This window comes from Paenibacillus tritici (assembly GCF_018207515.1).
GTDB lineage: Bacteria > Bacillota > Bacilli > Paenibacillales > Paenibacillaceae > Paenibacillus_AQ > Paenibacillus_AQ tritici.
Window position 1 is genome coordinate 2075847 of the sequence record NZ_CP073365.1, and the last position, 115343, is coordinate 2191189.

The 115343-nt window shown below is 52.7% G+C and carries 97 protein-coding genes, 2 pseudogenes and 2 riboswitches (1 of these 101 only partly in view); of the genes and pseudogenes, 75 read left to right on the forward strand and 24 right to left on the reverse strand.

Annotated elements, in window-relative coordinates; all coding sequences use genetic code 11:
- From KDC22_RS08745 to KDC22_RS08765, 5 genes are all read left to right on the forward strand, one after another.
- A protein-coding gene (locus KDC22_RS08745; RefSeq protein ID WP_211722752.1) for a flavocytochrome c crosses the window boundary here: on the forward strand, positions 1–1231 show its 3' portion. 200 nt of this gene lie to the left of the window's left edge; only the last 1231 of its 1431 coding nucleotides appear in the window; its start codon lies off the left edge, out of view; the stop codon is at positions 1229–1231.
- Between the two features lie 22 nt (positions 1232–1253).
- Positions 1254–1610 (forward strand): FMN-binding protein, encoded by a 357-nt coding sequence (locus KDC22_RS08750; RefSeq protein ID WP_173138060.1) that lies wholly within the window; start codon positions 1254–1256, stop codon positions 1608–1610.
- 189 nt (positions 1611–1799) lie between these two features.
- Positions 1800–3410 carry a DcuS/MalK family sensor histidine kinase gene (gene dcuS / locus KDC22_RS08755; protein WP_211722753.1) on the forward strand — a complete coding sequence of 537 codons (1611 nt, stop codon included), beginning with the start codon at positions 1800–1802 and terminating at the stop codon, positions 3408–3410.
- Positions 3411–3535: 125 nt separating this feature from the next.
- Positions 3536–5095: a flavocytochrome c gene (locus KDC22_RS08760; RefSeq protein WP_211722754.1), complete on the forward strand. Its 1560-nt coding sequence runs from the start codon at positions 3536–3538 to the stop codon at positions 5093–5095.
- A 287-nt stretch (positions 5096–5382) separates the two neighbouring features.
- Positions 5383–6576, forward strand: a complete 1194-nt coding sequence (locus tag KDC22_RS08765; protein ID WP_211722755.1) for a YncE family protein — start codon at positions 5383–5385, stop codon at positions 6574–6576.
- Positions 6577–6651: 75 nt separating this feature from the next.
- On the opposite strand, the gene KDC22_RS08770 is transcribed toward KDC22_RS08765, so the two are convergent.
- The gene (locus tag KDC22_RS08770; protein WP_211722756.1) at positions 6652–7887 is read right to left on the reverse strand and encodes an NAD(P)/FAD-dependent oxidoreductase; all 1236 of its coding nucleotides are present in this window, start codon (positions 7885–7887) and stop codon (positions 6652–6654) included.
- A 181-nt stretch (positions 7888–8068) separates the two neighbouring features.
- Here KDC22_RS08770 and KDC22_RS08775 point away from each other — a divergent pair, with 181 nt between their 5' ends.
- The 6 genes from KDC22_RS08775 to KDC22_RS08800 all read left to right on the forward strand — a co-directional run bounded on the left by KDC22_RS08775 (position 8069) and on the right by KDC22_RS08800 (position 12555).
- Complete coding sequence (locus KDC22_RS08775) at positions 8069–8302, forward strand: hypothetical protein (protein WP_173138051.1); 234 nt, start codon at positions 8069–8071, stop codon at positions 8300–8302.
- Between the two features lie 55 nt (positions 8303–8357).
- A complete protein-coding gene (locus KDC22_RS08780) occupies positions 8358–8756 on the forward strand; it encodes a spore coat protein (RefSeq protein WP_425517007.1) in 399 nt (132 codons plus the stop codon).
- 133 nt (positions 8757–8889) lie between these two features.
- On the forward strand, positions 8890–9384 hold the full coding sequence (locus KDC22_RS08785) for an Lrp/AsnC family transcriptional regulator (RefSeq protein ID WP_173138049.1): 495 nt from the start codon (positions 8890–8892) through the stop codon (positions 9382–9384).
- A 13-nt stretch (positions 9385–9397) separates the two neighbouring features.
- On the forward strand, positions 9398–10615 hold the full coding sequence (locus KDC22_RS08790) for an aminotransferase class I/II-fold pyridoxal phosphate-dependent enzyme (RefSeq protein ID WP_173138047.1): 1218 nt from the start codon (positions 9398–9400) through the stop codon (positions 10613–10615).
- Positions 10616–10813: 198 nt separating this feature from the next.
- Positions 10814–11068 carry an aspartyl-phosphate phosphatase Spo0E family protein gene (locus tag KDC22_RS33380; protein WP_425517052.1) on the forward strand — a complete coding sequence of 85 codons (255 nt, stop codon included), beginning with the start codon at positions 10814–10816 and terminating at the stop codon, positions 11066–11068.
- 590 nt (positions 11069–11658) lie between these two features.
- Positions 11659–12555, forward strand: coding sequence for an alpha/beta fold hydrolase (locus tag KDC22_RS08800; RefSeq protein ID WP_173138045.1), 897 nt, complete (start codon positions 11659–11661; stop codon positions 12553–12555).
- A gap of 46 nt (positions 12556–12601) precedes the next feature.
- Here the strand turns inward: KDC22_RS08800 and KDC22_RS08805 are convergent, their stop codons facing one another.
- Entirely contained in the window at positions 12602–14623 is a 2022-nt protein-coding gene (locus KDC22_RS08805; RefSeq protein WP_246553407.1) for a methyl-accepting chemotaxis protein, read from the reverse strand.
- Between the two features lie 305 nt (positions 14624–14928).
- Between KDC22_RS08805 and KDC22_RS08810 the strand changes: the two genes are divergently transcribed.
- The 5 genes from KDC22_RS08810 to KDC22_RS08830 all read left to right on the forward strand — a co-directional run bounded on the left by KDC22_RS08810 (position 14929) and on the right by KDC22_RS08830 (position 19238).
- A complete protein-coding gene (locus KDC22_RS08810) occupies positions 14929–15693 on the forward strand; it encodes a class I SAM-dependent methyltransferase (RefSeq protein WP_246553411.1) in 765 nt (254 codons plus the stop codon).
- 79 nt (positions 15694–15772) lie between these two features.
- Positions 15773–16339, forward strand: a complete 567-nt coding sequence (locus tag KDC22_RS08815) for a cob(I)yrinic acid a,c-diamide adenosyltransferase (protein ID WP_173138041.1) — start codon at positions 15773–15775, stop codon at positions 16337–16339.
- The gene (locus KDC22_RS08820; RefSeq protein WP_211722759.1) at positions 16336–17466 is read left to right on the forward strand and encodes an RluA family pseudouridine synthase; all 1131 of its coding nucleotides are present in this window, start codon (positions 16336–16338) and stop codon (positions 17464–17466) included. The genes KDC22_RS08815 and KDC22_RS08820 overlap by 4 nt, the downstream gene beginning before the upstream one ends.
- 437 nt (positions 17467–17903) lie before the next feature.
- Positions 17904–18269 (forward strand): arsenate reductase family protein, encoded by a 366-nt coding sequence (locus tag KDC22_RS08825; protein ID WP_211722760.1) that lies wholly within the window; start codon positions 17904–17906, stop codon positions 18267–18269.
- Between the two features lie 27 nt (positions 18270–18296).
- Positions 18297–19238: a 5'-3' exonuclease gene (locus KDC22_RS08830; protein WP_211722761.1), complete on the forward strand. Its 942-nt coding sequence runs from the start codon at positions 18297–18299 to the stop codon at positions 19236–19238.
- A gap of 161 nt (positions 19239–19399) precedes the next feature.
- On the opposite strand, the gene KDC22_RS08835 is transcribed toward KDC22_RS08830, so the two are convergent.
- Positions 19400–20338: a hypothetical protein gene (locus KDC22_RS08835; RefSeq protein WP_211722762.1), complete on the reverse strand. Its 939-nt coding sequence runs from the start codon at positions 20336–20338 to the stop codon at positions 19400–19402.
- A gap of 14 nt (positions 20339–20352) precedes the next feature.
- Entirely contained in the window at positions 20353–20769 is a 417-nt protein-coding gene (locus tag KDC22_RS08840; protein WP_211722763.1) for a peptide deformylase, read from the reverse strand.
- Between the two features lie 184 nt (positions 20770–20953).
- Between KDC22_RS08840 and KDC22_RS08845 the strand changes: the two genes are divergently transcribed.
- From KDC22_RS08845 to KDC22_RS08855, 3 genes are all read left to right on the forward strand, one after another.
- Positions 20954–22450 (forward strand): alpha-N-arabinofuranosidase, encoded by a 1497-nt coding sequence (locus tag KDC22_RS08845; RefSeq protein ID WP_211722764.1) that lies wholly within the window; start codon positions 20954–20956, stop codon positions 22448–22450.
- 13 nt (positions 22451–22463) lie between these two features.
- On the forward strand, positions 22464–22739 hold the full coding sequence (locus tag KDC22_RS08850; RefSeq protein WP_211722765.1) for a DUF6171 family protein: 276 nt from the start codon (positions 22464–22466) through the stop codon (positions 22737–22739).
- 513 nt (positions 22740–23252) lie between these two features.
- The gene (locus tag KDC22_RS08855; protein WP_211722766.1) at positions 23253–23675 is read left to right on the forward strand and encodes a hypothetical protein; all 423 of its coding nucleotides are present in this window, start codon (positions 23253–23255) and stop codon (positions 23673–23675) included.
- A gap of 563 nt (positions 23676–24238) precedes the next feature.
- Here KDC22_RS08855 and KDC22_RS08860 read toward each other — a convergent pair.
- Positions 24239–25171, reverse strand: coding sequence for an ArsR/SmtB family transcription factor (locus KDC22_RS08860; protein WP_211722767.1), 933 nt, complete (start codon positions 25169–25171; stop codon positions 24239–24241).
- A 150-nt stretch (positions 25172–25321) separates the two neighbouring features.
- A riboswitch (cobalamin riboswitch) is annotated at positions 25322–25514 on the forward strand.
- Positions 25515–25898: 384 nt separating this feature from the next.
- Here KDC22_RS08860 and KDC22_RS08865 point away from each other — a divergent pair.
- From KDC22_RS08865 to KDC22_RS08940, 16 genes and pseudogenes are all read left to right on the forward strand, one after another.
- Positions 25899–26663, forward strand: coding sequence for an energy-coupling factor ABC transporter permease (locus KDC22_RS08865; protein WP_211722768.1), 765 nt, complete (start codon positions 25899–25901; stop codon positions 26661–26663).
- Positions 26663–26956, forward strand: a complete 294-nt coding sequence (locus tag KDC22_RS08870) for an energy-coupling factor ABC transporter substrate-binding protein (RefSeq protein ID WP_173138021.1) — start codon at positions 26663–26665, stop codon at positions 26954–26956. Before KDC22_RS08865 ends, KDC22_RS08870 begins: the two co-directional genes overlap by 1 nt.
- A complete protein-coding gene (gene cbiQ, locus KDC22_RS08875; RefSeq protein WP_211722769.1) occupies positions 26953–27741 on the forward strand; it encodes a cobalt ECF transporter T component CbiQ in 789 nt (262 codons plus the stop codon). The genes KDC22_RS08870 and cbiQ overlap by 4 nt, the downstream gene beginning before the upstream one ends.
- A 32-nt stretch (positions 27742–27773) precedes the next feature.
- On the forward strand, positions 27774–28634 hold the full coding sequence (locus KDC22_RS08880) for an energy-coupling factor ABC transporter ATP-binding protein (protein ID WP_211722770.1): 861 nt from the start codon (positions 27774–27776) through the stop codon (positions 28632–28634).
- A 14-nt stretch (positions 28635–28648) separates the two neighbouring features.
- Positions 28649–30148 (forward strand): annotated as a pseudogene (gene cobJ / locus KDC22_RS33985) (precorrin-3B C(17)-methyltransferase); the annotation flags it as partial.
- 69 nt (positions 30149–30217) lie between these two features.
- Positions 30218–31510: pseudogene (locus tag KDC22_RS33990) on the forward strand (sirohydrochlorin chelatase); the annotation flags it as partial.
- A complete protein-coding gene (gene cobK / locus KDC22_RS08895; protein WP_211722771.1) occupies positions 31507–32301 on the forward strand; it encodes a precorrin-6A reductase in 795 nt (264 codons plus the stop codon). The pseudogene KDC22_RS33990 and the gene cobK, both read left to right, overlap by 4 nt.
- A 2-nt stretch (positions 32302–32303) precedes the next feature.
- The gene (locus KDC22_RS08900; RefSeq protein WP_211722772.1) at positions 32304–32978 is read left to right on the forward strand and encodes a precorrin-8X methylmutase; all 675 of its coding nucleotides are present in this window, start codon (positions 32304–32306) and stop codon (positions 32976–32978) included.
- A gap of 782 nt (positions 32979–33760) precedes the next feature.
- Positions 33761–34885, forward strand: coding sequence for a cobalt-precorrin-5B (C(1))-methyltransferase (locus KDC22_RS08905; protein WP_211723956.1), 1125 nt, complete (start codon positions 33761–33763; stop codon positions 34883–34885).
- Entirely contained in the window at positions 34878–36101 is a 1224-nt protein-coding gene (gene cbiE, locus KDC22_RS08910) for a precorrin-6y C5,15-methyltransferase (decarboxylating) subunit CbiE (RefSeq protein ID WP_211722773.1), read from the forward strand. The genes KDC22_RS08905 and cbiE overlap by 8 nt, the downstream gene beginning before the upstream one ends.
- A 145-nt stretch (positions 36102–36246) precedes the next feature.
- Positions 36247–37122, forward strand: a complete 876-nt coding sequence (cobI, locus tag KDC22_RS08915; protein WP_425517008.1) for a precorrin-2 C(20)-methyltransferase — start codon at positions 36247–36249, stop codon at positions 37120–37122.
- Between the two features lie 5 nt (positions 37123–37127).
- Positions 37128–37922 (forward strand): precorrin-4 C(11)-methyltransferase, encoded by a 795-nt coding sequence (gene cobM / locus KDC22_RS08920; RefSeq protein WP_211723957.1) that lies wholly within the window; start codon positions 37128–37130, stop codon positions 37920–37922.
- The gene (locus tag KDC22_RS08925; RefSeq protein ID WP_211722774.1) at positions 37915–39069 is read left to right on the forward strand and encodes a cobalt-precorrin 5A hydrolase; all 1155 of its coding nucleotides are present in this window, start codon (positions 37915–37917) and stop codon (positions 39067–39069) included. The genes cobM and KDC22_RS08925 overlap by 8 nt, the downstream gene beginning before the upstream one ends.
- On the forward strand, positions 39069–40751 hold the full coding sequence (locus KDC22_RS08930; protein WP_246553413.1) for a cobyrinic acid a,c-diamide synthase CobB: 1683 nt from the start codon (positions 39069–39071) through the stop codon (positions 40749–40751). The genes KDC22_RS08925 and KDC22_RS08930 overlap by 1 nt, the downstream gene beginning before the upstream one ends.
- Positions 40752–41392: 641 nt before the next feature.
- Positions 41393–42274: an ROK family protein gene (locus tag KDC22_RS08935; protein WP_281424970.1), complete on the forward strand. Its 882-nt coding sequence runs from the start codon at positions 41393–41395 to the stop codon at positions 42272–42274.
- A 204-nt stretch (positions 42275–42478) separates the two neighbouring features.
- The gene (locus tag KDC22_RS08940; RefSeq protein ID WP_211722775.1) at positions 42479–43489 is read left to right on the forward strand and encodes an HRDC domain-containing protein; all 1011 of its coding nucleotides are present in this window, start codon (positions 42479–42481) and stop codon (positions 43487–43489) included.
- Positions 43490–43686: 197 nt separating this feature from the next.
- Here the strand turns inward: KDC22_RS08940 and corA are convergent, their stop codons facing one another.
- Entirely contained in the window at positions 43687–44622 is a 936-nt protein-coding gene (gene corA / locus KDC22_RS08945) for a magnesium/cobalt transporter CorA (RefSeq protein WP_173138211.1), read from the reverse strand.
- A 424-nt stretch (positions 44623–45046) separates the two neighbouring features.
- A riboswitch (SAM riboswitch) is annotated at positions 45047–45179 on the forward strand.
- 118 nt (positions 45180–45297) lie between these two features.
- Between corA and metA the strand changes: the two genes are divergently transcribed.
- The 3 genes from metA to mqnC all read left to right on the forward strand — a co-directional run bounded on the left by metA (position 45298) and on the right by mqnC (position 48803).
- Positions 45298–46215 (forward strand): homoserine O-acetyltransferase MetA, encoded by a 918-nt coding sequence (gene metA / locus KDC22_RS08950; RefSeq protein WP_211722776.1) that lies wholly within the window; start codon positions 45298–45300, stop codon positions 46213–46215.
- A gap of 68 nt (positions 46216–46283) precedes the next feature.
- Positions 46284–47450, forward strand: a complete 1167-nt coding sequence (locus tag KDC22_RS08955) for a PLP-dependent transferase (protein WP_173138003.1) — start codon at positions 46284–46286, stop codon at positions 47448–47450.
- A 216-nt stretch (positions 47451–47666) separates the two neighbouring features.
- On the forward strand, positions 47667–48803 hold the full coding sequence (gene mqnC / locus KDC22_RS08960) for a cyclic dehypoxanthinyl futalosine synthase (RefSeq protein ID WP_173138001.1): 1137 nt from the start codon (positions 47667–47669) through the stop codon (positions 48801–48803).
- 189 nt (positions 48804–48992) lie between these two features.
- Here mqnC and KDC22_RS08965 read toward each other — a convergent pair whose 3' ends face one another.
- Together KDC22_RS08965 and KDC22_RS08970 are read right to left on the reverse strand one after the other, a co-directional pair.
- Positions 48993–49529: an HAD family hydrolase gene (locus KDC22_RS08965; RefSeq protein ID WP_211722777.1), complete on the reverse strand. Its 537-nt coding sequence runs from the start codon at positions 49527–49529 to the stop codon at positions 48993–48995.
- Positions 49517–49843: a hypothetical protein gene (locus KDC22_RS08970; RefSeq protein WP_211722778.1), complete on the reverse strand. Its 327-nt coding sequence runs from the start codon at positions 49841–49843 to the stop codon at positions 49517–49519. Before KDC22_RS08970 ends, KDC22_RS08965 begins: the two co-directional genes overlap by 13 nt.
- Before the next feature lie 210 nt (positions 49844–50053).
- Here KDC22_RS08970 and KDC22_RS08975 point away from each other — a divergent pair, with 210 nt between their 5' ends.
- The 3 genes from KDC22_RS08975 (at position 50054) to KDC22_RS08985 (ending at position 55673) form a co-directional block, all read left to right on the forward strand.
- Positions 50054–54517 carry a bifunctional 2',3'-cyclic-nucleotide 2'-phosphodiesterase/3'-nucleotidase gene (locus tag KDC22_RS08975; RefSeq protein WP_211722779.1) on the forward strand — a complete coding sequence of 1488 codons (4464 nt, stop codon included), beginning with the start codon at positions 50054–50056 and terminating at the stop codon, positions 54515–54517.
- A 126-nt stretch (positions 54518–54643) separates the two neighbouring features.
- Entirely contained in the window at positions 54644–55486 is an 843-nt protein-coding gene (locus tag KDC22_RS08980) for an SPFH domain-containing protein (RefSeq protein ID WP_173137993.1), read from the forward strand.
- A 13-nt stretch (positions 55487–55499) separates the two neighbouring features.
- Positions 55500–55673 carry a type II toxin-antitoxin system antitoxin gene (locus KDC22_RS08985; protein ID WP_211722780.1) on the forward strand — a complete coding sequence of 58 codons (174 nt, stop codon included), beginning with the start codon at positions 55500–55502 and terminating at the stop codon, positions 55671–55673.
- Positions 55674–55881: 208 nt separating this feature from the next.
- Here KDC22_RS08985 and KDC22_RS33760 read toward each other — a convergent pair whose 3' ends face one another.
- Positions 55882–56007, reverse strand: a complete 126-nt coding sequence (locus tag KDC22_RS33760) for a hypothetical protein (protein ID WP_281424971.1) — start codon at positions 56005–56007, stop codon at positions 55882–55884.
- Positions 56008–56146: 139 nt separating this feature from the next.
- On the opposite strand from KDC22_RS33760, the gene thrS reads away from it, so the two are divergent.
- From thrS to KDC22_RS09085, 20 genes are all read left to right on the forward strand, one after another.
- Positions 56147–58084, forward strand: coding sequence for a threonine--tRNA ligase (gene thrS / locus KDC22_RS08990; RefSeq protein WP_211722781.1), 1938 nt, complete (start codon positions 56147–56149; stop codon positions 58082–58084).
- Between the two features lie 83 nt (positions 58085–58167).
- Positions 58168–58893 carry a 3D domain-containing protein gene (locus tag KDC22_RS08995; protein ID WP_211722782.1) on the forward strand — a complete coding sequence of 242 codons (726 nt, stop codon included), beginning with the start codon at positions 58168–58170 and terminating at the stop codon, positions 58891–58893.
- 130 nt (positions 58894–59023) lie between these two features.
- Positions 59024–59170, forward strand: a complete 147-nt coding sequence (locus tag KDC22_RS09000) for a hypothetical protein (RefSeq protein WP_211724293.1) — start codon at positions 59024–59026, stop codon at positions 59168–59170.
- 241 nt (positions 59171–59411) lie between these two features.
- Positions 59412–60491, forward strand: coding sequence for a cell wall-active antibiotics response protein LiaF (gene liaF, locus KDC22_RS09005; RefSeq protein WP_211722783.1), 1080 nt, complete (start codon positions 59412–59414; stop codon positions 60489–60491).
- Entirely contained in the window at positions 60492–61559 is a 1068-nt protein-coding gene (locus tag KDC22_RS09010) for a HAMP domain-containing sensor histidine kinase (RefSeq protein ID WP_211722784.1), read from the forward strand.
- 51 nt (positions 61560–61610) lie between these two features.
- Positions 61611–62285 carry a response regulator gene (locus KDC22_RS09015; RefSeq protein ID WP_211722785.1) on the forward strand — a complete coding sequence of 225 codons (675 nt, stop codon included), beginning with the start codon at positions 61611–61613 and terminating at the stop codon, positions 62283–62285.
- Positions 62266–63261, forward strand: a complete 996-nt coding sequence (locus KDC22_RS09020) for an ROK family protein (protein WP_173138209.1) — start codon at positions 62266–62268, stop codon at positions 63259–63261. The genes KDC22_RS09015 and KDC22_RS09020 overlap by 20 nt, the downstream gene beginning before the upstream one ends.
- 160 nt (positions 63262–63421) lie before the next feature.
- On the forward strand, positions 63422–64633 hold the full coding sequence (locus tag KDC22_RS09025; RefSeq protein ID WP_211722786.1) for an MFS transporter: 1212 nt from the start codon (positions 63422–63424) through the stop codon (positions 64631–64633).
- Positions 64634–64893: 260 nt separating this feature from the next.
- The gene (locus tag KDC22_RS09030; RefSeq protein ID WP_211722787.1) at positions 64894–66561 is read left to right on the forward strand and encodes a S1C family serine protease; all 1668 of its coding nucleotides are present in this window, start codon (positions 64894–64896) and stop codon (positions 66559–66561) included.
- A gap of 129 nt (positions 66562–66690) precedes the next feature.
- Complete coding sequence (locus KDC22_RS09035) at positions 66691–67377, forward strand: response regulator transcription factor (RefSeq protein ID WP_173137982.1); 687 nt, start codon at positions 66691–66693, stop codon at positions 67375–67377.
- 1 nt (position 67378) lies between these two features.
- Positions 67379–68827, forward strand: coding sequence for a sensor histidine kinase (locus tag KDC22_RS09040; RefSeq protein WP_211722788.1), 1449 nt, complete (start codon positions 67379–67381; stop codon positions 68825–68827).
- A 58-nt stretch (positions 68828–68885) separates the two neighbouring features.
- The gene (locus KDC22_RS09045; protein ID WP_211723961.1) at positions 68886–69842 is read left to right on the forward strand and encodes a 4-hydroxy-3-methylbut-2-enyl diphosphate reductase; all 957 of its coding nucleotides are present in this window, start codon (positions 68886–68888) and stop codon (positions 69840–69842) included.
- Positions 69843–70128: 286 nt separating this feature from the next.
- The gene (aroF, locus tag KDC22_RS09050; protein WP_173137979.1) at positions 70129–71175 is read left to right on the forward strand and encodes a 3-deoxy-7-phosphoheptulonate synthase; all 1047 of its coding nucleotides are present in this window, start codon (positions 70129–70131) and stop codon (positions 71173–71175) included.
- Positions 71176–71189: 14 nt separating this feature from the next.
- Positions 71190–71468 (forward strand): hypothetical protein, encoded by a 279-nt coding sequence (locus KDC22_RS09055; protein ID WP_173137977.1) that lies wholly within the window; start codon positions 71190–71192, stop codon positions 71466–71468.
- Complete coding sequence (gene glnA / locus KDC22_RS09060) at positions 71458–72882, forward strand: type I glutamate--ammonia ligase (protein ID WP_173137975.1); 1425 nt, start codon at positions 71458–71460, stop codon at positions 72880–72882. Before KDC22_RS09055 ends, glnA begins: the two co-directional genes overlap by 11 nt.
- A gap of 755 nt (positions 72883–73637) precedes the next feature.
- Positions 73638–76385, forward strand: coding sequence for a GH36-type glycosyl hydrolase domain-containing protein (locus KDC22_RS09065; protein ID WP_246553415.1), 2748 nt, complete (start codon positions 73638–73640; stop codon positions 76383–76385).
- 144 nt (positions 76386–76529) lie between these two features.
- Positions 76530–77414, forward strand: a complete 885-nt coding sequence (locus KDC22_RS09070) for a hypothetical protein (RefSeq protein WP_211722789.1) — start codon at positions 76530–76532, stop codon at positions 77412–77414.
- A gap of 106 nt (positions 77415–77520) precedes the next feature.
- Complete coding sequence (gene serC, locus KDC22_RS09075; RefSeq protein ID WP_211723963.1) at positions 77521–78612, forward strand: 3-phosphoserine/phosphohydroxythreonine transaminase; 1092 nt, start codon at positions 77521–77523, stop codon at positions 78610–78612.
- A gap of 100 nt (positions 78613–78712) precedes the next feature.
- Entirely contained in the window at positions 78713–79177 is a 465-nt protein-coding gene (gene trmL, locus KDC22_RS09080; RefSeq protein WP_173137970.1) for a tRNA (uridine(34)/cytosine(34)/5-carboxymethylaminomethyluridine(34)-2'-O)-methyltransferase TrmL, read from the forward strand.
- Positions 79178–79332: 155 nt separating this feature from the next.
- On the forward strand, positions 79333–79587 hold the full coding sequence (locus KDC22_RS09085) for an AbrB/MazE/SpoVT family DNA-binding domain-containing protein (protein ID WP_173137968.1): 255 nt from the start codon (positions 79333–79335) through the stop codon (positions 79585–79587).
- A 451-nt stretch (positions 79588–80038) separates the two neighbouring features.
- Here the strand turns inward: KDC22_RS09085 and KDC22_RS09090 are convergent, their stop codons facing one another.
- Positions 80039–81106: a phosphodiester glycosidase family protein gene (locus tag KDC22_RS09090; protein WP_211722790.1), complete on the reverse strand. Its 1068-nt coding sequence runs from the start codon at positions 81104–81106 to the stop codon at positions 80039–80041.
- Entirely contained in the window at positions 81103–81510 is a 408-nt protein-coding gene (locus tag KDC22_RS09095) for a hypothetical protein (RefSeq protein ID WP_211722791.1), read from the reverse strand. Before KDC22_RS09095 ends, KDC22_RS09090 begins: the two co-directional genes overlap by 4 nt.
- Before the next feature lie 281 nt (positions 81511–81791).
- Here KDC22_RS09095 and KDC22_RS09100 point away from each other — a divergent pair, with 281 nt between their 5' ends.
- The 4 genes from KDC22_RS09100 (at position 81792) to KDC22_RS09115 (ending at position 85415) form a co-directional block, all read left to right on the forward strand.
- Positions 81792–82448 carry a response regulator transcription factor gene (locus tag KDC22_RS09100; protein ID WP_211722792.1) on the forward strand — a complete coding sequence of 219 codons (657 nt, stop codon included), beginning with the start codon at positions 81792–81794 and terminating at the stop codon, positions 82446–82448.
- 66 nt (positions 82449–82514) lie between these two features.
- A complete protein-coding gene (locus KDC22_RS09105) occupies positions 82515–83732 on the forward strand; it encodes an aminotransferase-like domain-containing protein (RefSeq protein ID WP_173137960.1) in 1218 nt (405 codons plus the stop codon).
- Between the two features lie 190 nt (positions 83733–83922).
- Positions 83923–84615, forward strand: a complete 693-nt coding sequence (locus KDC22_RS09110) for an ABC transporter ATP-binding protein (RefSeq protein WP_211722793.1) — start codon at positions 83923–83925, stop codon at positions 84613–84615.
- A gap of 26 nt (positions 84616–84641) precedes the next feature.
- Positions 84642–85415, forward strand: coding sequence for a hypothetical protein (locus KDC22_RS09115; RefSeq protein WP_211722794.1), 774 nt, complete (start codon positions 84642–84644; stop codon positions 85413–85415).
- An 804-nt stretch (positions 85416–86219) separates the two neighbouring features.
- Here the strand turns inward: KDC22_RS09115 and KDC22_RS09120 are convergent.
- Positions 86220–86396, reverse strand: a complete 177-nt coding sequence (locus KDC22_RS09120) for a hypothetical protein (RefSeq protein WP_211722795.1) — start codon at positions 86394–86396, stop codon at positions 86220–86222.
- A gap of 229 nt (positions 86397–86625) precedes the next feature.
- On the reverse strand, positions 86626–87516 hold the full coding sequence (locus KDC22_RS09125; RefSeq protein WP_211722796.1) for a DUF2161 family putative PD-(D/E)XK-type phosphodiesterase: 891 nt from the start codon (positions 87514–87516) through the stop codon (positions 86626–86628).
- Between the two features lie 170 nt (positions 87517–87686).
- Between KDC22_RS09125 and KDC22_RS09130 the strand changes: the two genes are divergently transcribed.
- Positions 87687–89582, forward strand: coding sequence for a PrkA family serine protein kinase (locus KDC22_RS09130; protein WP_173137952.1), 1896 nt, complete (start codon positions 87687–87689; stop codon positions 89580–89582).
- Between the two features lie 177 nt (positions 89583–89759).
- On the opposite strand, the gene KDC22_RS09135 is transcribed toward KDC22_RS09130, so the two are convergent.
- On the reverse strand, positions 89760–90488 hold the full coding sequence (locus tag KDC22_RS09135) for a hypothetical protein (RefSeq protein WP_211722797.1): 729 nt from the start codon (positions 90486–90488) through the stop codon (positions 89760–89762).
- 183 nt (positions 90489–90671) lie between these two features.
- Between KDC22_RS09135 and KDC22_RS09140 the strand changes: the two genes are divergently transcribed.
- The gene (locus tag KDC22_RS09140; RefSeq protein ID WP_211722798.1) at positions 90672–90818 is read left to right on the forward strand and encodes a hypothetical protein; all 147 of its coding nucleotides are present in this window, start codon (positions 90672–90674) and stop codon (positions 90816–90818) included.
- Here KDC22_RS09140 and KDC22_RS09145 read toward each other — a convergent pair.
- The 6 genes from KDC22_RS09145 to KDC22_RS09170 form a co-directional block, all read right to left on the reverse strand.
- Positions 90815–95014, reverse strand: a complete 4200-nt coding sequence (locus KDC22_RS09145) for a sugar-binding protein (protein WP_211722799.1) — start codon at positions 95012–95014, stop codon at positions 90815–90817. The two genes, KDC22_RS09140 and KDC22_RS09145, sit on opposite strands and share 4 nt — an antisense overlap.
- A gap of 143 nt (positions 95015–95157) precedes the next feature.
- Positions 95158–96744, reverse strand: a complete 1587-nt coding sequence (locus tag KDC22_RS09150) for an extracellular solute-binding protein (RefSeq protein ID WP_425517010.1) — start codon at positions 96742–96744, stop codon at positions 95158–95160.
- Between the two features lie 72 nt (positions 96745–96816).
- On the reverse strand, positions 96817–97716 hold the full coding sequence (locus KDC22_RS09155; RefSeq protein ID WP_246553418.1) for a carbohydrate ABC transporter permease: 900 nt from the start codon (positions 97714–97716) through the stop codon (positions 96817–96819).
- A gap of 2 nt (positions 97717–97718) precedes the next feature.
- Positions 97719–98708 (reverse strand): ABC transporter permease, encoded by a 990-nt coding sequence (locus tag KDC22_RS09160; RefSeq protein WP_425517011.1) that lies wholly within the window; start codon positions 98706–98708, stop codon positions 97719–97721.
- A 255-nt stretch (positions 98709–98963) separates the two neighbouring features.
- A complete protein-coding gene (locus KDC22_RS09165; protein WP_211722801.1) occupies positions 98964–101261 on the reverse strand; it encodes a helix-turn-helix domain-containing protein in 2298 nt (765 codons plus the stop codon).
- A 244-nt stretch (positions 101262–101505) separates the two neighbouring features.
- Complete coding sequence (locus KDC22_RS09170) at positions 101506–101649, reverse strand: hypothetical protein (protein ID WP_211722802.1); 144 nt, start codon at positions 101647–101649, stop codon at positions 101506–101508.
- Positions 101650–101834: 185 nt separating this feature from the next.
- On the opposite strand from KDC22_RS09170, the gene KDC22_RS09175 reads away from it, so the two are divergent.
- The 7 genes from KDC22_RS09175 (at position 101835) to KDC22_RS09205 (ending at position 108588) form a co-directional block, all read left to right on the forward strand.
- Positions 101835–102533: a response regulator transcription factor gene (locus KDC22_RS09175; protein ID WP_211722803.1), complete on the forward strand. Its 699-nt coding sequence runs from the start codon at positions 101835–101837 to the stop codon at positions 102531–102533.
- Positions 102530–103525 carry a sensor histidine kinase gene (locus KDC22_RS09180; protein WP_211722804.1) on the forward strand — a complete coding sequence of 332 codons (996 nt, stop codon included), beginning with the start codon at positions 102530–102532 and terminating at the stop codon, positions 103523–103525. Before KDC22_RS09175 ends, KDC22_RS09180 begins: the two co-directional genes overlap by 4 nt.
- Before the next feature lie 140 nt (positions 103526–103665).
- Positions 103666–104436, forward strand: a complete 771-nt coding sequence (locus KDC22_RS09185; protein WP_173137945.1) for an ABC transporter ATP-binding protein — start codon at positions 103666–103668, stop codon at positions 104434–104436.
- Positions 104411–106363 carry an ABC transporter permease gene (locus tag KDC22_RS09190; RefSeq protein ID WP_211722805.1) on the forward strand — a complete coding sequence of 651 codons (1953 nt, stop codon included), beginning with the start codon at positions 104411–104413 and terminating at the stop codon, positions 106361–106363. The genes KDC22_RS09185 and KDC22_RS09190 overlap by 26 nt, the downstream gene beginning before the upstream one ends.
- A gap of 168 nt (positions 106364–106531) precedes the next feature.
- Positions 106532–107125, forward strand: coding sequence for a TetR/AcrR family transcriptional regulator (locus tag KDC22_RS09195; RefSeq protein WP_211722806.1), 594 nt, complete (start codon positions 106532–106534; stop codon positions 107123–107125).
- 88 nt (positions 107126–107213) lie between these two features.
- The gene (locus tag KDC22_RS09200; protein WP_211722807.1) at positions 107214–107840 is read left to right on the forward strand and encodes a hypothetical protein; all 627 of its coding nucleotides are present in this window, start codon (positions 107214–107216) and stop codon (positions 107838–107840) included.
- A gap of 115 nt (positions 107841–107955) precedes the next feature.
- Complete coding sequence (locus tag KDC22_RS09205) at positions 107956–108588, forward strand: VanZ family protein (RefSeq protein WP_343221966.1); 633 nt, start codon at positions 107956–107958, stop codon at positions 108586–108588.
- 348 nt (positions 108589–108936) lie between these two features.
- On the opposite strand, the gene KDC22_RS09210 is transcribed toward KDC22_RS09205, so the two are convergent.
- The gene (locus tag KDC22_RS09210) at positions 108937–111342 is read right to left on the reverse strand and encodes a transglutaminase domain-containing protein (protein ID WP_211722808.1); all 2406 of its coding nucleotides are present in this window, start codon (positions 111340–111342) and stop codon (positions 108937–108939) included.
- Positions 111343–111584: 242 nt separating this feature from the next.
- Here KDC22_RS09210 and KDC22_RS09215 point away from each other — a divergent pair, with 242 nt between their 5' ends.
- A complete protein-coding gene (locus tag KDC22_RS09215) occupies positions 111585–112154 on the forward strand; it encodes a Uma2 family endonuclease (protein WP_211722809.1) in 570 nt (189 codons plus the stop codon).
- Positions 112155–112278: 124 nt separating this feature from the next.
- Here KDC22_RS09215 and KDC22_RS09220 read toward each other — a convergent pair whose 3' ends face one another.
- The 3 genes from KDC22_RS09220 to KDC22_RS09230 form a co-directional block, all read right to left on the reverse strand.
- Positions 112279–113676 carry a SpoVR family protein gene (locus KDC22_RS09220; protein WP_173137933.1) on the reverse strand — a complete coding sequence of 466 codons (1398 nt, stop codon included), beginning with the start codon at positions 113674–113676 and terminating at the stop codon, positions 112279–112281.
- A gap of 157 nt (positions 113677–113833) precedes the next feature.
- A complete protein-coding gene (locus KDC22_RS09225; RefSeq protein ID WP_211722810.1) occupies positions 113834–114193 on the reverse strand; it encodes a hypothetical protein in 360 nt (119 codons plus the stop codon).
- A 178-nt stretch (positions 114194–114371) separates the two neighbouring features.
- Positions 114372–115289, reverse strand: coding sequence for an ArsR/SmtB family transcription factor (locus KDC22_RS09230; RefSeq protein WP_211722811.1), 918 nt, complete (start codon positions 115287–115289; stop codon positions 114372–114374).
- Between the last annotated feature and the right edge of the window lie 54 nt (positions 115290–115343).

The following is a 115343-nucleotide window of genomic DNA, read 5'->3' on the forward strand; positions in this document are numbered from 1 at the left end:
CGGAGGCAACACCGTCCGCGCGGAAGGCGGGCTGAATGCCGCAGGCACACCTTATCAGGCTGCGGCGGGCATCACCGACAGTCCTGAGCTGCATTATGAGGACACCATGAAGGGCGGCAAGAACCTGAACAACCCGGAGCTGGTCAGAACGCTTACGAATGGCGCGGCCGCTTCAGTAGAATGGCTGAAGGAGAACGGAGCCGAGCTGTCTGAGGTAGGCCGCGCAGGCGGGGCAAGTGTGAACCGGATTCACCGTCCGGCGGGCGGAGAGGCGGCAGGTAATTTCATAGTGGTTGCACTGAAGAAGAAGCTGGAAGAAGACAAGATTGATGTGCGGCTGCAGACGACTGCGGATGAGATCGTCAAGAACAAGGACGGCGTGGTTACCGGAGTGAAGGTGACGGATAAGGAAGGCAAGCATTATACGATCAGCGCGAATTCCGTGATTCTGGCGGCCGGCGGTTTTGGAGCCAATATGGATATGATCAAGGGCTACCAGCCGCAGCTTGAGGGGTTCTCCACTACCAACCATCCGGGCGCGACGGGCGATGGAACAACAATGGCCGAGAAGATCGGGGCCAAGCTGGTAGATATGAAGGAGATTCAGATTCATCCGACTACCATTCCGGGTCAAGGCGTGCTGATCACCGAAGGCGTGCGCGGAGACGGTGCGATTCTGGTGAATAGCGAAGGTAAACGATTCACGAATGAACTGCTGACCCGCGATGTCGTGTCCCGGAACATTCTGGCCCAGTCCGGCAAGGTGGCCTACATTATTTTCAATGATGAGCTGCGTGCCAACCTGAAGGCGACTGAAGTTTATTTTGGAATGGATCTGGTACAAGAAGGGGCGACCCCAGCGGAATTGGCTGAACAGATTGGCGTAGATGCTGCAGCGTTGACCGATACGATGGACCGTTACAATGGATTCGTCGCTTCCGGCAAGGATACAGAGTTTGAACGGCCGGATCTTAAGCTGTCTTTTGAGCAAGGCAAATATTACGCTATTCAGGTAACACCGGGAATTCACCATACGATGGGAGGAGTAGCCATTAACAGTCACGCGCAAGTGCTGGATACCCAGGATCAGGTGATTGCCGGGCTGTATGCTGCGGGCGAAGTGACCGGCGGGGTGCATGGCGCTAACCGGCTTGGCGGAAATGCGCTGGCGGACATCACCACCTTCGGCCGGATTGCAGCAGACGAAGCCGTGAAGTCGCTTAAGAAATAGATCATAGAAGGAGGAATTATCCATGCAAAAGCGGACAAAAACCATGCTGTTATCAGCGATCGCCGCTGTGACTGTACTTGTGACGGGATGCTCTTCTTCCGGCAAGTATGTGGACGGGACGTATGACGGTACAGGCAAAGGCGTAAAGAGCGATATTAAAGTCGCAGTAGAAATCAAGGATGAGAAAATTGAGGGCATTACCGTTAAGGAGCATAAGGAAACCGAAGCTATGATTGATGCGGCGGTGGAGAATACGATTCCCGAAATTATCGAAAAGCAGACCACCGAAGGCGTCGACGCCCTCTCCGGTGCTTCCGGCTCCAGCGGTGGGATTATCGAAGCGGTGGCTCAGGCACTGGAGCAAGCCAAGAAGAAGTAAGCTAGCTATTCTATTATTTTAGGTGAAAAGGTTGTACACAAGCCATACAAGCCCAGCCCTCCTGTCTCCGGCAGCAGGACTGGGCTTGCTTCATTCCCTCGAACCGTTCCTAAGGAGGAGCTTTACAAATTCAAGTTCAACAAATATAGTTCGATATTGTATAGAGGGTTGGAAGGAGGGCTTGTGCCCATGGGCAAAACAAAAAGCCTCAGTCTCAGGACAATGGTAGCCGTCATGGTCTCTGCCGTTGTGCTGCTGGTATTGCTGATCTTATACTTTATCTTCCGCAATCAGATTATTCCCCAGACCCGGCAGGCACTGGAGGATAAGGCGATTACGATTGCCCGTACGATTGCCCTGATCCCGCTGGTCTCAGAGGGGCTTAGCGAAGGAAACAGCAAGGAGATCCAGGACTACACCTCCAGGATCGCCCGCCGCAATGACATTATGTTTGTAGTGGTGACCGATATGAAGGGTATCCGCTATTCCCATCCGGATGATTCTCTGGTCGGTCTGCCTTTTGCCGGAGGAGGGCAGGAAATCTCCCTGCGCGGGGGCGAGAGCATCTCGGAAGGAGCAGGGCCGCTGGGCAGGTCGCTGCGGGGCTTCGTTCCGGTCTATAACAACCGGGGACATCAGGTAGGAGTGGTCATCGCCGGTCTGTCACTAGAGAGGGTCGAGCGGCTGGTCCGTCTGAATGAATGGACGATTATCGTGATCCTGGTCTCGGGAGCCTTGCTTGGAGCTGGCGGCTCGTTCATTCTGGCGGCACGGATCAAGCGGATGGTCTTCGGCATGGAGCCGGCGGATATCTCCAAGCTGCTGCAGGAGCGCAGCGCTATGCTGGAGTCTACGCGTGAGGGAATTATCGCGGTAGACCAGGAAGCACGGATTACGATCCTTAATATGGAGGCCCAGCGGCTCTTGAAGGCAGCGGGGATTGGAGGAAGCGCCATCAACCGGCAGATAGCCGATTATTGGCCGGAGCTGCGCCTGGAGCGGGTGCTGGTGAACGGTGAGGGGATACAGGACCGGGAACTGGAGCTAGGGGACAGCTCTCTGCTTGTGAACAGTTTGCCGGTCCGGGTCAACGGTACAATCGTTGGAGCCATTGCCACCTTCCGGGATGAGACTGAGCTTGCGGTGCTGGCTGAGAAGCTGTCGGGAGTCTCCGTCTATGCAGAAGCCCTGCGCTCCGGTGCCCATGAGTTCATGAATAAGCTGCATGTGATTATGGGCATGACGCATATGGGTCTGTATGATGAGCTGCAGCAATATATTCTGGGCACCGTAAGCAACTACCAGAAGGAGATCGGGTCGATTACGAGACAGATCAAAGATCCGGTAATGGCCGGTTTCCTGCTGGGTAAGCTGAGCCGGGCGCGCGAAGCGGGGATTGAACTGCTGCTGACAGAGGACAGCTATCTGCCGGAGCCGGCAGATCCGCAGGTGATTCATGAGCTGATCACCATTGCCGGCAATCTGCTGGATAATGCGCTGGAGGTACTCGGAGCATTCCGGGGTCAAGCCGGTAAGCGGGTTGAACTTGCTTTTCAATATGAAGAGGGGCGGCTGTTATGTGAGGTAAGCGACAACGGTCCGGGAATACCAGTGAACCAGCAGGAGCAGATATTTGTCCAGGGCTTCTCCTCCAAGGGAGAGCAGCGGGGGATCGGGTTGTATCTGGTCAGGAAAAGTGTGGATAAACTGAACGGCCATGTTCAGCTTGCCGCGGGCAGCGGTCCGGGAGCCCATTTTATCGTGGATGTGCCCTATGCGGTCAAGGAAGAGGAGATGTAGACTTTGTGACGGTTATTCACTTACTTTAGTTACAAAACTCTTTAATAAGTTACGGAAGCTTCCAAAACCTCCTCTATTGCCTCTATGATAATTGTGAAAATATGCACAAGGGGGCAAGTCTTACAATGAATAAGAGATTAACAGCGACGCTCATCCTCGTTCTGTCTGTGATGCTGGTTATCGCGGGCTGCGGAAGCAACAATGCAGGCAGCAGCACCAAGGAGAGCAAAGGAACCAACAGTGCGGCCACAGAGCCTGCAGCAACCGCTGCACCTAAAGAGACAGCCGAAGCCTTATCGGGAGCATCCGAAGCGAGCTATACACCGTACGATCAATTACAAGATAAATATGATATCGTCATTGTCGGTGCAGGCGGAGCAGGAATGTCTGCGGCGTTGGAAGCCAAGGCAAACGGCATGAATCCGGTCATTCTGGAGAAGATGCCTGTAGCCGGCGGCAATACTACGAAATCGTCCTCCGGGATGAATGCTTCGCAGACGAAGTTCCAGAAGGAACAGGGAATCGAAGACAGCAATGAGCTGTTCTATGAAGAGACACTCAAGGGCGGTCACGATACGAACAACAAGGAATTACTTCATTTCTTCGTGGATAGCTCCGCAAGTGCTATTGACTGGCTCGATTCGATTGGCATCCGCTTGAACAACATTACGATTACCGGCGGAATGAAGGAGAAGCGTACCCACCGTCCGGAAGACGGCTCTGCAGTCGGACAATATCTGGTTGCGGGGCTCGTAAGAAATGTTCAGGAGCAAGGGATTCCGCTGTTCGTTAATGCGGATGTGAAGGAGCTTACAGTGCAGGACGGTAAGGTGAACGGCGTCAAGGTTCTGTTCAACCAGGCTGATGAGAAAGTCATCAGTGCAGCAGCGGTTATCGTGACCACCGGCGGTTTCGGTGCGAACAAGGAGCTGATCTCCAAAGTTAGACCTGACCTGGAAGGGCTGGTAACCACCAATCAGATCGGCAGCACCGGCGATGGCATCACCATGATTGAGAAAGTCGGCGGAACCACCGTCGATATGGATCAGATTCAGGTTCACCCGACAGTACAGCAGGAGAAATCCTACCTGATCGGCGAGGCTGTCCGTGGGGAAGGGGCTATCCTCGTATCCAGTGCAGGCAAACGTTTCGGCAACGAAATGAATACCCGCGACAAGGTGACCGCTTCGATTAATACTCTCCCTGAGAAAACAGCTTATCTTGTCTTTGATTCCGGAGTGAAATCCCGCGTCAAAGCAGTGGAGCAATACATCAAGATGGGCGTGGTCCTGACAGCAGATACTCCTGAGGCGCTGGCGGAACAAATGAAGATTCCTGCCGCTGAATTGAAGACTACAGTGGATACCTGGAACAATGCGGTGAAGAGTAAATCGGATGCAGAATTCGGCAGAACTACCGGCATGGACCATGATCTGTCCGGGGCCCCCTATTACGCGATTCAAATCGGCCCTGGGATTCACTACACTATGGGCGGTGTGGTCATCAACACCAATACTGAAGTCCTGAACAAAGACGGCAAAGCCATCACAGGCCTGTTCGCAGCAGGTGAAGTGGTCGGCGGGCTGCATGGTGAGAACCGCATCGGCGGCAACTCGGTAGCCGAGATTATTATCTTCGGCCGCCAGGCAGGGATCAAGTCAGCTGAATTTGTCAAAGCGCAATAAGCTATTATTCCAAATGGGTACTATCTATTCTTAGAGTGAAAAAAGGATGCTCCACAGCCGTCAGGCTTGTGCGGGCATCCTTTTTGCGTCTATCATCTCTTGGCTATCAAATGCCCTTTTTGCGTCCCGGCAGGACATTTTGATGGTCAGGCTGGAAAATTAATGCATATCCTACTTCAGACAACCTGATGCAGAATCCGGAACAACTGGCGCGCCTGCATCAGCTTGTCGGTCTGCTGGAACCAGTGAGTCCATAAGGTCCAGCTACAAGAAAGGGGATTTTACAAATGAATCAGAACGAGATCAGCAACAGCGGTACTTTAGCAGGTTCGATTCCTTACCTTTATGCTTCCTATGAGGTTGGAGTAAGATTTGGGAGAGTTGCCGTCATTGATCCCACGGATGATAGCATCGTCACCCATATTCCGGTTGGTTCTCAGCCTGGCGCTATGTGCATGGACCCTCTGGGAAACAAGGTCTATGTGGTTAACACGGGCGAGAGCAGTGTCTCCATCATTAATACCGAGAACAATAAAGTAATGGCTACTTTACCTGTCGGCCGTGGAGTAACGGCTTTAGCTCCTGCCGCTCCTACGGCGGTCATCGTTCATCCCTTTGGTCAAAAAGCCTACGTCGCCAATTCCAATAATCACTCCATCACGGTCATCGATAACCGTACCAATAAGGTATTGACAACCCTCCCTACTGGAGTTGGCCAGCCCTTTGCCTTCGCCGTCTCCGACAACAACCCGCTTGTCTTTGTTGCTTGTAAATATAAGGATAACAAGGATTATATCTTAACCATTTCGGTTGATAATAACTCGATTTCGACATTTGGAATGAATTCTGAGCTTACCTTTGATCCTCCCCATAACCCCCTTGTGATTCATCCTGATGGGCATACTGTGGGAGTGCTGGGACCGAACGGCTTCCTGAAATATTTTAACGGTGCAACTCCGGGTGAAGAGAAAAACACAAGTGTGCTGGATAATACGGTCTCCGGAGTTTACTTTGGCAGCGCACCGGCTAAATTGTTCACTACCTCGCCACCCAATAAGGCCTACCTTAAATATTTTGAGGATCTCTCTATAAAAGCTAGCGGAGAGATTACTCCCGTAAAACTTAGGGATATTAAAAGCTATAGAGGTCAGGACCAGATTCGCGTATGCCCCAACCCGGAATTCGTGTGTATCACGGTTCAAGCTACAGCCAATACGCCGTGTGGCTTACAAATTTATAACGAGGTGGGAACGGTATCTCAGTTCATTGAACTCTATTACGCAGGCGATCTGACGATTACTCAGGATAGCACCAAGGCTTACGTGGAACAGAGATCGGTTATTGTTCCGATTGATCTGGCCACCGCAACTGCCGGGGCAGCCATTGACATTAGCTCTGGCTCCAGTGATTCTAATGTCATTATCAAGAATATTGTCGCCTCTTACGAAACGCAGAATTCGGGTACAGTGGTCAGTTCATAATCCCAGATTCAGTGGTTCTTAGGAGATAAAAGATGAGCTGCCCGGAAGCCGAATCGGCTTCCGGGCAGCTCATTTCTACATAACAGCCGGAGAGGGCGCCGGCTTGGCAGGGCGGGTCAACGAGAACAGGTCCAGCTCCGGGCGGATCTTGCCGGCCAGCGTATCTGCCAGCAGCTCGGCGGCGATCATACTGTAGACGGTCCCGTTCCCGCCATAGCCCTCAATGAAATAACAATTCGGATACTCCGGATGTTCTCCGATATAAGGCAGTCCGTCATGGGTAGTGCCGAATACGGCTCCCCATGAATATTCGGCCTGGACGCCTTGGAGTTCAGGGAACAAGGCCACCAGCTCTTCTATGAGACGCTGGCCCTGGGAGAGCACCCGGACATCCCGCCGCTCGGGACTGGTAAGCGCCTCATCCTTGCCTCCGGCAATAATCCGGCCGTCCGGAGTGGTCCGGAAGTATAAATAAGGCCGCGCCGTTTCCCAGAGAAGACTTTGTTCATGCCATTTAGGGAGACTGCGGAGAGGCTCGGTCATAATGGCATAGGTATTGATCAGCTCAGCGCCCCGGTCCTTCTTCATCTCCTGGGTTTCATACCCCATGGCAAACACCACCTTCTTCGCGAAGATCCGGCCATTCTCTGTATGGCAGATTACACCGTCAGCATTGTATTCGTAATGAAGGGCTTCGGTGTGCTCATAGACCCGGACCCCGCCGGAGTGCGCTGTTTGAATCAGGCTGTGCGCGGTCCGCAGCGGATTGGTCTCCGCATCGCCTTTGGAGAATAATGCACCGGGCTTGGAGAAGGAATAATGCGAGCGGATAGTATCCTCATCCCAGAACTCCGAGTCGAAGCCGTGCTTGATCAGATTCTCATTCTCCTGCTTCAGAACAGGTACGTCTTCCGGCACGCTGGCGTACAGCAAGCTGCTGCGCTCCATAATCTGAGGATCTATATCCAGCTTGCCGGGCAGCTCAAGAATAGCACGCATAGCCTGCTGACAGAGCTTATAGAACAGCACGCCGTTCTCTTCACCGAAGGTATTCATGCAAGAGGTAAGCGATTTGTCATTGGCGATCTGAATCAGCCCCGTATTGGCGTGGGAGCTTCCGGTGACGACTGTTTTTTTGTCGATGAGGACGGTGTCTGCTCCGCTATGGGACATCCGGTAGGACATCATGGCTCCGCCCATACCGCCGCCCACAATAAGACAGTCGCAGGTGATGTCTTCAGTAAGTACCGGATACACCGGAGGATGAAGCAGGGTATGCTCCCAGGGCAGATGCCCGCTGATAAGTCTCATGGTTTGGTCGCTCCTTTGAATATCCAGAGTTATATTGTTTGCAATTGTACAAATTCTAATGCGTAGAGCACGGGTTAATCCATAATTGGTTAGCTATCATTGTGCCAGAAGGCACATAAAGATTTTCCCTCTGAGGCATACTAAGCAACGCTTGAACATCCAGAAGGAGGGAATACCGAACATGCAATCTAACCAAATGCAGGCACTTAGCGGAAAAGAATTGGAATACATCGCCGATTCCATTTCCAACGAGGATTTGCTGATTAAGCAGCTGGCTGCTACAGCCGGAACCACCCAGAATTCCACGGTTCAGGGAATCTGCATCCAGCAGATCCAGAGTCATACCCACCATATGGATATGCTGGTACAGCTGCTGCATCAGCATCAGCAGTATGCGCCGACCCAGCCGCAATAAGTAGGGTCTGTAGCAACCGGAAGCAGATGCTCACAAACTTTAAGGAGGTATTACGGTGAACGTACACAATGGAACGCCATTTATGGCGGATGAGGATTTACTCTACACGATTCTGGCTGATTTGAAGCGGACAGTCCGTGAGTATACAACAGCAGCCACAGAATCGAATTGTCCGGCAGTAAGACGGGTGTTCAATGAATTAACGATGGATACCCTCAGAATTCAGGGAGATCTGTACATGCAGATGTCTCAGTTGAACATGTATGCCCCTCCCGGTAAAGCACTGCGCCAGGATGTGGACAAACAGATTCAGAGTGCCCAGCAGACTCAGCAGAAACTGCAGCAGTTCGTACGCGAGAAAACGGGCGGAGCAGGTGCCTACAACCACGGCTCCAATGTTCCGCAGCATCAGGCTAACGTGCAGCAGCATAATAACGGTTCCTATTATATGTAACCCTGACGCCTGACTGGTGAAGCATAAGAGCGCTTCATCTATTATAACCCCGCCCCGGCGGGGTTATTTTGTTTGCAGAACGGTTATTTTCATGTCATATTAATACTAAACTCTTTTCGCAGGAGGCTAGGAAATGAATGAAGAATTGAAGAGGAAAGTGCTGGAACTGCTCAAGGAGGATGCGCGAAGCTCAACAGCCTTAATGGCGACCCTGCTTGGTGCGGAAGAAGAAGATGTTAAATCCGTGATTGCACAAATGGAACAGGATCATGTTATTGTGAAATATGCGACGGTTGTCAATTGGGATAAAGTGGATGATGAACGGGTGACTGCCCTGATCGAGGTGCAGATCACGCCGGAACGGGGCCGCGGCTTCGAAGGTATTGCCGAACGGATCTATCTGTATCCGCAGGTGAAGTCAGTCTATCTGATGTCGGGGGCTTACGATCTGCTGGTTGAAGTGGAAGGCCGCAATCTGCGCGAGGTCGCCAATTTTGTCTCAGAGAAGCTGTCGCCGATTGATGCCGTGCTATCAACCAAGACCAATTTTACGCTCAAAAAATACAAACAGGACGGTATCATCTTTGAAGAGCATGAGGAAGACAACCGTCTGATGATATCTCCGTGAAGGATGTAATGTCATGATCATTAATAACAGTCAGCATACAGGAGATACAAGCAAGTCCATGAACTCCTATTTGGCCCCGCTGGTCCAGCAGATTCAGCCGTCGGGCATCCGCAAGTTTTTCGACCTGGCAGCAGGCAGCAAGGATATTATCTCGCTGGGTGTCGGTGAACCGGATTTCAAGACCCCGTGGCATGTAAGGGAGGCTTGCGTCTATTCGTTGGAGCGCGGCTTCACCGGCTACACCTCAAATGCAGGAATGCCGGAGCTTCGTGAGGGCATTGCCGAGTATTTGCATACCCGCTTCGCGGTGCAATATGATCCTGCGAACCAGATTATCGCCACGGTCGGCGGCAGCGAAGCCATAGATCTGGCGCTCCGGGCTCTGATCGCCCCGGGAGATGAGATTCTGATTCCCGAGCCTTGTTATATCTCTTATTCTCCGATTACAGCGATTGGCGGCGGGATTCCGGTTGGCATTGAGACGTTCGGGGAGAATAACTTCAAGTTGACTGCTGAGGATCTGGAAGCCAAGATCACCCCGCGCTCCAAGATTCTGATTCTCTGTTATCCGAGCAATCCGACCGGCGCAATCATGAGCCGTGAGGATTGGGAGCCGATTGCCAAGGTAGTGGAGAAGCATGATCTCATTGTCATTTCGGATGAGATCTATGCTGAACTGACCTATGGGAGCAATCATGTCAGCTTCGCCTCCCTTCCGGGGATGCTGGACCGGACCATCCTGGTCAGCGGATTCTCCAAAGCCTTCGCCATGACCGGATGGCGGATGGGTTATGCCTGCGGTCACCCGGACCTGATCTCCGCCATGCTGAAGATTCACCAGTACACTGTTATGTGTGCGCCTTCGATGGGCCAGGTGGCTGCACTGGAGGCACTGACCAACGGGATGGAAGAGAAAGACCGCATGGCAGACTCTTATAACCAGCGCCGCAGACTGATTGTCAAAGGGCTGCGGGAGGCGGGACTGGATTGTCATGAGCCGCAAGGCGCATTTTATGCGTTCCCGAGTATTCAGCGCACAGGACTCACCTCAGACCAATTTGCCCAGCGCCTGCTGCTGGAATATAAGGTTGCAGCGGTCCCGGGCAGTGTATTCGGTCTGGGCGGTGAAGGCTACCTGCGCTGCTCTTATGCTACCTCAGTGTCCCAGTTGAATGAAGCGGTTGAACGAATTGGGGCATTTGTCTCAGAACTCGCCCGGGAAGGGGCATAGAAGGCATCCAGAAAGAAGTAAATCGGACTATAGCCGATCACCTTTTGACATGGTATTATTTAACTATAAGGACAAGAAACACCTGTAATACACTTACATGGACCTCTTATTCCGGGAATAGGGCGCACAAGGCCGGACGAACAGAACCACATGTTCTCTGTCCGGGTGCCGCGCAATAATACATCAGGAAGGGTGATTGTGCTGAGCGCAGATTATTACTTACCTTCCTATGGCGGGAAATGTGGTTCCGGAAGCGGGATACATCCTGCCAGAGGGGATGCTGATGCACGCAGGCTCTCGCTGGAAGATGAAATTCAGATGCTCCGCAGCAGAATGGAACAGCTCTTTATGCAGGAGAATTCCTTTACCTCGGATAACGTCATTGCAATCAGCAGCTTGCTCGATCTTAAGATTAATGAGTATATGCGAGGCCGCCACCGCAAGCGGGATTAGCGCGGCGTCGCAGCGTAATGATAGTATAACGGATGTCTCCTTGGCGGGAGATGTCCTTTTTTTGTGACCGGATTTTGTGGCCGGAAGCAGTTGGATTTTCAGCACTTGCTACTGAACGAAGGAGACCTTGCAAGGTAACAGTTGGAACAACAACACTTAATAGACCGCAAATTAATCAGAGTAGAGGAAACGTACGAAATTAAATGACGTTACTCCAACTAATTACCTCAGACGCTCGAAATCATCTCAACTAAGATACGTTTATCCAATTGCTTGTGCAGTGGCGGAGGAGATAGCCGCCCTTCAAGGACGATATCCGTTGCTTTTGACAATACAATCATCCAGAGGATAAATTAATACCTTACCCAGGTTAAAATAGTGCGTCTTCCAGGCTGAATTCCCCCATTCAAATTAGGAGGTGCATAGAATTGCATTCATGAGGAATTCGTCTTTTGTTCATTTACTTATTTATCCATAAAATAGTATTATAACTACGGCTACTGTTCCTGTTCCATCAATAGAGCTGGTTCTGCACTTCATGACAATAGAATCAATAGCACCCATCCCAAATCCAAAAGGTGGAAAGATCCATGATCAAGGTATTTAAAAGCGCTTCCGGTAAAGAACGGGTTCATAGCTCCTATAACGAACTGCTATCGCAGTGGGGAACAGAGCACCGGGAATCAACTATTACTACAAAATACGGTCTGACCCATTGTATATCATCGGGCAATCCGTTGAATCCGCCCTTGCTTTTGTTCCACGGGGTAGGTGATAATTCGGCCGTGATGTGGCTGCTCAATATGAAGGAGCTGTCACGGCATTTTTATTGTATTGCAGTAGATACGCTGGGAGGACCGGGTAAGAGTATTCCAGGTGAGAGGTTCAATAAACGGACTTTTGATCAGGTAGATTGGATGAACGGGGTTGCAGATGGTCTGAACCTTGAGCACTTTTATGTGGCAGGGGTATCGAACGGAGCGTACATGGCCTTCAACTATACAGTTCACGAGCCGCGAAGAGTATTGAAGACTGTCTGCATGGAAGGAGGAATGGTCACTGCCCCGTTAAAAAGCATGCTACATACGCTGTTGATGATGTTCCCGGAAATTCTTGTTCCCACACATAGCAATCTGCTGAAAGTAGCCAGGAAGCTCAGTTCGCCTGCGTCCGGCTTTTTTGACAAGCACCCGGAAGTCGGAGAGCATCTGGTGTTATTGATGAAAAATCATAATCAGCAGGCCATGTTTCCCCATAAGCTTCAGCCATACGATAAAGAGAAAGCGATTGCGGTAAGGGATAAGCTTTATTTTCTGCTGGGTGATTATAAGCTGCGTCATAAGAAGGAATTCTTAGGGATACTTGAGGACGGCGGGTTTCGTTACTCAGTCATACCGGATGCCGGGCATGGCCTAAATCATGAGCAACCAGAGCGAGTTAACCGTGAGCTGATAGATTACCTGAAGGGACGGGACGTCCACATCTAAAAAAGCCCCCTGTGTCCGTCCGAGGACAGCCCAGGGGGTTGTTGCTCTAGCTCACCTTGAACGTTGCCACTGCCTGCTGCAGCCCGTCCGCCATCTTCGCAAGCTCAGTAGAGGCAGCGGCGACCTCTTCCATGGAAGCCAGCTGCTCCTCGGAGGAAGCAGCCACACTCTGCGAACGCTCCACGGCTTGCCGTGCGATTTCGGCCATCTGTTCTACTGAGGAGGTCAGCTCCTCCGTTCCGGCCAGGAGCTGCTCGGAAGAGGAGGACATCTCATGAACCTGGGAGTTAATCTCGCCGATGCCGCCGAGGATGTCCGTGAACAGGCGCCCCGCTTCCCCAACCATCCGTGAGCCTTCCTGAACGGCGTTAGCATTGGCAAGCACGGCATCCGACGCAGCCAGATTTCCCTGCTGAATCTCGAGAATCAGGCTGCTGATATGACCGGCAGCCTCTGCCGTCTGCTCGGACAGCTTCTTCACCTCACTGGCAACGACCGAGAAGCCCCGTCCATACTCACCCGCTCTAGCCGCCTCAATCGCCGCATTCAAGGCCAGCATACCGGTCTGATCGCTGATGCCTTTAATCAGTCCGACAATATTTCCGATCTGCTTGGACTGGGAGTTCAGGGACTCAATCAAGCCGGAGGTATCTGCTGCGGCCCGTTCCATCTCCTCCATCTGTTCCACGGCCTCCATAATCACCGAATGCCCATTCTGCGCCTGGCTGGCAGCCCGTCCGGCTGCCTGGGCCGTGTCCATCGAAGCTTCCGCAATCCGCTGGACTCCGGCGGCCATCTCCTCCATGGCTCTTGCAGACTCGCGGGTAGACTGAAGCTGAGTATCCGCCCCGCCCGCCAGATCCTGAATGTTCTCCACAATGACCTCTGTCGTAAGATTGGTCTGATTGGCGCTCGACATTAATTCCTCCGAGGTGGAAGCCACCTGAAGCGAGTGGTCGGCGATGCTTCCCAGCAGTCCGCTTAGATTGTCAATCATCCGGTTCATATGTCCGGCCATATCGCCGAGCTCATCCTGGCTGTCCACACTGAGCTTCCCCGTGAAGTCCCCTGCCGCCATCCGCTGGGACATCTCACTGACGCGGGCCAGCTTCCGGGTAATATATCGGCTGTACAGATACACCGCCGCGAACGTCAGCACAAGACCGATAAGACTAACCAGCACAATCGACCGGAGCAGCCCCTTCAGCGGCGCGTACAGCTCCTTCTCCGGAATAGCGAGGGCAAGAGTCCAGCCGGTATCCGGCAGCTTCTCATAATACATCTGAATGGGTTCGCCGGAAGCAGGGTATGTAACCATCCCGCGGTCCTGCTTAAGCATTGCTGTTCCCGCTGCGGCCAGCTCTGCATCCGGTTCGGCGGTGATCTGCAGCTGCATATTCTTCTCTTGATCAGGTCCGGCAATGTAATTGCCCTGCTTGTCCAGCAGGAAGGCCCAGCCCGTATTCCCGACCTTGGTCTGTTCAATCCGGTTCTGCAGCGTCTGCAGATCTATATCACCAGCCATCACACCCAGCAATTGATGGGCCTCATCATAAAAAGGCACGCTGAACGTACTCATCGTCGTCTTGGTAACCGTATCATAGAACGGATCAGTAATGCCGGCGTGCTCCCTGCCGGCCGTATACCAATTCTGCTTAAGATAATCATATTCCGGGTCATTGTACTGCTCTGTAGTCACAATCTTGGCACCGTCGCGGTAAGCATAGGTAGAGAAGTACTTCAGCTTACGGTCATACCGTCCCGGTTCAAAATAAATACCGGCCCCAAAAGTGTCTGTATTCGCTGTCAGCGCATGGCTGATCATGGTTCTGTATTGATCCAGCGTGAATGCAGTAGCACGGCTCTCCAGCGTCCGTGCAAGCACCTCGGGAACCTTACTGTGTTCATTTAGATTTGCATTAATTTCGCCTGAAAGTTCCGATATTTGCAAATCCATTTTTTGTCTGACCTCATCCCGGATCATATTCTTGGAATACAGGTACGACAATAAGGCGACCAGCAGAAGCGTGATCAGGAAGATAGGCAGGATGAATGCAAATGTTCTCATACGTATGCTTTTGAACCGGAGTCTTGAACTTCCCTTGTGAACAACATTTGCCATGTGAATCCCCCCATTATGATAGTGAAACTTTTAAACAAGTATATTGAATATCATCGGCTGGAGATCTCATTTAGTTGTTATCTTTTGTCGAAAAAAATAAAAAAATGTCGTATCTTATACGACCTGAGGCTGAGTCTGCGGCAGACCCGGGGACGGATGGAGGCTTCGGACTGCGGGTATATAATGAATACTCAAGAACATTTCAGAGTAAGCGGCTGAACTGTACGATGTCAGGAAAGAGGATGATAGAGATGCTGCAAGCACAAATGCTGAGGGACCCGAGTACATACGGTGAGCTTAAGCTGGAGGAGACGGGGGCCGTCAACCCGGAGAACGGGCGGCAATATCCGTGGAAGCACGGGTTTTTGGCCTTTTTGGAAGAAGAGGATGCCGAAGGCAGCAATAAAAAGTACCTGGAGCTGTACAACCGGATTGCCCGCTTTTACCGGCTGTCCAACAAGGCCTACTTCGCCCTGAAGTTCGGCGGGGAACGCAGCTACAGAGAGCAGTTCCTGTCATCGCTTGAGCTGCGTGACGGTCAGCGTGTGCTGGAGACCTCGGTGGGCAGCGGCGATAACTTCCCGTATCTTAGCGCGAAGGCGGAGCTGTACGGGCTGGATATTTCCAGCGGAATGCTGAAGCAGGCGGTGCGCAATGTGAAGCGCTGGAAGCTGCAGGCTCATCTGTTCCAGGGGACGGCAGAGAGACTGCCTTTCCGGGACAACAGCTTCGACTGCGTCTACCATGTCGGCGGAATCAACTATTTCAGTGATCCGCTTGCTGCGGTGCTGGAGATGATCCGGGTGGCGAAGCCGGGCACAAGGCTGATGATTGCCGATGAGACGGAGAAGCTGGTGAAGGGGACGTACGGGAAGGTGCCGGTGGTTAAGGGGTATTTTCAGCAGGGGGAAGAGATGCCCGGGATACTTGGTCTTATTCCGCCTAATATGCTGGAGATCGAATACAAGGAAGTATGCAAGGGCCTGATGTATTGTATAACGTTCCGCAAGCCGTAAATGTTGAACTTTGTTTGCCACCATACCTAAGAACGATTACACTATTACTATGTGATTTGCAACTTAGGAGGGAATTTCGATGGCGATCTATACGCGCACGGGCGATAAAGGCGAGACCTCAGTCATCGGTGGCCGGGTGGGCAAGGACGATGTCCGCGTTGAGGCTTACGGCACCATAGATGAGCTCAACTGCTTCGTCGGCCAGGCCCGGAGCCTGATGGAAGACGAGCGGTTCGCGGATGTCCGCGAGCAATTGCTGGAGATTCAGCATGAGCTGTTTGATTGTGGTTCGGACCTGGCGTTCGTGAAGCTGAGCGAGAACAAATATAAAGTCAAAAGCGAGATGGCCGTACGTCTGGAGGGCTGGATTGATGTGCTGCAGGCCGAGAATCCGGTGCTGGAGCGCTTCATTCTGCCCGGCGGAAGCCAGCTGTCTTCCGTGCTGCATGTCTGCCGGACCGTCTGCCGCCGTGCCGAACGCCGGGCTGTGACGCTGGGACGGAGTGCGGATATCAACCCGGAGGCTGTGATCTATCTGAACCGGTTATCCGATTATTTCTTCGCGCTGGCCCGTGCCGCCAATACCCGGCTCGAGATTGCTGACGTAGAGTATGTGCGCAGCAAAAAGGTGTTCCGGAACCAATGACCAGCTATTATCCGCCAATCTCCTATAATGTACCGCCGTCCGAAGACGGATGGCTGCTCAAAACCATCCTCCAGAAGCGGATGGATGTCTCCCGTAAGCTGCTGTCCCGGCTCAAAATGACGGACCTTGGCATTACACTGAACGGAGAGCGTGTCTATATCAGTGTCAAGGTAAGCAGCGGAGACCTGGTGCAGATCCGGATGGAGGAGGAGACCTCGGAAGATATTCTGCCGCAGCCGATCCCGTTCGAGATTCTGTATGAGGACGGGCATCTGCTCGTTGTGAACAAGGCTGCGGGGATGATCGTCCATCCGACTCATGGTCATTATACCGAGACCCTTGCGAACGGAGTGGTCCATTACTGGGCGGAGAAGGGGGAGCGGGTCCGCTTCCGCCCTGTCCACCGGCTGGACCGGGAGACCTCCGGTGTGCTGGTCATTGCCAAGAATCCTTACAGCCATCAGCATATCTCCGAGCAGATGATCGCCGGAACGGTGGACAAGCGGTATGCCGCTTGTGTGCACGGTGTTCCGGCGCCGCGCAGCGGCGATATCGACGGTCCGATCGACCGCGACCCGCTGGAGCCGCACCGGCGGATCGTGACGCCGGATGGTTATCCCTCCTTGACCCGGTACGAGGTCAAGGAGGTCTATGGCCGTGCAGCTTCACTCGTAGAGCTGAAGCTGGAGAGCGGGCGCACCCATCAGATCCGGGTGCATATGAGCTCTATAGGCTGCCCGCTGATCGGTGACGGCATGTACCGTCACCCGTTATACGGGCGGCTGCCGGAAGGCGTGCAGCTCGGGACGGAGCTGATTCAGCCTAGCGGTGCACAGCTGGAGGAGAAGAAGCGGGAGGCCGGGCTGGTGCCGCCTTACGGCGAGACGCAAGGAGTCAGGCTAACGCTGCCAGGCGGCGAGACGCAAGAGGCGAAGCTGTCGCCCGCGGAAGCGGCGCAGCTCACGCAGATCGCCGAGCTGGACGCATCCATTCCACGGCAGGCGCTGCATGCGGTGCGGCTGTCCTTCCGGCATCCGGTCACGCATGACGATCTGGTCTTCGAAGCGCCGCTGCCGCCGGATATGGTGCTGCTGCAGGAGAAGCTCCGGCAGTCGGCAATCCGTTGAACCGGATATTTGCTGATATCCGAAGGTATCTGGAGCCTGGGAACCTGTGTGCTGGCGGAATAATAGAGGAATGCTGCGGCCGGTGATGTACGTCCCGGATAGGCCGGATGCAGCTGCTGCTGAAGTGCCGGGCTTAAGAGTAAATAAGTGCGAGACAGCACTTAATCACAGTCATATAGCGGCTGAGAGGTAAGCAAGTGGAAAAAGTACAGCTAAAATTACCCAATGGACTGCAAAGTAACGATAACAGCTGATTTAAGTGTCGTTAATCCATCTAATTCCTTCAGTCGTGCAGTTTGAGGAGCAGCAGGTGTACTTTTTCCACTTATTATTATTTCGAAGCATGATCAACTACTACCACTAGCCTCCGCACTCGTATGATGCTGATCTGGCAGCATAGATTGCGGGGTTTCTGACAGGGAACGAAGGAGAATTCGATGAGTGACTTGAAGGTATATCAATATCCCAAATGCAGCACCTGCCGCAGCGCAGTGAAATGGCTGAAGGAGCAGGGGCATGAGCTTAACATCCAGCATATTGCCGAGCAGCCGCCTACCGTAGAGGAGCTGCGCGTGCTGGTGAAGAACAGTGGACTGCCGCTGAAGAAGTTTTTTAATACGAGCGGTGAAGTATATAGAGAGCTTGGCCTGAAGGACAAACTGGCTGATCTTAGCGAAGACGAGCAGCTTGCGCTGCTGTCCGCCCACGGGATGCTGATTAAACGGCCGGTCGTCACGGACGGCAAGCAGGTTACGGTCGGCTACAAAGAGGATCAGTACGCTGAAGCCTGGAGCAACGCCTAAATTACAGAATACAAGGAGAGGTTACACATGAGCACAGAAACAGAAATGAAGGGCCGGGTAATGATCGTTGATGGAATGGCTCTGCTGTTCCGGGCTTTTTATGCTACCTCTTATGGAGGATATATCCGCAAGACCAGCGCCGGGCTTCCGACGAATGCGGTGTATGGATTTTTGCAGTATTTTTTCGACGCGGTAAGTACGTTTGAGCCTTCACATGTGGTCTGCTGCTGGGATATGGGCAAGGGCACGTTCCGCTCGGAGAAGTATGACGGCTATAAGTCCAACCGCATTGACGCCCCGCTGGAGCTGATTCCGCAGTTCGATCTGGTGAAGGAAGTGGTGGCTGAGCTGGGCGTGCCGAATATCGGTCTGGTGGGTTATGAGGCAGATGACTGCATCGGTACACTGGCTTCGTGCTATAGCGGGGAGTCGGAGGTCTATATTCTCACGGGTGACCACGATATGCTGCAGCTGGTGAATGACAGTGTCAAGGTCGTGATTATGAAAAAAGGCCGCTCCAACTACAAAGTGTATGATCCGGCGGAACTTTTGGCTGAACGGGGACTTACTCCTGCGCAGGTGATCGACCTGAAGGGCTTCATGGGCGACACCAGCGATAATTATCCCGGTGTGAAGGGCATAGGCGAGAAGACCGCAACCAAGCTGCTGACCGAATACGGTACGGTGGAAGGTGTGATCGAGAACCTGCATCTGCTGCCCAAAGGCGTACGGGCCAAAATCGAAGCTGACCTCGACATGCTGCATCTCTCGCGGGAGCTGGCGGAAATCCGCTGCGATGTACCGGTGGTCTGTGAACTGGCGGACTGTCTGTGGTCGCTGCAGCGGGATAACGCGGCACGCAAGTTCAACGAGCTGGAGTTCGGCAGCCTGATGCATCTGATCGGCGGGATCGCCGAGGTCCGGGATGACCGGGGAATCGTACAGATTGAACTCGGAGATTTGGGCTGAAGCAGCACGATAGAATTAGTACAAAAGACAGTAATGCTCACCTATTTGGGAGCAATACTGTCTTTTTTAAATAGAAGAATTTATATGTTTCACATGATAGATTATCCTTCAATTTCTCGCTGAAACGAATGCCGTCCTTTAAGAGGACGGCGAAGCCTTGTCTACTTGCGGGTGAAGATGTATACAGCGTTGTCCTCGGACGGCGGCAAGATGAGGCGGGATAATTCCTCATTCAGCTCCATGTCAAAATCTTTGGCATTGTAGTAGGAATCAAAATCACCGGTTATCGCAGGGTCACGGGTACCAATAACGATGTACATCTCCACAGAACCGGAGTGAAAGACATGCTTCTCGTAAGGGTTGCCGGGGACCGGCCATGAACAGATGACAACCTTGGGAGCATAGCGGTTCAATGCGGTTTTGGCGTCTGCTCGTACTACATGAGCGGGATAAGAGATATAGTGTGCCCAGCTATAATCATCGGTTGCTGTGCATGGCGTACCGTTATCGTTCAAGAATCCGGTTAATGTGCCGTCACCCGCAGCGATCTCCAGACACTCGCGATCACCAATCAAAGCGGACAGCTGCTTGATTAAAGGCTTGGAATAGAAACAATATATCCCTTGTTTATTAACAAGCGGCATTAGAATTTTGGGGTTGATGATCAGTTTCCAGAATACCCGGAACAGGATGAGAGATACGGGCTTGCGAACAAGCTTTTCCCGGAACAGCAGTCTTTGCAGAATGAAACCATCCCATAGATTGAAGCGCACGGGTCCGGTAGAGGTCTCCGAAGAAACTGCAAATTGCAGCTGTTCAATCAGATAAATCGCAAAGCGGGCCTTGATAATATGGGGAAGAAAGGTGTTGATGGTGGTTTGATTGAAGCCACTTTTGACAATTTTATTCTTAGCAATGGTTGCACTGCTTGTATATTTCCGGAGTGAATGCTGAATGAGGTTGGATCGTCCACGGCTGGATAAGGCATTGATCTCAAGCAGCACCTCGTCTTTGTATTCAGGGTATTCTGACAAAAGCGTGCGGGTATCAACTTCATTCCTCAGAATCTGCTCGGCAACAGTTTTATTGAATGTCTGCATGGTTGTCTCCTAGTTCAAATGACAATGCCGTCGCAATGATCCACCTCATGCTGGATGACCTGCGCCGCAAATCCTGTGAACTTCTCATAATGCTTCTTGAAATTATAGTCGAAATATTCTACCTCAATATAGTCGTATCGTTTCGTTGTGCGTACACCTTCAAGCGACAGACAGCTTTCCTCGGCTTCATAAGGACGGGCGCGCTTCTTGATCACCGGATTGATCATTGGGATGGTCAGCTGATGCTCGATGCGGATGGCGATGATGCGCTTGTTGACACCGATCATATTAGCAGCCATGCCGACACATCGGTCTGAATTGGCGCGCAGGGTTTCCACAAGATCCATTAACACCATCAAATCCTTGTCCGTCGCCGGAGTGGACCGCTGGCTTAGTATCGTTACATCTTTACAAATAGGTCTGATCATCATACTCTCCATTTGTGCGTTATTTGTGTGTTAATAATATCATTTTTTGCCGGGAAGTGAAATGCGGGGGGCACTGTGTGCTGTGCAAGATAAAGATTGACGAACCGGAGGAAGCTTGACTATAATATTAATATAAGTGTTAAATGATTAACAAATATATTAACCTAAAGAGGAGCGTTAACTTCCCATGGCAGAACGCATTGTACTGAACACCGACATCCGCAAAGGTAAGATTGACCGCAACATCTACGGACATTTCGCTGAGCATCTTGGACGCTGTATCTATGAAGGCATCTGGGTGGGCGAAGATTCCCCAATTCCGAACACTAAGGGTATCCGCAACGACGTAGTGGAAGCGCTTAAGGAAATGAAGATTCCGGTACTTCGCTGGCCGGGCGGCTGCTTCGCCGATGAATACCACTGGAAGGACGGTATCGGCCCGAGCGAAGAGCGCAAGCGTATGATTAACACACACTGGGGCGGCGCGGTAGAGAACAACCATTTCGGTACGCATGAATTCATGCTCCTCTGCGCGATGCTGGAATGTGAGCCGTACATCAACGGTAATGTAGGTAGCGGAACCGTGCAGGAGATGTCCGAATGGGTGGAGTATTTGACCTTTAACGGCGTATCCCCGATGGCTGAGCTGCGCCAGAAGAACGGCCAGGAAGAGGCCTGGAGTGTAACTTACTTCGGCGTGGGCAATGAGAACTGGGGCTGCGGCGGCAATATGCGTCCTGAATATTATGCTGATCTGTACCGCCAATATCAGACGTATGTACGTAACTATGGAGACAATAAGATTCACCGGATCGCCTGCGGGGCGAATGCGGATGATTATAACTGGACGGAAGTATTGATGCGCGAAGCTACCCGCTTCATGGATTCCCTTACTCTGCACTACTACACCCTGCCGACTTCCGATTGGGCGAATAAAGGTGCGGCTACCGGCTATGGAACGGATGAATATTTCAACACCTTGAAGAAGGCGCTGTTCATGGATGAGCTGGTGACCCGTCACAGTGTCATTATGGACAAATACGATCCTGAGAAAAGAGTAGGCCTGATCGTCGATGAATGGGGCACCTGGTATGATGTAGAGCCGGGTACGAACCCGGGCTTCCTCTACCAGCAGAACACGATCCGCGATGCGCTGGTGGCCGGCTTGACGCTGAATATTTTCCACAAGCACAGTGACCGTGTGCGGATGGCAAACATTGCACAGACCGTTAACGTGCTGCAGGCTGTCATTCTGACCGAGGGCGAGAAAATGCTCCTGACTCCAACCTATCATGTATTCAACATGTACAAGGTGCATCAGGATGCAGAATTGCTGGAGCTGACTGTAGACAGCCCGGTATACAGCTATGAAGGCGTAGAGATTCCTGAAGTATCGGCTTCGGCTTCAGTCAATGCTGAGGGCATCATTCATGTCAGCCTGTGTAACCTGAATCACGCTGCACCGGCAGTATTGCCGCTGGAGCTGCGCGGACTGGCTGGACAATCAGCAACCGTAAGCGGTACTACACTTGCCGGATCTTCCATTGATGCTCACAATACCTTTGAGCAGCCGGAAGCTGTAAAGCCGCAGGCGTTCAACGCCTTCAAGCTTGAAGGCGACACGTTGACTGTAGAGCTGCCGCCAATGTCGGTAACTGTACTGGAAATTACTCCGAAAGCGTAAGGAGAGTATCAGCATGACAACCACTTCAGCCTGCAAGGGATGCCGGGAGGAGTACAAGGTAACGGACGCGCAGATTGCCCGGATTCTGGCCTCGTCCATGTTCAACCCCGGCAATTCCGCTTCAGACGAGGTTTACGCCGAGCGGCTTGCCCTTTGCGGGACTTGCCCCAAGCTGCAGGATGGCGTGACCTGCACCGCCTGCGGCTGTATTATACCTGTCGTGGCCCGGCTGAAGGCCCGCAGCTGTCCGTTGCCGGGCGGCGGGATGTGGCAGCCGGTCAAGGAATGACGGCTGGGGTAAGCGGCTGAGCGGGTAGAAGATAGCGGATAGAAGATAGCGGATAGAAGATAGAGGCAATGCCATATGAACACCTCCAACCTGCATAATTGCAGCGGGTTGGAGGTGTTTTTGGTTTGCAATGGGAAGTCTGATAGCCTTCCATTGAAGATAGGGGGCGAAATCAGAAGGATATAGGATTCGGGAGCTGCCGGAGGCAGGCTGGGAGGAGACGGTAGTTGGCTGATAGGGTCGGAAGGGGACGGTAGAGAGAGCTGAAGGAGAAGCAGAAAAGAGACAAGGGAGAAACCAAGGAGTAAACAAAGAAAATAAGGGGGAATAAGGCGAGAAGCCGAGGAGAATCAAAGGAGAAACCAAGGGGAAATAAAGTGAGAAACCAAGGAGAAACCAAGGAGAAATAAAGTGAGAAACCAAGGAGAAACCAAGAGGAAATAAAGTGAGAATCCAAGGAGAATCAAAGGGAGAAATCCCTCTGGTATAGCGGAAAGTGGACTGGATGAGGAAATGAGAGGGAGAAATCCCTCTGGTTCAGCGGAAAGTGGGCCGGATGAGGAAATTAGAGGTATAAATCCCTCTGGTCCAGCGAAAAGTGGACCGGATGAGGAAATGAGAGGGAAAAATCCCTTTGGTTCAGCGGAAAGTGGGTCGGATGAGGAAATGAGAGGGAAAAATCCCTCTGGTTCAGCGGAAAGTGGGCCGGATGAGGAAATGAGAGGGAGAAATCCCTTTGATCCAGCTGTAAGTGGGCTGGAGGAGGAAAAGAGAGGGAAAAATCCCTCTGGTATTGCGGAAAGTGGGCTGGAGGAGGAAATGAGAAATGAAAATCCCATTGGTTCAGCCGAGTGTGGCGTAAGGAGAGTAATAAGGAGCACAAGTGCACCCGAATTCCCCGGACGCGGGCCAAATGAGCAAAATAAGGAGCACTAGTGCACCCGAATTCACTGGACGCTGCCCTAATGAGCCAATGAGGAGCACAAGTGCACCAGAATTCACCGGACGCGGGCCAGATGAGCCAATGAGGAGCACAAGTGCACCAGAATTCACCGGACGCGGCCCAAATGAGCCAATAAGGAGCACAAGTGCACCAGAATTCACCGGATGGCGGCCAAATGAGCCAATGAGGAGCACTAGTGCACCAGAATTCCCCGGACGCTGCCCAAATGAGCCAATAAGGAGCACAAGTGCACCAGAATTCACCGGACGCTGCCCAAATGAGCGAATAAGGAGCACAAGTGCACCTCAATTCACCGGACGCTGCCCAAATGAGCCAATGAGGAGCACTAGTGCACCAGAATTCCCCGGATGCGCGCCAAATGAGCAAATAAAGTGCACAAGTGCACCAGAATTCACTGGACGCAGGCCAAATGAGCCAATGAGGAGCACAAGTGCACCTCAATTCACCGGACGCTGCCTAAATAAGCCAATAAGTAGCACAAGTGCACCTTATTACGCCCCATGCCACCAGATGCAGGCGAATGGAGAAGCAACTTCTAGATGGAAGCGGGCAGGTCGGCAGCAGTGTCCGTATAAAAAAGTTCAAAAACTAGATCCTCGTTATAATTACCGAATCCCTTGCCGAACAGCGTAAGACCGCCGATATGCTCGGCATTCTCCTCAACCGAGAGTCTGAAGGTCCACTGTTTATTACGGATACCTACCTGATCCAGAGTAACCTCGGACAGCTTCTGTCCATCCATGAAGGTGCCAGCCTTGGTAATCCGCAGCTGCTTGAGCAGCCCGTATTGGTTCGTAAGCGCTGGCCACCAGGCCGGGGTATATTTACCCGGATTATCCCCGTAGTCGCCGGGGCTTGTCCAGAAGCCGAGAGACTGCCCGTTCAGGGTGAAGGTAATGTCCGAGGGCCAGTTATTGTTGACGGACGGGGCTTCGGAAGCAATCTCCATGGTGATCGCAAGCTCCTCCGGCATCTGGCTCGACAGCAGGAAATTCGGAATTTTGTATTCCACGAACCCCTTGCCGAACCACAGGATACCGGCATTCACCCGCTCCTGATCCCAGAAATAACGGGGATCGTCGAAGTGGCCGATGACCCGCTCCGTTGTAGACAGTCCGCAGGTAGGTTCAATCTGGAAGTCCGAATAATGTCCCACCGGAATCTCCTTGCGGTACCCCCTGCGCGGGGTCCGGGCTTGTCCGGGAAACACAATCTCCGCTCCGTCGGCGGCGAGCGTACAGATCTTCTGCAGGCCGCTTTTGCCGGGAGCCATATGGCTGCGGATAAGCCCTGCCGCTTCCAGCTTGCGTACATGCATCGTCATAATGGCGCTGCTAAGCTTAAGGGCTCCGGCCAGCTCCTTCACGTTCATGGGGGTATCGGACAGCAGCCGCAGCATGTGCAGGCGCACCGTGCTGGATAAAGCTTCGTATACGGGCAGTGATTGTTCGGTTAGATCAAGTTTCATCGGATGCCTCCACGCTCAGGTTATATAGTTAATAATTATATTACTCAAACAAACTTTCTACAAGCAAATGAATGCAATGGATAGCTTATTGGGCTGCCTTTCCAATTTATATCACAGACAGGCTAATCTCTGTCCGCTATGATGTAGGATGAATTAGCGATGAAACAAGGTGCTCTTGCCCCGACGGGCAAGGGATAACAGGGAATCGGGTGCAAATCCCGAGCGGTCCCGCCACTGTAAGGAAGAGCTGAACTTCATGAGGTCACTCGGGAATCCCGGGGAAGACGAAGTCCACAGCGCCGGTATTCCAAGCCAGGAGACCTACCTTGTCGACGCACACCACGACTCTACGCGGATAGGAGCGGTGTACGGATAGGTTAATGAGATGAAGCGTTCTGCCCTGAAGGACCGGAGGAATCTTGAGTTTAGAGAGGACACCCGGTTTATAGCTGCTGGCTACAAGGACACGGCCCAAGTGATGGGACGATGAAAAGCACCTTGTTCCGTTTAGCTACGGACTGCGCGCTCTATCAACTTGCCTGCGTACATACACTTCCCACCCATCAGGGTGGGTTTTTTTTGGGAAGATAAGAATGTATATGCTCCGCGCATGAACATTCCTTATCTTTCCCGCTGAAACGGATTGCGTTCTCTTGAAGGATGGCGCAGCCGGTTCTGTTTGAACTTGCAAGGATGTACAGAAACTCAAAAACATGGAGGCTGACAAATGAAGAAGCGTAGTTTTTGGAGCTTTGCGGCACTGGTTGCCGGATTTACCATGTACTTTATGTTGAATGAGCCGGGTACGGCCCGGGCCATGCACATTATGGAAGGGTTCCTGCCGGTAGGCTGGGCCGTGTTCTGGTGGGCGGCGTTCATACCGTTCTTCGTGCTGGGGATCATCAGGCTCAGAGCCATGACCCGGGAGAATCCGGAACTGAAGCTGCTGCTGGGTCTGGCAGGGGCGTTTACCTTTGTACTGTCTGCGCTCAAAATGCCTTCCGTAACTGGAAGCAGCTCCCATCCCACCGGTACCGGACTTGGTGCTGTGATGCTGGGGCCGCTCCCGATGGGCGTGATCGGCTCTATTGTCCTGCTGTTTCAGGCGGTGCTTTTGGCGCATGGGGGGATCACTACGCTGGGTGCCAATGCGTTCTCGATGGCGGTGGCGGGTCCTTTTGCCGGATATGCCGCGTATAAGCTGATGATGAAGCTGCCGGAACGGGAGAAGCTGGCCTTGTTCTGTGCCGCAGCCGTAGCGGATCTGAGTACGTATGTCGTGACTTCCTTTCAGCTTGCGGTGGCTTTTCCGGCGGCGGATGGCGGTGTTCTGGCCTCTTTTCTCAAATTCGGGGGAATCTTCGCCGTCACGCAAATCCCGCTGGCTGTCAGTGAGGGGCTGTTGACCGTATTGCTGTGGAACTGGCTGAAATCGTATAGCCCGAATGAATTGTCGCTTCTGAAGCGCAAGGTGAACGGAGGAAGAGCCTGATGAGCAATAAGTGGAAAAACGGATTGATGCTGCTGGCCGTTGTCCTGCTGTGTGTGCTGCCGCTGCTGCTCGTGGAGGGGGAATTCGGCGGGGCCGATGATGCAGCCGAGGGAGTAATTACGGAGCTCAATCCTGACTATAAGCCCTGGTTCAAGCCGCTTGCCGAGCTGCCGGGGGAGACGGAGAGTATGCTGTTCGCCTTGCAGGCAGCAATCGGTGCCGGAGTGATCGGTTATACCCTGGGGCTGCTGAAAGGAAAGCAAGGCGGGACGAAGCAGAATAGCAGCAAGTGATCAGACGGATTGACGTTCTGTCCTATAATAACGCGCTCAGGCTGCTGTCTCCCATGTGGAAAAGCGCATTCGCAGCCCTGATGTTCCTGCTCTCCTATACCGTGCATCCATTGCTGCAAATGGCAATCACCTTATGGATGATGTCGTGGTGTATTCTGCAGGCCAAAATTCCCTTCCGTGCCTACGGACTGCTGTTTGGTACAGCGCTGCTGTTCTACGGCCTGAGCATCCCGGCCCTGCTGGTGGAATTCGGGCATCCGGCAGCGGGGCAGGCGGGTGTATTCCAGCTTCCGGGCCTGCCTCTGCCGGTATATATCACAGCGGCAGGACTACAGCGGGCCGGAGAACTGCTGGCCAGGATCTCGGCCTGTATGAGCTGCTTCTTCTTCCTGATGTTCACTACGCCGTTCAGTGAACTTCTACAGGTACTCCGCAGGCTGCGGATGCCGCAGATTGTGCTGGAGCTGATGCTGATTATGTACCGGTTCCTGTTCCTGCTGACAGATGCGGCGCACGGGCTATTGCTGGCCCGGAGGCTGCGTGGAGGCCGTAGGGGGTACAAGGCGAAGCTGCGGGAGACTGCGGCTATGGCGGGAGCGCTTTTTGGCAACACCATGCACCGTTATTATGGATTATCGCAGGGGCTGCTGGCCCGCGGATTCACTGATGAGATTATTCTGCCGCCCTATAGCGCGCCCCCTGTGCCGCGGCGTTATGCTGTCCAGGCGTATGCCGGGATAGCAGTGCTGGTGCTGGCGCAGCTCTGGCTGTGGGTGCGGGGGTGAAATTTGGCCAAATCACATTAGAGGAGTAAGTAATGGATATGGAATATAGTCTGGCTTTTGACGGGGTGATGTTCCATTACCCTGACACGAAGGAGCTCGCGCTGCATGAACTGACACTCTCCATTCCCAAAGGCAGCAAGACGGCGGTGCTTGGTCATAACGGCTCGGGCAAATCAACGTTATTCCTCCATGCCGTAGGCATACTGCGTCCCCAGAGCGGCAAGGTTCTACAGGGAGGCAAGGAGTTATCCTACGCCAAAAAGGAGCTGGCTGCGCTGCGGCGGAGGGTGGGCCTGGTCTTTCAGGACCCGGAGCAGCAGCTGATCCTGAGTACACCGCTGGAGGATGTGTCGTTCGGACTGCGCGGGAGCGGCATGGATGAACCGGCTATCGCTGCACGCTGCCGGGAGGTCATGGAGCTGCTGAATCTGGCTGAGCTGGGTCATAAACCGATTCACCAGCTGAGCCTGGGCCAGAAGAAGCGCACCGCCCTCGCCGGTATAATGGCCATGGAGCCGGAGCTGATTCTGCTGGATGAGCCGACCTCGTATCTGGACCCTTTATCGGAGCTGCAGATGCTGAAGGGTCTTGAAGCTATACATGCTAAAGGTACAACTGTGGTTATGGCTACACATGACATGGATCTGGCTTACCGCTGGGCGGACTGGATTATTGTACTGGATCACGGAATGTGCCGGGCAGAGGGAACACCGGAGGAGATTTTTGCCGGAAGGGAGAAGCTGGAGGCGATCGGGTTGAGACTGCCGCTGCTGGCTGACTTATGGTACAGCCTGCCTGCAAGTCTGACCGGTGGGCAAAGCGCCCCCCGCACAGCCGGGGAATTCAAAGCACGGCTCCATCCACTGCTGAAGCTTGAACACAGTTATTTATGAACGGGGGAAGAAGGATGAAGAACCAAGGGAAACTGCTGATTATCGGCTTCGGCCCCGGAGCGCTGGAGCATATTACCGGCCGGGCACTGGCTGCCCTCGAAGAGAGTGAAGCGGTAATCGGCTATAACACTTATGTGGAGCTGATCCGGCCGCTGCTGCGGCACCAGGAGATCGTGGGCACGGGGATGACTGAGGAGGTCAGCCGGGCCCAGGAGGCCGTGCGCAGAGCCGAAGCCGGACAGAAGATTGCGGTAATCTCCAGCGGCGATGCCGGTGTCTATGGAATGGCCGGTCTCGTCTATGAGGTACTCATGGAACGGGGCTGGAACCGCAAGGAGGGTGTGGAGGTGGAGGTGATTCCGGGAATATCGGCGATTCAGTCTTGCTCGTCTCTGCTTGGGGCGCCGATTATGCATGATTCCTGTATGATCAGCCTGAGTGATCATCTAACTCCCTGGGAGAGCATTGCTGCACGTGTGGAAGCGGCGGGGGCTGCGGATTTCGTCATCGCCTTCTACAATCCCAGCAGCGGCAGACGGACGCGGCAGATCGAAGAAGCGCGCAACATCCTGCTGCGCTACCGTGATCCGGCTACACCGGTCGGCATTGTCAAAAGCGCCTACCGTGACCGTCAGCAGACGATCGTAACGACGCTGCAGGATATGCTGGAGCATGAGATCGGCATGCTCTCGACAGTTGTGGTCGGCAATTCTGCGACCCTTGTCTATGAGGGGCTCATGGTTACGCCGCGCGGCTATGAACGCAAGTATAGTCTTGGCGCGCAGACGCAGACGCTGAAGCCGCATGAGCGGCTGCGCACGGCAGCAGAGCCTTGGTCGCTGGCTGCGGCGGAGTCCGGCCGGGCGGAGGAAGCGGCTGCTGCGGGAGGGATTGAAGGAGCAGAGGTAGGAAGCATGGCTGCTGCGCGCGGACTGGAGATTGCTCCCCCCATCGGCAGCCGCAGCTTCAGCGGCATCCAGTTGAAGCTGCTGGCGGAGCTGGCAGGGGATGAGGGGCAGCTGAGCTATACGAAGGACGGATGGTTTTGGCTGCACGGAAGCCGGTGTGAAGAGGCTGAGGCAGGAGCAAGGCTGATAGAGGCTGGATTGAATGTAAGTCTCCCTGGAGATTACATAAAAGTGAAGACCTGCGGGTTCTGCGAGCTGCGCAAAAGCGGGGCGTTAAGCGCAGCCGCACGCCTGCACACCCAACTGCACGGACTCGCTGCGCCCAGAGAGCTGCACATCAGTGTGGCTGGCTGTGGTATGGCCTGCAGCTCGGCTGTTCTGGATGACATCGGTCTCGTGCTGTCACGAGGCAGCTATGAGCTCTATCTGGGCGGGAAGAAGTCCGGCCGGGCAGCCCATGCCGGTGTTCTGGTCCGTGAAGGGATGAACGAAGAGGAAGCAGTTACAGCTGTCGCTGCGGCCCTGGAAGACTACAGAATCCATGGACGGGAGAAGGAACGGTATCATGCTTTTTGGGAACGGATGAACAGCACAAGAGGAGCTATCAATGAACAGGACAGCTTAGAAGGAGCGCAAACGATGAGAACTGTACTGCTGGTCGGACACGGAAGCCGGATTCAAGCGGGAAATGATGAGCTGCTGGAGTTCACCCGTCTGCTTGCGGCGCGCAGGCCGGAGCTTAAGGTTGAGACCTGCTTCATAGAGTTGGCCTCACCTTCCATAGCTGGCGGGATTGCCAGATGTGTGGAGAGCGGTGCGAAGCAGATATATATTGTACCGATTATTTTATTCGCGGCAGGTCATTCCAAGCTGGACATTCCGATGGCGATTGACGAGGCCAAGCTGAAGTATCCCGGTGTGGAGTTCATCTACGGGCGTCCGCTTGGAGTACAGGACCGTGCTGTAGATATATTGCTGGAGCGGATTCGGGAAGCAGATACGCTGTCGCTTCCATTGGTGCAGGAGAAGACGGCTGGCGGAATGGGCCTGGACCTGCACCTGCACGGGAAAAGTCCATCCACAATAGAGAATAAGGATACCATCGTGCTGCTGATGGGACGCGGGGGAAGTGACCCGGATGCCAACAGCGATCTCTATAAGCTGAGCAGAATGCTCTGGGAGAGAACCGGCTACCGCAGCGTGGAGAGCTGCTTCATTGCCATTGCTAAGCCATCGCTGCCGGATGGACTCGAACGCTGCCTTGCGCTGGGAGCGCGCAAGATTATAGTTATCCCCTATCTGCTGTTCACCGGAGTGCTGATGAAGCAGTTTGCAGAGCGGGTCTCGCAGTTTGCAGCAGAGCATCCCGAGCTTGAAGTGGAGATTGGCGGCACGCTGGGCGCACATCCGCTGCTTGTTGATATGCTGGCAGAACGGATCGACGAGACGCTGGAGGGACGGTCCTTCAGCAATTGCGATAACTGCAAGTTCCGCGATGAAGCTTCGCTCCATCACCACCATCACCACGGTGAGGATGGGCATGGGCACGGACATCACGGGCACGGGGATCACGGGCATGACGGGCATGGGCATCACGGGCACGGGCATCACGGGCATGGGCATCACAGTCATGAGGAGCACGGGCACCACAGCTATGGGGAGCATGAGCACCATAGCCATGGGGAGCAAGGGGATCATGGGCACGGAGATCACGGACATGGTCACGGGCATCACAGTCATGAGGAGCACGGGCATCACAGCTATGGAGAGCATGAGCACCATAGCCATGGGGAGCAAGGGGATCATGGGCACGGAGATCATGGGCATGGGCACGAACATCACGGGCACGAACATCACGGGCACGAACATCACGGTCACGGGGATCATGGTCACGGGCATCATGGGCGGCATGATGTAACGGAGACGGCGGCTCCGGCGGACAGCCCGGGGCTTCGCCAGCCGCGATGATCTTCATGTTATGCGGTACCAGCGACGCCCGGGAGCTGGCGCTGAACCTGTCGCGCCAAGGCCTGGAGCTACAGGCCAGTGTCGTGACGCCCAGTGCGGCTGAACGTCTGGAGGACGCAGCGATCCGCACCCGGGTCGGCAGGCTGGATAAGGCAGCCATGATCTCGCTCCTTCAAGGTGGCGGGTATCGTGCCGTGGTCGATGGCAGTCATCCTTTTGCGCTGGAAGCCCATGCCAATGCTAGGGGAGCCGCTGCTGAGGCGGGCTTGCCGTACTTCCGCTACGAGCGGCAGAGTCTTATCTATGACAGCCATCCCCGGCTGATTCTAGTGCATTCCTATGAAGAGGCTGCGCACAAGGCCAAGGAGCTGAAGGGCTCCATTATGCTGACCACCGGCGGCAAGACCCTGGGGGTTTTTGCAGAGGAGCTGCTGGGAGATCCGGATATCCGGCTGACGGTCAGGCTGCTGCCTTGTCTGGAGAATCTGGAGAAGTGCCTGAGGCTTGGCATTGAGCAGCGGAATATTATAGCGCTTCAGGGCCCTTTTAGCAGAGAAATGAACGAAGCGCTCTATCGGCAGTACGGTACGCAGGTGATGATTACCAAGGAGAGCGGGGCCGAAGGCTCGGTGGATGAGAAGCTGTATGCCGCGCTGGATATGGGTTTGTATGTGATTCTGATTATGCGGCCGGGAGTGTGCTTTGGAGACAGCGGGAAGGTATTTGATTCTTTTGACGAGATTACAGCTGCCGTGAAGACTGCGCTTCTAATGACAAGGGAAGAGGGATGAATGTGGATTTCGGTACGGATTTCAAGCCGGTGACAGTACAGCCGCAGGAAATAGAAGGTCTGAGCTTTCAGATGATAACGGCGGAGCTTGGGGAACATTCCTTCAGCAGCCTCGAGTACCCGATTGTACAGCGGATCATTCATGCTTCGGCTGATTTTGAGCTGGGGCGCAGCCTTGTTTTTCACCCACGGGCGATTGAGGCCGGGATTAACGCCATTCTGCAGGGGAAGCCGATTATAGCGGATGTGCGGATGGTGGAGGCGGGTATTGCCAAGGAACGGATTCAGCGGTACGGCGGCGAGGTTAGAGTGCATATCTCCGATCCTGATGTGATGGAGGAGGCCAATGCGCTGGGAACGACCCGGGCGATTATCGCCACGCGTAAGGCCTGTGCACAAGCACCGGGAGGAATCTATGTCATCGGCAATGCGCCGACTGCCTTGCTTGAGCTGATCCGTCTGGTAAAAGAGGGCAAAGCACAGCCGGGTCTTGTCATCGGTATGCCGGTTGGCTTCGTCTCGGCGGCGGAATCCAAAGAGGAGCTGCGCAAGCTGGACATCCCCTACATCCCCTACATTACCAATATCGGCCGCAAAGGCGGAAGTACCATCGTGGTTGCTGCGGTCAACGCTCTAAGTCTGCTTGCGGTCCGCCGGGCTGCGGGCGAGCTGGTGTAAGGCTGGCGTATAGCAGGAGGAGTATTAGCGTAGTAACAGATGTTGGATTGCTGAACTGGTGGATTACCGGGTAAATCGGGCATTTCTCCAAAGAATCAGGATAAAGCGACTGTACGTATTAGCTTAGCTGTAGCTAGATATAGATTAGTTGACTCACTAATTGTATTTACTGCAATAGAATTCGAAGTTTTATGCGGGAAATCCGATTCTGTTGCAGTTCGTACACTTGATTTCTGGAATTAGGCTTTAAAACACCTCCCTCTCCAAATTCTAATGTACGTAGTGCAGCAGATCCAATTATTCGGCGGATATTGGGTTCAACTAGTGTATAAAGTGCAGTAGAACTAGATTTCCCCATCGGCTTGTAAATCAGACATTGTGAAAACACGCAAATTTAATAGATTGGCCCGATAATGGGGCGTGAACTGGCTCCTGGTAATGATTTTAACAATATTTGGTTAATGGAGAGTGAGAGAAGGTTGCCTGCCAAGGGTGAACGCTCAGAGCGTATGCTTCAGTTATTATCAGATTGTGCAGATTCATTCTTATATCATCAGCAAAGAGGGATTGCCATGACCAAAGAGAGACCACATCATCCCGCCAGGCAGAACAGGACCGAAGGGGGGATGAAGGCTGGTGCCGAGCAGGCGGAGCAAGCCGCCGAGCCCGGATTCGAGCAGGTAGCTACACAGGCGGAGCAAGCCGCCGAGCCCGGATTCGGGCAGGCAGCTAAGCAGACGGAGCGAGCCGCCGAGCCCGGATACGAGCAGGCAGCTAAGCAGATGGAGCAAGCCGCCGTCCTGGAATCCGGGCAGGCACCCCCTGCTCCGCCGCTGCGCAGAGGGTACACGACAGGTGCCTGTGCCGCCGCAGCAGCCAAAGGCGCAGCCCTCCTGCTCATTACAGGGGAGCGCCTCCCTGCTGTTGAGATTGATTTGCCGGCCGGCTTCCGTCATACCTTTGAGCTGACCGGGTGGCAGTGTACAGGAACTCACACGGCAAGCTGTGCAACGGTTAAGGATGCCGGAGATGATCCGGATGCGACACATCTGGCCTGGATTGAGGCAGCGGTGAGCTGGCTGGACCGGCCGGGGGTGGAGATCGACGGAAGCCGTGGAGTGGGCCGGGTGACGAAGCCGGGCCTGCCGGTGGCCGTCGGAGAAGCGGCGATTAATCCGGTGCCGCGGCGGATGATTCAGGAGGCCGTAGCCGCCGTACTGGAGGAGCATGGTGCTGCGCGGGGGCTGCGCGTAGTCATCAGCGTGCCGGAAGGCGAGGCTATCGCCCTTAGGACCCTTAATCCCCGGCTGGGCATCCTCGGCGGTATTTCCATCCTGGGCACCCGTGGCGTGGTTACGCCGTTCTCCACCGAAGCCTATAAGGCAAGTGTGGTGCAGGCCATCTCGGTTGCGGCTGCGGCGGGGAACCGGCAGGTGGTTCTGACTACAGGCGGGAGCAGTGAGAAATACGCTATCGCTATGTTTGTGGAGCTTCCGGAGGAAGCTTTTATCCAGATGGGGGAATATGTGGGCTTCTCGCTGGAGCATGCCAAGGCTTACGGGCTCAGCAAGGTCACCTTCGTCGGGATGGCCGGCAAATTCTCCAAGGTCGCACAGGGGGCCATGCTGATCCACTCCAAAAACGCGCCCGTAGACTTCGGATTTCTGGCGTCCGTTGCAGCTGTTGCGGGAGCGTCCGGTGAGCAGGTGCAGGAGATTGCTGCCGCCAACACAGCCTCACAGGTAGTGGATATGATGACGGAGGCGGGGAATTCCGCTTTTTTCGAGCTGCTGTGCCATCATGCCTGTGAACAGAGTCTGAAACACATGAACGGAGGCATGATTGTGGAAATGGTGCTGATTACAATGAAGGGCCGAGTGCTGGGAAGGGCGGAGATTCATGGATAACCTGATTTACGTGATCGGGATCGGTGAGGATGGCGCCGGCGGTCTGACCCCGGATAGCTTAAGCATAGTGAACAACAGTGAGGTGCTGCTCGGCGGGGAGCGGCAGTTGAATTTTTTCGGCAGGTACAGTGGTGAGAAAATCGTTCTGCAAGGCGGGCTGAAGCCCTTCACAGACAAGCTGGAGGAGGTATGGCGCGAGCGGCGGACGGTGGTGCTGGCCTCGGGGGATCCGTTCTTTTTTGGCATTGCCGGTTATCTTGTCCGCAGGTTCGGGCCGGAGCATGTGGAGGTGATTCCCCACTACAGCAGCGTGCAGCTTGCGTTCGCCCGGCTGGGGGACAGCTGGCAGGATGCCGAGCTGATCAGTCTGCATGGGCGCCCCATTCAGGGACTGGCCCAGCGCATAGACGGCAAGCACAAAATCGCACTGCTGACCGATGAGAACAACACACCTGCGGTCATTGCCGCTTATTTGCGGGAGTTCGGGATGACGGAATATGAGGCTTTTGTCTGCGAGCGGCTCGGAGGGGCTGAGGAAATTTGCCGGTTCTGGACGCTGGAGGAGATGGAGACCAGTGAGTTCGCTGCACTGAATGTCGTGATTTTGCGTATACAGCAGGGCATCTCTGCCCCGGTGCGGCGCGGGTTTGCTTACCCGGACGGGGAATTCCAGCAGCGCAAGCCGGAGAAAGGCCTGATTACGAAGCGTGAGGTCCGTGCGCTGGTGCTGTCGGAGCTGAACCTGAGCGAGAATGCGGTGGTGTGGGATATCGGCTCCGGCTCGGGAGCGGTAGCGGCGGAATGTGCACGGATTGCCCGGCTCGGGAAGGTCTACGCTTTGGAGAAAAGTGCGGAGAATCTGCCGAATATGGCAGCGAACCGCTTGAAATTCCGGGCGGATTTCCAGATCATTCAGGACAAGGCACCGCAGGGATTAGCGGCTCTGCCTGACCCGGATGCTGTCTTCATCGGCGGTAGCGGCGGGGAGCTGGCGAATATTATTGCGCAGAGTGCCGCAAGGCTGCGGCCCGGGGGCCGGATTGTGGTGGGAGCGATCACGGTGGAGACGCTGCATGGCAGCATGGAGGCCCTGAAGTCAGCCGGGCTTGCCTGCGAGGTCACTATGCTCCAGGCGTCGCGCGGCAAGCCGATTCTCGGCATGACCCGTTTTGACGGAATGAATCCCGTCTATGTGGTCTGCGGCCGTAAGGACTGATCCGCAAGCGTGAGCCGCAGGACATGCAGCTTCAGCACCGAATCATTCGTAGTAGCAGAAGATTACTGGAGAGTTGTCCGGACGAGGACGGCGGCAGATCAGATACAAGGAACCTGAAGGAACAGAAACGAGGGAGGAACCCGCAATGAAGAGCGATGTAATGGAGCCGCGCCAGCAGGCTGCGGACGGACAGGAAGTATCCGGGGAGGCTGCTGCCGGAACGCAGTGGGCAGAAGCGGCGATGCAGGCGGCAAGTGAGCTGCTCGGCACCTTGGATGAAGAAGAGCTGAAGCTGGAGGAGAGACTGACGCCCCGGGCTATAGGGACGTTATACGGTGTTGGGGTCGGCCCCGGTGATCCCGAGCTTATCACGCTCAAGGCTTGCCGTCTGCTGCGGGAATGTCCGGTGATTGCTTATCCGGCCACCACCAAGGGCGGTAAATCCTACGCCTACGAAATCATCGGAATGCATGTTAATCCGCAGGATAAAATAATGCTCGGCCTGGTCTTTCCGATGACGAAAGATCCCGAGCTGCTGGCCAGCGGCTGGACCCGCACAGTGGAGCTGTGCTGGGCGGAGCTGAGGCAGGGCCGGGATGTGGCTTTTGTGACAGAGGGTGATCCTAATCTCTATAGTACGTTCATTCATCTGGCCCGGCTGATGCAGGAGCTGCATCCCGGTGTGCCGGTTGTGTCGGTTCCGGGAATTTCTTCGGTGCTGGGCGCGGCGGCTGCGCTGGAGCAGCCCTTGGCGGATGGCAATCAGCGGGTGGGAATTATCCCGGCCACGGCTGATAAGGAGGCGCTTAGAGAAGCGCTGCTGCATCACGATACGGTGGTGTTCCTGAAGGTGGCTAAGGTGCTGGATCTGGTGCTGGATGTGCTGGATGAGCTGGGCTTGTCCGGCCGGGCTTCGGTGGTCACCAAGGTAACCTCCCCCTATGAAACGGTCTGGCGGGATGCGCGGGATCTGCGGGGCAAGGAAGTGGAGTACTTAAGTCTGATGGTGGTGAGCAAATGACGGATATGGTGCTGGAGCCGAAGGTATATATCGTAGGTGCCGGACCGGGCGACCCCGAGCTGATCACGGTAAAAGGAAGCAGAATTCTTCGCTCGGCAGATCTGGTGCTCTACGCCGACTCACTGGTCAGCGAGGAGCTGATCCGTAGTGCCAAGCCCGGTGCTCAGGTGCTCCAAAGCTCGGGTATGGATCTGGAGCAACAGGTGGAGCTGATGACGGCAGCCGTGCAGTCCGGTAAAAGCGTAGCCCGCGTGCACACCGGCGACCCTGCCATGTACGGTGCGATTCTGGAACAGATGTCGCTGCTGAAGCTGAGCGGCGTCCGCTATGAGATCGTGCCGGGCGTAAGCTCGGTATTTGCTTCTGCTGCGGCGCTGGGCGCAGAGCTGACCGTGCCGGAGCTGACGCAGACGGTGATCCTGACCCGTGCGGAAGGACGCACACCGGTGCCGGAGCGCGAGCAGCTGCGCAAGCTGGCGGAGCATCACTGTACGGTGGCGCTTTTTCTTAGCGCTTCATTGGCCGGGCATGTGAGCGGGGAATTTCTGGCCGCCGGCTGGAGCCCCGAGACACCGGTGGCTGTGGTGAAGCGGGCGACTTGGCCGGATCAGCAGATTCTGCGGACAACGGTCGAGAAGCTGGAGGCGGACCTGCGGGATGCCGGCATCACCATGCATGCCATGATCCTGGCCGGCTGGGCGCTGGACCCGGGGCTGACGGACCGTGACACGCACCGCTCCAAGCTGTACGACAAGACATTCACCCACGGCTGCCGGGAAGGAATCGGCTCCGGTGAGTAAGCGGTATGCGGCAGTTGCGATTACACGCAGCGGAATAAGGCTGGCCCTGAAGCTGGGGGCGCGGCTGGACGAGACGGAAGTCTTTGTCTATGCCAAGTATAGTGGCGGGCTGGAGGGGCGGAGCGGTGAGATCACGGTTTTTGACGGACCGGTTCAAGCATTGCTCCTTAAGCTATTCGGGGATTATGAGGGGATTATTCTGTTCTTCTCGCTGGGGGCGGCTGTCCGGCTGACGGCTCCGCTGCTGCGGGATAAAAGAACGGACCCGGCGGTCATCGTCATCGACGAGCGCGGTGAACATGTGATCAGTATGCTCTCCGGCCATCTTGGGGGAGCCAACCGGCTGACCCTGCAGATTGCCGAACTGCTCGGCAGCCATCCGGTGATCACCACAGCCTCGGATGTGCAGGGCACCTTCGCTGTGGACCTGCTGGGCCGGGAGTATGGCTGGCGTGCGGACAGCTTCATTCCCATGAAAGCGGTAAGCGCCGCGCTCGTTAACGGGGAAGCGGTAGCTCTGGTCCAGGAGAGCGGGGAGCGCAGCTGGCTGCCTCCCGGAGCAGAGCTGCCGGGGCATGTCCGCTTATTCGCAAGCAGAGCAGAGCTCCAGGAAAGCGGACTTAGCTTCAGCGCAGCGATCTTTGTAAGCGACAGGCTGGCGGAAGGACCGGGGGAAGTGCCGGGTGAAAATCAGGGTGAAAAGCAGGACATAGCAGTCCCTGCGGAATGCACAGTAGTGTACCGCCCGCGCAGTCTGGTGCTTGGACTCGGCTGCAACCGCGGGACGAGTGCGGAAGAGCTGGAAGCCGTGGTGCGGCATACGTTAAATAAGCTTAGGCTGTCATTCAACAGTGTGCGGAATGTAGCTACAGCTGGGATCAAGGGCGATGAAGCCGGGCTGCTGGCCCTGTGTGCCAAGTACAGCTGGGACCTGGTTTTATACACGCCAGAGCAATTGAATACAGTAGAGCTGGACAGTCCTTCCGAGGTGGTGTTCAGGGCAACGGGTGCTTACGGTGTCTGTGAACCTGCTGCACTGCTGTCTTCAGGTGCGCCTACCCTCCTGCAGCCTAAGCTCAAAAGCGGCAACGTAACCATCGCTGTAGCCCGGGTTGTCTATTCTGAAGAGATGGAGGGGAGCGTCTGATGGACGGGTGCAGCAATGAAGTGAAACATGAGACGGGAAATAAACTGAAGGGTGAAATGAAGCTTAATAGCCGCAGGAGTGAAATGAAGATTAGTAGCTGCAGGAGTGAGAGGTATGAGGCTGAGGTTGGGACTGGGGCTGAGGCGACCTTCCGGCAGCCGCAGGAGCGTCCCCGCTTCGTAATCGCAGGCACAGGCAGCGGCTCCGGCAAAACAACGGTCACGCTGGGTCTGATGCGCGCTTTTGCCCGGCGGGGCCTGAAGGTCCAGGGCTTCAAATGCGGTCCCGATTATATTGATCCCGCGTATCACAGTGCAGTCACGGGCCGTGCTTCCCGTAACCTGGATTCCTGGATGACTTCAAGCGCCTATCTGCAGGAGTATTTCCTGCGCTCCTCGGCGGAGGCGGATATCTCCGTAATTGAAGGTGTGATGGGGCTGTATGACGGCAAAGAGGACACTGCGCTCACCGGATCGACGGCGGAAATCGCCATCCTGACGGACAGTCCGGTCCTGCTTGTGGTGGATGTCCGCAGCATGGGACGCAGTGCTGCGGCTATTGTGCTGGGCTTCCGGCAGCTGGAGCCGCAGGTGCGGATTGCAGCCGTTATAGTGAACCGCTGCGGCAGCGAGGGTCACTACCGGATGGTTAAGGCTGCCATTGAGGCAGCCTGCGATATCCCCGTGATCGGTTGGCTGCCCCGCGACAGCGGCCTGGACATCCCGGAACGGCATCTGGGCCTGCTGCCCGCTGTGGAGCGCGGGGAGCTGGAGCCCTTGTTCGACCATGCCGCCGATGTACTGGCGCAAGGCTCGGATCTGGAGCGGCTGCTGGAGCTAGCCGCTGCCGCACCGGCTATGCAGGTTCCGCTGGAGGCAGCGGCTACGCTCAACTCCACTTTGACCTCTGGTGAAGCCTCACAGAGGTCTCCCCTGGCGGAGGAGGGGAATAAGGAGGGCGACCTTTCTTCTCCGGGTGCGCTGACAGCACTTGAGGAGACAGAAGGCCTTGCGCAGCCTTCCCCGGTTATCGCCGTTGCCCGGGATGCGGCGTTCAATTTCTATTACGCCGACAATCTGGAGCTGCTCGCCCGTGCCGGTGCCCGGCTGGTTCACTTCAGCCCGCTCAGTGGCAAGGGGATTCCGCCGGAAGCTGACGGCATCTATATCGGGGGCGGGTTCCCGGAGGAATTCGCGGCAGAGATTGCCGCGAATTCGCTCTTCCTGAGCGGGCTCAGGTCCGCTGCAGCCGCCGGAATGCCGCTATATGCGGAATGCGGCGGCTATATGGTTCTGGCCCGCAGTTTGACTGACCGCTCCGGCGCGGTACATGAGATGGCCGGAATCATTCCGGCACATACCGGGATGCAGGAGCGCCGGGCGGCACTAGGGTATCGTGAAGTAACAGCACTTCACGATTGCCTCCTGCTCAATCGGGGTGAGCGTCTGCGCGGCCATGAATTCCATTATTCCGTCATGAGCTATCCTGACGGCGAGGCCCGGACCTATGCCTACGAGAGCAAAGGCAGAGGGGGCAGCCAGCCTGAGGGATACATCAGCGGGAACATCATGGCTGCTTATGCGCATATTCATCTGGCTTCGTATTTCCCGGCAGCGGAGCGGCTTGTAGCAGCCTGCCGGACTTACCGGGAGGAGAAGCTGGCCAAGTTGCAGCAGATCTAGAGTTCCAAACCGGAAGCGCAGCAGAAATTGAACTAGTGACAGCTAACTCACTGTATAGATTGAACTTGAAAATATACAGACAGGGAAAAGTGGCGTAGGGGAATTTTGGCACTGTAGGAGCGGTAGCGTCCGCTTTGTCACCGGATTTCTACCGTGATTAGCGGCTTGAATTAAAGAAATCGGGTGACAACAGCGGCCGGAGGGCCAAACATTCTCTGGAGTCACGGCAAACCCAGTTCATAAAACTTACAAGTTCAATCTATATAGCAGCTAACTCAGCAGTAACTGAACTCAACACAAATCCTGCACGAAATACAACATTCCCCACATCATATGGCCCCCTGAACGGGGAGTGTTGTACATAAGGCAGCATTTCACTTCGAAGCAAGCCGATTAGTGGAACAATTCTTGCATTTTCTGCAACAATGCCTGCATTTACCCAAGTAGCTTCCCTATATGTCAACCGCTTGTCATACATCGGTGAGCCACGTATAATAGGAGCGAGAGAACGCTTTATTATCCCGCTGGCCGGCGACCGGCTTGTCTTTTTTCAAGGGGAATAGTTGGTATTATATGCTGAGGAATTGCAAATTCCGGAAGCTGTCACCTAATGATGTGTATGGAGAAGGGAGAACGCTGCAGTGAAATTGTTGGGAGCGATTGAAGCAGGAGGAACAAAGTTTGTATGCGGAATCGGGAATGAGGACGGGACGATTATCGACCGGGTGAGTTTTCCGACGGAGACCCCTCAAGAAACAATGGGCCAGGTGATCAATTATTTTGCGGGCAAAGAAGTGGAAGCCATCGGCATCGGTTCGTTCGGACCGATTGACCCGGTTATTGGCAGCCCTACCTATGGATATATTACTACCACACCGAAACCCCACTGGGGCGGATATAATCTGGTGGGAGCCGTTGAGGAGCATTTCCAGGTACCCATCGGTTTCGATACGGATGTGAACGGGGCAGCTCTGGGCGAGTACACCTGGGGAGCAGCTCAAGGGCTGGATAGCTGTCTGTACATCACTGTGGGCACCGGGATCGGCGCTGGCGCAGTCGTTGGCGGGAAGCTGATCCATGGGCTGTCCCATCCGGAGATGGGCCATATTCTGGTCCGTCGTCATCCCGAGGACCACTACGAAGGCTTCTGTCCTTATCACGGGGACTGCCTGGAAGGCCTGGCAGCCGGTCCGGCTATCGGCAAACGCTGGGGCAAGCCGGCGGGTGAGCTGCCTGCGGACCATCCGGCCTGGGCGATGGAGGCCCACTATCTGGCCCATGCCCTGATGAACTATGTGCTGATCCTCTCGCCGCAGAAGATCGTTATGGGCGGCGGCGTGATGAAGCAGAGTCAGCTTTTCCCGATGATCCACACTAAGCTGCAGGAATTGCTCGGCGGATATGTACAGCATCCGGCACTCAATGAGGCGATTGGCAGTTATATTGTTCCTCCGCAGCTTGGGGACAACGCGGGTCTGTCCGGCGCGCTGGGTCTGGCTAGGCTGGCTTTGGACCGGAAGTAGGCATTCTGTTAAAAAGACATTGACTGTTACGTAATATATGGTATCCTAGGTTTTAACAGTATAGCATTTAAGAGGAAGCACCTCTTTCACGAATTTCGTGGGAGAGGTGCTTTTTTTTGTGCCAAGATAAGAATTTATATGCTCAATGCTATAAAGAGTTCTTATCTTTATGCATACTGTAAGACGACGAAGGTAGGGATTCATATGCAGATTGTATTTATGAACCGTTTGTCCAGAATATCAGGAGTGGACCAGGAGGTTTTTGCCCAGCTATGGATTGGAGAAGAGGAAGGGCTGTGGCGTCTGGGCTGGCGTGACTTCTCCGGCGAACAGGAGACGGGCGACAGCCTGTGGTATGAAGGCGGGTCGTGGAATGAGATGCTGTGTGTATACCGGCATGAGCTTGCAGTGAAGATGGGGGATGGCTACCGCCCGCTAATTGACGGTGTATTTCATGAGGAGGATAATCTCAGCGGCCGCAGCCAGGAGCAGCTTAAGCTGCAGTATTACAGCGAGCATTACGGGAATGAAGCGGTCTTTGAGGAGCTGTGCTCCTGGCGCAGGGGGAAGGCCTCCAGCGAACGGAAGGCACCTTATATTCTGGCCAGCAACCGTCTGCTGCGTATGATCAGTGCATTTCTCCCCCGTACACCGGAGGAGCTGCTGCAGCTTCCGGGGGTGGGTGAAGGCAAAGCTTCGCAGTATGGCGCCGACTGGCTAAGCATTACCTCGGCTGTAGAACGCGAGCATGACTTTCCGTTAAGCTGGGTGAATCATACGATTGATGAAGAGAGCTTTGTGTCCTGGCATTATAAGCAGAAGGAGCTTAAGTACAAGAAGCAATTAGAGCGGCTGAGACTGCGCCGTGTTCTGCTCCAGGGGATTGAAGAAGGGCAGGGAATGGAGCAGCTCACAGCGCTTAGCGGAGTGTCCCGCCGTGAAGTGCTTGAGGTGGTGGAAGAGCTGGAGAAGGACGGCTATTCCGCCGAGAAGCTCATTGCCTTTGAACTCAGTGAAGTGACCTCTGAAGAACAGAACAATATATGGACAGCCTATGAGCTGATCGGCGACAACTTCCTGAAGCCTGTCCTCTACAAAGTGTATGGGGAGGATTTCGCACCTGCTGACGGCCTGGATCTGTATTACGAACGCCTGCGGCTGATCCGACTCCGCATCCGGCGGGAGCAGCCAGCTACCCTGGGAATGGCAACTTAGCTGCTAGTGAGTATCCGAATGCGGCGGAGAGGTCAGGAGGATCTGAATTCCCGGCTTGTGCAGCGGTAGGTACATACAGGCGACACAAGTGGAAACGGCTTTGCTATTCTTGTAAAGGGCGACATACCAAAAAGACGAAGGCTTCCGAAACCCTAAGGTATACGGTGCCTTCGTCCTGCATATTCGTCCGCCGTCCTTCATAGCCAATCCTTCTTGCGGAAGATCACAAGCATTCCGCAGCCGAGGGTTACCATAACGGCAATGACGCCATAGTAGCCGTACTCGGTGTGGATCTCCGGGATATTGTCAAAGTTCATGCCGTAGATTCCGGTAATCACGGTCAGCGGCATGAATATGGTGGTAATTGCCGTAAATACACGCATGATTTCATTGGCGCGGTTCGCAATACTGGATTGATAAGCTTCGCGTAAGTTGCCCATGAGATCGCGGTACGTTTCAAACGTTTCAGAGATCTTGACCGCATTTTCGTAGATGTCACTGAAATACTTCTGCAATTGATCGTCGATCAGGCGAAGATCCTTCTTATTCAGCGTGTTGATAACTTCCTTCTGCGGGCCGAGCATCTTCTTCAGCCAGAGAATCTCACTGCGCAGACCAATGATCTCGCTCAGATGCGTTTTCTTGGTATGCATGAGGATGTCTTCTTCCAGCTTCTCAATCCGCGCTTCAATCCGGTCACCGACCGAGAAGAAGTTGTCGACAACGAGGTCGATCAGCAGATACAGGAAGCGGTCAGGTGTACTGACCTCCTGCTCCCACAGTGCGGGCTTCAGGACACGCAGCTCATGGATCTTCTGCTTCGTAACGGTAATAATGAAATGTCTGCCCAGGAACACGTTGAGCGCACGGAGGAAGATTTCCTCATCATCGAACCGGATACTGTTCACTACGATAAAATAATGGCTCTCATAAATCTCCAGCTTCGGACGCTGATCCTCTTCACTGAGACAGTCTTCCACAGCCAGATCATGCAGCCCGTATATAGGCTGAAGCTCTACAAGGTCCTCCACATCTGCATCAATCCAGTAGAACCCCTCGGCAGGGGCGGTTAAAGTTTCTTCAATATTGTCAATAGGCGTAAAAACCCCTGCATTCACCAGCCGGATTTTCATCTGATTCACTCCTTCACTCCCCGGTCTTCTCCGGGGGTATGCTAATTTCAGCACACGGAAAAAATCAGCTTGGCCGGTGGTACAATCATGGATGAAGGCCAAAAGACGGTCCGAGAGCATGAAGAATAAGGGCTCCCGCCGCCGGCAAGCTGATGTTAATCCTGTGTGGTTGTTCGTTCTGCACGCATATTCGCGAGCCCGGGTCGCCTTCCATTCTTCTCTCACCTCTTCTTTTCGCCGTTTTGGGTTTGAAACACTTGTCTAGTATAACGCCGGGGTATGCCTCTTACAAGAGAAATTCTTTTCAATCTCAAGGCTCCTTAAGCATTGTATGGACTTGACGAAAAGGAGGTTCATGATTTAAAGTGAAATTTAAGAAAAAGCATCTACGGATGCTGTGGTACATCCAATTGAATACAGCTAAATCTTATCAAGAGCAGGTGGAGGGACTAGCCCGATGAAACCCGGCAACCGGCGTGTGAACGCACGGTGCTAAATCTTGCGGAAGCTTTGCAGGGACGTTATGCGTCCGGCGGAAGTTCTCTGGCAGATGAGAGGGCGCATATGACTGAATTATATGACCTTTCTCGCCCGGGAAAGGTCTTTTTTCGCTACCCTGCAACAAGCTCAACCGCCTAAGCGGAACCCAATTTCAGTTAAGGAGTGGATACAGCAATGCCTATCAAAATTCCCGACAGCCTGCCGGCCAAGGAAGTATTATCCGGTGAGAATATATTCGTAATGGATGAAAGCCAGGCCTTTCATCAGGATATCCGTCCCCTCAGGATCGCCATCCTGAATCTGATGCCAACGAAAGAAACTACAGAGACACAGCTGCTGCGCCTTATCGGGAATTCCCCGCTTCAGGTGGATGTGGTTCTGCTGCATCCCAGCTCCCATACCTCGAAAAATACATCGGCTGAGCATCTGAAGAGCTTTTATAAGACCTTCGATGAGATCAGCGACCGCCGTTTTGACGGCCTGATCATAACCGGCGCTCCCGTAGAACAGCTGGAATTCGAGGATGTGAACTACTGGGAAGAGCTGAAAGTGATTATGGAGTGGAGCAAACAGAATGTGACCTCGACGATGCACATCTGTTGGGCTGCGCAGGCAGGGCTGTATCATCACTTTGGCGTACGTAAGGTGAGCCTGCCGGACAAATGCTTTGGAGTGTTTCCGCATACGCTGAACCATAATAATGTCAAGCTGCTGCGCGGCTTCGATGAAGTGTTCCATGTTCCGCATTCCCGTCATACCGACGTCTCCCGTGAAGATATAGAGCAGAATCCTGAGCTGCAGATTCTGGCCGAGTCCGAGGAGGCCGGGGTCTACCTGGTAGCCACTCATGACGGGAAGCAGATTTTTGTCACCGGACATTCGGAATACGATCCGTTCTCGCTGAAATGGGAGTATGACCGGGATATCGCCAAGGGGATGGAAGTGCAGCTGCCGAAGCACTATTATCCAAAGGATGATCCAACCCGTACACCGCCGGCTGTCTGGCGCGCCCATGCCAACTTATTATTCGCTAATTGGCTCAATTACTATGTATACCAAGAGACTCCTTACGATATCGGGGCATTTATCTAAAAGTTAAAAGTTATATTTATATATAGAAGCAATGGTTATCGCACACAAACTTTTAGGAGGCAGTGGAGATGGATGAGAAACTGAGAATTGAGAGCAGACTGGCACAGATTGGTTCAATGGAGGACCCCGCCACCGGGGCGATTAATTATCCGATTTATCATGCGACGGCCTTCCGTCACCCTAGACTTGGACAGAGCACAGGCTTTGACTACATCCGCACCAAAAATCCTACCCGCACTGTGCTCGAAGATGCAGCAGCAGCACTGGAATCCGGGGATGCCGGCTTCGCCTGCGCCTCCGGAATGGCTGCACTGACTACGGTGTTCACCTTGTTTGGACAAGGGGATCATCTCATTGTATCACTGGACCTGTACGGCGGAACCTACCGGCTGCTCGAACGGATTCTCGCCAAATACGGCATCAGCGCCTCGTATGTGGACACCAATGATCTCGATGGCCTGGAGGCGGCCCGCCAGCCGGGCACCAAGGGCGTATTCATTGAGACACCAACCAATCCGCTGATGATGATTACGGATATTGAAGCGGTATGTACCTGGGCCCGTCATCACGGGCTGCTCTCGATTGTCGATAACACGCTGCTGACTCCGTTCTTCCAGCGTCCGCTTGAGCTGGGGGCAGATATTGTTGTTCACAGTGCGACCAAATATCTGGGCGGGCATAACGATGTACTAGCCGGGCTTATTGTTACCAAGGGCGCGGAACTGTCGGCAGAGATGGCTGTGCTGCATAACTCCCTGGGAGCCGTTCTTGCCCCGAATGACAGCTATCAGCTGATGAAGGGGATGAAGACACTGGCCCTGCGCATGGAGCGGCATGAGAGCAATGCGCTGGCCATCGCCCGCTATCTGCTGGAGCATCCGGCGATTGCCGAAGTCTTCCATCCGGGACTGCCGGACCATCCGGGGTACGCGATTCAGAACCGCCAATCCTCCGGCAACACGGGCATCTTCTCCTTCAAGGTGAAGGATGCAAGATACGTGGAGCCGTTGCTCCGCCATATCCGCCTGATTGCCTTCGCCGAGAGTCTCGGCGGGGTGGAATCGCTGATGACCTACCCGGCGGTGCAGACCCATGCCGATATTCCTGCGGAAATCCGCGATGCGGTCGGCGTAGATGACCGGCTGCTGCGTTTCTCGGTCGGCATCGAGCATGTGGAGGATCTGATCGCTGATCTTACGCAGGCATTGGAAGCCGCCCGGAGCGAATTGGAGTAGAACAGCATTCGCCCTCCGTCCGGCTAAGCCGGATCAGCATAGGATTAGAGCAGCAGCGCCCAAGGTGCTGCTGTTTGACTTTGTATCAGGACCGTAATCTCATTTCTGGCCCTAAAAGATTTTTCAAGCTCAGCGGATTGTGATACGATGGGGGAACGGGTTAATAAAATGATAAAAATTTATATAACTTCATAGATTAAGAGGAGGCCGTCAACGATGAGTGCAATTGATCTTATTCTGGATAAGACACTTAAGGGTGAACGTCTTCAATTGGAAGACACGATCACGTTGTTCGAGAGCAATGAAATTGAGAAGATGGGGGCGGCGGCAGATATTATTATGAAGCGCTGGCACCCGGACCCGCTGGCTACCTTCGTCATCGGCCGCAATATTAACTATACGAACGTATGTGATGTGTACTGCCGCTTCTGCGCCTTCTACCGCAGACCGGGTTCTGAGGAAGGCTATGTGCTTCCCGATGAAACGATCTATCAGAAGATTGCAGAGACAATCAGTGTGAACGGGACAGAGATTCTGATGCAGGGCGGCACGAATCCGAATCTGCCGTTCAGCTACTATACGGATATTCTGCGCGGCATCAAGCAGCGGTTCCCGGAGATTACGATGCACTCCTTCTCACCGGCGGAGATTATGAAGATGGTGGAGGTCTCCGGTCTGCCGCTGGAGCAGGTGATGCGTGAGATCCATGCCGCAGGTCTGGATTCCCTGCCCGGCGGAGGCGCCGAGATTCTTGACGACCGTACACGCCGCAAGATCAGCCGGCTTAAGGGCTCCTGGCGCGAGTGGATGGATGTCATGCAGACCGCACACCGGATCGGCATGAACACGACAGCCACGATGGTTATCGGGCTGGGCGAGAGCATGGAAGAGCGGGCGCTGCATCTGCTGCGTGTCCGTGAAGCGCAGGATGAATGTATTGCGAACAAATACGACTCCGAAGGGTTCCTGGCGTTCATCTCCTGGACCTTCCAGCCGGATAATACGAACCTGAAGCTTGACCGGCAGACACCGGAGGAATATCTGAAGACTGTAGCCATCAGCCGTCTGGTGCTGGATAATATCAAGAACTTCCAGTCTTCCTGGGTAACGATGGGTCCTGAGGTGGGCAAGCTCTCCCTGCAATACGGTTGCAATGACTTCGGCAGCACGATGATTGAGGAGAACGTAGTTTCTTCGGCGGGCGCAACCCACAAGGTCAACATCGAGTCAATCACCCAGCTCATCCGCGAAGCAGGCAAGATCCCGGCGCAGCGCAACACGCGCTACGACATCCTGCGGGTGTTCGATGATGCGAATGCGAAGATCGACAATGATTTTGTAATGCAGAACTAGAGGCTAGCTATAGGGTGCTTTTGGCATAATAGGATAACAATAACGCTTATTTAATATTAATCCGTAAGGCGAGGATTAGTTATGGATAAGCGTTATTTGTCTTTTATAAGTACAATGATAATTCGGATAGCTTATGGATGTTTAGATATTCGGTGCTTTCTTGCGAATCCGGTCTTGAAAGGACTAATACTATTCTCCCAGTTCAAAACTAAGTGTCATATTATCAAAATAATCATAAATACCGGCATTTTTAAGAACCCTTTTGATGGATGGGTCTGTATCTGAAATAATTCCAAGCTTATACTTTTGTTTCAAATCTCCAAGTGTCTTTGTTGTATGATCCAGAAAAACATAATTAGAATCGTTATACACTCTATCATATGCAATGATTTCAGCTTGTTCGTATGTAATGTGAATTTCAGGTAACCATTCAGCAAGGGTTCTATAGTAATTGATATACCTTTCAAGCTCTTCCTCTTCAGTTTTGTAAATTTCATTTTTGACGTATTCATTTGCTTTTGAAATTGCAGTGTTAAATGTATCTTGGGGTATAGACCATAGGATTTGTGGGTTTATATATTCCAAAGCTTTCACTGTTATTCTCCAATCCCCTGTTGCAGGGCGGAAAATCGTCCAGCCAAGATCGAAAAATATACCACGTACTGGTTTATTTATAGTCATCTCAATCCTCCTGAATTTAATCTGTTTTTTTCCTAATTCACCCATACCCTAAACACAATGTGTCCATCCCGCACCTCCTCATCGGCATAGATAGTATTGAAGGAAGCGCCCCCCAGAGTCTTCAACCGTGTCAGGTTATAGACTAGCGCAAACGCCAGCTTAGGATCACTGGTCCGATAGCCGTCATACTCGCCTTCCCCAAGCCGGTTGTAGGCATCGCTCATTACCCACTCTTCCGCTTCCCGCAAAGTATCAAACGTAAGCATTTCCTCAAACCAGCGTATATTTTGCAGGGAGAGAGCTCGCTTCTCAGCTTTAAGCCATAAAAACTCCTCATGGGTGTTCTTTTCCTCGTCCAAGGTTAACCCTCCTTTTACCAATTGTAACGCTATCGCTTCTACAGTTCCAAATTTCCCCTTCGCTTCCAAGTTTACATCCCGTTAATGATCGTGTCACAATTTACAAAACTCGCAATCCCCGTTAACCCAATCTGATAGATTCATTTGTATTTAATATGTTACGCTTTGACGGTCAATTTAAAGAGATTAACTGGGAGGGTATAAGATTCTATGGGACAAAAGCGTTGGAACAAGCCTGTCGCTTCACTATTGGCTACCACTGTGATTACGGCTCAGGTACTGGGCGGAGTCGTTGCCGGTTCAGTACTTGGAGCGGAGAAGGCAGAAGCGGCCGGGAGTGCAGAGGTTGCATCAGGGGCCATCAACCTGCGTCTGATGAGCACTACGGATGTGCATACCAATGTGATGGGCTGGGACTACTTTAAGAACAGCGGATCTGTAACCGTGGGACTCGACCGGACGGCAACGCTGGTGAAGCAGGCCCGGGCTGAAGCCAAAGGGATTAATAACCTTTTACTGGATAACGGTGATTTGATTCAGGGGACACCTCTCGGAACGCTTGCTTCCAAGCAGGTCGATGCCGAAGGAAGAACTACGCAGATCAATCCGATGATTGCGGCGCTGAATACAATGAAATACGATGCTGCAACCCTCGGCAACCATGAATTTAACTATGGCCTTCCTTATCTTGAGAGCATTACTTCGGCTACTTCCGCCACCTATGAATATACCAATATTCCTTTTATTAATGCGAATGTGTATGTCGATGATCAAGACAGCAATGAAGCCAATGATGTCAACTACTTCACCCCATATATTATATTGGACAAAAAAGTGCTCGACAGCAGCAACGTGGAGCATACCGTAAAGGTCGGGCTCCTGGGCCTGGTTACTCCGCAGATCATGGAATGGGACAAGTTGAACCTTGAGGGCAAGGTTGTCACCAAGGATATCGCTGCCACCGCCGCTAAATTTATTCCGGAGATGAAGGAAGCCGGTGCAGATATCATCGTTGCGATGGCGCACACGGGGTATGATTCCAAAGCAGCTTTGGGCGACGGATCCGAGAATGACATCAACGCACTTAGCAAGGTGGAGGGGATTGATGCCATTACCTTCTCTCATACCCATAAGGTGTTCCCTGCTGCGAGCGTAGATCTGCTGGATGCTTCGTTCAAGGATGCTTCCGGTAAGGCTCCTCTGCCAGGCATTGACAATGACAAAGGCCAGATCAACGGGGTTCCCGCGGTCCAAGCCGGATTCGGCGGCGGATACTTGGGGATGATCGACCTGTCGGTGGTGCCGGACCCGAATAGAAGCGGGCACTGGATGGCCGATAAGCCGAATTCCCTCTCCTCCACCCGTTCGATCTACCGGATAGAGAATAAGGTTAACCTCTCCAATGTAGAGCCGGATGCTGAACTCGGCAAAGTAATCGAAGGCGCTCATCAGGCTACCATTAACTATGTCAACCAGCCGCTCGGACAGACAGATGTGCCGATGAACAGCTTCTTCGGACTGGTACAGGATGATCCGACAGTTCAGATCGTTACCTATGCGCAGAAGAACTATGCCGAGAAGCTGATCCAATCCGATCCGGCACTGGCTGCGTACCAGGGAATGCCTATTTTGAGTGTAGGCGCACCGTTCAAGGCAGGACGCAATGGCCCGGACGAGTACACTGAGATTGAAGCAGGACCGCTGACCATCCGCAGTGCGAGCGACCTGTATCTATATGACAACACGCTGAAGGTGATTAAGGTCAAGGGTGCTGCGGTCAAAGAATGGCTTGAGATGAGCGCAGGTGCGTATAACCGCATTGATCCGGCCATTTCGGAGCCGCAAGCCTTGCTTAACTCCAAATTCTCTGTGTTTAACTTCGATGTTATTGATGGAATTAAGTACAAGATTGATGTCACCAAGAACGCCAAGTACAACGTGGACGGCACGGTGAATGACCCAGCTTCCAGCCGGGTTACCTCAATCACCTACGATGACAAGCCGCTTAATCTGGAACAGGAATTCCTTGTCGTTACCAATAATTACCGGGCAAGCGGCGGCGGGAATTTCCCGGGCATCAAAGCAGGGGCTTCCGGCGTGACCATGGTTCTGGATACGATTGAAGAGAACCGTCAGGTGCTGATGGATTACATCAAGGAAGCTGGAACGGTCAACCATCCGGCAGACAATAACTGGTCCATTGCTCCAATCGAAGGAGATGTGAAGGTTACCTTCACTTCCTCGCCTAAGGCGAAGAATGTCCTTCCGAAGCATGATAATATTACCGATACCGGAATACAGGACATCAAGGGCTTTGAAGTCTACAACCTGGATCTTAGCGGGGACATCAAAGTCCACCTGCTCGGAATCAATGACCTTCACGGTCAATTGGATACTACCTCTTATGTCACTGTGGGTACAGAGAGTAAGCCGGTAGGAACTGCTGCAATTCTTGCTACCTATCTGAAAAAAGCGCGTGCGCAATACGACCACACCCTGCTGTTCAACAACGGGGACTCCGTCGGAGCTTCTGCCCCAGTATCCTCGATGGAGCGCGATAAGCCGACGCTGGAGTGGATGAACATGATGAAGTTCGATGTAGGTACACTGGGTAATCATGAATTTGATCAGGGCGTTGCCGCGATGAAGGCTCAGATCTTCGGCGGGGTGGACCCGGTTAATCCGCTCATTACTCATGCACCGCTGAATTTCGATTATATCAATGCCAATGCGGTGGATGCCAAGAGCGGCGAGCCGCTGATCAAGCCCTACACGGTCAAAGAGATTGGCGGCGTCAAAATCGGATTTATCGGAGTCGTTACCAAAGCAACCCCAAGCAAGGTATCGCCAGCCGGTACAGCCGGTGTGAAATTCCTGAGTGCCGGGGAGGAAGTGGCGGCTATTGAGAAATATGCTGCTGAACTGAAGGGGAAGGGCGTTAATACAATTATCGTCCTGGCCCATGACCCGGCAACAACCAAAACAGACGCCGCAACCAAGAAAAATGTCTCTACCGGTGAAGCGGTAGATCTGGCGAATGCTCTTCCGGCTAATTCCCCGGTAGATGTGATCGTGGCGGGCGACAATCACGCCTATGCTAATGATATGGTGAACGGCAAGCTGGTGGTTCAGGCGTATTCTTACGGTACTGCCTACGAAGACATCCGCCTGGCTATTGATCCTGACACAGGAAAAGTAAAGAGCAAATCGGCTGCTGTAATCACTACGTTCCAAGAGAACGTTACACCGGATGCCGAGACTGCGGCACTGGTCCAGCATTACCTGGACAAGCACCCCGAGCTGAGTAAGCCCGTAGGGACAACAGACGGCACAGTGACCCGTACAGATGTATATCTGAAGGAAGCTCCGCTGGGCAATCTGATTGCGGACGCCATGCGTCAGGCTGATTTCAAAGACGGCGCTGCAGGTCCTGCTGATTTTGCCTTTATGAATCCGGGCGGTATCCGTGCCGATCTTCCGAAAGGCAATGTAGCCTTCGGGGATCTGGCCAAAATCCAGCCGTTCGGCAATACGCTGGTGAAGCTGACGCTGACCGGCCAGCAGATCAAGACACTGCTGCAGCAGCAATGGGCAGTGAAGGCAGACGGAACAGCAGACACGAAGACCCTGCAAATATCAGGTCTGAAATATACAGCCAACATGTATCTGCCGGTTGCTGAACGCGTGGCTAACCTGACCAAAAGCGATGGAACACCCATTGAAATGACCAAGAGCTATACAGCCGTAGTCAATAACTTCATGGCTGCAGGCGGTGACAATTACAAGGTCTTGACACAGGCAAGCGCCTCGCTGGCCGGTCCGATTGACCTGGATGTATTCTATGATTACATCGTCGATACTTTCAAAGGCGGCGCCATTACGGCTGCTATTGAAGGCCGGATTATCAATGTGGACAAAGACCCTGGAACGGTTATTCCGAACCCGAGTGCCAGCCCTAGTCCCAGCTCTAATCCTAATCCGAACCCAGGGTCTAACCCTGGACCGGTTACAACAGCGGCACCTAAACCAACGGCATCGCCTTCGGCCACGCCAAGTCCGGCCGCATCAGCAACTCCGGCACCGGCTGCAACGGCAGCACCTACCCCAAGTCCGGCAGCACCAGCTGTAGCATTCAAGGACTTAGGCAAAGTCGCTTGGGCTGTGGATGCCATCAATGCGCTGGCGGCCAAAGGGATTATCAAAGGCATGGACGGCACAACCTTCGCTCCGGCAAAGAGTGTGACCCGTGCGGAATTTGTAACCATGCTAGTTCGTTCGCTTAACTTAAGCAACAATGCAGCACCTGCGAAATTCAGCGACGTGAAACAGGGAGCCTGGTACTCCGATACGATCGCTGCGGCGGTGAATGCAGGTCTCGTGCAAGGCTCCGGCAACGGCCGGTTTGAGCCGGGCCGTGAGATTACCCGTGAGGAGATGGCGATTATGATCGCCAATGCCCTCAAGGATCAGCTTCAGCAGGTTGACACTGCCACGCTGAACAAGTTTACCGATAAGGCCAAGATTGCGCCTTACGCCCAGCAGGCGGTGGCTGCGCTGACCAAGGCCGGGATTATCAACGGCATGGATGCCCAGAGATTCGCACCGAAGAGTATTGCGAACCGCGCCCAGGCTGCCGTAATGATCTTCCGTATGCTGGAGAACCAAGCTTCATAATAGAAGCTGCTGAGTTTATATATTTGCCAAGGCCCGTGCGTATGCTGCACGGACTTTTTTCTTTACATCTATATCCAAAAGTGATATCATTATTATATCAAATACATATCGTATGGAGGCGTCATTATGAAGGAGAAACTACTGCGTCCGGTCAGCGGCTTCTGGGTTATCGCTCTGATTGCTATTTGCATCGGAGGCGGGATTTACGTTGCGGTTCAGGAATATGTGGCATTGTCTGTGCTGCTGTTTGTTGCGGCGGGAGTTCTATGTACCAGCATTACCGTGGTTCAGCCGAATAAGTCGGTGGTAGTGACCTTTTTCGGTCAATATGTGGGTACCATTGCAGCCAGCGGCCTGTTCGCAGTCATTCCATTCAGCATCCGCAAGACCGTATCGCTGCGGGTCCGCAACTTCAACAGCGTGAAGCTGAAGGTCAATGATGTGGAAGGGAATCCGATTGAGATTGCTGCAGTCATTGTGTTCAAGGTCATTAATTCGGCCAAAGCGCTGTTCGATGTGGATAAATATATGGCATTCGTGGAGATTCAGAGTGAGACAGCACTGCGTCATGTAGCCAGCAAGTACCCGTACGATAACTTCAATGAGTCTGGCATGTCCCTGCGGGCCAATGCGGATGAAATTGCCAAAGAACTGGCGGTAGAACTTCAGGAGCGCTTGTCCTTATCCGGCGTAGAGGTTATTGAGGCCCGGCTGACCCATCTGGCTTATTCCACAGAGATTGCCAGCACGATGCTGCAGCGCCAGCAGGCTTCCGCCATTCTGTCGGCCCGGCAGATCATTGTAGAAGGTGCGGTCAGCATGGTGGATCTGGCGATCCGTCAACTCAAAGAGAGCGGTGTGGTTGAACTGGACGAAGAACGCAAGGCGGCGATGATCAACAATCTGATGGTGGCGATTGTGTCGGAGCGCGGTGCAAGTCCGGTAATCAACGCCGGCTCGTTATACTAAAGGTGGTAATCTTATGGCGGCCAAAAAAAGCTTTCCGCTGCGGATCGATCCCGACCTGCACGAAGCACTGGAACGCTGGGCGGGAGAAGAATTTCGCAGCGTAAATGGACATATTGAATATTTGCTGCGTGAGTCTTTGAAGCGTGCAGGCCGCTTGCCGGTTAAAAAACGCCGGGAAGAGGAATAATCCCCCGGGCAGTGCGTTTTCTTCGCTGGAACGGTACCCTCCTTATATAAGGAGGGTACATCCGTTTCCACTTGACGGAAGATATGCGGAGATTTATAATTACCGTAATTGACGTTATCTGCTTTGACAAAGATATGAATCATTGCTTTGGACCGTTTCAGAGAGAGGAAACCTCAGGCTGTAATTTCCTCCGGTACCGGCTATTGGTTTACCCCTTTGTAGCTGCGGTTATGAACTCCTGATGGATTCCGGCCTTCGGAACCTTCTTCATGGATAGTAAGAACCGCCGGTTCATGGCCGTTACCCCATGCTGACGAAGGATTATACTCTGCATTGCCGCTGAACGGTCACACGATCAGCAGCTTCTGCGAGGATGAATCGAATTTGGGTGGAATCACGGGTGCAATCACTCGTCCCTTTGCGGGACGGGTGTTTTTTGTGTGTATGCTAACTAACTTGTAGGAGGAAGAACAATGTCAGTAAATATCAAGCTTCCGGACGGATCGGTCCGGGAATACGCAGACGGCAGCAGCATTGATGATGTAGCCGCCTCGATCAGCAGCGGACTGCGCAAGAACGCCGCAGCCGGCAAAATCAACGGTATCGTCGTAGATCTGTCCGCACAGCTACAGGAAGGCGATCTGGTAGAAATCGTAACACTGGATTCACCGGAAGGTCTGGAAGTGATGCGTCACAGTACCGCTCACCTGATGGCCCAGGCGGTAAGACGCCTGTTCGGCACGAAAGAAGTCAAGCTGGGCGTGGGTCCCGTGATTGAAGACGGCTTTTATTACGATATGGATCTGGAGCATCCGCTTAATCCTGAGGATCTGCTGAAGATTGAGAAGGAAATGGAACGTATCGTCTCGGAGAATCTGCCGATTGTGCGCCATGAGGTCAGCCGCAAGGAAGCGCTGGACCGCTTCGGCGAGCTGGGTGATCCTTACAAGCTGGAGCTGATTGAAGCACTGCCTGAGGACAGTGTCATCACCATCTATGAGCAAGGCGAATTCTTCGACCTGTGCCGCGGGCCGCATTTGCCGTCCACTGCCAAGATCAAGGTATTCAAGCTGATGAATGTGGCCGGAGCGTACTGGCGCGGAGACAGCAAGAACAAGATGCTGCAGCGGGTATACGGCACAGCCTGGATCAAGAAGGCTCAGCTTGATGAGCATCTGCGCCTGCTGGAGGAAGCGAAGAAGCGTGACCACCGGAAGCTGGGCAAAGAGCTGGAGATCTTCACCTTCAACCAGCTGGTTGGACAAGGCCTGCCGATCTGGCTGCCTAAGGGCGCGAAGCTGCGCAGCATTCTGGAGCGTTACATTGTGGACCTGGAAGCAAGCCTTGGGTATCAGCATGTCTACACTCCTGTACTGGGTAACGTAGAGCTGTACAAAACTTCGGGACACTGGGAGCACTATCAGGAAGACATGTTCCCCAAGATGACGATTGATAATGAGGAGTTCGTGCTTCGGCCGATGAACTGCCCGCATCATATGATGATCTACAAGAGCTCGATGCACAGCTACCGCGATCTGCCGATCCGTATTGCCGAGCTTGGAATTCAGCACCGCTATGAAATGTCCGGTGCCTTGACAGGTCTTCACCGCGTCCGCTCCATGACGCTGAATGACTCGCATATCTTCTGCCGTCTGGACCAGATCAAAGGCGAGTTCATCCGCGTGCTGGAACTTATCAAGCAGGTCTACAGCGACTTCGGTATAGAAGATTACCGGTTCCGCCTCTCTTATCGTGATCCTAAGGATACCGAGAAGTATTATGCCAACGATGAGATGTGGGAGACTGCACAGCGTATGCTGCGTGAGGTTGTGGAAGAAGCCGGGTTGCCGTTCTATGAAGCCGAAGGCGAAGCGGCCTTCTATGGTCCGAAGCTGGATGTGCAGATTAAGACCGTTCTGGGCAAAGAAGAGACATTATCGACGGTACAGATCGACTTCCTGCTGCCGGAACGCTTTGAGCTGGAATATGTCGGCGACGACGGACAGAAGCACCGCCCGGTTGTCCTGCACCGCGGGATTCTGGGAACCATGGAACGCTTCGTAGCGTTCCTGCTGGAGAACTTTGCCGGATCACTGCCGCTCTGGCTGTCCCCGCAGCAAGTGAAGATTATTCCGGTATCGTCAGCCTTTGACGATTATGCCAAGGAAGTGGAAGCGAAGCTGCTGCGGAGCGGAATCCGGGCGGAAGTGGATCTGCGCAATGAGAAGATGGGCTACAAGATCCGTGAAGCACAGCTGGAGAAGCTTCCATACATGTTCGTTGTCGGTGAGAACGAGATGAACGCAGGCAGCGTATCCATCCGCAAACGCGGCGAAGGTGATATCGGTGCCCGGCCGCTGCAGGAAGCCATTGACTCGCTGGCACAGGAAGTCGCGGAACGCGTAATCTAGATGATCCCAATGAGCCTCTGTTATAAGCATGTATAGAATTTTGTGAAAAGGGAAACCCTCGTTATATGGGGAGGGTTTAACTAATGAACAAAATGGGCTTATACCAGAGGTTTTGGTGTCTTTTCGTCACCATCGTTCTTCTGCTGACCGCAGCCGGGATCTACCCGGATTATTCGCATAAGTTGGCTCAGGCGAGAGGGATGGAAGACACTGCAGGACAACTTGGCAGCAGCAGCAAGCCACAGCATTCACAGGTTCAGTCTCAGCAAGCAGGTGCAGCATCCCGTCTGGGTGGATCTTCCAGATCCGTTCAGCCAGCTCCTAAGCCTAAGACAGCGGTCAAGTCTCCGGCATCTGAACCGGTAGCCGCACCGGCGCCGGAGCAGATTATCACTTCACTGAAAGTAACGGCGACCGGGTATACAGCCGGGTATGAGTCTACAGGTAAGACTGCGAAGCATCCTGAATATGGAATTACGTATTCTGGAGTTAAAGTACGCCGGGATAAGAATGCCGTATCCACGATTGCCGCAGATCCGAGAGTTCTGCCATTGGGAAGTATTTTATATATACCGGGTTACGGATATGCGATTGTGGCCGATACCGGATCAGCGATTAAGGGACAGAAGATCGACCTCTACTTCCGTACCACCAAGCAGGTCTACAAGGAATGGGGCAAGAAGACGGTTGTGGTTCAGCTCATCAAGCGCGGCAACGGAAAATGTACCGAGAGTATGCTGAAGAGTCTTGGCCATGCGATCCAGACCTATAAAGCGGTTCCGCAGTATTTGCTGGAAGAAGTTATTTAGGGATGATACTCCAGTACCTGGAAGTATGAATTTATTTTCACGTGAAAATGCATAATACAGCCTGCCGCTTCCCATAATATCGACTGGGGCAAAACACTTGCTTCTTCGAGTAATAAGGGAGGTGATTTCCGTGGCCAATTCCAAGAAACCAAAGGTACAAGAAAACTTCAAAACACCTAATGAAAAATTCAATGCAGAGTTCGCTGTTGAAAATGACGGTGCTACTAAGCAAAGCAGCAATACCTTTGCCAAGCCGGTTCAGAAACCGCAGCAGTAATGCTGGGATTCCGGTAAGCCTATGAGGTAACAAGACTGTCCTTTCATGTCCGGATTACGGGCTGGAAGGGCAGTTTTTTTAATGAGAACAAGACGGTTAACATATAATCCCAAGTGCCTCAGTCTGGAGACCGAGGACTGTTTCCTACTCGCGCCGCTGTTCTCTGCTGCATTCTTCCTGTAGACTAAGGCTATAAGCGACACATGGAAGATACGTACTAACGACAAGGGGGCACGACATTATGAAACGAAGGTTCACCAGCCAGGTTCTTGGAGGACTGATTCTCATCGGTCTGGGGGGATTATTCCTGCTCCGGCAGATGGGTTACACTGATTTTAGCCTGGGCTCACTGATCTCCACCTATTGGCCGGTTATTCTAATCCTGATGGGGCTGAAGCGGTTTTTGTCTCCGGATGAGGAGCATTCGAGATTCTCTGCAACATTGGGCGGTTTCTTCTTTCTGGCCATCGGGCTGTTCTTCCTGGGACGGAATCTAGACTGGTTCTACTACTCCGCAGGCGATTTCTTCAAAATGCTGATCCCGTTTATGCTGATCGGCGGCGGCCTGGCCGTCATCTTCAAGCCGCGGCGCAACACTCCGCCGATTCCACCGGCACCGCCTTCACCACCGGATTACTATCCGCCCGGACCGGGCAAGGGTCCGCTGGATGTGCAGCCGCCGGGACCGCTGGAATCTACGCTCGACCAGCAGTTCGAGCAGAAATTCGGCAAGCCGGCAGGCAGCGTTGACCGGAACTGGGATGATTATCTGCATAAGGGTGCTGAAGACGGGCAAGGCAGCCAGCACTCCTCCTCGGCAGATGCCCGCTGGCAGGAGAAGCAGGAGCGCCATGAGCGCAGACGCCAGGAGCGTCAGGAACGGCATGCCCGCCGCCATGGCGAATGGCATGAGGAGTTTCAGAATTCCGGACATGATAAGGACGCGACGAACCGCTCGGCTTTTATCGGCGATGTGCATATGGGCCGTGAGCATTTTCAATTGAAGCGGACCAACATCTCGCAGTTCATCGGAGATACAGTGCTGGACCTGACCAATGCACAGATTCCTTACGGCGAAACGAAGATTAATGTCTCGGCCTTTGTCGGCGATATTAAGATTTATATTCCAGAGGATATGGATCTGGGCGTTGCGGTTACCGGCAGCTCGTTCATCGGGGATATGCAGGTGCTGGAGCAGTCGCGCAGCGGGTTCATGAGCAATGTGCAGTGCAAATCCCCTTATTACAAGGAAGCCGGCAAAAAAGTGCGCATCAATGTGAGCTGCGTCATCGGTGACATTAAAGTCAAAACGGTGGGTTAGATGGGGATGATCTTCAGTAACACCAAATGGATGCTGCTGGTGTATTTCCTGCTTAGCGGCGGGGTGACGGCCGGACTGATGTATGCCGGGACATGCCTGGGCTACATCCAGGTAGTGGACACGAGAATGTGGATCTACCTGTGTCTGGGCATCGTGCTGTTCACGGTAATTATCGGCTATATCGCCGGGCAGCGGATTCAGAGACGGATTGATCATCTGGATCTGAATATGCTGCAGGTAGCCAAAGGGAATATGTCCGTGCGGATGCCGGTGAGCGAAGACCAGTCTTTTGCCCAGGTCTATCATGAATTCAACATTATGATGGATACGGTGGAGAAGAAGATGAAGCGGCTCCAGCAGCTCGGGGAACAGGAAGTCATTGAGAAAGAAAAGGCGGCGGAGAGCGCGGTACTGGAAGAGCGGAGGCGTATGGCCCGGGATCTGCATGATACGGTGAGCCAGCAGCTGTTCGCTATTCACATGTCCGCTTCTTCGCTGCCTAAAGTGCTTGAACGCAGCGCCGAGCACGGGCAGACGGTCATGGATCAGCTGATCAGCATGTCCCAGATGGCGCAGAAACAGATGAGGGCGCTGATCGCACAGCTTCGTCCGGTGGAGCTGGAAGGGCGCACACTGTTCGAGGCACTGGAGAAGTGGTTCCCGGATTACTGCCGCCAGAATGGGCTCAAAGGGGTGAAAGAGCTTGAACTGCAGGGAGAGCTGTCCGAAGCGATTGAGCATCAGCTGTTCCTGATTATTCAGGAGTCGATGGCGAATATCGTGAAGCACGCCGGTGCGCGCGTAGTCAGCCTGTCGCTGCGCGAGGTGACGAGGCAGGTCGTGCTGAGCATCAGCGATGACGGGCAGGGCTTCGAGCATGTGCAGCATAAGCAAGGCTCCTACGGCCTCACGACGATGCGTGAGCGTGCCGAGAAGCTCGGCGGCCAAGTCGAGATTATCAGCCGCAGGGGAGCGGGAACGACCATCCGCGTACATATTCCAAAGTTCGTCCAAGGCCACGCGGAGGCAACCGGTGCCGAGATGGAAGCCGATTCCGAAGAAGTGTAAGGACGTCTTCAGGAAGCATTAAGCGTACACCATTTGTAGGGGGAAAACAGAATGAGTCTCGTTAAAGTACTGCTAGTAGATGATCACGATATGGTGCGGATGGGCCTCAAAACGTATCTGATGCTGGAACCGATGTTTGAAGTGATCGGGGAAGCGGCCAATGGGCATGAAGCGCTGAGGATGCTGCGTGAACTGGGACAGGAAGCGCTGCCGGATCTGGTACTGATGGATCTGATGATGCCGGTCATGAACGGGGCCGAGACGACCCGCGCTGTGCTGGCTGAATTCCCCGGGCTCAAAATTGTCATCCTGACCAGCTTCCTGGAGGATGATCTGGTTGTCGATGCGATTGAGGCGGGGGCGGTCAGCTATGTACTCAAGACCGTCTCGGCAGAAGAGCTCATCTACGCATTGCAAGGCGCCTATCGCGGCATGCCGGTTATGACCGGGGATGTCTCACAGGCCCTGACCCGCGGTATCCGCCAGCGTACCGTGCAGGGCGATTCCTCCGGCCTGACCGAACGGGAGAAGGAAGTGCTGCTGCTGATCGCCGAAGGCAAGACCAATAAGGATATCGGCGAGGAGCTGCATATCAGTATCAAGACCGTCAAAACCCATGTCAGCAACCTGCTGATGAAATGCGAGCTGGATGACCGCACCCAGCTTGCAATCTATGCCCACCGTAAGGGTTGGGCGCAAGGAGGCCATCTCAATAGCGAACGCTAACTTAATGAAGGAAATTAACTTGAACCATGTGCGTCAAGTGATGAAACGTATGGAGACCGCTACCAAACCACAGTTAGCCTCACGGACCAAGCTGAGTGTCGTAACCATCAACTCCTTAGTCAAGGAACTGTCCGAGTTAGGGGAGCTGTTTGAAGACCTGGTGGTGCCATCCAACGGAGGCAGACCTGCGCAGACTTACCGCTATAATTATAACTTTAGCCTTGCGCTGGTGATGTACCTGACAGAAAAAGAGGGCCAGGTACTGGTTTCTGCTACCGTTGTAAACCTGAAGGACGATATTCAGATGAAGGATGAGCATATCATCCCGGTCTTTGAAAGAGACTTTTTCTATAAAATAATTGAACATGCTCTGGGCCAGTATCCTTCGATCAAGGTGATCGGCATAGGCATTCCGGGGCAGGCGGTAAACGGTGAAATTAAAGTCAGCAGTCTGCGGGAGCTGACGGGCTCGCGGCTGATTGAAGAGATTGAGTCGCTGTACGGACTCCCGATCCTGGTGGAGAATGATGTGAATGCAGCGGTCAGCGGGTATTGCCTGAAGCATAGGGAAGGTGAGCAACAATATTTGCTGGGTCTCTACTTTCCGAACGGGTACCCGCCTGGTATGGGGATCTACCTGAACGGGACTCTTCTAAGAGGGAATCAGGGCATGTCCGGAGAGGTGAAGTTCCTGCCTGATATGCCGGATTGGAGCCTGGAGATGACCGAAGGGAAATTCACTCAGGCCATTTGCAGAATCATTCAAACAGTGAATGCGGTTCTGGCCCCGGACAGAATTGTGATCTATCAGGACAGAGTGGAGGATGAAGTCTGGATGTCCGCCTGGCAAGCCTATCAGCTTCGGTACCCTATGCCCATCTATCCGGAGGTTGTATCGGAGCATACCTTTCAAGAGGATTTTGAGAGCGGTCTGCGCAGGCTGACCCTGAAAGAGCTGGAGCCGGGTTCAGCCTAGCATGATCATTTTAACAACGGAAACCCTTGGTAATCACAGGGTTTTTTGTTGTTTTATAGAGATATGAATAGATTCCTTGACAAGGAGATGAAGGCGTTACATACTTAGTATAATTACTTTATAAAGTATATATATTAAGTATTGCTTAGGGGGATTATTTTTGACTACATGGTTTTTGATCATTATCTATCTGGCGTTTATCAGTCTGGGACTACCCGATTCTCTGCTTGGCTCTGCATGGCCTGTGATCTGGCCGGAGATGGGCTCGTCGCTTGGATCGGCAGGAATCATCTCGATGATTATTGCGGGAGGGACCATTGTGTCCAGCCTGTTCAGTAACCTCATGGTGGAGCGTCTGGGGACAGGGCGGATTACTTTTGTCAGTTGTCTTCTTACGGCAGCCTCATTGTTCGGCTTCTCCGTATCGCCCTCCGTGCTGTGGTTCATAGTGATGGCTATTCCGCTTGGCCTTGGGGCAGGTGCAGTGGATGCAGCGCTGAATCATTATGTGGCCGCATACTATAAGGCCCACCACATGAGCTGGCTGCACTGCTTCTGGGGGGTGGGAGCTACCCTGGGGCCGATGATTATGGCGGTTCAACTGGCAAGCCCCGAGTCCTGGAGAGGCGGTTATGCGGTGGTAGCGGCTATTCAGTTCCTGTTCGCCATCATTCTGTTAGTGACTCTGCCTCTGTGGAAGAAGGTAGCGGCCACGCGGGAGCCGCTGCCTTCCGCAGCGCTTACCGACAGTGCCCCTGCAGAAGCAACGCCGGCAATCAGGCCGCAGGCGAACACCATCCGGCTGCGGGGAGTGCGGCCCACTCTTCTGACGTTCCTGTTATATTGCGGCATCGAAGCGATGGTTGGACTGTGGGGTGCCAGCTATCTGGTTGGCTCCAGAGGGGTTGCGCCTGAGAAGGCGGCGGTCTGGATTTCCTTGTACTACGCCGGGATTACAGTAGGCCGGTTAACCACCGGCTTCATAACCTTGAAGGTTCCTAACCGCCTGCTTATCCGTTACGGCCAGCTGCTGACTATAACCGGCGGTGTGGTTCTCTTATTGCCGCTCCATCCAAGCCTGTCCCTTGCAGGCCTGATATTGATTGGCTTAGGCCTTGCTCCTATTTATCCGGGACTCCTGCATGAGACACCTGCCCGGTTCGGCAGGGAGAACTCCGCCCGCTTAATCGGGTATCAAATGGCCGTAGCGTATACGGGAACCACATTAATTCCGCCGTTGTTCGGGCTTCTGTCTGTGCGTACCGGCATAGGCGTGTTCCCCTTTACTGCGCTTGCTCTTCTGCTGTTGATGTTCTGGAGTGCGGAGACAGTGAACCGGCTTCTGGGCCAATCTGCGTTAGGGAGGGAATAAAACGATGGCTTATATCCTGGTATGTGCAATGATCTGGCTGGCAGCCTATGCTCATCTGGCAGCATTCCATGAGCCGATGGAGGTGCAGCCGATCCGCACAATAGAGGACCTGTTCGAGCAATGAAATCGCAATCGTCTATGTATCTTTTATCTCCGCTTAAATTGTTTTTAATGTGACCTTAAGGTTTAAAGTACACAATAAGAACAAGAAAACAAATAACACTTTGCCTGACACGGCAAGGCGCGGGAGGAAAGCAAACATGGACGATAACAAAAACAACTTCAATCGTGATCATGAACCGGGACCGGATCGTGAGTGGGGCACTAATGATAGCAGTACCGTGAATAATAACAACAATCCTAACAACAGCACTGATTCCTCTACAGAAGGCGGCTCTTACTACTATTCTTACGGACCTTTCAAATCCTTGAACAACGACGACATGAACAGCAATGATCCGCAGCACTATAACCGCCGTGAACCGGAGCGGGTGGAGGTTACACCGCCACAGCCGGTGAAGTCACTGCCTTATAACACCTCGCTTCGCACCACAGGCAATGACGGGAACGGCGGACGCGGCGGTAATTCTCCGGAGGGGAACAACAGCTGGCAGTACAACCGCAAGCCGAAGAAGCCGGTCAAAGCGGTATTGATTTCTTTTCTCGCCGGAATGGTTGTCTTGTCCGGTTCCATGTTCATGGCTGACCGGGGCAACTGGTTCACAGGAGATCAGGCGGCATCTAGCATCGTAAGTAATACGACAGCCAAGACTGCGAACGGCAATCCTAACATTACACCTTCTACCTCCACTGCCGCTCTGGTGACCGGGTCGGGAGATGTATCCAGCGTTGTAGACGGAGTAGGACCTGCAGTGGTTAAAATTGAGACGCTTGTGAAATCAAGCAACTCCAGAAACAGAAGCAGCAATCCGAATATGAGTGATCCGTTCTCCCAGTTCTTCTTCGGTGACCAGTTCGGCGGAGGAGGCTCTTCCGGCTCGAACTCACAATCTCAGCCGGAATCGAATAATTCGGATTCCTCACAGCTCACTCCTTATGGAGTCGGCACAGGCTTCATCTATAATGCTGACGGATACATTCTTACCAACCAGCATGTGGTGGATAATGCCGATGTGATTCAGGTTACAGTGGACGGCAACACCAAGCCTTACGGAGCGAAGCTGCTGGGCTCAAGCAAGGATTTGGACTTGGCTGTACTCAAGATTGAAGGATCGGATTTCCCTCATGTGGCCCTGGGTGATTCCGACGGTATTAAAGTCGGCTCAGAGGTAGTGGCGATTGGTAACCCGCAGGGCTTTGACCATACAGTTACAGCAGGGGTACTTAGTGCAAAAGGCCGCAGCATTGACATCGCCGCAGAAGACGGCAGCGGTACAGTCACCTACAAGAATCTGCTGCAGACCGACGCTTCAATTAATCCGGGGAACTCAGGCGGACCCTTGCTTAACCTGAACGGCCAGGTTATCGGCATGAATGTTGCTGTTAGCAGGGATGCCCAGGGTATCGGCTTTGCCATTCCGGTAAATACCATTAAAGGCGTTGTGGATAAGCTCGAAGCCAATCAGGAAATACCTAAGGAGCCGGTGCCTTTCATTGGTGCTACTCTAATGACGATTACCGATGAACTAGCCAAGCAAATGGGTACAGACCTTAAAGAAGGCTCCGTAGTGGCTGAGATTGTCTTCAAATCACCGGCTTATACAGCAGATCTGCGCCCTTACGATATCATTACAGGGATGAACGGCAAGAACTATGCGACCAGCCAGGATCTGATCACTTATATTCAGACACTTAAAGTAGGCGATCAGGTGACCCTGAATGTGGTTCGTGACGGCAAGAAGCTGGAGCTTCCGGTAACCATCGGCAACAAAAATGATTTCGACACTACGCAGAATCAGAAGCAATAAGCTTACCGGACGGTGAGCGGCACAGCGGGAGGGGGAACCCTTCCGCTTTTGCTGCCTGAGTGCGGGTGCGGAGAGACGGATGCATCTGATACAATAGAGATATATGAAATAGACAATGGGGGCTGCCGGATGCGACCGAATATACTAATTATTGATGATGATGAGAAAATAATCTCCATGCTGCGCCGTGGGCTGGCCTTTGAAGGCTATGATGTCAAAACAGCGGCCAACGGGGCCGATGGCCTGCGCGCTGTACTGAACAGTGATCCCGATGTAGTCATCCTGGATGTTATGATGCCGCAGGTGGACGGATTCGAGGTGTGCCGCCGTCTGCGTGAAGGCGGCAGCAGTGTTCCCGTGCTAATGCTGACTGCCAAGGACGAAATTGAACACCGGGTGAAGGGGCTGGACCTCGGCGCGGATGACTACCTAGTGAAGCCGTTTGCCCTGGAGGAGCTGCTGGCCCGGGTGCGGGCGCTGCTCCGGCGCAAAAGCGAGCAGGGCGGAAGCGCTGATCAGGCGGTCTCCTATGAGGATATTACGCTGGATGTGGATTCGCGGGAAGTAACCCGTGCAGGCCGCCGTCTAGAGCTAACTGCGAAGGAATTTGAGCTGCTGCATTTGTTCATGCAGAATCCGAAGCGGGTGCTGTCCCGCGATCTGATCATGGACAAGATCTGGGGGTATGACTATAGCGGGGAATCGAATGTGCTTGAGGTGTATATTGCCATGCTGCGCCAGAAGACGGAGGAGCATGGCGGCAAAAGACTGATTCAGACGATCCGGGGAGCCGGCTACATCCTAAGAGGTGACTAATATGTCCATACGATTGCGGCTCACTGCCTGGTATTCAGGGATTCTTGCCGTCATGCTGCTGGTCTTGTCGGGCGTGATCTACGGCTTTGTCTATATCAATACGTACGGTGATCTGAAGAACCGGCTCCTGAGCCAGTCCCATCAGGTGGAGCTCAAGCCGGGTCTGAACGTTGACGGCACCCTGCAGCCGGTGCTTGGCGGTCCAGCGGGTCAGAGTCTGTTTGCTCAAATGTATATTTATGATCTGGACAGGCTGATCCCCAGTCCGAACATGACGGAGATCAGTCTGCAATTCAAGATCCCTGCCAAGGAGGATCTTCAGAGCCAGGAGGGATACCTACAGGCCAGCTATGGCGGCAATCCTTTTCTGATCTATCAGACGGCGCTTGATATTAACATCAACAACACCAGTATGCCTGCTGTGCTTCAGGTTGCCGTATATACTGGCGAACAAGTCACGCTGCTCAACCGACTGAAGAATATTCTGCTTGCCGGTTCCCTGGCTACCTTGTTTGCCGCCTTCACCTTCGGCTTATTTCTGGCCCGCAAGGCGATGAGCCCGATCGGCAAGGTGATTGAGGCCGCCAACGGGATACAGACCGGAACAGACCTCAGCTCACGGATCGAATACGACGGGCCGGAGGATGAGATCGGGCGGCTGATCGAGACGGTCAACAGTATGCTCGGGCGGATGGAGGGCTTCTATACGGGACTGGAGGAGGCTTACGCGACACAGCGCCGCTTCGTCTCGGATGCTTCGCATGAGCTGCGGACACCGCTTACAACGATCCGCGGAAATATTGATCTGCTGGAGAAAATATGGGAGATGGAGCCGGATGACAGCCGGATGACCGAGGCGGAAATCCGCCAGCTCTCCATAGAATCCGTGAAGGATATCGCTGATGAATCGAAGCGCATGAGCCGTCTGGTGGCGGATATGCTGTCCCTGGCCCGGGCGGATACCGGCCGGACCTTCGAGATTGAGCCGGTAGCACTGGAGCCGATGATGACCGAAGTGGCCCGCCGGGCGTCCTTCCTGCCGCGTGAGGCAGAGTGGTCTGTAGGGGAGCTGGGGCATTTGAACGGCAAATATATTCTCGGCAACAAGGATTATCTGCAGCAGATGATGTTTATTTTCATTGATAATGCGTTCAAATACACACCTGCGGGTCAGGTTACGCTGGACGCGGTCTTGTATCAGAATCAGGTGGGCATCCGCATTGCCGATACAGGAATCGGGATGGATAAAGATGAGGTGCCGCATATCTTCGACCGCTTCTACCGTGCCGATGAGTCGAGAGGCATCACTGAAGGCATCGGGCTTGGACTGTCCATTGCCAAGTGGATTATTGAGGAGCATGGGGGCTCTGTCGAGGTGGTCACCCGTCAGGGGGAAGGGACAACCTTTGTGATCTGGCTGCCGCTTCTCTTTGCCCCGCCGCTGGAATAGGGTATAATTATAAGGATTCCTATTACAGCAGTCATTGACAGCAGAAAGCGGTGAATTCATGGAAGTCATCAAAATCTCTCCCCGGGGTTATTGCTATGGCGTAGTCGATGCTATGGTAATGGCACGGCAGGCTGCGCAGAATCTTGACCTGCCCCGGCCGATTTATATACTGGGTATGATTGTGCACAACAGCCATGTCACGAACTCCTTCGAGGACGACGGAATTATTACGCTGGACGGGCATAACCGTCTGGATATTCTAGATAAAGTGGATAAGGGTACCGTTATTTTCACGGCGCACGGCGTATCTCCTGAGGTACGCAAGATGGCACGCGCCAAAGGGCTGACTACGGTGGACGCCACCTGTCCGGATGTAACGAAGACGCATGACCTCATCAAGGAGAAGGTTGAAGAGGGCTGTGAGATTATTTATATCGGCAAGAAAGGCCATCCCGAGCCGGAGGGCGCGGTGGGCATTGCTCCTGAGCATGTCCATCTGATTGAGAAGGAGGAGGATATTGCCAGCCTGAGAATTCCTCCTTCACGTATTGTCATTACGAACCAGACCACCATGAGCCAGTGGGATATCAAGCATATTATGCGCAAACTGCTGGAGACCTTCCCCGGAGCCGAGGTCCACAATGAGATCTGTATGGCGACACAGGTCCGTCAGGAAGCAGTGGCTGAGCAGGCGGGCCAGTGTGAACTGGTTATTGTTGTCGGCGATCCGCGCAGCAATAACTCCAATCGCCTGGCACAGGTGTCGGAGGAGATTGCCGGCGTTCCTGCTCACCGCATCTCTGACGTATCCGAGCTGAATACAGCTTGGCTGAAGGGAATTAGCAAGGTGGGCGTAACCTCCGGCGCTTCCACGCCGACTCCGATTACCAAAGAGGTTATCAACTATCTGGAGCAGTATGACGAAGCGAATCCTGAGACCTGGGAGATCAAACGTACGGTCAATATGGCGAAGCTCCTGCCGCCGGTGAAGAACAAGACTGCAAGCACCAAGTGACAGGTCAGGAAAAATGAACTCATAGGGTAATTAGTCGGCAGTGCAGCCTTAGGGTCTGTACTGCTTTTTTTGAAAATATGAGAATTTATATGTTTCAGGGAGATCATTTAGAGGGAATTCGCCTAAATCCTGCGGAAGCCGGGGAATAACGGTTGACTGAAACGGAAACATGCGGTAAAATCACTTTAGTGCTTAAAAGCGTACACGCGTCGTAGCGAGATAGTGTCGGACATTGAATTGGCCGATACCGTTGATAAGAATATCCATCCAAAAGGGGAGCTATAATATGATCGTTATTACATCCAACCAAACACCTCAAGAACAGGTGAATGAAATTATTGCCGTTATTGAAAAGGAAGGCTTGCAGGTTCACCTCTCCGTAGGGGCTGATCACACGGTAATCGGACTGGTCGGGGGCGTCACTCCGAAGCTTGCCGAGCATCTGCGCCAGATGAAGGGCGTAGAGAATGTTGTGAAGATTACCAAGTCCTACAAGCTCGCCAGCCGTGACTTCCATCCGGAGGATACGGTTATCGACATCCGGGGAGTGAAGATCGGCGGAGAGAATCTGGTCATTATGGGTGGTCCGTGCGCCGTGGAATCTCCGGAGCAGATTGATGAGATTGCCCGGCTTGTCAAAGCTTCCGGCGGTCAGGTGCTGCGCGGAGGTGCCTTCAAGCCGCGTACCGGACCTTACAGCTTCCAGGGGGTTGGTGTGGAAGGACTTACGATGATGGCCGAAGCCGGCAAACGCCACGGACTGCTGACGATTACTGAGGTCATGACACCGGAGTATGTGGATATCTGTGCCGAGCATGCGGATATTCTGCAGGTAGGTACACGCAACATGCAGAACTTCGACCTGCTGCGCAAGCTGGGAACCTGCGGCCGTCCGGTGCTGCTGAAGCGCGGATTCAGTGCGACTTACGATGAGCTGCTGAATGCGGCGGAATACATTCTCGCCGGGGGCAACCGGGATGTGATGTTATGTGAGCGGGGAATCCGTACCTTCGAGACCTACACACGCAACACGCTGGATCTGTCTGCGATCCCTGTGCTGCAGAACCTCAGCCATCTGCCGGTAATCTCCGATCCGAGCCATGGTACCGGACGCCGTGAATTGGTGGCCCCTATGGCCAAGGCTTCGGTTGCGGCAGGCGCCAATGGTCTGATTATCGAAATGCATACCGATCCTGATAATTCGATGACCGGTGACGGGGTGCAATCTCTGTTCCCTGAGCAGTTCGACAGCCTGCTGCGGGATCTTGAGAAGCTGGCGCCGCTGGTTGGACGCAGGTTCTCCCCGTCCCTGGAGGCCGCTCCAGTCGTGTGATTTTGAGTGTGCGAATGGCTTATGAACAGCTCTCTTCCCGCCCGGCTGGGCGCAGGAAGAGGGTTGTTTTTGTTGAATACCGGACAAAGGTGACATGGAATAAGGGCAAAATCGGTTTTTTCACCAAAGCGTTAGAATATCTTACATGTTCGCAAGAAATACCTGACATAAGCATTGACGATGTTAGGTATGCGATTTATAATGACGACAGCAAAAAAATAAAAACAAGAACATTTGATACGAAGAGCGGGCTAATGTTCGGAACTTGGGGAGGAATTAAGCATGTCGGTTGAAAAAGTGTTGCAGACGATCAAGGAAAACAATATCGAGTGGGTGGATTTCCGTTTTGTAGATCTGGGTGGACGTGCCCATCATATCTCATTGCCAGCATCCGCAGTTGAAGAAGAAACATTTGAGAATGGTGTAGCCTTTGATGGTTCTTCCATTACAGGTTTCCGGGGGATCGAAGAATCGGATATGGTAATGATGCCTGATCCAAGCACAACATACATTGATCCTTTTACAGCTCATCCGACGCTTAACATTATGTGCGATATTTTCACGCCTGATGGCGAACGTTATGAGCGCGACCCGCGCGGTATCGCAGTGAAGGCAGAAGAATTCCTGCAATCCAGCGGTGTAGGTACAGCGGCATTCTTCGCACCTGAGTCCGAGTTCTTCATCTTCGACGATGTCCGTTACGAGAGCGGCATGAACACTTCCTCCTTCTTCGTGGATTCTGAAGAAGCGGCATGGAACACATCCCGCAAGGAAGAAGGCGGCAACATGGCCTTCAAAGTTGGCGTTAAAGGCGGATACGTGCCTGTAGCTCCAGTGGATTCCCAGCAGGATATCCGCAGCGAAATGTGCCGTCTGCTTGGTGAAGCAGGCCTTGAAATTGAACGCCATCACCATGAAGTGGCAACAGCGGGCCAGGCGGAAATCAACTTCCGTTTCGATACCCTGAAGAAGACAGCTGATAATCTCCTCACATACAAATACATTGTGCAGAACACTGCACGTCAATACGGCAAGGTAGCAACCTTCATGCCAAAACCGCTGTTCGGCGATAACGGCAGCGGAATGCACGTTCACCAATCCATTTTCAACGGCGATTCACCTTTGTTCTACGAAAAAGGCGCGTATGCCAACCTCAGTGAAATGGCCCTGCATTACATTGGTGGTATCCTGTATCATGCTCCTGCATTGATCGCGCTGACCAATCCAAGCACCAACTCATTCAAACGTCTGGTTCCCGGCTATGAAGCTCCGGTCAATCTGGTCTATTCCAAAGGTAACCGTTCCGCTGCTGTACGTATCCCGGTAGCTGCTGTAACCCCTAAGGGCTGCCGCATCGAGTTCCGTACACCGGACTCCACAGCTAACCCTTACCTGGCCTTCTCCGCCATGCTGATGGCAGGTCTTGACGGAATCAAGAAGAAGATCAACCCTGAAGAAATGGGTTACGGTCCGCTGGACAAGAACATCTACGAATTGTCTGATGCAGACAAAGAGAAGATCCGCAGCGTACCAGGCACCCTGGACGAAGCGCTTGATGCTCTGGAAGCGGACTACGAGTTCCTTACAGAAGGCGGCGTATTCACTAAGGACTTCATTGATAACTATATCGCCCTGAAGCGTTCCGAAGCTCAAGCCGTTGCGATTCGCGTTCATCCGCATGAATACTCCCTGTACTTCGATGTATAAGAGAACTTATTGTGAATAGAGTTAGATGAAGAAGAAGTCCCTGGAATCTTTGATTCCGGGGACTTTTTTGCGAATATTACGCCTTATCTCGCTGAAGCGGATGCTGCGGATCATACAATCCTGCCCAAATTACAACATTTCCTTCGCCGAACAGGCTGTAATCAGGAAATGTTGCACAAAACGCAGGATTTCAGCACCTAGTAAGCCGCAGAGCGGGGCAGATGTTGCAATTCCGGCAAGAATTCTCCCGGACATCCGTAGGCCGGGATTTAGAATTTCCTTTTTTACAACATTATAGGTTACAAACAGCAGAGACAGCATTAAAGAGCACAAACAGAGAGTAGCTTCAGAATCAAAATGCAAACCATAGGCAGCAATATTAAAGGTTAGTTTCGTTGATTTTCGTAAATTTTCGTTAATATAGTACCTTTAATGCAATGAAATTGCAGTTTTGATAGGAGGATTGTTTATATCTGAGGGTGAACTCTGATTTGGCAACGGAAAACGGGTGTGAAATATGTATTATAACACAACTATTTGTATACATAATCCACATGGCGGAAAGCGGTTTAAATAAGGTGTAGTTCATAAGCCTATCTTTGATAAAGCCTGATTTATCAGTGTTTACAGTAAAAATTATACCCCTGTATATAGTCATAAAAAACGCTTTACAAAGGTATACAACGATGTGATAATGAAGAACGAAACCGATTTCGGAAATGGAAGTTAGTAGAGTGGGGAGGATGATGATTTCAGTGAGTCATAAATCGGATAGGTCAAAAGCAGGCTGGAGCTTCACCGGGAGTAATGGGGACTTTAAGTTAGAGCAGCCGGACCGGAGCAGCTTTTTATATTTTCCGCTCGTCAACGAAGGGGGCATGATGTCTTCCGTCAGTCCTAAGCTGCATGGTCAGGTTACTTCAGGTCATAATACTTTTCTTACACCGCCAATCTCCGTAGAGGATCTGCATAATTCGCGCGCCTCGCGTAATTTCTGGGTCTATGTTGAAGGCAAGGGCGCCTGGTCGGCAGCGGGCAACTCGGCCCGGCAGAATGCCGCTTTCTACAACGAAACAGCAGATGATTCCTTGCTGGAAGCAGGACTCTTGTGGCATAAGGTAACCCGGGAGAGCAAGGAGCTGGGGCTTAGAGCTGAGATCACCAGCTTTGTGCCGTGCGGCAATGACAAGGTTGAGCTAATGAAGGTTGTATTGACGAACAGCGGCACCGGGGAGCTTACGCTGACTCCTACTGCAGCTATTCCGCTGTATGCGCGGTCTGCGGATGATCTGCGGGATCACCGGCATGTCACCTCGCTGCTGAACCGGATTTATACTTCCGCTTACGGAATAGAGGTGCAGCCTGCCCTGTCGTTCGACGAACGCGGACACCGGGTGAATCATACCTCTTACGGGGTGTTCGGCGCAGCTGACGGCGGGGTACAGCCTACCGGATTTTTCCCGGTGCAGGAGGAGTTCATCGGTGAGGGAGGAAGCCTGGACTGGCCGGAGTCGGTAGTGAATAATCTGGCTCCACGGATCGGCGAAGGCGGAGGAATAGACAGGGAAGGTTATGAGGCACTGGGCGGTCTGCGGTTTGCGGAGGTTACCCTTGCGCCAGGCCAGAGTCACTCTTATGTCGTAGCAATGGTTATTGAGAATGAGAGAATTGATGTGCCGGCTTTGATGGAAAAGGTTGGCTCGGCGGCTGCTTTTGATGCACTGCTTGAAGAGAATAAGAGCTTCTGGGCGGATAAAGTCAATACGGTGGAATTCCATACCGGAGATCATGCCGCGGATGAATGGATGAAGTGGGTAACCTTGCAGCCTGTGCTGCGCAGATTGTACGGCAATTCGTTCCTGCCATACCACGATTACGGCAGAGGCGGCCGCGGCTGGCGCGATCTCTGGCAGGATTGCCTGGCGCTGCTGATTATGGAGCCTGCCGATGTGCGCAGCCTGCTCCTGAACAACTATGCCGGAGTTAGAATAGACGGCAGCAACGCGACGATTATCGGGCAGGAGCCCGGAGAATTCATTGCGGACCGCAATAATATCCCCCGGGTCTGGATGGATCACGGCGCCTGGCCGTTCCTGACCACCATGCTGTATCTGGATCAGAGCGGTGACCTGGACTTCCTGCTCCAGGAGCAGACCTATTTCCGCGATACCTTCATGAACCGCTGCAAGGACCGCGATACTTCCTGGGAGCCGGGTGCAGGCAGCAGTCTGCGGACGGCAGCGGGCGAAGTCTATACAGGTACTATTCTGGAGCATATCCTCCTGCAGAATCTTGTTCCGTTCTTCAATGTGGGTGAGCATAACAACATCCTGCTGGAAGGGGCGGACTGGAATGACGGTCTGGACATGGCTGCCCAGCGGGGCGAGAGTGTAACCTTCACCGCCTTCTATGCCAGCAACCTGCTGGATCTGTCCAGGCTGTTGATCACCTTGAAGGAACAGACTGGCAGAGATACGCTGGAGCTTGCTGAAGAGATGGTGCTGCTGCTGGATTCTCTCCGGCAATCCATTGATTATGAATCTATTCCCGCCAAGCATGAACGGCTGAACCGCTTCTATGCGGCTGCACCGAATAAGGTGAGCGGTGTGCGGTCCGTCTTGAAGCTTGAGGAGGTTGCAGCAGATCTAGCCCGTAAAGCGGAATGGATCTTCGATCATCTGCGCCGCAATGAATGGGTAGAGAGCGGGCATGGCGACGGCTGGTTCAACGGATATTACAATAACGACGGGGAACGTGTAGAAGGCGAAGGTGCCGGAGGCACCCGGATGACGCTTACCGGACAGGTCTTCCCGCTCCTGGGCCACGCTGCGGCTCCAGAGCAGATTCCTGCGATGATCTCAGCTGTGGAGCGCAATCTGTTCGATGAGAAGATCGGCTATCGTCTGAACAGCAACTTCGGCGGCATTCAGCAGAATCTGGGCAGGGCGTTCGGCTTTGCCTTCGGACACAAGGAGAACGGGGCCATGTTCAGCCATATGACCGTAATGTACGGTAATGCGCTGTACAAGCGCGGTTATGTCAAAGAAGGCCGCAAGGTGCTGAACTCCCTGTACAGCCTGAGTGCGAACTTTGAGGTCAGCCGGATGTATCCGGGAATCCCGGAATATATCAACGAAGAGGGCAGAGGAATGTACACCTATCTGACAGGCTCGGCAAGCTGGATGCTGTTAACCATGGTCACAGAGGTATTTGGGGTCAAAGGCAAGCTCGGCGACCTGCTGCTGCAGCCGAAGCTGGTTCAAGAACAGTTCGACGGGGAGCAAAGCGCCTCGATCAAAACGATTTTTGCCGGACGCGAGCTGAAAGTCGTCTATACGGCTTCAGGAAGCACGGAGTACGGAGAGTATCAAATACACTCTGCCGCCTTGAACGGGGCTGAGGTAACGCTTCAGCGCGTCTCAGAGGGCGCTGTGATTCCGCGCAGCCTGCTGACCGCTCTGCCTGAAGGGGAAATTCATCTGCTTGAAGTAAAACTGGCATAAGCCGGGGCTGCCTGCCCCATAGCGCCTGCTCTGACGGTCCGCCGGAGAGCAGGCGTTTTAATATCCGAATACGGAGGATAGAATGGGCTGGAAATGGTATGATAGGATGTGCTGTGTAATTCAGGACAGAAAGGACAGATAGAAATGGCACGTATACTTTCAAACGGAATACTTACAGTGGAGATTGCGGATGTGGGTGCCTATGGGGGTACCCGTTTTGACTGGACCGGATTTATTACAGGCGTTACGCTGGAGCAGGGCGGACATACCTTTTGCGTTCCCGAAAGTCTGGTGCCTGGACAAGGCACGGGCGGTATCGGTCTCTGCAATGAGTTTGGCATTTCCCGGGCAATTGGCTACGAGGAGGCGGCAGTGGGGGAATGGTTCCCCAAGCCCGGCATCGGACTGCTCCAGAAGCAGAGCGGAGAGCCGTATTCTTTCGTAGGGGAATATCCGCTCAAGCCATTTCCCATTATTGAGGAGTGGAGCGAACAATCGGTTACATACACGGTTGAGCCGTTGGAATGCCGGGGCTACAGCATGAGGCTGGTCAAGTCGCTGAAGCTGGAGGGGGACCGGTTGAACATATCCTATAATATGGAAAATAATGGAACAAAAGCCTTGCGGATCGAAGAGTATATCCACAACTTTGTTGGAATTGACCAAGCATTCGTAGGAACGGATTATGAGCTTAGGCTGCCGGGAGTCCCGCAGATCGTTGCCCCTGAATCTTCTTATACGGAGAATCTGCTGAGTGTATCCGGGAACAGCCTCACATGGGCAGGGGAACCGGACCGTCAGTTCTATTGCAGGCTCGAAGGCTGGGAGCAGGCTGAGGCGAATTATTACTGGGAGCTGCTCCATAAGCCGAGCGGTGCCTGCATCAGGGAGAGTGGAGATTTCACCGCCGAGCGGATTGCTTTGTGGGGGGACAAGCATGTTATTTCTCCAGAGGTTTTTGCGGACATCACTATTTTACCGCGTCACAGCAAGGGTTGGAGCCGCAGCTATCAGTTTTTCACCTCCTGAACCCTGCCTGGCTTACCTTATATGTGAATAATTATACTTGCTGGTGTTTATCGTTATCTGCTATCATAGCGATATCCATATTCATAGGAGAGAAAGGGTGGGAGTTATTTTGAGCAAGAGAGCATACAATTTTAATGCCGGTCCGGCAGCATTGCCGCTGGCAGTATTGGAACGTGCGCAAGCGGAGTTTGTCGAGTTCCGGGAGAGCGGAATGTCCATTATGGAGATGTCGCACCGCGGGGCGATATACGAATCTGTGCATAATGAAGCTCAGGAACGCCTGCTTTCGCTTCTCGGCAATCCGCAAGGCTACAAGGTATTGTTCATCCAGGGCGGGGCAAGCACGCAGTTCGCTATGGTGCCTATGAACTTCATCTCTGAAGGCCAGGTCGGCAGTTATGTGATGACAGGAAGCTGGGCGGACAAAGCCTTGAAGGAAGCCAAGCTGACAGGCGGCGGTCATGTAGCCGCATCCTCAGCAGACAAGAAATTCCTGGCTATTCCTGAGCTTGACAGTATTAAGGCCGCAGACAATGCCGCTTATCTGCATATCACCTCGAATGAGACGATCGAAGGCACGCAGTATGCGGAGTATCCTGATGCCGGTAACATTCCGCTGATTGGCGATATGTCCAGTGATATTCTGAGCCGCGACTTCGACATCAACAAGTTCGGACTGATCTATGCCGGAGCGCAGAAGAATCTCGGACCGTCCGGTGTCACTGTAGTGATCGCCAAGGAAGAGCTGATCTCCAGTTCCCCTGCGAATATTCCGACGATTCTGCGGTATGATACCCACTACAAGAATAACTCTCTCTACAATACGCCGCCATCCTTCTCTGTATATATGGTTAACGAAGTGTTAAAATGGATTGAGGAGCAGGGCGGGCTTGCCGGCACCGAAGCCAAGAACCGTGACAAAGCAGGTCTCCTGTATGACTATATCGACGGCAGCGACGGCTTCTACCGCGGAGTTGCGGAAGAAGGCAGCCGTTCCATTATGAATGTAACGTTCCGGATGCCATCGGAGGAGCTGGAGAAGCAGTTCATCAAAGCTTCCGAAGCAGAAGGCTTCGTGGGGCTCAAGGGCCACCGCAGTGTAGGAGGCTTACGCGCCTCTATCTATAACGCAGTCCCTCATGAGAGTGTTAAGGCGCTAGCCGACTTCATGAAGCATTTCCGGCAAACTCAAGGTTAATGAAAGAACGTTCCTGACCTTCCGCCTGGCAGCGGAAGGTTTCTTCTTGCCCGCCTGCCTCAGGAATTCTAAGACCCTACAGAGAGGAGTATCGTAAATTATGGCATTACACATTGTGCTGGTGGAACCGGAAATTCCGGCCAACACCGGCAATATCGCCCGCACCTGTGCGGCCACAGGAACCCATCTCCACCTGGTACATCCGCTGGGCTTCCGCACAGACGATGCAACGCTGAAGCGTGCCGGACTCGACTATTGGCATGCGGTGAATATCGAATATCATGATTCCTTCAGTGAAGTGCTGGAGAAGTATAAGGAAGGCCGGTTCTTCTACGCCACTACCAAGGCAGAGAAGCGGTATTCTGATTTCACCTTCCAGGATGGAGACTTCTTTGTTTTTGGCAAAGAGACCAAGGGACTGCCTGCGGATATTCTGGAGGCCGGCAAGGAAACCTGCATGCGGATGCCGATGAGCGAAGCGGTAAGATCGCTGAATTTGTCCAATTCTGCAGCAATTGTTGTATATGAAGCGCTCCGGCAACTGGATTTCCCAGAACTTTTCTAAAAGTTGACATCATTTTTTATTTTTTTCAGCAGGATTCGACATTTTAGTAACGAAATAGTTGATTAGTGCCGAAGTAAGTAATATAGAACGTGAACTTAGAAAGGCCAAGAAGGGCACTACTAATCATAAGTTGAACAGGAGAGTGTAAGTTAGATATGAAACCTGCTGGCGTTGTACGTAAAGTGGATCAGCTGGGCAGAATTGTTCTGCCTAAGTCTCTGCGTAAAAGGTATCAAATGAATGAAGGCGACCCTGTAGAAATTCTGGTTCAGGGCGACCATATTATTCTGGAGCGTTACCGTCCGAAGTGTGTGTTTTGCGGATCAATGGAAGGCGTAAGCGAATATAAAGACCGTTATATTTGTGCAAGCTGTCTTTCGGAAATGACGCAATTGCCAAAACACGCGTAAGCGTAGACCGCATCGCTATCTACATAGGATAAACGCCCAAGCGGCGTCCTATAACAGGGATGCTGGCTGGACATGCTTAAGTTAATAGTTCCACAAGTAGAAACGGCTATGCCGTCTATTGGAAGGTCGGCATTCGTTTCAGCGAGAAATAGAAGGATATTCACAAAAAAGAGCGCCGCACATCAGTGCGGTGCTCCTTTTTGTAGTAATACGCTCAGGGATGGATGCGCAGGGATCTGTTTACAATCCCTTAGTCTTGTCGTCGTTGTAGGATGAAGTAAGAATACCGGCCATAAACAGCACAAAAACCAGGGTTACGATCCAAAAAGTCAGGGAGAACGACATGCTGGGCACCTCCGTTATTGACGATCTTCATTAACCTGAGTATACCCTTTTATTCTGTAAAAATAAATATAAAGTGTGATATTTGGCATTGACGAGCTATACTGAATCACTTGAAGAACAGAAAGTTCGTCGGGACACGGCGCAGATTGCCGTCTGAAGGCCTATTAATGACCTTTCCCCTGAAGATCAGGGAGGAAGAGCCGCCGCCATCCAGGTTATAGGCATCAATAACACCGAGATTGTACAGCTTGTCTTGAAGCTCGGCCAGCGTGGCGCCGGAATTGCCGTTCTCGTCATATCCGTCTGCAACCAGAATCAGCAGCTGGTCGTCCTTATAATTGCCGATAACGGTCCGCGGTGCCCGCTTGGGGGCGAGCTGCCATTTCAGCGGAATGGCGGTTTTGCTCTGATTCTTCAGCAGAACGGGGACAAAGGTTGCGCCGAATACCGGCTCCAGCCTGTCCAGCTCTGTACGGCTGTTGAACTTGCCTCCGATGAGCTTGCCTGACTTGTCCAGGCCGACGAAGCTGAGATCCTTGTAGCTGGGCTCGAAGCCGTACAGATACTCTCCGCCGACGACGGTTGTCGAGAGCGGATAACGTTTGCCGTTCTGGTCGGCGAACCCGCCTGCATTAATACCGGCTGAAGCGCCGTAGCGGTTCACGGCCTGCAGGGTGGTCTCAGAGGCACCGGTGCCGTCACCGGCCAGGCTCATCTTCATGGCTGACGGGTCCTTCAGCTTGATCTTTAGGGCGTATGCTGTATAGTTGCCGGGGTTCAGCCGGTATAATTCGATGGTAATCCGGTCACTGCTGATGATGTCGGCGGGAATGCCGAGCCGGGAACTAATCCGGTTGTTATAGATCCGCTCCGGACGGGAGGTCTGGGCTGCCGCTGTAGTGACCAGTGCGTTCATGGCGCTCGTGGTCTGCTTATAGAGCTGTGCGCTGGTGCTGATAGAGTCGATGGTGTAGGCGGCATAGCTTTTGGCCACGGCCAGATCCTGCTTCAATTGCGCGGTCTCATTCACGGGTCCGGGAACAGCGGCGAAGGGTCCGGTATTCAGCTTAAGCTCAAGCGGGGGCTGGTACAGCCACAGACAGAGCAGCAGTCCGAACAACGGGGCGGTCAGGAGCATGAAGAACCGGTTTACTCTTTTGACAGGAGTCATCATTTAAGCAGATCCATCTCTTTCTTGAGCGAATCAAGCTGTTTCTTGACCTCGCTTAATTGCGTGTACAGCTTGTTGCTGTTGTCCGTCTTGTTGCTGGCATTATCCTTGGTGAAGGTTAGCAGCTCATTGAACGTCTGAACGGTGCTCTGGAGTTCCTTCACCTGCTCGGACAGAACGGCAATCTTGGACTCATAATCGGTCTTCAAAACGGTAAGCTGCTGCTGGCTCTGAGATCCAAGCTCGTTCAGCACCTGATCTTTCAGATGATTGGTGTAGCTGTACACGGCATATACGCCGCTTGCGATCATCAAAATCCAGAACAGTAGAAACCATTTTACGGAAGAGCCGCTTCTCTCTGCGCTCCGGCGAGAGTGTACCCGGGTCGATTCCGCTAGCGGTTGCATTTCATCACCTCAAGCCATTATTTTTCAAGTCCCCATTCTATCAGACTTTCAGGTTTTTCGCAAAAGTGAAAGAGCCGTGCAGAAACGACAAAAAGTAATTGCATCCTGTTAAACTACTGCGATACAATTTCTATAGATTGGAATATCTGATGGACGTATTCAAGGTAAAAGCAGGAAAACAGACTTGGGCAGCATACATCCTTGCTTGCGTGTTGACAGGAAACGCTAATAGCGCTTTCCATTCTGGAATATTATATAGATAGCAGGAGGTCTGGGCATTAATGATGAAGGTCTGGCGGGTGGTCATCGTGGGATGTCATCCCACAAGTATGCTGGGAACAAAATTGATACTGGAAGATGAGGAGGGACTTACGGTAGACGGCATGTACTCTACCTGGGCAGAATGCATCCCCGTCGTGGAGGAGTGCCGGCCTGATCTGGTGCTGAGTGATTATCAGATGCCCGAAGGAACAGTGGAGCAGGTGCTGCCGGAGATGAAAAAAAGCTCCAAGTGCTCCCACATTATTATTATGACTGAGGAGAACGATAAGGAAATGTTCCAGCCCCTGATTGAGCTTGGGGCCAGCGGGGTATTGTCGAAGGGGGCCACTCCGGGCCAGCTGCTGCAGATGATTAACGGAATCCGTGAAGGGTTCCTCTCGATTCCGCTGGAATGGATCGAAAAGGGCTTACGGCCGGTCACCTCTTCCAGAGGACTGGAGGGCGTGATGCAGCTAACACAGACAGAGATGTTCATCATGGAACGAATTGTGCAAGGAATTACATACGACAAGATCGCACTTGAAATTGAAGTCAGCCGCCGTTCGATCGACAACTATCTGCGTAAGATTTATGTCAAGCTGGAAGTATCGACCAGAGCGCAGGCGATTGAGAAATTTGCGCTGTTCTCAAGACAGAACAAGCAAATCTACGCATAATCCCTGTATTACGACATAATGGCGTCAGGAGCGGAATATTCTTAAACCAGATAAAGGGGGGAGCGTATGAAGTATGAGTTTTCTTCGCGCGCACATACATTGTTATCTTCACCGCTGCTGAGTATCCGTAAGGAGACACGCCGGGGTACGCTGATCTCGCTGGCGGAAGAGCTTCCGGCGGAAGAATTATTTCCGCTGTCACTGCTGTCTGAGGCGGCATCTACAGTGATCTCGACAGATGCCAGTGCCTTGCAGTACGGGGAGCCGGAAGGGTATGGCCCGCTCCGTGAATGGCTTACCGGAGATTGGCTCAGCAGCAAAGGAGTCGCGGTAGCCGAAGGCGGCGTTCTGCTGACCACAGGCAGCCAGCAGGCTATTGATCTGTTGTCCAGGGTATATATTGATCCCGGAGATCATGTTCTGGTAGAGAATCCGACCTCTCCTGGTATTCTGCAGGCTCTGCGGATGCAGGGAGCCGTTATTATTCCGGTGCAGGGCGATAAGGATGGCCTGCTGCCGGATCATCTGCGCAGCATGATCCGGCAGTACAGGCCCAAGATGCTGTTCGCGGCGCCGAGCTTCACCAATCCCAGCGGAGTGCTCTGGAGCCTGGCGCGGCGTCATGAGATTCTGGAGCTGTGTATCTCCCATAATGTGCTGATTGTGGAGGATGATTCTTATGGCGATCTGCACTTCCAGCGGAGTGAAGGACATCCTTCCAAGCGGTATCCAACCCTCTACGCGCTGGAGAATGTCAGCGAGGGCGGGCATGTGCTGTATATCGGCTCCTTCAGCAAAACCGTCGCGCCCGCGCTGCGGACGGGCTGGGCGGCGGGAAGCCGGGAGCTGATCGGTATGATGGCAGCCGCCAAGCAGATGGCTGACTGGCAGTCCAGCTCGCTGAATCAGCGGCTGCTGCATCATCTGCTGAGTGTATCTGCCTTTGATCTGCGCGAGCATATTGCCCTGCTGAACCGTGAATACAATACCCGCCTGAAGCTGATGGCGGAGCTGCTGAAGCGTCCGGCCTGGAAGAGCAGCGTGTACGATATGCCGGTGGGCGGCATGTTCCTCTGGGTATCGCTGCCCGCAGGCTTAGATGCGATGGCTCTGCTGCGCGCCGCTCTGGCGAAGGGCGTCGCCTTTCTGCCCGGGCCTCTGTGCAGTGTAAGCGGAGGCACTGACCGCATCCGCCTGAACTTCAGCCATCCCGGCCGGGATGAGCTGCTGCTCGGAATGAACCTGATGAGTGAAGCTGTCACTGAGTTCACGGCCCGTAGTTAAGGGACGGGGAGCGAGCGAACGAATGAACCCCTAAATGGAAGAAGGATGACCGCTGGGCCTGGATGGCTGGCGGTCATTCTTTTTTTGTGCAGGCCTCCGCAGGGATTACGATGTGTACTACGTCTAAGATAACAAGTGAATATATTCACATGTACTAAGCAGGAAATACATATCTAAGGAGTTGCAGGAGATGGAGAATGTACTGGAGTGCAGCAATGTAACCAAAAGGTATGGAAGGAAGACGGCGCTGGACGGTCTTAACCTGTCCATTCCCGCCGGGAGAATCGTAGGGCTGCTTGGACCGAACGGGGCGGGGAAGACGACGCTGATGAAGCTGATTGTCTCTTTGCTCAGGGATTATAAGGGGACTCTTACGGTCAGCGGGATGCGGCCCGGCCTGGACACCAAAAAAATCGTCTCTTACCTGCCCGACCGCGAGTTCCTGTACCCGTGGATGACGATTGAAGAGAGCATTGCTTTTTTTGACCACTCGTTTGCCGATTTTCAGCGGGAGAAGGCGTACAGCATGATTGAAGCCCTGGGACTGAATCTGCAGGACAAGGTGAAATCCTTATCCAAAGGGATGCAGGAGAGGGTAAGCCTCTCGCTGGTGTTTGCGCGTAAAGCCCGGCTGTTCGTTCTGGACGAGCCGCTGGCGGCGGTGGACCCTTCCACGAGGGATAAGATCATAGGCATCATCCTGGATAATTTTGATCCGGACAGCTCAATCCTGATCAGTACGCATCTGATTCACGATGTCGAGAGTCTGTTTACGGATGTGGTGTTTGTGAACGATGGCAAAGTGCTGCTGCAGGGAAGGGTGGAGGAGCTGCGGCGGGAACACGGTGTGCCGATTGAGGATTTATTCAAACGTCTGATTTGAGCTACTTTACAAAAGGGGAGAACATCATGGTTTATTTGCATCAATTCAAGCTGGAATGCCGGAAGCATAGTGCCGTATTTGCCATCTTTACTGTCTTAAGCGGTCTGGCTAACCTGTATTTTCTGTTGGATCACGGACAGGATATTGCTTTCGTCTTCCTGCTGGTAAATATGGTAATAGGCATACTGCTGCCGGTCTATATCTATATGGATTATTACAGGGAATTCTTCACGGGGACGATGCCGATTAACCATATGCTGCCGCTCCGAACCTCCGCTCTGTTCGGTGTGAAGTCCGCTGTATTTATGTTGGGGCTTACGGCGGTCTGGTCCACTACTCTGCTGGATGTATTCCTTAATCCCGAGGGGCTGTATCAGACACGGGTTATCCATTCCTCCAGCCCGCTGCTGGGGATGACCTACTTCATTCTCTCCAAGCTGTGCAGCCTTCCGGCGGGACTGGCGCTTATAGGTCTGGCCCTTGCGGCTGCCAAAAGATTCCGTAAGCCGGCGCTAAGCCATCTCTGCATCGCTGCGTTCATTCTCATCACAGTCGGCATCCAGTTTGCGCTGGTGGTCCGCGGCAGCACTCACTGGAGTATCGGCTCCTCATCGGCGGCAAGCTTCAAGCAATACGCAAATCTGCTGACGGTGAGTCCGGTAGGCCGGGAGCAGCCGGCTAACATCAACGAGACCATTAACTGGCTGTCCGTAGGCATGAACCTGCTGGTGGCGCTGCTTGCAGGAGCGATAGGCAGTGCGCTGCTGAACGGGCGCAAATATGAGCTGCATGGGAAGTGAGTGGGGAGTGAATGGGTAGTGAGTGAGGAGTGTGGTAGGGGGTGAGCGGGGAGTGAGTGTGGAGTGTGTAGGGAGTGAGTGTGGAGTGAGTGGGGGAGTGAATGGGGAGTGTGTAGGGAGTGTGTGGGGAGTGAATGGGGTGTGAGTGAGGAGTGTGTAGGGAGTGAGTGAGGAGTGTATAGGGAGTTTGAGTGGGGAGTGTGTAGGGAGTAAGCGGGGTGTGAGTGAGTAGTGAGAGAGGAGTGAGTGGGGGGTGTGAATAGGGTATGAGTGAGGAGTGAGTAGGGTGTGGAGTGAGGAGTGTGGTAGAGGGTGAGCGGGCTTTTGGAGTTGTCGCGCCGCAGCCTTGCAGCGATACTGTGTGCAGAACAACCTGCGCAGGATCATCCGTGGGCCGTCAGCAGGAGCTTACGATTGTGGCTTTTTTGGGGCGTGGGTGGATAGGGAATAGTCTAGGTCAGGCTACCCTGGTGACCGTTCCCAACCTAACGTAATAGCAGTTGGAAAAAAGGCACTTAATTATGCTAGAATCCTGAAATTTAGGAGTTTAGTTGGAAAAAGTACATCTACTCGCCCGGGATAAGCTAATGGGGCTCAGAATCACAGAAAATAAATGCTATTTATCCAACTAATCTTTTTGGACCGGATAAACCAGTGAATTTAAGTGCCTAAATTCCACCTGCTGTTGGGCAGGTGGAACGGGTACGCGATTCGCCTGTAGGGATATGGCGCTGGAAGTGAGCGTGGTTGGGCTTATTATGGGCGCATCCGCCAGAAGCAGCAGTGGTAGGCTAGGCAGCACGCCTAGTACGCAGCCAGCTTGGTACCCCGGGCGCGGGTTGTAGCAAGCGCAAGCGTTGCTGCCCGTGCCCTGCGGAAGGCGTCGCTTAGATGGATCGGCGGCCGGTTGGGGCTGGGCGAATCCCGGAGCAGCTCCCCCGGGCGCGGCCGAGATGGATAGACGCCCGGTTGGCGCCGCATCCAATCCCGTGAGCGGCTCCCCCGGGCGCGGCTGAAAAGGATAGGACGGCGGTTGCGGCCGGGACGAATCCCGGAGCGGCTTCCCCGGTCGTGGCTGAGATGGATAGACGGCCGGTTGGCGCCGGGCGAATCCTGGGAGCCGCTCGATCCGGGTCACGGCTGGAAAGGATAGACGGCCCGGTTGGCGCCGCGTCCAATCCCGTGAGAGCGGCTCCCCCGGGCGCGCCGCCTACAGCTTGGCGGCGCTGATCTCCGCGATCGTGGCATACTCGATCAGCGCTGCCCTTCCGGCGGCCGTGAGCGTGTAGCGGCCGCGACCCACCCGGAAGAACCACGAATAGTAGTTCTTCTGCAGGAAGGCGGCGGCGCCGGGCACGCCGCTCCTCTTACGCAGCGCGGCGGGCGTTACGCCGCGCGGGGCCTCCGCCCGGCTGAGCGCAGCCGCCGGGCCCGCACCCGCAGCAGCGTCCCCCGCTGCTGCTCCAGTATCCGTGGCCGCCGTCCCGGCAGCGGCCACGGCAGTTCCCGGCGCGCCGCTCTGCGCCGCGCGCCCCCCGCCGAGGCCGGCCGCATCAGCGGCTTCGGCCTCCAGGGCCTGCAGCGCGAGTGCGACGCGCAGCGCCTTCTCGCGGTAGGCGGTCACGAGCTTGACGCGCGTGCTGCCGCCGGTGTTGTAGTCTCCGCTGCGTTCGCGGAACTCGTAGAGCAGACGCTCGCGGCGGCGCCCGGCGCTGCGGGCCTGCGGCGGCGCCTCGCCCGGCTCCGCGAGCACCTCGACGAGCGGGGCCTTCGTCTTGTAGAAGACGACGGTGATCAGCCCGAGGCCCAGGCGGCGGCACAGCCCGCTGAGCTCGCCCCAGCGCTGGTTGACCGCGCCCTTCTTTTCCCTAACGCGTTCTACCGCAAGGTAGACGTTAGGGCTTAAGCGCAATCGTTCAATCCCCTGCAGCAGCAGGGCGAGATTGAACGATTTTTTCATCTCTACGATCAGCGGCTGGGCCTCGTCCTCCCGGATGCCGACCAGGTCGCAAGTGCGCACCTCGCCTTTGATCTCATAGCCCTGCCGTTCAAAAAATCCCTTCAAAGGAGCATACAGCTCCGTTTCCTGCTTGATCGCCATTGGTTGTCACTCCTGCCCTGGATTGCAGCGTAATCATTCTTCAGAAATCATGATTCTCTATTATAGCACAGCAAAAAAGAGGTCAACTATTCCGGGCTCGCCGCATAGGTATGTAATACACTTTCTAAGCTTGGTGGAGCAAGTAGGAGCGCAAGAGGAGGCAGCGAGCCATGGATATTTTTGAGCGTATATCTTCGTATCGGGCTGAGAACGACCGTTTGGCGTGGAGCGGCACTTTCAAGGACTATATAGAACTGCTGAGACTAGACCCCTCTCCCGCAAAAACGGCTCATTCCCGCGTATACGACATGATCAAGTCACACGGCGTCGAGGACATTAACGGACGTAAACGGTATAAGTTTTTTGAGCAGGAGATCTTTGGTCTGGACCGTGCGGTGGAGAAGCTGGTGGAGGAATATTTCCATTCCGCAGCCCGCAGACTGGATGTGCGCAAACGGATCCTGCTGCTGATGGGACCGGTCAGTGGAGGAAAGTCCACACTTGTCACACTGCTGAAGCGCGGACTGGAGCAATATTCGCGTACAGATGCGGGGGCGGTATATGCCATTGAGGGCTGCCCGATGCATGAGGACCCGCTGCATTTGATTCCGCTGGAGCTGCGTCCGGAGATTGAGCGCGAGCTGGGGGTGCGCATCGAAGGCAATCTCTGCCCGTCCTGCCAGATGCGGCTGAAGAATGAGTACCACGGGGACATTGAACAGGTTGGGGTGGTCCGGGTGCTTTTGTCGGAAGAGGAGCGGGTGGGGATTGGTACATTCAGCCCTTCCGATCCGAAGTCGCAGGATATCGCTGACCTGACCGGCAGTATCGACTTCTCAACCATTACCGAATTCGGCTCGGAGTCCGATCCGCGCGCTTACCGCTTCGACGGGGAGCTGAACAAGGCCAACCGCGGCCTGATGGAATTCCAGGAAATGCTGAAATGCGATGAGAAGTTCCTGTGGAACCTGCTGTCCTTGACCCAAGAGGGCAACTTCAAGGCCGGGCGGTTCGCGCTAATCAGTGCTGATGAACTCATCGTGGCCCATACGAATGAGACAGAATATAAGTCCTTCATCTCCAATAAAAAGAACGAAGCGCTCCAGTCGCGCATGATCGTCATGCCGGTTCCTTACAATCTGCGGGTCTCGGAAGAGGAGAAAATCTACGCCAAGCTCATCGGCCAGAGTGATATGAAGCATGTGCATATTGCCCCTCATGCGCTGCGCGCAGCAGCGATCTTCTCGATCCTGACCAGGCTCAAGGAGAGCAAAAAGCAGGGCATGGACCTGATCAAGAAGCTGCGCATGTATGACGGCGAAGAGGTTGAGGGCTATAAGGAAGCGGACCTGAAGGAGATGCAGACCGAATATCTGGATGAAGGCATGTCCGGCATCGACCCGCGTTATGTCATCAACCGCATCTCCAGTGCTTTGATCAAAGGCGACCTGCAGTGCATGAATGCGCTGGATGTGCTGCGGGCGATCAAGGACGGCCTCGATCAGCATCCTTCGATCACGAAGGAGGAACGTGAACGGTACCTGAACTTTATTTCCATTGCCCGCAAGGAATACGATATTCTCGCCAAAAGCGAAGTGCAGAAGGCGTTCGTCTACTCTTTTGAGGAATCCGCCAAAACCCTGTTCGAGAATTATCTCGACAACATCGAAGCCTTCTGCAACTGGTCCAAAATCCGTGACCCGCTCACCGATGAGGAGATGGAGCCGGATGAGCGGCTGATGCGCTCCATTGAAGAGCAGATCGGCATCTCCGAGAATGCCAAGAAGGCCTTCCGCGAGGAGATCCTGATCCGTATCTCCGCTTACTCCCGCAAGGGCAAAAAGTTCGAGTACAACAATCACGACCGGCTGCGGGAAGCCATTGAGAAGAAGCTGTTCACCGATCTGAAGGATATCGTCAAAATCACCACCTCCTCCAAAACACCGGATGAAAGCCAGCTCAAACGGATCAACGAAGTCAGCCGCCGCCTGATTGATGAGCACAACTACTGCCCGATCTGCGCGAATGAGCTGCTGAAATATGTTGGAAGCCTGCTGAACCGCTGACGGGAAGCCATTGACGTCAGTAGATAATGGAAAAAGGGACGATCTCCGGCCATCTTCATGGCTGGGGATCGTCCCTTTGCATTGTCGAGCCGGTCTACTGCACTCCCGTGCAGCTTCCTTACGGACTGGAGAGCCGTTATTTTCTACAAAACGTCACTGCCACAATTTCCTGAGGTCTTATTCCTTAGTGTCCTTAGCCAGCTGCTCCTTACCGCCAATCTTAAAACCTACTTGCCCGTTGTATTTGCCTACCTGTCCGGTGATATCTAATCCGGCACCTTGCCCTCCGCCGAGCTGTGCCTTGGCCTCGGCACCGAGACCCTTCTCACCGCCGAGCTGCAGATGGGTCTGGAGTCCGGCCCCTTGACTCAGACCCAGGTGACCTTCCGCATCCGCACCCAGACCATGTTCACCTCCGGCTTGCGCTCCTGCATGGAAGCCTGCCCCCTGGCCGCCGCCGAGCTGGGTTGTGGCCTGGGCTTCAAGCCCATACTTGCCGAAGGCCTGGGCCTCTGCATCAAGTCCAAGGCCCTGGCCGTTACCGAGCTGGGTATTGCCCTGTGCCTGGATTCCGTAGGAAGGGTGGCCGATGTGGGCGTCAGCATGAATACCAGCGCCAGAGTAAGCTATATTTCCGCCAGCGTTCAAGCCGATGCCGTGTTCGCCGCCAACTTCGCCTCCGGCATCAACATGAATTCCCTGCCCGCTGCCCGCATTGGCGTTCATATGTCCCTTCGCAAGTTCATTTGTGGCTGCCGGATGTTCAGTGGCCCGGGTGTTCTGAGTGTTCTGAGCGGTCTCCGGGCGGATCAGGTAGTAGTAATGCGAATAAGGGTACGGCTGCGGCAAATGACGAAAGCCTGACGGGTGAGCTTGATTGTGTGAATCTTCGTTGCTGTAGTTCATACGGATACCTCCATTCTTCAATTCATTACAATAGACTATTCATCAATATTAGAAGTGATACGTGTCAGACCAATATAAAAGTGTATAGGCTGCATCGCTATGCTACATTATGAATGAAATGAATATTATTCACTCAGGCACGGAGGACATACGAATGGAAGCTAAGAAGGCAGAGATTTTCAGATGCGTTACAGAGCTGTTCAGCTCCAAGGGCCGCTCGGCTTCAATCTGGATAAAAAAGGGCATCCCGATGAGCAGGACGTCAAGAATGCCCGTGCATTTACAGCTGGTGTGTCTCTTCAAATTATAAATAAGTCTAAGGTGCACTAGTTAGCTGCTGCGGCAGTGCTTGCGGTTATGCTGCCTCCGGTCAGGCTGTCGATAACAATGCTATAGACAGTTGACGCCGGAAAGTCCGGCTCCCCCCCGCTCAGTTGCCAGTTGGCGTATAGGCTGGGGTTCTTGCTGGTGGCTGTGCCCCCTGTAAATTCGGCCAAGCGCTCCCGGTTCAATATATCTGCGTCATTAACTGCAGCGTTAAAGCCAAAGACGGTCCCTTCCTGCAATTGAAGAGGCGTTATATTAGCCAGGGGCAATCGGATCAAGTATGTGGACAGCTTGACCGCTTCGTCCCGGAGCACCTGAACCCATTCCGATGGCTTTTGCCCGTAGCTCTGGCCGTATGCCGTTGCTGCCTGCCAGGAATACACCTCATTGCCTGCTCCGGTGTAAGCAAAGCCATATTCGTAATCATCCGTGCTGTATTTGGTGGCCTTGTCGTTCAAGGGGTCGATGCTGATCTGCACATTGTCTCCATCCCAGATATTCATACCCGATTTATTATTGAACTGGTAATCATCATACACCTGGGCTAGCACGTACAAGGCATCCTCATCCCATTGAGTATACATTCTGGCTGCTATATTGCTGGCCTGCCAGGCTTCGGCGGATAGGGGATCGGCAGGCGGATTGAGGTAGATGGGATAGGCCTTCTTCCAAGCATCCAGGTTGCCGTCAAAGCCTGCTGTTGTCAAAGTCTGCTCCGCCTTCACTATAACCGCAAAGCTCAAGGGCAGTATGGCGGACTTCAGCAGATTCCCCTCGGTGTCCTTCACCCGGACTGCAAACGAATATTCGTGTAAAGGTTGGTTGCGCGTCGAGCTTACGGAAAAGGTCACCGCTTGAAACTCTCCGGCACTCAGGCTATAAGGTTTACTGGCATCCATGGTCCACCCTGGAGGAGGGTCAATTTCAACTGTACCGCTTAGCACATCAGTGAATAGATTGTTCAAGTTGACCGTGATACTATCGAGCTGATCCATGGTTTGCCCGCTAGGCTTCAGGCTATAACTCACCTTTTCGGCAATGTTCATAGGAATAGCTTTGGTACGAAGCACTTCGCCGTTTGGATTCTCCAATATCAGATTAAGAGAAGAGGGGCTGCTTAATTGAAAATCAGAAGAATGAATAGTGAAGGGAAGCTGCACATTTGTTCCTGGCTCAACAGATACTTCAGTTTCGGCAATGATTCGGTTTGCGCCTGATTCCACTAATTTAATCTTGCCGGACAGCGCTGTTGCTCTTGCATTGGTTACGGCAGCCTGGATCGAGGCAGATCCTCCCTCGAACAAGGACACCTTGGAGGGGTAGCTGCTCAGCAGTAAGTTTGTTGGCTCTGCCGCCTCGAATTCGCTAATCTTGGCAGCCCAACGCGCCAAACGCCCGGCTGTCTGATCCCAGACCAGCGCCATCTCGGGGCGGTCAGCCTGAAGATAGGCATCGGCCTTCACGTTCCATTCACGGGCATGCCGCATGATTTCCTGGGCAAATGACTGACTGCCTCCGGAAATATTCTGCAGCTTGGCCTGGATCAGGCTGCTCGTATTCACAAGCTCAGCGGTGGAGGACAAGGCGGTCAGCGTTGGCTGATTCTGTGAGTCCTGCATTAATGCCTCCAAAGGCTTCACTGCCAGGTGATAGGCGTATAACATACTCATAGCATTCTCCATGGTGAAGGTTCCCGCCTGTGCTTCCTCCACGATGCCTTGGCCAAGCAGCTCATATTGATCTGCCAAAGCCTTGATCTCGGCGTATGCACCGCTGCCGAAGCCGCTCGCGTACAGACCTTGCAATTGGCTCTGGAGAGCCGGGGCTGCGGATAAGGAGCTACCCCATTCCGCCAACCAATTCTGATGGAGGCTTACCGCCAATACCTTCAACTGCTCCTTGGCCCAAGCCGGGTCAATGCCGGTAAAATAAACAGGAGAGGAGCCGACGGTATAGCTGCTGCCGGAACTGGGGGATGGAAGCTGATTGCCCATGTAGTCGGTCTTCGTCAGATTGCCGGTCAAAGTAATAGATTGGCTCCCGCCTGTCAAGGACCAGGCAGTGATGACATATTCCTGTTCCTTTTTCCACAAATAAGATTTCACTTGGCTTCCTGAATTCATTTCACCGACAAAGTAGGCATCTGCCAAGGCTCTGTTGAGCTGCTGAAAGGAAACCGAGGCTGGTTTGGGCATCCGGTCAACCCGCACGATGCCGAAGTTGTCTTCAGTATACGCAGGGTCGGTACCGTCATCACGCAAATCATAGATGGCGCTCTGCCTAATGCCATTGGCGGAAGAAATCAGAAACTGCTTAGTAAGATAGACAGATTGTAGCTCTTCATTGACGCCTCTGGCATCGGTAGAGGTTGGCCAGCCCACCTCAGTAATATTTTGGTCTTTCCAGGCTCCGTATTTCTTGGTTACGTCGGTATATGATTTCAGCCTGGTCTCATAGCTTGTATCCGGATCGTTCGGATAGACGTATGGATGGAAGGAAACCGCATCAATATAGGGATATACCTCCTGCAGGAACATGTCATCCAAGTACTGGGGACCGTTCTGATTAGCTACGCTGCCCGCAATGATCACTGCATCGGGATTGATTCTGCGGATGGTCAGCGAAGCGGCTTTCACTAGACGTGCATAGTCGCTGACATTGGGCTCCGGCTGCCAGAAGCTGATGTTGGGCTCATTCCACAGCTCGAAGGTGTTGATCTTGCCCTTGTAGCGGCTTACCACCTGTTCCACATAGTTGAGATAGGCATCCAGTTGCTCCTGGGTGGCGGGTCCGACCTTTACATCCTGTCCGCCATTATATAGCGAATTGGAAAAGCCAAGGAGGGAAACAATCTGCATACCCTTGGAGACGGCGTCATTCACCCATTTGTCGGTCTGGGTGAAATCAAAAACGCCCTTTACCTTCTCCACCTTGTTCCAGGATATACCATCTCTGATATAGCGGATACCTGCCCTTTCCATCAAAAGTGTGTCTGCAGCATCTGTTTTGTTGCTCTGGTCAAAGTGGGTGGCTACGCCGAACAGGGACTGATCATCGCCGAATTGCCGCTCGTAATCGGGAAACACTGCAAAGGTGGCGGAATCGAAGCTGACCACCTGACGTTGAGCCTCCTTCACCTCTACGTGAAGGGAATGGATGCCATTTAATTGTGGAGACAGCATGATGGTTTTCACCAAAGATTGAGAGGCCGGGACCACGATGGTTTGTTCCTCCAGCGCTCCGCCTGCAATCTGATGATAGACGCTGTAATTTACCGAATGCTCCGTATTATTGGTGAAATAGACCGAATAGGATACGGTATCCGGGCTATATACCCGGTCTGTCCGGGCCATCTTGACCTCGACAATCTCAGGCACATCGAAGCCGATAAGGCCCAGCTCCCGTTCGGTGTAGCCGATGGCACGAAGCTGCTCGATGGAGTAGTGATCCTGCAGCACCTGCTTCACCTTGCTGCCCATGGCAGATACATCCAGCTTTACGGTGCCAAAGAAGCTATCTTTGAGGAAAAAGGCCGGTCTGATCATGTTAGTGGTTTTGGCTTCAGCACCGGAAGTTTCTCCTAGTCCACCTGATGGCACGCACAGTACAATGTTAGTGCCCACATTTTTGCCTCGTGCTGAACGAAGCCACCAGCCCCAGGAGGTCATATTATCCTTATATCCCAGTTTTGAAGCATACTGGATATATTCGGTCTGGGACAGCAAGGCGACGCCGGCCGTCGTGGTGAAGTCTTGTGTATAGGTCGTATTAACATTGCCCCCTTCAGTCAGCCATTGATGCTGGAAGTCAATATGATTGACGATGGCTGGTTCCAGCTTGACAGAGCTTGTGGAGCTGGGATTAATAAAATCATGATTCAACCAGTAGGCGATATTATTGGTATCGCTTACATCAAACTTTGCAGTGTTGTCCGGATCAAAGGTGCTGGCGCCGTAATTATTTTTGGACAGCACGAAATACTGGTAAACTCCCGCCGTTACAGTACTGTCGAGCAAAACGAATTCCCGCGTGCCGCCTGCCAAACGGAACAGATTGTCCGCAGGGGTCGTCGCGGTGGCTCCAGCTGGTGCAGTATATAACCGATCGATTGCCGCATAGGCGGGCAGCGCACTCATCAGAAGCAGAATTGCCGCAAGGAGCGCTGCCAGTTTTTTTGAATGATAATTTATATACTTCATGCAATGAATTCTCATGCTGTAACCCCATTTCCCTATAATAGACTGATAGTTAATAAGGCAAATTCAGAAACATGGGTGGATGTACACCGATTTAACCGGAGCAAGCCATTCAAGCTGACCCGCTCCTCAGCTTCTGCATGAAATTATTTTAATTGGTTTTTGTTCTCCAGATACCACTCGTTGACCGTCTTCTCTACGGCATCGCCACCCAGGCGCTTCCATTCCTTGCGGATTTCATCAATGCCGGTTTGTGCAGTCATGGATGTCCCGCCTGTCACCACCTTGGCCTCAATTTGCTGGGCAATCGGAGCGAAGGTGGCAATCAATTGGCTGACCTCCGGCTGGCTCGGACCGTAAGCGATATCCCGGCGGTACGTATTTTTCATGGCCAGTGTCAGGGAGTTGGCCTTTTCCTTGGCGTATTCTTGGGACAAGGCGTCGGAGGCCGCCATGACCGGGAACCATTCCGGCTTCTGCTCATATTGGTTGACAATAGGCAGCTCCCGGGCAAAAGTAACTTCCTTGCGGAATTTATCAGCATCAATAATCTGGGGAACACCTTCTACATCTTTGTAATGCACATTTTCCTCTCCGTACTTCAGAGGCTTCCAGCCAGTGTCGATCATCCAATCCAGAAATTTGAAGGCTGCTTCAATCTTGTCCTCTTTGAGATTGCTGTTAAATGATACGAAAATTCCCGGTGCTGCCTCCTGATACAAGCCGCTTTTGCCATATGGGGTGGAAAGGGATTCCAGTGCTGTCATCTTGGCTTCAGGCACATTTTTTTTCAAATCAAGGAACTCGGCTTCCATATTCCAGGCCCCCAGCATAATGCCTGCCTTGCCCGTCGTCCAGAATTGCATGGATCTCTGGAAGTTTTTATCTGTGATATACTCCTTGTCGATCAGGCCACCGTCGAAAAGCTGCTTTTGGAAGGCCAGACTGTCCATATAGCGGTCGGTCACTCTGCCGTATTCCAGCTTGTCGCCGTTTACATACCACTGGCTCTCCGATGCCATAAATAATTCTCTAATAATCGGCACGCCATTGCCGTTGAACACGATCGGTACGGTATCCGCCTTGCCGTTGCCGTCCGGGTCACCATCCTTGAATTTCTTGGCTACCTCGATCAATTCGTCCACGGTTGCCGGCGTCTTGAGTCCCAGCTTATCCAGCCAGTCCTGTCTGATCCACATGCCATGATTAGCAATGCTTTCAACACCACGCACGCTGGCAACGGCATATTTTTTTCCGTCAAAGGTAAGAAAGGAGTCGAGCTCCGGATGCTCCTCCAAATATTTTTTGTAGGAGGTGCTGTATTTCTCTATATAAGAATCCACAGGCTGTATAGCACCCTGATTGACCAGTTGGGCAATGTAGTTGCGGTCGTACTCCCAAATGAGGTCTGGAGCGCCGCCGGAAGCAATCAGTGTATTCAGCTTGGTCTGGGCCTCGTTCCGGGGAACCGGCACCCACTTGACAGTCGCAGGAGCATTGTTATTGATCCACTCAGTCCAACGATTGCTTTCATAGTTTCCCTCCTCAGCAGGCACCTCGCCACGGTCAAAGACCGAAATGCTGATCTCTTTCTTTGCTGAAGCTTGCGAGGAGGGGCTTGTCCCACCCGCTGTCGAGGCACTTGAATCCTTGTCGGAACCACAGGCTGCCAGAGCTGATACCGCCAGGCAGGCTATCACTACTTTTAAGGCGGTTTTCTTGAATGTTGCCAATTGCTTCATCCCCTTAAACAATTTTTTTATATATCAAGAGAAGGCAGCTGTTGCAGCTCTTCTTCAATGATATCAGCCTTTAACGGAGCCAATTAATACACCTTTGACAAAATGCTTCTGGAGAAATGGATAAACGCATAGAATCGGCAGGATGGCTATAACCACGGAAGCTGCCTTGATTCCTTCCGGTGTTAGGATGACGCCGGTCGCCCCTTCACTGCCGCCTCCGCTGTTCAGCAGACTCTCGTCCACCTGCTTAATCATCTGGTAGAGCTTGAGCATCAAGGTCTGGAGCTTGGAGCTGTTAATATAGAGCATCACGTTAAAATAGGAATTCCACCATCCCACAGCATAGAATAGGGACAACGCTGCGATAATTGGCTTGCATAAGGGCAGCATGATCTGGATCAGGATACGCCAGTTTCCCGCGCCATCAATGGAGGCAGATTCCTCAATCTCCTCCGGCAGCCCTTCCATAAAGCTTTTCATGACGAACATGTTGTAGGTACTGATCAGCCCCGGCAACCATAAGGCCAAGTAGGAATCCATCATTCCCAGGTTCTTAATCAGAATAAAATTGGGAATAATTCCGGATACGAAGATCATGGTGAAGGTGATGAACAAGAGAATCGGTCCCCGGCCATACAGCCTTTTGCGGGACAAGGGATAAGCTGCCAGAATGGTCATAAGTATGTTTAAGGCGGTGCCGACTAAGGTTACGATGACCGTATTGCCCATGGCGTGGAGCAGTTGGCCATCCTCGAGCAGCCTACGGTATGCTTGCACATTGAACTCTACAGGCCAAAAGTATACCTCTCCGGCAGTAATGGCTCTGCTGCTGCTGAAGGATGCGGATATCTCATACCAGAAAGGATATAAGGTGAGGAGAGACAGCAGCCCCAGAAGCAAATAATTCAACAGGCTGCCGGCAAGAGCCAGCGGCGAGGCATCTTTCATCATTCTTTTCATCATGATTACCATAGCCCCCTTTCCCCGAACAGGCGGATCGACCGGTTCACACCAACAACAAGAATCAGACTGATCAGGGATTGGAATAAGCCCAAGGCTGTCGTATAGCTGTAGTTCATATTTTGCAGTCCTACCCGGAAAACGTAGGTACTGATGACATCAGCTACATCTAGTACAGAGTCATTTTGCAGCGAAAGTGTCTGCTCTAATCCCACATCCATCATGCTGCCCATCCGCAGAATAAGCAGGATGGCAATGGTGCTGCGGATGCCCGGCAAGGTAATATGCCAGGTTTGACGCAGCTTGTTGGCTCCATCAATCTTGGCTGCTTCATACAACTGTGTATCAATAGCGGACATTGCAGCCAGGTAAAGGATCGTTCCCCAGCCAGCTTCCCGCCAGATGGAGGAAGCAGTGTATGCCACCGGCCACCAGCTGGAACTGGCCATGAAGTAGATGGGCTTCATTCCGAATACATGCTGCAGAATCAGGTTGATGACCCCTGTGCTGGGGGACAGCATGGTAATCAGGATTCCGCCAAGCACGGCCCAGGAAATGAAGTGGGGGATGTACAGCAGGTTTTGGATCAGGCGTTTGAAGCCTTCCAACCGAATTTCATTCAATAGGAGAGCCAGTACAATCGGGACCGGAAAGCCTATTGCTAGACTGTATACATTGAGCAGCAGGGTGTTGCGGAATACGCGCCAGAAGTCTGTGCTTTCGAACAGCATCCGAAAATGCTTGAATCCTACCCAGTCGCTTCCTACAATGCCATCGGCAAACCGGTAGTTTTTGAAGGCAATAATCTCACCGGCCATAGGTGAATATTTAAACAACAGGTAGAAAACAATAACGGGCAGCAGCATGAGGTACAGGGATTTATCATATTTAATGCGCTTCCATTCGAATTTCTTTCTCGTAATGGAAGCACGCATTGCCAGGGCCTCCGGTGAACCTGAAGCCTCTATAGCGGTTAACGACTGTTGCTTTCTCATCTCTAGCATCCTCTCCAATCCACAGGCATTTATATGGAGGGGCCCCCTCGCAGATTTAATCTTACTGGCATGACCATCGGCTGAATACAGATTTGTTATGACGAACGTCGCTTTTTTTGACAAATGGCAGGTTTCATTTTTCTACTATGGTATCCATTTTTGCAGTGTGCTCCTCGCAAGCCTTATTCCGTAAGGCTTTTTATGCATACAAAGAGTCCTGCCGTGATATCAGGCAGGACTCTGCGATGGCCTCTTTTACAAGAAGCGCTCCCGGTATTCCGTTGGTGTAAGACCTGTGTACTTCTTGAAGCTGCGCATGAAGCTCCGGCTGTTGGTATAGCCGACCGCCTCGGATACGTCATAAATCCGGACGGTTTTATCCTTCAAAAGCTCTTTGGCTGCATTGATGCGGATTTCGATCAGGTAGTCGATGAAGTTGCCTTCGGCATGCTCTTTGAACTGCCGGCTAATATACGCGGGATTCAAATGGAATTCATCAGCCAGTTTGTCCAGGGACAGGTCACTATCCTGATAATGCTGACGAATATAAATCAGTATTTGGTCAATGGTGTCATTTTTGCCCCTTTGCATCCGTCTGTCTTCTATAGCCCCCAACAGCCGCAGCAGCAAAGTACTTACCAATTCCTCAGCTTGCCTCCAGTTGTCAGATTTCTGAATCACCTCGTGTGCCGTGCCGATTTCCGCCTGGATCTCATTGACGTCAATGCCGATGGAATCTATCAATTGCATGGCTCTCATGACCAGCTCAAACGATAATTGCTTGATAAGCTCCGGCGGAGCATTGTTGTTGACCGCTGAGCTAAAGACATCCTGAACCAGCACTTGAAGCTTGTCCCGATCTGCCTGCTTAAGGGCTTCCAGAATGCGGTCAATCCGCTGGGTAAATTGGTAAAAGTCCTGGTTTTGCAGGGGCTGCAAGTCCTCAATGGAGATGACTGTCTGGGGTCCGGTTACCATTTTGTAGCGTAATGCAACCTTGGACTCCTCATAAGAGCGGGGAACGTTGCACAGCTCCCGGTAGCATCTTCCTACACCTGCGGTAACCACCAGCCCAATCTGCTTGCTCATCACATCCAGAACATGCTCCAGCAGTGTGGCGGCACGCAGATGGTTCTGTGCTTCGTCTCCCTCCGAAAAACTCAACAGGATAACAACCCGGCAGCCTCCAAGATCAATGGCCACACCTGCGTTCTCTCTATAAATAATTTCCTCGGCCACATTGCATAGCGCATAGGCATAGAGGGTTTCATCCCGTGGTGGAATTCCGCCTTCCTTGCTGAATTCAGCGGTGCACACGACAAACCATTCGGGATACAAGCGCACTCCCGTGAATTCCAGATGTGGTATCACCGCCGAATATACGGTCCGGTAACCGGTCAATATATCCATCACGGTTCGCCATTTCAGCATAGGCTTGCCATCTCTCACCTGCTGCTCCAGACCCTCCCGATCCAAAAACATTTGGTCGATGACATCGTCCAGATAGGACAAGCCCTTGTTGGGAGTACCGTCAAACCGTCCAGCCTGCACAGGCCGATACTTGCCGGACAGCTTGCCAATCAATGCATCCATGGGACGGAATGTTCTGCGGCTGACGTAGAATAGAATGATTAGCGCAATTGCAAATATCAGTACGCTAAAAGCAAGGAGCAAATTGCGGGTCACTGTAAGGGGGCGGTACATCTGGTCCTCCGGTACAATGCTGACAATCTTCCAGCCTGTGTAAGTCGAGGTTGTATAAAACACCATCTGCTTTTCCTGCTCCGGCTTGATGCTGAAGGAACCGGCATCCGGGCCAGTCAGTACGTTTTTGAGATATGGCATGTCCTTTAAGGAGCTGTGCAGCTTGGATTTGTCATTATGGGTAACGACATGACCCTGCTGGTCAATAACGAAGGTTTGTCCCTTGTTTCCTTCCTGGTAAATATCCTGAATCATCTGGTAGAGCACACTTTCCTTCATATTTACTGCCAGCAGCCCGGTGCGGAAGCCCGGCTTGCTTAGTGCCGGATAAGAGCGGATCAAAGTGACCACATCCTCCAAGGACATGCCATCGGTAATCTGGTGTGTAGGCAGCCATTTGAAGTAACCATCCATATTCAGATATTGGGTAAGCCATTGGTCCTCTGTTCCATCGTTACTGATGTAATTTTGCTGGGTTAGAATGTCACCGCTTACATGAGAGTAAATGTAAATGGATGAAAATTGCAGATTCCGGTTCATGAACGTTCCAAGCTTACTGTCCAACCCATAAAAATTGGCATATCTCTGCGCATCATCCTTATAGACGTTGTTCATGAAATAGACAAATTCAAGCTCATTGGTCAACTGCAGCAAATCCTTTTCTGTCTGCTTGAAGGAAAGTTCTAATTTTTGATTAATCTGGTTTAATAGCGCAAAATTAGTTTCCTTCAGCTGACTGCGAAGCCCTCTGACGGTTCCCATGTAAGAGAAGAGAAAGGTCATGGATATGACCACCAGCAGAACACCTCCGTAAATAAGGATTACTCTGCCTGTGAAACTGGATTTCATTTCAGCGCCCCCTCAAAGGTTGTAAATTCCATGATCATAAAGCGTGACGAGGTGAAACGCCGATAACGCTTCAAATTTATGTGCATGCTTGAAGGCAGATTTTCCACTGATTTCCGTTCAATCAGTTGCTCTATCCTGATTGTCTGAACAGACGCAATGGGCCTCCACGCCGCGCAAATAACGGTTCAGTACAACGACAGGATATTGCTCCATGGTCAGACGAAGCACTTATTCGTTATATGGTTCACCATGAACCGGGAACAAAATAATAGTTTTTGGCGCCGCTTTGGACAGCTTCCTTCAGCATGGCGAGCTTCCGTTCCGGGGGTTCCCTGGCGTTCATGTACAGGACCAGGAAGCCTATATTGGCTGTTGCTTCATCTGTCACCTCTCATACTTTTGTATATTAGTATATACAAATATACAACTTAATCTGGAGGAATCCAATATACCGTTTACCAAAAGAATCGAACTTTTTATTCAGCTATTGCATCCGTGCTACATACAGCAGGGACTGATTTTGCATGATTTTCCCCGCCTGTGTTACTGTATAACGGACAAAGGAGGCGACCTATGGAAACCATTCTGATCATTGAAGATGATGCCAAGCTTGCAGGACTGCTGAGTGCATACCTCTCTAAATATGATTATCGCACCATCCTTATTGACGACTTCTTGAACGTGCTGGAAGCCTTTAAGGCAAGCGCTGCCGGTCTTGTGCTGCTGGATGTCAATCTGCCCAAGTACGATGGTTATTACTGGTGCCGCCAGATCCGCCAAATTTCGCTTTGCCCCATTCTGTTCATTTCGGCCAGAGACAGCGGGATGGACCAGGTGATGGCACTGGAGAACGGCGGGGATGATTATATTACCAAACCGTTCCACTACGAAGTCGTTTTGGCCAAAATCCGCAGTCATCTGCGCAGAGCCTATGGCTCTTATGCACAAACTCAGGGGGAACGTACGCTACATTCAGGAGCTCTAACCCTGTATCCTGAACGTTATACCATCCGGTATGCCGGGGAATCCATGGAATTGACCCAGAAGGAGTCTATCCTGATGGAAGCGCTGCTGCTGAAGGAAGGGCGTGTGGTCTCCCGGGAGAAGCTGCTGGATCTGATGTGGGAGGACCAGCATTTCATTGATGATAATACCTTGAACGTCTACATTACGCGTGTCCGCAGGAAGCTCAAGGATCTTGGTGCGGGAGAGGTTGTTGAAACGGTAAGGGGCGCCGGGTATCGTCTGAATGTACCGGGTGAAGCACCATGAGATTATTCTGGAAGGATCAGGTTCCGCTGCTGCTCTTCTACCTGCTGCAAATGCTCCTGGTTCCGGTGTTGTATTGGATCTCAGGCGAGAACAGGCCCCCGGCGATCATTGGATACGGTGTGCTCCTAAGCGGCAGTATTCTTCTCTTGTACCTCGGTTACCGTTATGTTCAGCACCGCAGATTATATAAGCTGTTAAGCTCTCCCGGTACCTTCTCTGCGGATCAGTTGACACCCCTTGGAGAGGTTGCGCTTCCCGAGGCCGTTCAAGAGCTGCTACAGAACATGGACCGCCAGTATCAGGAGAAGCTGAACGGGCACATCCGGCAGATGGACCAGCATATTGTGTTCATTAACCGCTGGGTGCATCAGATGAAGACCCCCATCTCTGTCATACAGCTCATCCTGCAGGATCTGGAGGACGAAACCGCCGGCAGTATTCAGGAGGAGGTGGAGAAGCTGCGCAAAGGACTGGAAATGGTCATCCACACCTCCCGTCTGGAACGTTTTGAGAATGACTTCCATGTGGAGCTGTTGTCCCTCCGCAAGACTGTCGGCAATGCGGTAGCCGGGAACCGGAGATTATTCATCCGCAGGAGCGTCTCCGTGAATATTCTGGTGAATGAAGGGACCCAAGTATACAGCGATGCCAAATGGCTGATGTTCATGCTGGGCCAGATTTTGACCAATGCTGTCAATTACACGGTCGGTTCCGGCAAAACGGTGACGATCTCTGCACACCCCCGCGGCAAGGATACGGTTCTGGAGATTTCAGATCAGGGCATCGGCATTTCTCCCGAGGATTTGAAAAGAGTATTCAACCCGTATTTCACCGGTGAACGCGGGCGTCAATATCATGAGTCCACCGGAATGGGGCTGTATCTGGTCAAAGAAATCTGCATCAGACTGGGACATGCCGTTGAATTGGAATCCCGGCCCGGGGCAGGAACTGCGGTCCGGATTATTTTTAACGGCCAAGCCCCTGTACAGTAACCGAACATAACCTTAAACGGGGTGTAAGATAGCCTTAAGGTAAAGCCATAGCAGCAGAATTGCTCATCCTGTACATTGGAACAAGGATAAAGACCCACACACAGGTAAACACTTGTTTCCCTAAGGAAAGGATGATTTCAGTGAATGTATTGGAAGTGAAAGGACTGAATAAAGTATATCCCGGCAAAGTGAAGACCCAGGCGCTTACCGATATTCATCTCAGTGTCGAGAGCGGGGAATTCGTAGGGATCATGGGGCCCTCAGGCAGCGGTAAAACCACATTTCTTAATATGGTATCCACCATTGACCAGCCTACCTCCGGAGAGGTGAATATCAACGGCAGTAATCCGTACAAGCTGAATAAGAAAGAACTGGCTCATTTCCGCCGCAGACAGCTCGGCTTTGTCTTTCAGGATTTCAATCTGCTGGAGACGTTAACTGTGGCTGAGAATATTGTGCTTCCCCTTACGCTGGATAACCGCAAGCTGAAAGAGATGGATTCCCTGCTGCTGAAGGTTGCTGAACAACTTAACATTACAGATATCCTGAATAAACGCACCTATGAGATATCGGGCGGACAGCGGCAGCGGACTGCCCTTGCGCGTGCAATCATTACGTCCCCTGCGATGATCCTGGCTGATGAGCCGACCGGTTCCCTGGACTCTAATTCCTCGCGGATCGTGATGGAATCGCTGGCGAACATTAACCGCACACAAGGCACTACCCTGTTGCTGGTTACCCATGACCCGCAGGCAGCGAGCTACTGTAACCGGATCATCTTCATTAAGGACGGCAAGCTGGCTGCCGAAATTCACCGTGGCGATAACCGTCAGGCCTTTTTCCAGAAGATTATTGACACACTATCGTTTTGGGGAGGGAATAGTCATGAGCTTTCCTCAATTCGCGTTTAATAATGTACGGCGTAACGCCCGGGCTTATATTGCTTATTTCCTGAGCAGTTCATTTATGGTCATGGTATTTTTTGCGTATTCCGTATTCATTTATCATCCCGGGATTGCGAGTCAGAATATAGGGACCATGGCGGTAACGAGTATGCGGGTCGCAGCCTGCATTGTGTATGTGTTCGCTTTTTTCTTCGTACTGTATTCCATCGGAACGTTTTTGAAATCACGGAATCTGGAATTCGGAATTTTGACCATCCTGGGGGCCCGGCCCAACCAGATTAACCGGCTCATCTTCCTTGAGAATATGCTGATCGGCATAGTTGCCATTGTAACCGGAATCGCAGGGGGCATGCTTCTCTCCAAGTTATTTCTGCTGCTCAGCACAAGGGCGATTGGAATTGAGGATCTGCCTTTCTACTGGCCTGTAGAGGCTATGCTGGTCACCTCCCTGTCCTTCGTCTCCTTGTTTCTGTTCATCTCCTTCTTTACGCTGCTGCTTATCCGCAATAACAAAGTACTCGATCTGCTTCAGGGAAATGTTAAGCCGAAAAAACAGCCGAAGGCCTCCGTGTTTCTGTCCTTAATGGGCGTAATCCTGCTGAGTACCGGTTTTTATGCCCTGCGGATTGAACTCAGTCCCGTTGCTATTATTCTGGCCGCTGTTGCGGGAATTAGCGGCACCTATTTGTTCTACTCCCAGCTGTCTGTTGTTGTCATTCGTCTGCTTAAGCGCAGCCGGAGATCCACCTGGCGCGGCACGCGGCTGTTGTGGACTTCAGAGATGAGCTATAAACTGCGGGACAATTCGCGGATGTTATTCATGATTACAGTAGTCACGGCCTTGGCCAGTATGGGGGCAGGTTATGTTCTGTCCATCAATCAGGCCGGAAGAGACGAGTACAATGAGAAACCTTTTGCCATCACCCAAACCTATTACCGGACCACATCGGCAGACCCTGACCGGAGCACAATTCACCAGGAGCTTAAGGCGGCGGGTGTGGAGTACACGGAGAAGAGAACCGACTTGCTCTCTGCATCGGCTCTGGATGAAGAGGGAAGGGAGAACGGCCTGTATCTGATCGGACTTGCCCAGTATAATGAGCTGGCGCCTTTGGCTGATCTTCCGGCCGTAACCGGACTGGGTGCAAATGAAGTCGTTGTTGTGGCGTCGCCAGAAGTGGAGAAGAAGGAATATATCCGTGACCAGATGGTCACCTTGGCTGAACAGCCCGCCGTATCCCTCTATGTCAAGGAGAGTGTAACCACAGAATCGGTTGGGTTCATCAGTTCCTTCGCTCCTGTGCTGATTGTGCCGGAGAAGTGGATGGAGATGGTCAGAGTAGCCCGGTCGGCTGAAGAGGGCAAGGAGGTCAGACCTTATATCAGTTATCACTATAAGGTTCCGGCATGGGATACAGGATCACTGCCTTCCATCGACAGTCAGGAGAATATCATTGGTACCAAGCTGAGACAATGGAATACCGCAAGGGAAGGGAAAAGCGATGAGGTGTTCGATTTAACTTCACGCGCCGCTAATTATTGGGCCCTTAAACAAAGTACGGCCATGCTCAGCTTCGTCAGTGTTTTTGTGGCTCTGATTTTTTCGGTGGCATCGGCCAGTTTCCTGTACTTCAAGCTGTACAGTGATCTGGCTGCAGATATTCGTATGTACCGTGCGTTATCCAAGATCGGGCTAAGCACCAGTGAAATGTCAGCATCAGCAACCAAACAGATTGCGGTACTGTTCTATATACCTATTGTAGTGGCTGCTGTTCAGAGTCTGGTGGTCATCAGCCCTATCCTGGAGACGGGAATCATGAATGTGCTTAAGCCGGTACTGACCACCTTTGCCGGGTATCTGATTCTGCAAAGCGTCTTTTTCATCATCGTGAAATCAAGATATATCCGCAGTCTGAAGAAAATGATGGTATGAACAAAGAATAGTAACTTCTTACAAGACGGCAGCCCAATTAGGGCTGTCTTCTTCGTTCAATCACGTATATACATTTGACATTAAAATGAAAAAGTTCTAGAATAAAAACTGATTGAACGATCAAAATAAAAAATGACTGATCAATATTTTAAAAGGCGGATGAATATATTGGAAAATAAGCACTCTTTGATAGCCGATGCGCGCCGGGAACAAATCATTAAAGCTGCCATCGTAGTTCTAACGGAAATTGGATATCTTAGCACCAGCCTGTCCAAAATCGCGAATAAAGCGAATATAAGCACAGGCCTTATATCTTATCATTTCTCGGGCAAGGAAGATTTGATGAGGAACACTTTAATCTACCTGGTTGAGCAGGAGCGGGCTTTTATTAAAGGGAAAGTGGAACCGAAACAAACGTATATGGAGAAGTTAATGGTTTTTATTGAAGCAAGCTTAGCCTATCAGGGCACAAACCGCGCCTATAACATTGCTCTGCTTGAAATTGTTTTTAATGGGCGTACACCTGATAACGTCCCTTATTATCTGGCAGAGATTAATGATGAAGATGAATTGAATGTTTTGTTGAAAGGGATTCTCTCCAAGGGGCAGGAAGCTAAGGAATTTGGTGATTTTGATCCTATTGTAATTGCAATTGTCATTCGGGGGGCTATATCCGCTTCCCTGTCTTTGTCTAAAACTGAAATGAGTCTTGAAGATTACAATGAAAAAATCATAAAGAGCGTATTGAAAATGCTGAAATAACGCAGCAGGCAAGCCAGTTGATGTCTCTGTTGTTAATGAACTGAAAGGGAGTGAAGAAATGTTCACCAAGAGGAGCCGGAGCAAAGCTATGCAACGGGTCAAGCCGGGAAACGGACGTCCATTGAAGGACTTCCGCTGGTGGCAACCGCTCTCCCGGGCCCTGTTCTACCTCCCGTTGACGAACAATGAGGACCAGCAAGGCGTTTTTGCTGTGGATGTCCCCTATTGGGAGCGGCTGCTTACGGATGACGGTAAGGGTAAGGCCCATCTGTATCTCAATGGCAAGCATTACGCCCAATCCAAGCTTCCTGCAGTCTTTCCTGTAACTGGTGGAACGATTGAAGTAGTGTCCACGGTTTTCGGCCTTAGACGTTGCCACTACGTCACGAGTGAAGGAGCCGTGAGACAGCTTATCCCGGATGAGAGGTCGGCAGAAGGACGGCGTGCCCGTCTTGCCCGTAAGCATTCGGTATTAAGCCGCTGTATCGGATACATTTCACTGATTATGATTCTGGTTCCCACGGTTCTTGCCGTCCCTCAGGTCATGGACCAGATTACCCGAGTGCCTGAGATTGCTGAGCGCTTCGGAACCTTCAACTCGCCCATTGCGCTGCCGGTGTGGCTGAACATGCTGCTTGGTCTTTGCGCCGCCACGGGCAGTGTGGAACGCGCAACCCGTCTGCGCTGGAACATGCTGCTGGATGGCAGCTCTTAGATAATAGGTCAAGAAACAGCCGGAGGGGTAACCATTTAGCATTTGAATTTGCTATGTGGTATAATGTGGTCCGCCAGTTTAGTTTAACAATAGACATCCGGCAAAGGAGTTAACCATGGTCAAACAACGTAAGATCTTACTAACTATAACTGTGTTGTACACATTGCTTGTTCTTTATTTTATGTTCTTCGCTTTCGGCAGAGGAGAGGCTTCGGATCATACCATCTACACCTTTATTTTCATGCCCGATAACTTCCTTAAGCTGCCGTCCCCATCTGATCTTATGCCTCCAACCCTGATGGATTTGGTGGGGTTCGGGAACACGATTGCGTTTATTCCTTTCGGTATATTGATTCCATGGCTGTACCGGGTCAGCTTCGTCCGGTTCATCAGCTTGTTCTTCATCGCGATTCTTGTGCTGGAAACGCTCCAGGCTCTTACCTTCCTGGGCAGCTTCGATATCAACGACGCTCTTCAGAATTCGATTGGCGCAGCTCTCGGTTTTGGGGCGTACAAGCTTGGTTTCCGTTACCGGAGCCTCGGGCGCAATCTGGTGGCAACGGCTTTATCGGGGTTGGTCCTTTTTATAGCTTTATGGGGACTAGGCGCGGCGGTAGACAAATTAATAACTAAAGTAGAGGGTCCGTTTACGGCGATCACTGATTGGAAGGACACCTCGGGTAATTCATCCACAGGAGACAAACCGGACAGTATTCAAATCAACGGACAGAAGATACCGCTCCGCTAAAACCTATATAGCGCTGAAAGCTTAGATTCCAGAACGTTCACGTACAAGTCTGAAGGCCGGACGATTTTCTGCTTCACTTTCGGAAACCCCGAACCAACGGATTATTCCGGTGAGATCAGTATTACCCGGGATGGCCAGGAGATCTTTAATTATACTGGAGACTTTCAGCGTACTAATCCTGAACAGTACCCTGTGGTATACGAGATGCCGGTTGAGCCGGGGGAAGAGCTGAAGATCACGATTAAAGGCGGCTTGGAAATATGGGATGTCGGGTATAAGAAGATGCAATATATCTGGAACTAAACATAAAAAGGCAAGCCCCTTAAACGGAGCTTGCCTTTTTGGTCGTTACTGCCCGGCTGCGGCATCCAACTGAACGGCTACGTAACTTCCGAATTCAACCATACCCGCCTTATCCAGCTTGGTTGCATCGTGTTGCTTGATGACCTCGGCGGTTTTCTTCATCAGCTCTGAGCTGTCTGCATCGGCCAGAACGCGCAGGACCACCAGGGTCTCGCCTTTCTTCAATTGCTCTGCCAGCTTGGACTTGTACGCTTCAAGGGAATCGACCTCAAGCCCTTGGGTCACATAATAATCATAAGCATTGCTGGTGGCCTTGAACAGGGACAGCTCATGGTCCAGCCAGTAAGCCTTGTCCATCACATACTCTACATCTGTGGCAGTGGCATCGCTGGAATTGTAGAGCAGATAGGGAAGTCCGGAATTGGTAGCATTATTCGTCGGATCGACATTGACCCATTCGTCGCCGATTTTCACTTTGTTCCAGGCGTGATTCACGCCGCTCATGGTTCCCGTGACCACCATCGAAGGGACTTGGGACAGGTCAGCGAGCAATTGGAAGGTGTGGGCATAACTCATGCATACGCCAACTTTTTTGACCAGAATGCCGTAGGTACTGAAGGAATCATTGAATTTCGCATCCACACTCTTGAACTGCTGCTCCTGGGCATTCTCCAGCGCGGCATCGTCATAGGCGGTATTGTCATTCAGATAATCGTAGATCGCCATCTGCTTCTCATCAGCACTCATACCGTCCTTGAATATGGCGGCGATTACTTTGTCTGCCTCTGAGAGAATCTCACGCTGCTTGGACGCAATGACCTCGGACGAATCATCGTATTCCACATGCAGCGTCAGGTTCTGATAATCGTAGCCATAGCTGCGGAATCCGAGAATGAGCGGGTTCTGGTAGACTACCTTTTCCACTACATCGACCAGGGTCCGCGCATTCTGCGCCTCCGGGAAGGCCAGCAGCGGAATATCGGTCTTTCCGCTGATCAGGGATAAGGCGAGATACTCTTCCAGCGCAGAATCGGCATGAATCAGGTCCGCCCGGATTGTTGAGGCAGGCACGGCCTGCTTGTTCCCCTCATCTACCTTGCTGCGTGTATTCTCCTTCTGCCGGTCAATGGCATTATCGCCATCGCCGGATTCGCCCGTATTGTCGTTGTCAATGATGGTCGGAACATCAGGAGCAGGCACATATTCCGTATTATTCTCCGGCTCCACATACCCTGGATTGGCCCCTTTGCTCTGGGCGGCTGCAAGACCGGCAATATCGGCATCCGTCAGCTGCGTAACCTGAACGTACCCTTTGAGTGCCGTTCCTTGAATGGAGTATGGCACATCGGTTGGACCGGACTTCTGAATCGTGATGGAATCCGTGTCATAGATCACAGTTCCCGCGGCTTTGGAGCCGTCAATGAACTGGACCGGGACATTCTTGGGCAATTCGGCAGCGTTCTTGAACAACTTTAGGTTGATATTATCCTCGGAAGCTACGGTGCGCGGCAGCAGCTTGGATAACGAAACCGTATCCACCGAGCGGCTGAACCTGGACTCTTTGCCTCCCTGAACAGCGGTGACATAATATTCACCTTGCACATTGTTGTTCTGAAGGCTGGTGATGGTCTCATCCACAATCCCGAGTGCGCCGCGCCCGTCCTTCATGAAGTCGTTATAAGAAGTTCCGGGCACCGTCGCAATCTTCAGCGGACGCTGATTCGCATATCCTTGCTCCGCCCCGTTCAGCGCCTCGTTGGTATTCTCCATCGTGATATGCGAAGCGCTGTAAATATTGTAGCTCTCAGCGCCAGGCACCTCAGTCCACACCAGAGTCAGTCTGCCGTCAGGGCTGATGTCGGCATCCAGAGTCGGTGTAGGCAGATCCGATTTCACCGTAAACGGAATAATAATCGGCTGCTTCAGCGGAGTAGGTGATTTGGCATCCAGATCATAGTTAAGCCGGATGTAGTATACCGGGGCGTTCCCCCAGGAGCTGCCTCCGGCTTCGCGCAAGGAATCGGAAGGGAGTACGCCGAAGCCGAGCGGCTTGATGGAGTATACGCTTTTGCCGCCTACAAGCTGTGAGTCTTCAAGGGTCCCTACCTTACTCTCCGGCAGTGCCTTGATATCGGTATGTACGGATAACGTCTTGCCTATTGCTTCGGAACCAAGATCCGTATTGAATCTGAAGATAAATTCCATATCCTGCTCAACATTATACATAGGCATGATGCCCGGATTGTTGTCAGTATCGTATTTCTGCTTCAGATCATACACCGTCTGCGAAGCGTCCGGCGGAGTATTCTCCGGGGTATTCGTCGTTTCTGCCGCCGGACTGGCCGTCGGTGCAGGTGTAGACGCTGGACCCGCTTCCTTGCCGCCCCCCATGCAGCCTGTCAGAATTACACACATGATGAGCATAAGCATTGCCAATTGTTTCACTTTCACTAACGTCCTCTCCTGTCTCGGTTGTCTTAATGAGGGTAATGGTGTGTAATCCAAAATTACCCATACAAATCACAGGAGATATATAACCAATTTGAGAACGATTAAAACAAATTTGGGATATTTTATATTTAAGTGATAGAAGCCGTTAGGAGAGGGGACATGTATGCGCTGAGAATTCGCAGCTATTCATGTTATAATTCAGTTACACTCAACCATCGTGTAACGAAGGAGGCAGGGTCCAAGTGTCGAATCCGGATGAGAAGCAACAGCATACGTATCAAGATTGGCTGTCATGGGACGGTGCATGGGAATTAATTAATGGCAAAGCCTACAATATGTCGCCAGCTCCGACTGCCCTTCACCAGTTTATTGTAGGGGAGCTGCATTTTGCGCTGCGCGCACATCTGCAGAATAAGAGCTGTCATGTGTTTGTCGCTCCGTTCGATGTGTTCTTCAGCGAGAGCGATCAATCCAGTACGCCTGATCATGTAACACAGCCGGATCTGTCAGTGGTCTGCTCCAGGAATCAAATTCACAAAAACGGCTGTCACGGTGCGCCGACCATGATTATCGAAGTACTATCGCCATCCACTGCCCTTAAGGACTTCAATGAGAAGTTTAATTTATATCAAAAATACGGCGTACAGGAATATTGGATCGTCGATCCCGGCAATCGTACGGTTCATGTTTATACGCTTTTGGACGGTGTGTATCAGGTGCGGGACTTATATTCGGAGCAGGATAGCGTGCGGTCGAATGTGTTTAGAGATTTTCAGATACCGCTTGGCAGACTGTTTGACTTGGAAGTCTAATACGACAAGCAGAAGGATAAGTTATCATGTGCAACGTATAAATTCTTATATTTTCAAATAAGCCGCAGTTGAATTGCATTTCGCAATCCGCCTGCGGCCTGTTAGACGAGCACATACACGTTACCTACATAAACTTCCGCTGCACCTTCTTACCATCATAGGTAAAGAGGGCTTTTTTGTCTTCGACAACAGTTTGGAGATGCACGGTGCGGCCCCACAGGGCGTAGATATGCGGGAGCGTGCGCTCCAGGTATTTCAGATCCAGCTCAATGCTCTCGTAATGGTGGGCGATCAGCAGTTCGCCGTTGCGCTCATAATCGGCATCCTGGACGACGAGGTACGGGGAGCCGCCGTTGACCCGGGCCAGCACCAGCTGGTCGCGCACATTCTCCCAGGCCTTGTCGGTGATCTTCCATTCCGGACCTTTTTTCTCGAAGACATAGAGGTCGAGATCACTCACCAGTTCCTTGGACAGATAGCTGCGGATAAAAGAGGTATCCGAATCCAGCTCGCGGACCTCGAAGATTTTGTCACGGTCCCAGCGCTTCTCGATGTCCTCGAAGATCTTCAGCCCGAGGTAATACGGGTTCAGACTCTGCCGTGAGGGCTGCACCACGGCTGAGTTGAGCTTGGCGTACTCGATGGTCTCCTCGGCTGTCAGATCCAGCTCGCGCATGATCCGCTGATGCCAGTAGGAGGCCCAGCCCTCATTCATGATCTTGGTCTCCATCTGCGGCCAGAAATAGAGCATTTCGTCATGCAGCATGGTCATGATGTCGCGTTGCCAGTCCTCCAGAGCAGTGGAATACTGCTGGATGAACCAGACGACATCCTTTTCCGGCTCGGGCGGGAAAGTGCGTTTGCCGGCGGTTTCCGGCACGGGTGCTTCGGCATCCGGGTTTTTCTCCAGATCCCACAGCTCGCTGTAGGCATGAGCCGGTCCGGGACCGCCTGGCGGGAAGTCCTTCCGCTCCTTCATCTTGGCTTCGAGCAGATGGGTCTTGCCCAGCTTGCGGGGCTGGATCAGGCTGGGATCGATATGCTCCTGAATCGCCAGCACCGAATCAATGAAGCTCTCTACCGCATCCGTTCCATAGGTGACAGAATAATCGTTGATCCGGTCGGCGGTGGCTGCCATACTCTCGACCATATCCCGGTTGGACATGGAGAAGCGCATATTGTTCTTGAAGAAGTCGCAGTGCGCCAGCACATGCGCGACAATCAGCTTATTCTGCACCAGGGAATTGCCGTCGAGCAGGAAGGCGTAGCACGGATTAGAGTTGATCACCAGCTCATAAATTTTACTCAGACCGAAATCGTATTGCGACTTCATTTTGTGAAAAGTCTTCCCGAAGCTCCAGTGCCCGAACCGGGTGGGCATCCCGTAGGCACCGAAGGTATAAATAATATCCGCAGGACATATCTCATAACGCATCGGATAAAAATCGAGGCCGAACCCGGTAGCGATCTCCGTAATCTCGGCAATCGCCCGTTCCAGCGCTTTAATCTCATCACCGGGCATGCATCCATCTCTCCTTCCAGCTTGCGAACCGTTCTTCCTATGTATATGGGCGGAGGGGAGGGAGTATGATGGGGAAGAATGCGGCATGAGAGGGCAGATGAGTTATTGTACAAAAAATAGCCTAACCCACAGCGAATATGCTAAGAGGTTAGGCTATTTATTCGTTCTGGATCTTGTTCAGTAACTGGGCAAATTCCTCTTCGCTGTCACTGTAAGTGGAAATTCCATCTCTGCGATCTTTTTGAGCTTGTTGAAGTTGGGAGAGAACACCTTCATCTTTGAAGATAACCGAAGTCATTTGCTTCTTTTGTTCATCTGTAAGTATTCTGTTCATTCGAGCCACTCTCGGTCTACTAAAAACACGAATCTCAACCTTCAAATCATCATTTCCGGTATGTGATGCAAGGATTTGCAGCTTGATGTATTGATTGAGATAAATCTTCCGAACCTCTTCCCATTGTATGGCTGGCACCTCCAGTTGGGTTTGTCCTTTTATTGTATTCAGAATACTATCCATATAAAAGCTCTCCAAAACGATGTATATCGTTCATGGAGAGCCTTTTTGCGTAAGCCCCTTGGGAGATTCGAAGTCGGATTTCCACCGCGAAGAGCGGAAGTAATCAAGAAATCTGGGGACAACAGCGGCCGGAAGTCCAAATGTTCACCGCAGTGACGATGTAGCTTCAAGTTCAAGTCTATTCCGCTTCCGTGTAGAATATTTTAAGCAGCATATTCTGCGGATAATTTCCAAAGTGCTCCCCGAAAATAGTAAGTCCACCTTTGTTCTTAGAATGATCATCAATACTAATCCTCAGCTTGATGAAGGGGGAATCTTCGATCTTTAATTGGGCAAGGGTAACCGATGATATTTTTTGACCGTCTATTCCTGTATCTTTCTTGGTGACTCTTAAATGCTTCAAAAGGCCGTACTGGCTTAGTTCATTATCCCACCAGGCTGGTGTTAATTTCCCTCGCACATCTGAAAAATTACCTGGGGCCGTCCAGGTGCCTAGAAAAACATCGTTGATATAAAAAGCAATATCACTGGGCCAATTATTGTTGGAACCAGGAAACTCTGAAGAGAGCTCTAAGGATAACTCTAATAATTCTGCAGTGAAATTGTGGTTGAAATCATTCGGAATCATATATTCAACGAAGCCCTCCGCAAACCAAAGTAAGGAAGCCTCAATCCGGTCATTGGAGACGAAGGTCCGTTGATCATCTAACTTTCCGATTACTTTGGCGGGGCTGGCTAATCCGCATGTAGGGGTGACCGAAAAATTAGAATAGTAACCGAGCTTAATTTCATTAGTAATTACATTGAAAGGAAGATGGAGCTTCTTCGGTAAGTTGAGGGCAATATGATCCACAGCAAGAATGAAATTCTTCTTACGGCTATCGGTAACCTCTAAGTTGTCCTGGAGCTTGATGATCTTGGCGTCCTCCAGTAAACGGATATGGCGTGAAACGATAGCTTTGCTTAAATTCAGCTTTTTGGCGAGCTCACTGACCGTAAGCGGTGTATGTAACAATAGTTTGAGAATGGAAGCTCTGGTGTCAGAGGCCAGTGCTTTCAAAACAGCAATACCATTCTCATCGAGTTCTAAGAACATAAGTACCTCCAATTGTTAACTTTTTAGTTTACAATAAACGATCTGGTTAAGCGC

Coding starts and splice junctions, on each gene's coding strand:
- KDC22_RS09015 (WP_211722785.1), top strand. CDS start 61,611: ATGAGTCTCGTTAAAGTACTGCTAGTAGATGATCACGATATGGTGCGG.
- KDC22_RS08775 (WP_173138051.1), top strand. CDS start 8,069: ATGCAATCTAACCAAATGCAGGCACTTAGCGGAAAAGAATTGGAATAC.
- KDC22_RS09085 (WP_173137968.1), top strand. CDS start 79,333: ATGAAACCTGCTGGCGTTGTACGTAAAGTGGATCAGCTGGGCAGAATT.
- KDC22_RS09045 (WP_211723961.1), top strand. CDS start 68,886: ATGGAAGTCATCAAAATCTCTCCCCGGGGTTATTGCTATGGCGTAGTC.
- KDC22_RS09230 (WP_211722811.1), bottom strand. CDS start 115,289: ATGTTCTTAGAACTCGATGAGAATGGTATTGCTGTTTTGAAAGCACTG.
- KDC22_RS09205 (WP_343221966.1), top strand. CDS start 107,956: ATGGTCAAACAACGTAAGATCTTACTAACTATAACTGTGTTGTACACA.
- KDC22_RS09115 (WP_211722794.1), top strand. CDS start 84,642: ATGGTTTATTTGCATCAATTCAAGCTGGAATGCCGGAAGCATAGTGCC.
- KDC22_RS08865 (WP_211722768.1), top strand. CDS start 25,899: ATGAAGAAGCGTAGTTTTTGGAGCTTTGCGGCACTGGTTGCCGGATTT.
- KDC22_RS09070 (WP_211722789.1), top strand. CDS start 76,530: ATGGCACGTATACTTTCAAACGGAATACTTACAGTGGAGATTGCGGAT.
- trmL (WP_173137970.1), top strand. CDS start 78,713: ATGGCATTACACATTGTGCTGGTGGAACCGGAAATTCCGGCCAACACC.
- KDC22_RS08815 (WP_173138041.1), top strand. CDS start 15,773: ATGGCGATCTATACGCGCACGGGCGATAAAGGCGAGACCTCAGTCATC.
- KDC22_RS08800 (WP_173138045.1), top strand. CDS start 11,659: ATGATCAAGGTATTTAAAAGCGCTTCCGGTAAAGAACGGGTTCATAGC.
- KDC22_RS08905 (WP_211723956.1), top strand. CDS start 33,761: ATGGAGCAAGCCGCCGTCCTGGAATCCGGGCAGGCACCCCCTGCTCCG.
- KDC22_RS08995 (WP_211722782.1), top strand. CDS start 58,168: ATGAACAAAATGGGCTTATACCAGAGGTTTTGGTGTCTTTTCGTCACC.
- KDC22_RS09090 (WP_211722790.1), bottom strand. CDS start 81,106: ATGATGACTCCTGTCAAAAGAGTAAACCGGTTCTTCATGCTCCTGACC.
- KDC22_RS09040 (WP_211722788.1), top strand. CDS start 67,379: ATGTCCATACGATTGCGGCTCACTGCCTGGTATTCAGGGATTCTTGCC.
- KDC22_RS08840 (WP_211722763.1), bottom strand. CDS start 20,769: ATGATGATCAGACCTATTTGTAAAGATGTAACGATACTAAGCCAGCGG.
- KDC22_RS08835 (WP_211722762.1), bottom strand. CDS start 20,338: ATGCAGACATTCAATAAAACTGTTGCCGAGCAGATTCTGAGGAATGAA.
- mqnC (WP_173138001.1), top strand. CDS start 47,667: ATGAGTGCAATTGATCTTATTCTGGATAAGACACTTAAGGGTGAACGT.
- KDC22_RS09200 (WP_211722807.1), top strand. CDS start 107,214: ATGCAACGGGTCAAGCCGGGAAACGGACGTCCATTGAAGGACTTCCGC.
- KDC22_RS09135 (WP_211722797.1), bottom strand. CDS start 90,488: ATGAACTACAGCAACGAAGATTCACACAATCAAGCTCACCCGTCAGGC.
- aroF (WP_173137979.1), top strand. CDS start 70,129: ATGATCGTTATTACATCCAACCAAACACCTCAAGAACAGGTGAATGAA.
- KDC22_RS08750 (WP_173138060.1), top strand. CDS start 1,254: ATGCAAAAGCGGACAAAAACCATGCTGTTATCAGCGATCGCCGCTGTG.
- KDC22_RS09225 (WP_211722810.1), bottom strand. CDS start 114,193: ATGGATAGTATTCTGAATACAATAAAAGGACAAACCCAACTGGAGGTG.
- KDC22_RS08985 (WP_211722780.1), top strand. CDS start 55,500: ATGGCGGCCAAAAAAAGCTTTCCGCTGCGGATCGATCCCGACCTGCAC.
- cbiE (WP_211722773.1), top strand. CDS start 34,878: ATGGATAACCTGATTTACGTGATCGGGATCGGTGAGGATGGCGCCGGC.
- KDC22_RS09145 (WP_211722799.1), bottom strand. CDS start 95,014: ATGAAGTATATAAATTATCATTCAAAAAAACTGGCAGCGCTCCTTGCG.
- KDC22_RS08930 (WP_246553413.1), top strand. CDS start 39,069: ATGGACGGGTGCAGCAATGAAGTGAAACATGAGACGGGAAATAAACTG.
- KDC22_RS08975 (WP_211722779.1), top strand. CDS start 50,054: ATGGGACAAAAGCGTTGGAACAAGCCTGTCGCTTCACTATTGGCTACC.
- KDC22_RS08955 (WP_173138003.1), top strand. CDS start 46,284: ATGGATGAGAAACTGAGAATTGAGAGCAGACTGGCACAGATTGGTTCA.
- glnA (WP_173137975.1), top strand. CDS start 71,458: ATGTCGGTTGAAAAAGTGTTGCAGACGATCAAGGAAAACAATATCGAG.
- KDC22_RS09165 (WP_211722801.1), bottom strand. CDS start 101,261: ATGAAATCCAGTTTCACAGGCAGAGTAATCCTTATTTACGGAGGTGTT.
- KDC22_RS08880 (WP_211722770.1), top strand. CDS start 27,774: ATGGATATGGAATATAGTCTGGCTTTTGACGGGGTGATGTTCCATTAC.
- thrS (WP_211722781.1), top strand. CDS start 56,147: ATGTCAGTAAATATCAAGCTTCCGGACGGATCGGTCCGGGAATACGCA.
- dcuS (WP_211722753.1), top strand. CDS start 1,800: ATGGGCAAAACAAAAAGCCTCAGTCTCAGGACAATGGTAGCCGTCATG.
- KDC22_RS09105 (WP_173137960.1), top strand. CDS start 82,515: ATGAAGTATGAGTTTTCTTCGCGCGCACATACATTGTTATCTTCACCG.
- KDC22_RS09110 (WP_211722793.1), top strand. CDS start 83,923: ATGGAGAATGTACTGGAGTGCAGCAATGTAACCAAAAGGTATGGAAGG.
- KDC22_RS08760 (WP_211722754.1), top strand. CDS start 3,536: ATGAATAAGAGATTAACAGCGACGCTCATCCTCGTTCTGTCTGTGATG.
- KDC22_RS09125 (WP_211722796.1), bottom strand. CDS start 87,516: ATGGCGATCAAGCAGGAAACGGAGCTGTATGCTCCTTTGAAGGGATTT.
- KDC22_RS09030 (WP_211722787.1), top strand. CDS start 64,894: ATGGACGATAACAAAAACAACTTCAATCGTGATCATGAACCGGGACCG.
- KDC22_RS09155 (WP_246553418.1), bottom strand. CDS start 97,716: ATGATGAAAAGAATGATGAAAGATGCCTCGCCGCTGGCTCTTGCCGGC.
- KDC22_RS09180 (WP_211722804.1), top strand. CDS start 102,530: ATGAGATTATTCTGGAAGGATCAGGTTCCGCTGCTGCTCTTCTACCTG.
- KDC22_RS08805 (WP_246553407.1), bottom strand. CDS start 14,623: ATGAGAACATTTGCATTCATCCTGCCTATCTTCCTGATCACGCTTCTG.
- cobM (WP_211723957.1), top strand. CDS start 37,128: ATGGTGCTGGAGCCGAAGGTATATATCGTAGGTGCCGGACCGGGCGAC.
- KDC22_RS08785 (WP_173138049.1), top strand. CDS start 8,890: ATGAATGAAGAATTGAAGAGGAAAGTGCTGGAACTGCTCAAGGAGGAT.
- KDC22_RS08765 (WP_211722755.1), top strand. CDS start 5,383: ATGAATCAGAACGAGATCAGCAACAGCGGTACTTTAGCAGGTTCGATT.
- corA (WP_173138211.1), bottom strand. CDS start 44,622: ATGAAAATCCGGCTGGTGAATGCAGGGGTTTTTACGCCTATTGACAAT.
- KDC22_RS08850 (WP_211722765.1), top strand. CDS start 22,464: ATGACAACCACTTCAGCCTGCAAGGGATGCCGGGAGGAGTACAAGGTA.
- liaF (WP_211722783.1), top strand. CDS start 59,412: ATGAAACGAAGGTTCACCAGCCAGGTTCTTGGAGGACTGATTCTCATC.
- KDC22_RS09055 (WP_173137977.1), top strand. CDS start 71,190: ATGGCTTATGAACAGCTCTCTTCCCGCCCGGCTGGGCGCAGGAAGAGG.
- KDC22_RS08830 (WP_211722761.1), top strand. CDS start 18,297: ATGAGCACAGAAACAGAAATGAAGGGCCGGGTAATGATCGTTGATGGA.
- cobI (WP_425517008.1), top strand. CDS start 36,247: ATGAAGAGCGATGTAATGGAGCCGCGCCAGCAGGCTGCGGACGGACAG.
- KDC22_RS08810 (WP_246553411.1), top strand. CDS start 14,929: ATGCTGCAAGCACAAATGCTGAGGGACCCGAGTACATACGGTGAGCTT.
- KDC22_RS08965 (WP_211722777.1), bottom strand. CDS start 49,529: ATGGGTGAATTAGGAAAAAAACAGATTAAATTCAGGAGGATTGAGATG.
- KDC22_RS08820 (WP_211722759.1), top strand. CDS start 16,336: ATGACCAGCTATTATCCGCCAATCTCCTATAATGTACCGCCGTCCGAA.
- KDC22_RS09140 (WP_211722798.1), top strand. CDS start 90,672: ATGCGTTACAGAGCTGTTCAGCTCCAAGGGCCGCTCGGCTTCAATCTG.
- KDC22_RS08855 (WP_211722766.1), top strand. CDS start 23,253: ATGAGAGGGAGAAATCCCTCTGGTTCAGCGGAAAGTGGGCCGGATGAG.
- KDC22_RS09175 (WP_211722803.1), top strand. CDS start 101,835: ATGGAAACCATTCTGATCATTGAAGATGATGCCAAGCTTGCAGGACTG.
- KDC22_RS09095 (WP_211722791.1), bottom strand. CDS start 81,510: ATGCAACCGCTAGCGGAATCGACCCGGGTACACTCTCGCCGGAGCGCA.
- KDC22_RS08770 (WP_211722756.1), bottom strand. CDS start 7,887: ATGAGACTTATCAGCGGGCATCTGCCCTGGGAGCATACCCTGCTTCAT.
- KDC22_RS33760 (WP_281424971.1), bottom strand. CDS start 56,007: ATGCAGAGTATAATCCTTCGTCAGCATGGGGTAACGGCCATGAACCGG.
- KDC22_RS08825 (WP_211722760.1), top strand. CDS start 17,904: ATGAGTGACTTGAAGGTATATCAATATCCCAAATGCAGCACCTGCCGC.
- KDC22_RS09010 (WP_211722784.1), top strand. CDS start 60,492: ATGGGGATGATCTTCAGTAACACCAAATGGATGCTGCTGGTGTATTTC.
- KDC22_RS09160 (WP_425517011.1), bottom strand. CDS start 98,708: ATGAGAAAGCAACAGTCGTTAACCGCTATAGAGGCTTCAGGTTCACCG.
- KDC22_RS09120 (WP_211722795.1), bottom strand. CDS start 86,396: ATGCGGCGCCAACCGGGCGTCTATCCATCTCGGCCGCGCCCGGGGGAG.
- KDC22_RS08860 (WP_211722767.1), bottom strand. CDS start 25,171: ATGAAACTTGATCTAACCGAACAATCACTGCCCGTATACGAAGCTTTA.
- KDC22_RS09190 (WP_211722805.1), top strand. CDS start 104,411: ATGAGCTTTCCTCAATTCGCGTTTAATAATGTACGGCGTAACGCCCGG.
- KDC22_RS09130 (WP_173137952.1), top strand. CDS start 87,687: ATGGATATTTTTGAGCGTATATCTTCGTATCGGGCTGAGAACGACCGT.
- cobK (WP_211722771.1), top strand. CDS start 31,507: ATGATCTTCATGTTATGCGGTACCAGCGACGCCCGGGAGCTGGCGCTG.
- KDC22_RS08790 (WP_173138047.1), top strand. CDS start 9,398: ATGATCATTAATAACAGTCAGCATACAGGAGATACAAGCAAGTCCATG.
- metA (WP_211722776.1), top strand. CDS start 45,298: ATGCCTATCAAAATTCCCGACAGCCTGCCGGCCAAGGAAGTATTATCC.
- KDC22_RS09100 (WP_211722792.1), top strand. CDS start 81,792: ATGATGAAGGTCTGGCGGGTGGTCATCGTGGGATGTCATCCCACAAGT.
- KDC22_RS08940 (WP_211722775.1), top strand. CDS start 42,479: ATGCAGATTGTATTTATGAACCGTTTGTCCAGAATATCAGGAGTGGAC.
- KDC22_RS09220 (WP_173137933.1), bottom strand. CDS start 113,676: ATGCCCGGTGATGAGATTAAAGCGCTGGAACGGGCGATTGCCGAGATT.
- KDC22_RS09035 (WP_173137982.1), top strand. CDS start 66,691: ATGCGACCGAATATACTAATTATTGATGATGATGAGAAAATAATCTCC.
- KDC22_RS08845 (WP_211722764.1), top strand. CDS start 20,954: ATGGCAGAACGCATTGTACTGAACACCGACATCCGCAAAGGTAAGATT.
- KDC22_RS08870 (WP_173138021.1), top strand. CDS start 26,663: ATGAGCAATAAGTGGAAAAACGGATTGATGCTGCTGGCCGTTGTCCTG.
- KDC22_RS08980 (WP_173137993.1), top strand. CDS start 54,644: ATGAAGGAGAAACTACTGCGTCCGGTCAGCGGCTTCTGGGTTATCGCT.